121 protein-coding genes, 1 tRNA gene and 2 pseudogenes (2 of these 124 only partly in view) are annotated in these 113,350 nt (G+C 45.4%); 69 read left to right on the top strand and 55 right to left on the bottom strand.

All coding sequences use genetic code 11. From position 1 onward, the window contains the following. Positions 1-752: the 3' portion of a chloride channel protein gene (locus tag RS24_RS05470; protein ID WP_021777195.1), read on the top strand. 946 nt of this gene lie to the left of the window's left edge; the window shows 752 of its 1,698 coding nt (coding positions 947-1,698); its start codon lies beyond the left edge, outside the window; its stop codon occupies positions 750-752. A 3-nt stretch (positions 753-755) separates the two neighbouring features. Here RS24_RS05470 and RS24_RS05465 read toward each other — a convergent pair whose 3' ends face one another. Beyond that, positions 756-1,190, bottom strand: a complete 435-nt coding sequence (locus RS24_RS05465; protein WP_021777194.1) for a hypothetical protein — start codon at positions 1,188-1,190, stop codon at positions 756-758. 60 nt (positions 1,191-1,250) lie between these two features. Here RS24_RS05465 and RS24_RS05460 point away from each other — a divergent pair, with 60 nt between their 5' ends. Together RS24_RS05460 and RS24_RS05455 are read left to right on the top strand one after the other, a co-directional pair. Further along, positions 1,251-1,649 carry a flagellar export chaperone FliS gene (locus RS24_RS05460; RefSeq protein ID WP_021777193.1) on the top strand — a complete coding sequence of 133 codons (399 nt, stop codon included), beginning with the start codon at positions 1,251-1,253 and terminating at the stop codon, positions 1,647-1,649. Then, complete coding sequence (locus tag RS24_RS05455) at positions 1,639-1,926, top strand: hypothetical protein (RefSeq protein WP_021777192.1); 288 nt, start codon at positions 1,639-1,641, stop codon at positions 1,924-1,926. The genes RS24_RS05460 and RS24_RS05455 overlap by 11 nt, the downstream gene beginning before the upstream one ends. Here RS24_RS05455 and RS24_RS05450 read toward each other — a convergent pair whose 3' ends face one another. Continuing rightward, complete coding sequence (locus RS24_RS05450) at positions 1,927-3,015, bottom strand: sigma-54 interaction domain-containing protein (protein ID WP_021777191.1); 1,089 nt, start codon at positions 3,013-3,015, stop codon at positions 1,927-1,929. It lies immediately after the preceding gene. Between the two features lie 228 nt (positions 3,016-3,243). Here RS24_RS05450 and RS24_RS05445 point away from each other — a divergent pair, with 228 nt between their 5' ends. The 20 genes from RS24_RS05445 to RS24_RS05350 all read left to right on the top strand — a co-directional run bounded on the left by RS24_RS05445 (position 3,244) and on the right by RS24_RS05350 (position 19,616). Continuing rightward, positions 3,244-4,422, top strand: coding sequence for a sigma 54-interacting transcriptional regulator (locus RS24_RS05445; RefSeq protein ID WP_021777190.1), 1,179 nt, complete (start codon positions 3,244-3,246; stop codon positions 4,420-4,422). Positions 4,423-4,431: 9 nt separating this feature from the next. Continuing rightward, on the top strand, positions 4,432-4,743 hold the full coding sequence (gene fliE, locus RS24_RS05440; protein ID WP_021777189.1) for a flagellar hook-basal body complex protein FliE: 312 nt from the start codon (positions 4,432-4,434) through the stop codon (positions 4,741-4,743). A 25-nt stretch (positions 4,744-4,768) separates the two neighbouring features. Further along, entirely contained in the window at positions 4,769-6,490 is a 1,722-nt protein-coding gene (fliF, locus tag RS24_RS05435; RefSeq protein WP_021777188.1) for a flagellar basal-body MS-ring/collar protein FliF, read from the top strand. A gap of 31 nt (positions 6,491-6,521) precedes the next feature. Further along, positions 6,522-7,562 carry a flagellar motor switch protein FliG gene (gene fliG / locus RS24_RS05430; protein ID WP_021777187.1) on the top strand — a complete coding sequence of 347 codons (1,041 nt, stop codon included), beginning with the start codon at positions 6,522-6,524 and terminating at the stop codon, positions 7,560-7,562. Between the two features lie 38 nt (positions 7,563-7,600). Continuing rightward, positions 7,601-8,647: a FliH/SctL family protein gene (locus RS24_RS05425; protein WP_021777186.1), complete on the top strand. Its 1,047-nt coding sequence runs from the start codon at positions 7,601-7,603 to the stop codon at positions 8,645-8,647. Continuing rightward, a complete protein-coding gene (locus RS24_RS05420) occupies positions 8,640-9,968 on the top strand; it encodes a FliI/YscN family ATPase (protein WP_021777185.1) in 1,329 nt (442 codons plus the stop codon). The genes RS24_RS05425 and RS24_RS05420 overlap by 8 nt, the downstream gene beginning before the upstream one ends. After that, entirely contained in the window at positions 9,968-10,387 is a 420-nt protein-coding gene (locus RS24_RS05415; RefSeq protein WP_021777184.1) for a hypothetical protein, read from the top strand. Before RS24_RS05420 ends, RS24_RS05415 begins: the two co-directional genes overlap by 1 nt. A gap of 52 nt (positions 10,388-10,439) precedes the next feature. Then, positions 10,440-12,002: a flagellar hook-length control protein FliK gene (locus RS24_RS05410; protein WP_021777183.1), complete on the top strand. Its 1,563-nt coding sequence runs from the start codon at positions 10,440-10,442 to the stop codon at positions 12,000-12,002. A gap of 21 nt (positions 12,003-12,023) precedes the next feature. Then, positions 12,024-12,641, top strand: a complete 618-nt coding sequence (locus RS24_RS05405; RefSeq protein ID WP_021777182.1) for a flagellar basal body-associated FliL family protein — start codon at positions 12,024-12,026, stop codon at positions 12,639-12,641. A gap of 15 nt (positions 12,642-12,656) precedes the next feature. Beyond that, positions 12,657-13,646 (top strand): flagellar motor switch protein FliM, encoded by a 990-nt coding sequence (gene fliM, locus RS24_RS05400; protein ID WP_021777181.1) that lies wholly within the window; start codon positions 12,657-12,659, stop codon positions 13,644-13,646. A 99-nt stretch (positions 13,647-13,745) separates the two neighbouring features. After that, on the top strand, positions 13,746-14,045 hold the full coding sequence (fliN, locus tag RS24_RS05395; RefSeq protein WP_038300852.1) for a flagellar motor switch protein FliN: 300 nt from the start codon (positions 13,746-13,748) through the stop codon (positions 14,043-14,045). A gap of 166 nt (positions 14,046-14,211) precedes the next feature. Further along, positions 14,212-14,601 (top strand): flagellar biosynthetic protein FliO, encoded by a 390-nt coding sequence (locus RS24_RS05390; protein ID WP_021777179.1) that lies wholly within the window; start codon positions 14,212-14,214, stop codon positions 14,599-14,601. After that, entirely contained in the window at positions 14,601-15,380 is a 780-nt protein-coding gene (fliP, locus tag RS24_RS05385) for a flagellar type III secretion system pore protein FliP (protein ID WP_021777178.1), read from the top strand. Before RS24_RS05390 ends, fliP begins: the two co-directional genes overlap by 1 nt. Positions 15,381-15,388: 8 nt before the next feature. Beyond that, positions 15,389-15,655 carry a flagellar biosynthesis protein FliQ gene (gene fliQ, locus RS24_RS05380; protein ID WP_021777177.1) on the top strand — a complete coding sequence of 89 codons (267 nt, stop codon included), beginning with the start codon at positions 15,389-15,391 and terminating at the stop codon, positions 15,653-15,655. Between the two features lie 3 nt (positions 15,656-15,658). Next, a complete protein-coding gene (gene fliR / locus RS24_RS05375) occupies positions 15,659-16,477 on the top strand; it encodes a flagellar biosynthetic protein FliR (RefSeq protein ID WP_021777176.1) in 819 nt (272 codons plus the stop codon). Beyond that, positions 16,470-17,633 (top strand): flagellar biosynthesis protein FlhB, encoded by a 1,164-nt coding sequence (gene flhB / locus RS24_RS05370; RefSeq protein WP_021777175.1) that lies wholly within the window; start codon positions 16,470-16,472, stop codon positions 17,631-17,633. Before fliR ends, flhB begins: the two co-directional genes overlap by 8 nt. Next, a complete protein-coding gene (locus RS24_RS05365) occupies positions 17,630-17,851 on the top strand; it encodes a hypothetical protein (RefSeq protein ID WP_021777174.1) in 222 nt (73 codons plus the stop codon). The genes flhB and RS24_RS05365 overlap by 4 nt, the downstream gene beginning before the upstream one ends. After that, positions 17,848-18,069, top strand: coding sequence for a hypothetical protein (locus RS24_RS05360; RefSeq protein ID WP_038300768.1), 222 nt, complete (start codon positions 17,848-17,850; stop codon positions 18,067-18,069). Before RS24_RS05365 ends, RS24_RS05360 begins: the two co-directional genes overlap by 4 nt. Then, positions 18,066-18,797: a hypothetical protein gene (locus tag RS24_RS05355; protein ID WP_021777173.1), complete on the top strand. Its 732-nt coding sequence runs from the start codon at positions 18,066-18,068 to the stop codon at positions 18,795-18,797. Before RS24_RS05360 ends, RS24_RS05355 begins: the two co-directional genes overlap by 4 nt. A 15-nt stretch (positions 18,798-18,812) precedes the next feature. Beyond that, positions 18,813-19,616, top strand: a complete 804-nt coding sequence (locus tag RS24_RS05350; protein ID WP_021777172.1) for a hypothetical protein — start codon at positions 18,813-18,815, stop codon at positions 19,614-19,616. A gap of 10 nt (positions 19,617-19,626) precedes the next feature. Here the strand turns inward: RS24_RS05350 and RS24_RS05345 are convergent, their stop codons facing one another. Both RS24_RS05345 and RS24_RS05340 read right to left on the bottom strand, forming a co-directional pair. Further along, positions 19,627-20,814 (bottom strand): OmpA family protein, encoded by a 1,188-nt coding sequence (locus RS24_RS05345; RefSeq protein ID WP_021777171.1) that lies wholly within the window; start codon positions 20,812-20,814, stop codon positions 19,627-19,629. A gap of 36 nt (positions 20,815-20,850) precedes the next feature. Continuing rightward, positions 20,851-21,612 carry a motility protein A gene (locus tag RS24_RS05340; protein WP_021777170.1) on the bottom strand — a complete coding sequence of 254 codons (762 nt, stop codon included), beginning with the start codon at positions 21,610-21,612 and terminating at the stop codon, positions 20,851-20,853. 310 nt (positions 21,613-21,922) lie between these two features. Between RS24_RS05340 and RS24_RS05335 the strand changes: the two genes are divergently transcribed. Continuing rightward, entirely contained in the window at positions 21,923-22,324 is a 402-nt protein-coding gene (locus RS24_RS05335) for an Lcl C-terminal domain-containing protein (RefSeq protein WP_239642405.1), read from the top strand. Positions 22,325-22,333: 9 nt separating this feature from the next. On the opposite strand, the gene RS24_RS05330 is transcribed toward RS24_RS05335, so the two are convergent. After that, positions 22,334-22,564 (bottom strand): disulfide bond formation protein B, encoded by a 231-nt coding sequence (locus RS24_RS05330; RefSeq protein ID WP_021777168.1) that lies wholly within the window; start codon positions 22,562-22,564, stop codon positions 22,334-22,336. 276 nt (positions 22,565-22,840) lie between these two features. Here RS24_RS05330 and rpoN point away from each other — a divergent pair, with 276 nt between their 5' ends. Next, positions 22,841-24,370 (top strand): RNA polymerase factor sigma-54, encoded by a 1,530-nt coding sequence (gene rpoN / locus RS24_RS05325; protein ID WP_038300767.1) that lies wholly within the window; start codon positions 22,841-22,843, stop codon positions 24,368-24,370. 116 nt (positions 24,371-24,486) lie between these two features. Here the strand turns inward: rpoN and RS24_RS09970 are convergent, their stop codons facing one another. Continuing rightward, positions 24,487-24,663: a hypothetical protein gene (locus RS24_RS09970; protein WP_021777166.1), complete on the bottom strand. Its 177-nt coding sequence runs from the start codon at positions 24,661-24,663 to the stop codon at positions 24,487-24,489. Between the two features lie 59 nt (positions 24,664-24,722). Then, positions 24,723-25,553: a 3'(2'),5'-bisphosphate nucleotidase CysQ gene (cysQ, locus tag RS24_RS05320; protein WP_320409027.1), complete on the bottom strand. Its 831-nt coding sequence runs from the start codon at positions 25,551-25,553 to the stop codon at positions 24,723-24,725. A 227-nt stretch (positions 25,554-25,780) separates the two neighbouring features. Here cysQ and mnmA point away from each other — a divergent pair, with 227 nt between their 5' ends. After that, positions 25,781-26,971 carry a tRNA 2-thiouridine(34) synthase MnmA gene (mnmA, locus tag RS24_RS05315; RefSeq protein WP_021777164.1) on the top strand — a complete coding sequence of 397 codons (1,191 nt, stop codon included), beginning with the start codon at positions 25,781-25,783 and terminating at the stop codon, positions 26,969-26,971. 61 nt (positions 26,972-27,032) lie between these two features. Beyond that, positions 27,033-27,109: transfer RNA gene (locus tag RS24_RS05310), tRNA-Met, on the top strand. A gap of 8 nt (positions 27,110-27,117) precedes the next feature. Here RS24_RS05310 and RS24_RS09750 read toward each other — a convergent pair. After that, positions 27,118-27,309, bottom strand: a complete 192-nt coding sequence (locus tag RS24_RS09750; protein ID WP_051295601.1) for a hypothetical protein — start codon at positions 27,307-27,309, stop codon at positions 27,118-27,120. A 12-nt stretch (positions 27,310-27,321) separates the two neighbouring features. Here RS24_RS09750 and RS24_RS09965 point away from each other — a divergent pair, with 12 nt between their 5' ends. Then, positions 27,322-27,468, top strand: a complete 147-nt coding sequence (locus RS24_RS09965; RefSeq protein WP_157833785.1) for a hypothetical protein — start codon at positions 27,322-27,324, stop codon at positions 27,466-27,468. 22 nt (positions 27,469-27,490) lie between these two features. Here RS24_RS09965 and RS24_RS05300 read toward each other — a convergent pair whose 3' ends face one another. Together RS24_RS05300 and RS24_RS09870 are read right to left on the bottom strand one after the other, a co-directional pair. Then, positions 27,491-28,540 carry a glutathione S-transferase N-terminal domain-containing protein gene (locus RS24_RS05300; RefSeq protein ID WP_021777163.1) on the bottom strand — a complete coding sequence of 350 codons (1,050 nt, stop codon included), beginning with the start codon at positions 28,538-28,540 and terminating at the stop codon, positions 27,491-27,493. 27 nt (positions 28,541-28,567) lie between these two features. Continuing rightward, positions 28,568-28,846, bottom strand: a pseudogene (locus RS24_RS09870) (DUF1330 domain-containing protein). 186 nt (positions 28,847-29,032) lie between these two features. Between RS24_RS09870 and RS24_RS05295 the strand changes: the two are divergent. Then, positions 29,033-31,663: a TonB-dependent receptor gene (locus tag RS24_RS05295; RefSeq protein WP_021777162.1), complete on the top strand. Its 2,631-nt coding sequence runs from the start codon at positions 29,033-29,035 to the stop codon at positions 31,661-31,663. Positions 31,664-31,878: 215 nt separating this feature from the next. Here RS24_RS05295 and RS24_RS05290 read toward each other — a convergent pair whose 3' ends face one another. From RS24_RS05290 to RS24_RS05270, 5 genes are read right to left on the bottom strand one after another with little or no spacing between them, the layout of a single operon-like run. Then, positions 31,879-32,778: a haloalkane dehalogenase gene (locus RS24_RS05290; RefSeq protein ID WP_021777161.1), complete on the bottom strand. Its 900-nt coding sequence runs from the start codon at positions 32,776-32,778 to the stop codon at positions 31,879-31,881. Continuing rightward, positions 32,778-33,236, bottom strand: a complete 459-nt coding sequence (locus RS24_RS05285) for a hypothetical protein (protein ID WP_021777160.1) — start codon at positions 33,234-33,236, stop codon at positions 32,778-32,780. The genes RS24_RS05290 and RS24_RS05285 overlap by 1 nt, the downstream gene beginning before the upstream one ends. Next, positions 33,229-34,329 (bottom strand): DUF2855 family protein, encoded by a 1,101-nt coding sequence (locus tag RS24_RS05280; RefSeq protein ID WP_021777159.1) that lies wholly within the window; start codon positions 34,327-34,329, stop codon positions 33,229-33,231. Before RS24_RS05280 ends, RS24_RS05285 begins: the two co-directional genes overlap by 8 nt. A gap of 9 nt (positions 34,330-34,338) precedes the next feature. After that, a complete protein-coding gene (locus tag RS24_RS05275) occupies positions 34,339-34,956 on the bottom strand; it encodes a hypothetical protein (RefSeq protein WP_021777158.1) in 618 nt (205 codons plus the stop codon). Next, complete coding sequence (locus RS24_RS05270) at positions 34,953-35,867, bottom strand: NADP-dependent oxidoreductase (RefSeq protein ID WP_239642414.1); 915 nt, start codon at positions 35,865-35,867, stop codon at positions 34,953-34,955. Before RS24_RS05270 ends, RS24_RS05275 begins: the two co-directional genes overlap by 4 nt. A gap of 12 nt (positions 35,868-35,879) precedes the next feature. On the opposite strand from RS24_RS05270, the gene RS24_RS10010 reads away from it, so the two are divergent. Next, positions 35,880-36,089 (top strand): hypothetical protein, encoded by a 210-nt coding sequence (locus tag RS24_RS10010; RefSeq protein WP_021777156.1) that lies wholly within the window; start codon positions 35,880-35,882, stop codon positions 36,087-36,089. Between the two features lie 17 nt (positions 36,090-36,106). On the opposite strand, the gene RS24_RS05265 is transcribed toward RS24_RS10010, so the two are convergent. Further along, entirely contained in the window at positions 36,107-37,267 is a 1,161-nt protein-coding gene (locus tag RS24_RS05265; protein ID WP_021777154.1) for a glutathione S-transferase family protein, read from the bottom strand. A gap of 178 nt (positions 37,268-37,445) precedes the next feature. On the opposite strand from RS24_RS05265, the gene RS24_RS05260 reads away from it, so the two are divergent. Together RS24_RS05260 and RS24_RS05255 are read left to right on the top strand one after the other, a co-directional pair. Beyond that, positions 37,446-38,501 (top strand): MBL fold metallo-hydrolase, encoded by a 1,056-nt coding sequence (locus RS24_RS05260; protein ID WP_021777153.1) that lies wholly within the window; start codon positions 37,446-37,448, stop codon positions 38,499-38,501. 12 nt (positions 38,502-38,513) lie between these two features. Beyond that, entirely contained in the window at positions 38,514-39,551 is a 1,038-nt protein-coding gene (locus RS24_RS05255) for a glutathione S-transferase N-terminal domain-containing protein (protein ID WP_021777152.1), read from the top strand. A 149-nt stretch (positions 39,552-39,700) separates the two neighbouring features. On the opposite strand, the gene RS24_RS05250 is transcribed toward RS24_RS05255, so the two are convergent. The 6 genes from RS24_RS05250 to RS24_RS05225 are packed head-to-tail and all read right to left on the bottom strand — an operon-like array spanning position 39,701 to position 46,255. Then, positions 39,701-40,288: a TetR/AcrR family transcriptional regulator gene (locus tag RS24_RS05250; RefSeq protein ID WP_021777151.1), complete on the bottom strand. Its 588-nt coding sequence runs from the start codon at positions 40,286-40,288 to the stop codon at positions 39,701-39,703. Between the two features lie 26 nt (positions 40,289-40,314). Further along, complete coding sequence (locus RS24_RS05245; protein WP_021777150.1) at positions 40,315-41,577, bottom strand: DsbA family protein; 1,263 nt, start codon at positions 41,575-41,577, stop codon at positions 40,315-40,317. Next, positions 41,574-43,352, bottom strand: a complete 1,779-nt coding sequence (locus RS24_RS05240) for an arylsulfatase (RefSeq protein ID WP_021777149.1) — start codon at positions 43,350-43,352, stop codon at positions 41,574-41,576. The genes RS24_RS05245 and RS24_RS05240 overlap by 4 nt, the downstream gene beginning before the upstream one ends. Then, a complete protein-coding gene (locus RS24_RS05235) occupies positions 43,349-43,735 on the bottom strand; it encodes a hypothetical protein (protein WP_021777148.1) in 387 nt (128 codons plus the stop codon). The genes RS24_RS05240 and RS24_RS05235 overlap by 4 nt, the downstream gene beginning before the upstream one ends. Continuing rightward, positions 43,732-44,595 (bottom strand): type 1 glutamine amidotransferase domain-containing protein, encoded by an 864-nt coding sequence (locus tag RS24_RS05230; protein WP_021777147.1) that lies wholly within the window; start codon positions 44,593-44,595, stop codon positions 43,732-43,734. Before RS24_RS05230 ends, RS24_RS05235 begins: the two co-directional genes overlap by 4 nt. A 13-nt stretch (positions 44,596-44,608) precedes the next feature. Further along, positions 44,609-46,255, bottom strand: coding sequence for a sulfatase-like hydrolase/transferase (locus RS24_RS05225; RefSeq protein WP_021777146.1), 1,647 nt, complete (start codon positions 46,253-46,255; stop codon positions 44,609-44,611). Positions 46,256-46,354: 99 nt separating this feature from the next. Between RS24_RS05225 and RS24_RS05220 the strand changes: the two genes are divergently transcribed. Further along, positions 46,355-47,116, top strand: a complete 762-nt coding sequence (locus tag RS24_RS05220; protein WP_021777145.1) for an SDR family oxidoreductase — start codon at positions 46,355-46,357, stop codon at positions 47,114-47,116. 80 nt (positions 47,117-47,196) lie between these two features. On the opposite strand, the gene RS24_RS05215 is transcribed toward RS24_RS05220, so the two are convergent. Next, complete coding sequence (locus tag RS24_RS05215) at positions 47,197-48,093, bottom strand: fatty acid desaturase (RefSeq protein ID WP_021777144.1); 897 nt, start codon at positions 48,091-48,093, stop codon at positions 47,197-47,199. A 600-nt stretch (positions 48,094-48,693) separates the two neighbouring features. On the opposite strand from RS24_RS05215, the gene RS24_RS10155 reads away from it, so the two are divergent. From RS24_RS10155 to purT, 6 genes are all read left to right on the top strand, one after another. Beyond that, positions 48,694-48,831 carry a fatty acid desaturase family protein gene (locus RS24_RS10155; protein ID WP_420885950.1) on the top strand — a complete coding sequence of 46 codons (138 nt, stop codon included), beginning with the start codon at positions 48,694-48,696 and terminating at the stop codon, positions 48,829-48,831. Between the two features lies 1 nt (position 48,832). Next, entirely contained in the window at positions 48,833-49,549 is a 717-nt protein-coding gene (locus RS24_RS05210; protein WP_108912110.1) for a fatty acid desaturase, read from the top strand. Between the two features lie 342 nt (positions 49,550-49,891). Next, a complete protein-coding gene (locus RS24_RS05200) occupies positions 49,892-52,075 on the top strand; it encodes a TonB-dependent receptor (RefSeq protein ID WP_131443739.1) in 2,184 nt (727 codons plus the stop codon). Between the two features lie 170 nt (positions 52,076-52,245). Beyond that, positions 52,246-52,719, top strand: a complete 474-nt coding sequence (locus RS24_RS05195) for a sodiumpantothenate symporter protein (RefSeq protein ID WP_021777139.1) — start codon at positions 52,246-52,248, stop codon at positions 52,717-52,719. A gap of 32 nt (positions 52,720-52,751) precedes the next feature. Next, complete coding sequence (locus RS24_RS05190; RefSeq protein ID WP_021777138.1) at positions 52,752-53,750, top strand: alpha/beta hydrolase; 999 nt, start codon at positions 52,752-52,754, stop codon at positions 53,748-53,750. 14 nt (positions 53,751-53,764) lie between these two features. Further along, positions 53,765-54,886, top strand: coding sequence for a formate-dependent phosphoribosylglycinamide formyltransferase (gene purT, locus RS24_RS05185; RefSeq protein WP_021777137.1), 1,122 nt, complete (start codon positions 53,765-53,767; stop codon positions 54,884-54,886). 36 nt (positions 54,887-54,922) lie between these two features. On the opposite strand, the gene RS24_RS05180 is transcribed toward purT, so the two are convergent. The 4 genes from RS24_RS05180 to RS24_RS05165 form a co-directional block, all read right to left on the bottom strand. After that, a complete protein-coding gene (locus RS24_RS05180; RefSeq protein ID WP_021777136.1) occupies positions 54,923-57,709 on the bottom strand; it encodes a phosphoenolpyruvate carboxylase in 2,787 nt (928 codons plus the stop codon). A 189-nt stretch (positions 57,710-57,898) separates the two neighbouring features. Then, positions 57,899-59,530: a GMC family oxidoreductase gene (locus tag RS24_RS05175; RefSeq protein WP_021777135.1), complete on the bottom strand. Its 1,632-nt coding sequence runs from the start codon at positions 59,528-59,530 to the stop codon at positions 57,899-57,901. After that, positions 59,520-60,854 carry an MFS transporter gene (locus RS24_RS05170; protein WP_021777134.1) on the bottom strand — a complete coding sequence of 445 codons (1,335 nt, stop codon included), beginning with the start codon at positions 60,852-60,854 and terminating at the stop codon, positions 59,520-59,522. Before RS24_RS05170 ends, RS24_RS05175 begins: the two co-directional genes overlap by 11 nt. A 4-nt stretch (positions 60,855-60,858) precedes the next feature. Continuing rightward, positions 60,859-61,917: an NAD-dependent epimerase/dehydratase family protein gene (locus tag RS24_RS05165; protein ID WP_021777133.1), complete on the bottom strand. Its 1,059-nt coding sequence runs from the start codon at positions 61,915-61,917 to the stop codon at positions 60,859-60,861. Positions 61,918-62,109: 192 nt separating this feature from the next. Here RS24_RS05165 and RS24_RS05160 point away from each other — a divergent pair, with 192 nt between their 5' ends. The 4 genes from RS24_RS05160 (at position 62,110) to RS24_RS05145 (ending at position 66,428) form a co-directional block, all read left to right on the top strand. Next, the gene (locus tag RS24_RS05160) at positions 62,110-63,801 is read left to right on the top strand and encodes an FAD-binding protein (protein WP_021777132.1); all 1,692 of its coding nucleotides are present in this window, start codon (positions 62,110-62,112) and stop codon (positions 63,799-63,801) included. 68 nt (positions 63,802-63,869) lie between these two features. Next, complete coding sequence (locus tag RS24_RS05155) at positions 63,870-64,634, top strand: sugar phosphate isomerase/epimerase family protein (RefSeq protein WP_239642404.1); 765 nt, start codon at positions 63,870-63,872, stop codon at positions 64,632-64,634. 81 nt (positions 64,635-64,715) lie between these two features. Further along, positions 64,716-65,615: a CoA transferase subunit A gene (locus tag RS24_RS05150; protein WP_021777130.1), complete on the top strand. Its 900-nt coding sequence runs from the start codon at positions 64,716-64,718 to the stop codon at positions 65,613-65,615. A gap of 21 nt (positions 65,616-65,636) precedes the next feature. Further along, positions 65,637-66,428: a CoA-transferase subunit beta gene (locus tag RS24_RS05145; protein WP_021777129.1), complete on the top strand. Its 792-nt coding sequence runs from the start codon at positions 65,637-65,639 to the stop codon at positions 66,426-66,428. A gap of 86 nt (positions 66,429-66,514) precedes the next feature. On the opposite strand, the gene RS24_RS05140 is transcribed toward RS24_RS05145, so the two are convergent. Further along, the gene (locus RS24_RS05140) at positions 66,515-66,835 is read right to left on the bottom strand and encodes a hypothetical protein (protein WP_021777128.1); all 321 of its coding nucleotides are present in this window, start codon (positions 66,833-66,835) and stop codon (positions 66,515-66,517) included. A gap of 82 nt (positions 66,836-66,917) precedes the next feature. Here RS24_RS05140 and RS24_RS10005 point away from each other — a divergent pair, with 82 nt between their 5' ends. Next, on the top strand, positions 66,918-67,073 hold the full coding sequence (locus RS24_RS10005) for a hypothetical protein (RefSeq protein ID WP_021777127.1): 156 nt from the start codon (positions 66,918-66,920) through the stop codon (positions 67,071-67,073). 46 nt (positions 67,074-67,119) lie between these two features. Here RS24_RS10005 and RS24_RS05135 read toward each other — a convergent pair whose 3' ends face one another. After that, positions 67,120-67,476 carry a cyclic nucleotide-binding domain-containing protein gene (locus RS24_RS05135; RefSeq protein WP_021777126.1) on the bottom strand — a complete coding sequence of 119 codons (357 nt, stop codon included), beginning with the start codon at positions 67,474-67,476 and terminating at the stop codon, positions 67,120-67,122. Then, positions 67,463-67,831, bottom strand: a complete 369-nt coding sequence (locus RS24_RS05130) for a cyclic nucleotide-binding domain-containing protein (protein ID WP_021777125.1) — start codon at positions 67,829-67,831, stop codon at positions 67,463-67,465. Before RS24_RS05130 ends, RS24_RS05135 begins: the two co-directional genes overlap by 14 nt. Before the next feature lie 211 nt (positions 67,832-68,042). Between RS24_RS05130 and RS24_RS05125 the strand changes: the two genes are divergently transcribed. Then, complete coding sequence (locus RS24_RS05125; RefSeq protein ID WP_021777124.1) at positions 68,043-68,795, top strand: bacteriorhodopsin-like; 753 nt, start codon at positions 68,043-68,045, stop codon at positions 68,793-68,795. A 286-nt stretch (positions 68,796-69,081) separates the two neighbouring features. Here the strand turns inward: RS24_RS05125 and RS24_RS05120 are convergent, their stop codons facing one another. Next, the gene (locus RS24_RS05120; protein ID WP_021777123.1) at positions 69,082-70,188 is read right to left on the bottom strand and encodes an Mrp/NBP35 family ATP-binding protein; all 1,107 of its coding nucleotides are present in this window, start codon (positions 70,186-70,188) and stop codon (positions 69,082-69,084) included. Positions 70,189-70,375: 187 nt separating this feature from the next. Here RS24_RS05120 and hflK point away from each other — a divergent pair, with 187 nt between their 5' ends. Genes hflK through RS24_RS05100 form a run of 4 tightly spaced genes read left to right on the top strand, consistent with a single transcriptional unit; the run spans position 70,376 to position 74,129 of the window. Further along, complete coding sequence (gene hflK / locus RS24_RS05115) at positions 70,376-71,470, top strand: FtsH protease activity modulator HflK (protein WP_021777122.1); 1,095 nt, start codon at positions 70,376-70,378, stop codon at positions 71,468-71,470. Next, the gene (gene hflC / locus RS24_RS05110) at positions 71,470-72,498 is read left to right on the top strand and encodes a protease modulator HflC (protein WP_021777121.1); all 1,029 of its coding nucleotides are present in this window, start codon (positions 71,470-71,472) and stop codon (positions 72,496-72,498) included. Before hflK ends, hflC begins: the two co-directional genes overlap by 1 nt. After that, positions 72,495-72,683, top strand: a complete 189-nt coding sequence (locus RS24_RS05105) for a DUF2065 domain-containing protein (RefSeq protein ID WP_021777120.1) — start codon at positions 72,495-72,497, stop codon at positions 72,681-72,683. Before hflC ends, RS24_RS05105 begins: the two co-directional genes overlap by 4 nt. 3 nt (positions 72,684-72,686) lie before the next feature. Beyond that, positions 72,687-74,129 carry a DegQ family serine endoprotease gene (locus tag RS24_RS05100; protein WP_021777119.1) on the top strand — a complete coding sequence of 481 codons (1,443 nt, stop codon included), beginning with the start codon at positions 72,687-72,689 and terminating at the stop codon, positions 74,127-74,129. Here the strand turns inward: RS24_RS05100 and serB are convergent. Further along, complete coding sequence (gene serB, locus RS24_RS05095; protein WP_038300764.1) at positions 74,119-75,027, bottom strand: phosphoserine phosphatase SerB; 909 nt, start codon at positions 75,025-75,027, stop codon at positions 74,119-74,121. The genes RS24_RS05100 and serB overlap by 11 nt on opposite strands. On the opposite strand from serB, the gene miaA reads away from it, so the two are divergent. The 11 genes from miaA (at position 75,026) to rodA (ending at position 88,108) form a co-directional block, all read left to right on the top strand. Beyond that, complete coding sequence (gene miaA / locus RS24_RS05090) at positions 75,026-76,030, top strand: tRNA (adenosine(37)-N6)-dimethylallyltransferase MiaA (protein WP_021777117.1); 1,005 nt, start codon at positions 75,026-75,028, stop codon at positions 76,028-76,030. The genes serB and miaA overlap by 2 nt on opposite strands. A 59-nt stretch (positions 76,031-76,089) precedes the next feature. Beyond that, positions 76,090-77,856: an acetolactate synthase 3 large subunit gene (locus tag RS24_RS05085; RefSeq protein WP_038300762.1), complete on the top strand. Its 1,767-nt coding sequence runs from the start codon at positions 76,090-76,092 to the stop codon at positions 77,854-77,856. Then, a complete protein-coding gene (gene ilvN / locus RS24_RS05080; protein WP_021777115.1) occupies positions 77,853-78,365 on the top strand; it encodes an acetolactate synthase small subunit in 513 nt (170 codons plus the stop codon). The genes RS24_RS05085 and ilvN overlap by 4 nt, the downstream gene beginning before the upstream one ends. Before the next feature lie 82 nt (positions 78,366-78,447). Further along, positions 78,448-79,458 carry a ketol-acid reductoisomerase gene (gene ilvC, locus RS24_RS05075; RefSeq protein WP_021777114.1) on the top strand — a complete coding sequence of 337 codons (1,011 nt, stop codon included), beginning with the start codon at positions 78,448-78,450 and terminating at the stop codon, positions 79,456-79,458. Between the two features lie 143 nt (positions 79,459-79,601). After that, positions 79,602-80,537, top strand: a complete 936-nt coding sequence (locus RS24_RS05070; protein WP_021777113.1) for a LysR family transcriptional regulator — start codon at positions 79,602-79,604, stop codon at positions 80,535-80,537. A 319-nt stretch (positions 80,538-80,856) separates the two neighbouring features. After that, the gene (locus tag RS24_RS05065; RefSeq protein ID WP_021777112.1) at positions 80,857-82,449 is read left to right on the top strand and encodes a 2-isopropylmalate synthase; all 1,593 of its coding nucleotides are present in this window, start codon (positions 80,857-80,859) and stop codon (positions 82,447-82,449) included. A 70-nt stretch (positions 82,450-82,519) separates the two neighbouring features. Then, positions 82,520-83,560, top strand: coding sequence for a rod shape-determining protein (locus tag RS24_RS05060; RefSeq protein WP_021777111.1), 1,041 nt, complete (start codon positions 82,520-82,522; stop codon positions 83,558-83,560). A gap of 15 nt (positions 83,561-83,575) precedes the next feature. Next, on the top strand, positions 83,576-84,493 hold the full coding sequence (gene mreC, locus RS24_RS05055) for a rod shape-determining protein MreC (RefSeq protein WP_021777110.1): 918 nt from the start codon (positions 83,576-83,578) through the stop codon (positions 84,491-84,493). Positions 84,494-84,510: 17 nt separating this feature from the next. Continuing rightward, positions 84,511-85,062, top strand: a complete 552-nt coding sequence (gene mreD, locus RS24_RS05050) for a rod shape-determining protein MreD (protein ID WP_021777109.1) — start codon at positions 84,511-84,513, stop codon at positions 85,060-85,062. A gap of 5 nt (positions 85,063-85,067) precedes the next feature. Next, complete coding sequence (mrdA, locus tag RS24_RS05045; RefSeq protein ID WP_021777108.1) at positions 85,068-86,987, top strand: penicillin-binding protein 2; 1,920 nt, start codon at positions 85,068-85,070, stop codon at positions 86,985-86,987. After that, on the top strand, positions 86,984-88,108 hold the full coding sequence (gene rodA / locus RS24_RS05040; RefSeq protein WP_021777107.1) for a rod shape-determining protein RodA: 1,125 nt from the start codon (positions 86,984-86,986) through the stop codon (positions 88,106-88,108). The genes mrdA and rodA overlap by 4 nt, the downstream gene beginning before the upstream one ends. Before the next feature lie 10 nt (positions 88,109-88,118). Here rodA and grxC read toward each other — a convergent pair whose 3' ends face one another. The 9 genes and pseudogenes from grxC to RS24_RS04995 all read right to left on the bottom strand — a co-directional run bounded on the left by grxC (position 88,119) and on the right by RS24_RS04995 (position 95,986). After that, complete coding sequence (gene grxC, locus RS24_RS05035) at positions 88,119-88,376, bottom strand: glutaredoxin 3 (protein ID WP_021777106.1); 258 nt, start codon at positions 88,374-88,376, stop codon at positions 88,119-88,121. A 172-nt stretch (positions 88,377-88,548) separates the two neighbouring features. Beyond that, positions 88,549-88,698 (bottom strand): hypothetical protein, encoded by a 150-nt coding sequence (locus RS24_RS09960; RefSeq protein WP_157833784.1) that lies wholly within the window; start codon positions 88,696-88,698, stop codon positions 88,549-88,551. Positions 88,699-88,839: 141 nt separating this feature from the next. Next, positions 88,840-89,067: a cold-shock protein gene (locus RS24_RS05030; protein ID WP_021777105.1), complete on the bottom strand. Its 228-nt coding sequence runs from the start codon at positions 89,065-89,067 to the stop codon at positions 88,840-88,842. A gap of 503 nt (positions 89,068-89,570) precedes the next feature. Further along, positions 89,571-90,592, bottom strand: a pseudogene (gene hemH / locus RS24_RS05020) (ferrochelatase). A 4-nt stretch (positions 90,593-90,596) separates the two neighbouring features. Further along, positions 90,597-91,832, bottom strand: coding sequence for a 5-aminolevulinate synthase (hemA, locus tag RS24_RS05015; RefSeq protein ID WP_021777102.1), 1,236 nt, complete (start codon positions 91,830-91,832; stop codon positions 90,597-90,599). Positions 91,833-91,940: 108 nt separating this feature from the next. After that, on the bottom strand, positions 91,941-92,165 hold the full coding sequence (locus tag RS24_RS05010) for a hypothetical protein (protein ID WP_021777101.1): 225 nt from the start codon (positions 92,163-92,165) through the stop codon (positions 91,941-91,943). Between the two features lie 157 nt (positions 92,166-92,322). Then, positions 92,323-93,492 (bottom strand): acyl-CoA dehydrogenase family protein, encoded by a 1,170-nt coding sequence (locus RS24_RS05005; RefSeq protein ID WP_021777100.1) that lies wholly within the window; start codon positions 93,490-93,492, stop codon positions 92,323-92,325. Beyond that, positions 93,492-94,706, bottom strand: a complete 1,215-nt coding sequence (locus RS24_RS05000) for an acyl-CoA dehydrogenase family protein (RefSeq protein WP_021777099.1) — start codon at positions 94,704-94,706, stop codon at positions 93,492-93,494. The genes RS24_RS05005 and RS24_RS05000 overlap by 1 nt, the downstream gene beginning before the upstream one ends. Positions 94,707-94,849: 143 nt before the next feature. Then, positions 94,850-95,986, bottom strand: a complete 1,137-nt coding sequence (locus RS24_RS04995) for a ferritin-like domain-containing protein (RefSeq protein WP_021777098.1) — start codon at positions 95,984-95,986, stop codon at positions 94,850-94,852. A 185-nt stretch (positions 95,987-96,171) separates the two neighbouring features. Here RS24_RS04995 and RS24_RS04990 point away from each other — a divergent pair, with 185 nt between their 5' ends. From RS24_RS04990 to RS24_RS04965, 6 genes are read left to right on the top strand one after another with little or no spacing between them, the layout of a single operon-like run. Beyond that, on the top strand, positions 96,172-97,110 hold the full coding sequence (locus tag RS24_RS04990; protein WP_021777097.1) for a calcium/sodium antiporter: 939 nt from the start codon (positions 96,172-96,174) through the stop codon (positions 97,108-97,110). Between the two features lie 9 nt (positions 97,111-97,119). Beyond that, the gene (locus RS24_RS04985) at positions 97,120-97,608 is read left to right on the top strand and encodes a GNAT family N-acetyltransferase (RefSeq protein WP_021777096.1); all 489 of its coding nucleotides are present in this window, start codon (positions 97,120-97,122) and stop codon (positions 97,606-97,608) included. A gap of 54 nt (positions 97,609-97,662) precedes the next feature. Next, on the top strand, positions 97,663-98,256 hold the full coding sequence (locus RS24_RS04980) for a DUF1285 domain-containing protein (RefSeq protein WP_038300838.1): 594 nt from the start codon (positions 97,663-97,665) through the stop codon (positions 98,254-98,256). Beyond that, positions 98,249-98,887, top strand: a complete 639-nt coding sequence (locus RS24_RS04975) for a CoA pyrophosphatase (protein ID WP_021777094.1) — start codon at positions 98,249-98,251, stop codon at positions 98,885-98,887. Before RS24_RS04980 ends, RS24_RS04975 begins: the two co-directional genes overlap by 8 nt. After that, the gene (locus RS24_RS04970) at positions 98,880-99,191 is read left to right on the top strand and encodes a DUF6111 family protein (protein ID WP_021777093.1); all 312 of its coding nucleotides are present in this window, start codon (positions 98,880-98,882) and stop codon (positions 99,189-99,191) included. Before RS24_RS04975 ends, RS24_RS04970 begins: the two co-directional genes overlap by 8 nt. After that, positions 99,188-100,498, top strand: coding sequence for a CCA tRNA nucleotidyltransferase (locus tag RS24_RS04965; RefSeq protein WP_021777092.1), 1,311 nt, complete (start codon positions 99,188-99,190; stop codon positions 100,496-100,498). Before RS24_RS04970 ends, RS24_RS04965 begins: the two co-directional genes overlap by 4 nt. A gap of 27 nt (positions 100,499-100,525) precedes the next feature. Here the strand turns inward: RS24_RS04965 and hemF are convergent, their stop codons facing one another. From hemF to RS24_RS04950, 3 genes are read right to left on the bottom strand one after another with little or no spacing between them, the layout of a single operon-like run. After that, complete coding sequence (hemF, locus tag RS24_RS04960) at positions 100,526-101,389, bottom strand: oxygen-dependent coproporphyrinogen oxidase (RefSeq protein WP_021777091.1); 864 nt, start codon at positions 101,387-101,389, stop codon at positions 100,526-100,528. A gap of 31 nt (positions 101,390-101,420) precedes the next feature. Continuing rightward, complete coding sequence (locus tag RS24_RS04955) at positions 101,421-101,642, bottom strand: helix-turn-helix transcriptional regulator (protein ID WP_038300760.1); 222 nt, start codon at positions 101,640-101,642, stop codon at positions 101,421-101,423. A 2-nt stretch (positions 101,643-101,644) separates the two neighbouring features. Then, on the bottom strand, positions 101,645-102,043 hold the full coding sequence (locus RS24_RS04950) for a DUF6249 domain-containing protein (RefSeq protein ID WP_021777090.1): 399 nt from the start codon (positions 102,041-102,043) through the stop codon (positions 101,645-101,647). 159 nt (positions 102,044-102,202) lie between these two features. Here RS24_RS04950 and petA point away from each other — a divergent pair, with 159 nt between their 5' ends. The 3 genes from petA to RS24_RS04935 are packed head-to-tail and all read left to right on the top strand — an operon-like array spanning position 102,203 to position 104,834. Further along, positions 102,203-102,763, top strand: a complete 561-nt coding sequence (gene petA / locus RS24_RS04945) for a ubiquinol-cytochrome c reductase iron-sulfur subunit (RefSeq protein ID WP_021777089.1) — start codon at positions 102,203-102,205, stop codon at positions 102,761-102,763. Positions 102,764-102,788: 25 nt separating this feature from the next. Beyond that, entirely contained in the window at positions 102,789-104,030 is a 1,242-nt protein-coding gene (locus RS24_RS04940; RefSeq protein WP_021777088.1) for a cytochrome b, read from the top strand. Positions 104,031-104,057: 27 nt separating this feature from the next. Next, a complete protein-coding gene (locus RS24_RS04935; protein ID WP_021777087.1) occupies positions 104,058-104,834 on the top strand; it encodes a cytochrome c1 in 777 nt (258 codons plus the stop codon). A 13-nt stretch (positions 104,835-104,847) separates the two neighbouring features. On the opposite strand, the gene RS24_RS04930 is transcribed toward RS24_RS04935, so the two are convergent. The 11 genes from RS24_RS04930 to purB all read right to left on the bottom strand — a co-directional run. Then, positions 104,848-105,183, bottom strand: a complete 336-nt coding sequence (locus RS24_RS04930) for a hypothetical protein (protein WP_021777086.1) — start codon at positions 105,181-105,183, stop codon at positions 104,848-104,850. A gap of 385 nt (positions 105,184-105,568) precedes the next feature. Further along, on the bottom strand, positions 105,569-106,666 hold the full coding sequence (gene ychF, locus RS24_RS04925; protein ID WP_021777085.1) for a redox-regulated ATPase YchF: 1,098 nt from the start codon (positions 106,664-106,666) through the stop codon (positions 105,569-105,571). Continuing rightward, positions 106,666-107,304: an aminoacyl-tRNA hydrolase gene (gene pth, locus RS24_RS04920; protein ID WP_021777084.1), complete on the bottom strand. Its 639-nt coding sequence runs from the start codon at positions 107,302-107,304 to the stop codon at positions 106,666-106,668. Before pth ends, ychF begins: the two co-directional genes overlap by 1 nt. Before the next feature lie 20 nt (positions 107,305-107,324). Beyond that, positions 107,325-107,978, bottom strand: coding sequence for a 50S ribosomal protein L25/general stress protein Ctc (locus RS24_RS04915; RefSeq protein ID WP_021777083.1), 654 nt, complete (start codon positions 107,976-107,978; stop codon positions 107,325-107,327). 185 nt (positions 107,979-108,163) lie between these two features. Next, positions 108,164-108,496, bottom strand: a complete 333-nt coding sequence (gene grxD, locus RS24_RS04910) for a Grx4 family monothiol glutaredoxin (protein WP_021777082.1) — start codon at positions 108,494-108,496, stop codon at positions 108,164-108,166. A 20-nt stretch (positions 108,497-108,516) separates the two neighbouring features. Further along, on the bottom strand, positions 108,517-108,771 hold the full coding sequence (locus RS24_RS04905; RefSeq protein WP_021777081.1) for a BolA family protein: 255 nt from the start codon (positions 108,769-108,771) through the stop codon (positions 108,517-108,519). A gap of 39 nt (positions 108,772-108,810) precedes the next feature. Then, positions 108,811-111,030, bottom strand: a complete 2,220-nt coding sequence (purL, locus tag RS24_RS04900) for a phosphoribosylformylglycinamidine synthase subunit PurL (RefSeq protein ID WP_021777080.1) — start codon at positions 111,028-111,030, stop codon at positions 108,811-108,813. Continuing rightward, positions 111,027-111,695, bottom strand: a complete 669-nt coding sequence (gene purQ, locus RS24_RS04895) for a phosphoribosylformylglycinamidine synthase subunit PurQ (protein ID WP_021777079.1) — start codon at positions 111,693-111,695, stop codon at positions 111,027-111,029. Before purQ ends, purL begins: the two co-directional genes overlap by 4 nt. 2 nt (positions 111,696-111,697) lie before the next feature. Next, a complete protein-coding gene (purS, locus tag RS24_RS04890) occupies positions 111,698-111,946 on the bottom strand; it encodes a phosphoribosylformylglycinamidine synthase subunit PurS (protein WP_021777078.1) in 249 nt (82 codons plus the stop codon). A gap of 15 nt (positions 111,947-111,961) precedes the next feature. Then, complete coding sequence (gene purC, locus RS24_RS04885) at positions 111,962-112,729, bottom strand: phosphoribosylaminoimidazolesuccinocarboxamide synthase (RefSeq protein WP_021777077.1); 768 nt, start codon at positions 112,727-112,729, stop codon at positions 111,962-111,964. A gap of 83 nt (positions 112,730-112,812) precedes the next feature. Beyond that, positions 112,813-113,350: the final stretch of an adenylosuccinate lyase gene (gene purB, locus RS24_RS04880; RefSeq protein WP_021777076.1), read on the bottom strand. 749 nt of this gene lie beyond the right edge of the window; 538 of the gene's 1,287 nt are visible here — the last part of the coding sequence; its start codon lies beyond the right edge, outside the window — the gene reads right to left on this strand; its stop codon occupies positions 112,813-112,815.

The raw sequence follows: 113,350 nt of genomic DNA, 5'->3' as shown, positions 1-113,350 counted from the left end.
TTTGCATTGGGCTTGGAATGTTTGGGGGAGTTTTTTCCCCTGCTATTTTTATTGGTTCAGTTTCAGGAGCGATAATTGGATCAATTTTAACTTACCTTACTGGAAACAATCTAATATTGGTTTTCACTATTGCAGGAATGGCGGCAGTAACCTCCCCAGTCGTTGGTGCTCCAATTGCGATTGTTGCAGTCATTCTTGAGCTTACTGCATCATATGATATGGCACTTGTATCGCTAGGATCTGTTGTTACATCATCTCTAACAGTATCGATACTATTTGGTTATTCTTTTTTTGACAAACAGCTTCTTGATCGTGGAATAGATATAAGGCGTGGGCGCGGGCATATTGGGTTAACTGAAACATCTGTGGAAACAATTGTTAGCGATGAATTTTTAAGACTAGAGGCAGAGGAGAAAAATTCCATTGCAATTGATAAAATGGTGTCTGCAGGTGTTACAGAGGCATATTTGTTGGATAATAAGAAATCCTTCCTTGGTAAGATAATTATTACAGATATCGTTAAGCAAAATCCCGATCAGCTCGCAAAGAATTTTTGTATAGATAATCCATTGTCAATCAAGAGTGATGCTTCTTTGCAGCAATGTATTGAAGCTGCGAGTGAATTTGTGGGGGAAACAATCCCAGTAATTGATAGACAGACAAATGTGCTACAGGGTGTTGTTAGTGAGGCTGATATTTTTCAGGCTTATCTTAAACTTCAAAATAACGTGATAGATTTGGAAACAAAATAAGTCTCAGGCAATTAAATCTGTGGTTGATTTAAAGCGTGGCATCTCATTGATTTGAGAAGAAGTATATAAACGCTTAACAGCAGCGATATTGTGACTAAAATTTTCACTAAGAAGTGCCTTTGCTAACACTATATTTTCACTTACCACTGCTGAAGGCGCAAGCCGCGGTGAACGGATTACATATTCTCGGCTATTGTTGCCAGTGGGTTCAGTCTTTTCTCCTTGATAAACAGGAGATAACTTGCTGTTAGATGCAGGGTTATTGACTGGTAGTGTCGCTATTGATGTACTTGTTGGAGAAGAGACATCGCTTGGCATGGGTATTGCAAATGAAGAGTTAGAAAAATTCGTTTGAGTTTTTCCAGAAAACATTGAAGCCTTGCCGCTCAGCGATTGATTGGCAGTTAAGGTATTTGAAACAGGATTTGCATAAACCATTCAAAGACTTTAGCAATTTTTTTTCTGATTACAACATTTAGTAAGCATTTAGGAAGACTTATGAACCTCAAAAAAGCCTCTCAAACCTACCAAAAAGTTGAGGAACAGTCCTTTGTGGAGCCAGAGGATACGCACACTATTGTTCTTACAATGCTCAAAGAACTAATCAGATCGATTGAATTATTTGAAGCGAATATTGATTTAAAAGAGGGCGACCAGCAAATTAAGTCCAAGCATTTTTCCCGTTCATTGACGATTATTTATGCTTTGCAGTCCAGCTTAGACTTTGAAAAAGGTGGAGAAATCGCAAGAGGGTTGTTCCAACTTTACGAATATTGCCGCCAGCAATTACTCAAAGATATGAAAAATGGCAAAATTGAAAAAACAAATAATGCCAAACTTTCATTGATAGATATTACTGAGGCTTGGGAAGAAATAGGGCAGACGAATGCTAAATAAATTCAAAGAAAAACTTACAAATATGAATAGAGATATTCGTGAGGCTATTAGATCTGCTGATTTTGAAAAAGCTCAGGCCCTAGATAATGAAAGACAATATTTCATAATCACGGCAATGAAGGATGATGCTTTTACACCTGATGACGAATTTGTAGAATTTTTGGAAAATTGCGCGAAGGAAAATGCAGAACTGGTTTCAGAGTTAGAGAACAGAATTGTAAAACTATCTTCAGCGACGCATAAAACAGGTCAAATGATGAAGGGCTATAACATATAGCTAGTTTGCATTTGGCCTTTCTATCATCAGCTTTTTCATTTTTTCGATAAGCGTTGTTCGGCGTAGTTTTAATGCTTCTGCAGCACCGGTAATTTGCCCTTCTTTTTTTCTGAGTGCAGCTTCAATCAAAACAATCTCTACCTCCTGCAGATGCTTCCTTAAGTCAATTGTATCAAAATAGGAAAACCAGTCTTGGTAGCTGGAGGGGACAGGTAACGGTGGTTTGTCTGAGATTAATCCGTCAAGATCAATACTATTCAGATTGCCAGTTTCTTCCCATAGGGCTTCTAATTCTTCATTTTCGTCTGGAACTTTGAGGCGCAGCAAGTTTTCACGCACTTCTTTGCTCGTAATTTCTTTTTGTGGGAAAAGCACAATAGCACGTTCAAGAACATTTCTAAGTTCACGAACATTACCTGGCCAATTATATCGTGATAATTCCGATAATGCTGTCTCATCAAAAAGCGGAGGTTTACTATTTTGACTTTCACTAATAGATGCACAAATGGTGTCAATTAAATCGGGAATATCTACGCTTCTCTCTGCAAGTGAAGGTACTTGTACGGGAAAAACATTAATTCTGAAGAACAAATCAGCGCGAAACTTTCCTTCATCTACATGAGCTTGTAGGTTTTGATGGGTCGCGCAAATAAGCCTAAAATTAACTTCAATATCTTTACTTCCACCAACTCTTTGAATGGTTCGGTTTTCAATTGCGCGAAGAAGTTTTGTTTGAAGCGACAAGTTCATGTCGCCAATTTCATCCAAGAATAATGTACCTTCATCAGCCAATTCAAAGCGTCCCTTTCGGTCCGTTTCTGCACCTGTAAATGCCCCTTTTTCATGCCCAAACAGCTCCGATTCCAATAATTCAGTAGGAATAGCCGCACAATTTATGGAGATAAGTGGTCCTTTTCGACCAGAAAGGGCATGGATAGCCCTTGCAACCACATCCTTGCCTGATCCAGTTTGTCCCTGAATGAGCACTGTACTATCTGCTGGGGCAAGAATGTCTACGAGACGACGAAGTTCTTTAGTTGCAGCGGACTGACCAACAATAAATTCATCTACGCTCGTCGATTCCGCCATAATTTTAATCAAACCTGTAATCAAAGAGGTGTCAAACTGACGACACTCAGATCCTAAATATCATAGAATGTGTCAGAAAATTGAACTTTCGTCCAGAAAAAGCATGCTAAAAGTTTTGTCTAACTACCTAAGGCATTGAAGAATAACAATATTTAATTTTTTTTTACAGCAGTTACCAGTTTGGCGCGATTTTTGCCTTTACCCATGCCAGAGGGAAAGGAGATCCAAATGACTCTCTTAGCAATCAATTCTTTTGGCTTCAAATTGGCGCAACCGATTAGCGAAGTTTTAGCCACACGTAATATAACGTTTTTAGAATTTGAAGCCAAAAATACTGATTTACCTGAAGAGCTTTCTTCTTGTGAGCATCTAGTCTGCTCTAGTAAATATTTAGATGCCATTGGTGGTCTCGATAAATTTGTAGAAATATGCCGAGGTTTAAAAATCAAAAACATAACTGTCGTTGAAGAGAAAGCAGAAATTTTTTCGGTAAATACAGAACTTGGAGGAAAATTGGTCCAAGTTTCTTTGCCTAAAAGCAATCTCGATAACATTCCAGCTAGAAACTACGGTTTGCAAATTTTAGTCAGCATGATTGCTTCTGAAAACCATGTCGCCGTAGGAGATGATAGTTCCCTCACTATGCTGCGACTTGCTAAGAAGGTCGCTGAAACTGATGTGACCGTATTTATTAATGGTCCTACAGGAACCGGTAAGGAGGTTCTTGCCCGCTTTGTTCATAATCATTCAAGCCGCAGTGCAAACCCGTTTATCGCAATCAATTGCGCGGCTATTCCTGAAAATATGCTGGAAGCTATTCTATTTGGTCATGAAAAAGGAGCTTTTACTGGGGCGTCTACAGCGAATAAAGGTATTTTCCGTGCTGCTGATACAGGAACATTGTTATTAGATGAAATTTCTGAGATGCCTCTTTCTTTACAGGCAAAGCTTTTACGAGCTTTACAGGAAAAATCGGTCACCCCAATAGGATCAAATGAAGATGTTGCGGTAGATGTTCGTGTGTTGGCAACAACTAACCGCGATATTCCTGAGGAAGTTCGTGCGGGTAATTTCCGTGAGGATCTTTTCTATCGTTTAAATGTGTTTCCATTGAACACCATAGGTCTTTGTGAAAGAGCAGATGATATTATTCCAATCAGCACTGTTCTTTTGCAACGCCACTGTAAAACGGCTGAGGAATTACCTTGGCTAGACGAAAGTGCTGTAAAAGCTCTCACAGAATATGAATGGCCAGGAAATGTTCGCGAATTGGAAAACGTTCTCCAACGCGCGCTAGTCATAAATGAAAACGGTTGTATTACTAAATCTGATATCCTGACCGATATCCTGTCCAACACAATTCAATCACGGGTCAGTCAAGATACCAGACTTTCAGAAGTTGGTTAGGAGAGAATAATGATAGAGGTAAAGTCAGTTGGTTCATCTTCGTCGCTTCATCAAAAAGTTCTGGAGCGCACCAGTCAGTCACTAAATACAGATGATAATGCACCTTCATTTGTAAGCCGTGTCGGAGATGCAATTAAGGATGTTGCTGAGGCACAAAATATTAGTGGAGATATTACGAAAGCATATGAGCTTGGTGAGGAAACAGACCTGGCTAAAGTCATGGTTACGCAACAGGTATCCTCTTTGGGTTTTCAAATGACCCTCAATGTTCGTAATAAGGTTTTAAGTGCATATAAGGATATTATGAACATGCCAGTTTAAACTGGGGTTTCGTTAGGGGAAAGTTATGTCAGAGACAACAATCACATCCGTTCAAACAAACGTTGATTCGTCACAAGGGCAGGTCAAGCAATTGCTTGCTAAAGCTCAAAATTTTTTCAATGAACCGAGTGTGCAAAGATCCTTACCGACACTAATGGCGGTTATAGTTTGTTTTGTGGGCTTGATGGCTTATTTGATGCTCCAGAAGCCTGCACGTACGACACTATATAGCTCCTTGCCAGAAGCCGAAAAAATGCGAGTAGTTGAAGCTTTGAAAAATGCTGGAGTGGACGTGATTTTAGACCCGACAACTGGCGAAGTTTTGGTGCCGACTTCAGATTATCACAATTCCCGTATCATGCTTGCTGCACAAGGCCTCCCTGCCTCAGTGCCAGAAGGATATTCTGGTTTGAATGACATGCCAATGGGCACAAGCCGTTCCGTAGAAAGTATGCATATTAAACAAGCGCAGGAACTAGAATTAGCGCGTTCTATCAGTGAAATTGATACTGTTTTGGCTGCCCGTGTCCATTTAGCATTGCCTGAAAAATCTGTTTTTGTAAGAAGTAATCCAGACCCTACAGCATCAGTTTTTTTGCAACTTGCTAATGGGCGCTCACTTGGAAGAACTCAAGTTGAAGCTATTATTCATCTTGTTTCATCATCAGTACCTGGGCTTAACAAAGAAAATGTGACTGTTATTGATCAGAATGGGGCTCTTTTGTCACGTACGGCAGATGACCCGGATTCAATTCTGTCTGACTCTCAACTTGAGTATAAGATGCGCCTTGAAGGCATCTACCGTAACCGAGTTGTCTCAATTTTGACACCAATTGTGGGTGCCGGAAATGTTAACGCACAAATTAACATTGACTTTGATTTTACCAGAATAGATAGAACTGAAGAAATTGTTGACCCAAATGGTAATGCTTTGCGGAGTGAACAGAAAACTCTCGATCAGACTGCAGATTTGACTGCTAAAGGTATTCCGGGTGCAGTAACCAATACACCTCCAACCAAAGCCGAGCTTGAAATTGAAGAGGGCCAAGGTCCTGATGGAGCTGGTGGACAATTGCAAACACGTTCTTCCAGTGAAGTACGTAACTTTGAAGTTAGCCGTACGGTTTCAACAACCCAGAGTCCGCGTGTGCAGATTGACCGTCTTTTTGCCTCAGTTCTTGTTAGTGATAAGATGGTAGTTGACCAAGAAACCAATTTGGAAGTCAGGCAACCACTTTCTCAGGAAGAGATTGAGCGGATTGAAACACTGGTCAAGGACTCCATTGGTTTTGACGAAGAACGCGGTGACAGTGTGACTGTCAAAAGTGCTGAGTTTGTTGATACATTGATGGCTGCTGCTGTACCATGGTATGAAAAATCTTGGTTTGAGGAGGTTTCACGTCAAATTACAACAATATTAATACTATCTATTGTTGCTCTTGGTGTGATGCGCCCACTTCTGTCCAGAATTTTGGTGCCGGTTGGTGCTGTACCACCTGGAATGGCTGCGTCAGTTGGCGATGAGGATTTGGATATAGATACTGTAGAAGTTGGTGAGGGTGAAAGTTTAGAAGACATCAAAGCTAAGCTTAAGCCCAAAAAAGCGGCAGTCTCTGCTGAAATGCTGGATACAGCCAACACCTATGATGACAAGGTAGCTGTTATTCGAATGATTGTTTCTGATGAAGCTGGGCGCGTGTCCAATGTATTCAAGAACATGATGCGCGAAGATATGGATAATCTATAAGATTGGCCGCATGAAATAAGGAGTGAAAATTATGTCAGAAATTGCGCAAACAGAAATTGATGCTGATGACATTTATTCACAGCTCACAGGAACTCAGAAATCTGCAATTCTGATGATGCTTTTAGGAGAGGAAGAGGCATCCGAAATCCTGAAAAATCTTGGGCCAAAAGAAGTTCAGCATCTTGGAAGTGCCATGTATTCTGTTCAAGGGCTTGACCAAGATACTGTGAATAAAGTGCTCGACGAGTTTCTTGACATTATCAAAGAGCAGACCAGTCTTGGTTTGGGTGCAGGTAATTATATTCGAAATGTGTTGATGAAAGCGTTAGGTGAAGATAAGGCGCAATCTGTATTGAGCCGGATCACCCCATCTAGTAGCGATCGTCCGATAGAAATTTTAGATTGGATGGATGCACGTGCGATCTCTGAACTTATTGTTGATGAGCATCCTCAGATTATTGCGTTGATAATTTCTTATCTTGATTTCTCTATGGGTGCAGATGTGCTCAATCTTTTGCCGGATGATCTTCAGCCAGAAATTATCCGCCGTATTGCAACGCTTGAAACGGTTCAACCGGACGCGTTGAGTGAACTTGAAGATGTTATGCAGAGAAAGTTTAAGGCTAATACGACTTTACGGGCTTCGCAGGTGGGAGGAGTGAAAGCAGCAGCAAAAATTATGAACTTCACCAATCAGAATATGGAAGCCCGTATTATGAAACATATTGGTAAGGATGATAAGATTCTGATGCAGTCCATTCAGGAAAGCATGTTTGTATTTGAAACGCTAATCCTGTCCGATGATAAGTCACTTCAGACCTTACTGCGTAATGTTGAGACGGAACTTATTGTATTAGCACTTAAAGGCGCGGATGAAGCCTTGAGAGATAAGCTGTTTTCATGCATGTCCAGTCGGGCGGCCGCAAATATTATGGACGAGATGGAAGCGCTTGGCCCTGTGAGATTGGCGGAAGTGCAAGAAGCCCAAAAACAAATAATCGCTGTCGCGAGACGACTTTCTGATGAAGGAACCATTGTCCTTGCTGGCCGTGGCGGAGATGATTTTGTTTAATTCAAGCTGTTGGTAAATATATCTGACTGAGTTTTTTGATGAGTGAACTTTTTGAACAAGATCTAGCTCCCTTAGCACCTCAAGAGATTGAGCGGTTGCTAAAGCAGACGCGTGATGCGGGGTTTCATCCTAATGAAAACGCCCCACGAAAACAGCGAGGGGATTTTAAGAAAAGTAATCTGATTGAAATTGCCCGTGCAGTTTCTGATGAAATAATGGATACGGCTTCATCTGATGCAGAAGCCTCAACAGAGGCAACGGCTGAGAATAATGAGACCTCGGTCAATCCATCGACCTCTTCCAATGACGAAGGTCTGTCCAATGTAGCGGACAGCTCATCTGTTGAGGTTGAAGAAGTGGAGATGACGCATGAAGAGGCTTTGGATAAAGCTTTCGAGGATGGGAAATCTCGTGGTTATGAAGAAGGACTTTCGGCAGGGCGAGCAGAAGGAAAAGAGCTTGGCAAAGAAGAAGGCCGGACAGAAGGAATGGTTGAAGGGAAGATCGAAGGGGGCAATGAGGCCGAAGAACGTTTGTCCGCGCAGGTTTCCGCGCTGGAAAAACTTATAACGAATACGATAAACTCCGAGACACTAGATGCCGGATATTTGCGGAATCTGCTGGGTCAAAAGATTGCCGAACTTGCTTCTGAGCGTGCAGGGAATGAAATTGCCATTGCACCAGAAGGGTTTTCAGAAAAAATTGAAAAGCTTCTGGATACGGTGAGCCATGTAACGGAAACCCCGCTTATCTTTCTCAATGGCACAGATTATCAATCTGTTGCTCATTTGTTAATTACGCGGGATAGCCTCAAAAAAGCCTCTATCCAAATCGACACAACCTTACAGCCAGGAGATTTGCGGATTCAAATCGGGCATATCGGTTTGGAAGACAGATTAGCCGAGCGCCTTGGTTTACGAGCAAGTGAGGCCGAACCCAAAGCTGAAGAGAAGCTTGTTGAAATAGGCGAAACACTCCAAAAACTCCTGGATGATGATTCCAGCCAAGTTGAGGCGCAAATCGATATAGAGTCTGAACAAGACCAACAAGATAATGATGCAGGTGAGGCAAGCTCAGATGAGTAAGCTCATGTCGATACTGTCCGAAGATTTGCAAAGTCTTACGCTACGCAAACCTGTCATGTTATCAGGTCGTGTTAGCCGTTTTGATGGCTCTATGATTTATTGTGACGGATTTCCAGCCGGTATTGGCGCATTGTGCCATGTTGAAACAGATGGCGGGGAAAACGCTGTTGCAGAAATTATCGGTTTTGAAAACAGCAAAAATATTTTGTCTTTGCATGAGCTGGGAGCGCGTATCAAGGTCGGATCGCGGGTCACTCTGGTCGATGAAGGCGACAGCCTAATGGCAGGGAATGCTCTGATGGGGCGAGTATTTGATGCGCTCGGTAATCCGATTGATAATCTGCCTGATCCGGTATTAAGCGATAGTTGGCCACTACTGGGTAAGAAACTTAATCCATTATCCCGTGCGGCAATTGATAGGCCGATGGATGTTGGAGTGCGCGCGATTAACAGTCTTCTTTCTGTCGGGCGTGGTCAGCGTCTTGGTATTATCGCTGGTTCAGGTGTCGGTAAATCTGTTTTATTGGGCATGATGACACGCTTTACTTCTGCAGATGTTGTTGTTGTCGGTCTGATTGGCGAACGTGGGCGAGAGGTTGGCGAATTTGTCAGAACTGTCATGACCGATGAAACCCGTAAGCGCACGACTGTTGTAGCTGTTCCCGCAAACCATTCGCCTTTGCTTCGGATTCGGGGGGCATGCCGGGCGACGGCGATTGCCGAATATTTCCGTGATCAAGGCAAGGATGTATTGCTCATTATGGACTCCTTAACGCGTGTTGCGCATGCCCAAAGAGAGATTGGCCTGGCTTTAGGTGAGCAGCCTACCTCAAAAGGTTATCCGCCATCAGTTATTTCGCTTTTACCGCGACTGATTGAGCGAACCGGTACCGGTATGCCGGGGCAGGGGTCAATTACGTCTTTCTATACTGTTCTGGCTGATGGCGATGATGCCAATGATCCAGTAGTAGATACATCCCGCGCTATTCTTGACGGTCACATTCTATTATCCCGTGATAATGCCCAGCTAGGGATTTACCCCGCAGTGGATATTCCGTCTTCAATCAGTCGGGTCATGAATGATATGGTTAATGATGAACATCAGCAGGCCGCTCGGCAATTCAGACGATTGGTATCGCTTTATACTGAAAACAGAGATTTGTTCTTAATGGGCGGCTATGTGCAAGGACAAGACCCTGAGCTGGATGTTGCGATCAAATTATGGCCAGATATTGTGGGCCTCATCAGTCAAAACGCATCAGAGAAAGCTAATTTCGAGGAAAGCCGCCAGGCCTTAATTAATGTCGTCGGGAATATGTGATGCCAAGTAAGAAAAATCCTTTTGAAAGGTTGGCACTCAAAGAACAAATTGAGATGACAAAAAAAGCGCGCGATGTAAAACTTCTCCATGAAGAGCTGAAAAACAGCGAATTGATGAAACAGCAAATTGATGATGCTTTGGCGCAGACCCCAAAGAATACGGCAGCGACAACAGGAAACGAGCTGAAGTCTGGTAACTGGTTTGTCGAAAAAATCCTCGAGCAGCGCGTTACCATCCAAAATAAATGTGATTTTTTGCAAAATGAAGCGACCACGGCACAGGAAAAATTATCTGCGGCGCGTCGGCGTCATGCTAAAGCTTCGGATAAGGCGTCCGCACGTCGGAGAGAAATCATGCTTGAAAAAGAAAATAAAAGAGAAGCTGATTTACCGAAAAGAAATATTATTCGTAACGTTTAATGGCATTATTTTTGCAACCAAAGCTCCGTGAAGAACTAATGACGAGGCTTTCGTGGTTCAAATTGACACCAAAATCCCTGTAGGGGCTGAAAACAATCTTGTCGGTGATGCCCAGAAATCTGTGCATTCGTCGTCTGGTGGGCTGTTTGAAATGCTTTTTTCAGGACTTTCAATCCCGGAGAGTGAAGCCGGTGAGATTTTGCATTTATCCGAAGAGGATTTGCATAGTTTTTCCGTTTTAACGGGTATGGGATATTTAAACAGCGTCAAAGGTCTTGTTGAGAAGACAGTCTCAGAAGAGATTTTAGATGTCGAGACAGAATTTTTATCATCTGAAATTTCTGAGAAGATACCGCTTTTCGGTCTCGATCTGGATACGTTGGAACTTTCTTTGACAGGCAAAAATGAGGAACCACTCGCTGGTTTGGCTCATATAATTGCCCCGCTTACAACTGCAGGACAGGGCATACAATCTGACGGGGTTAAAGTAAGTGGTCTTCAACAGGTTTTGGTCTCCCCCAAAGGTCATTCTTCAGGTCTCCTATCCGGTACTTTTAATGTGCCGGTTTTAAGCCATGATGGACTGAATAATTTTTCAGGTAACCAATTAGGCTCTGCCCCATCTTCTTTTGCTGGATTGCTAGGCGGTAATGTGACGTTGAATGATAAGCCTATACATCCCGATAAACCTCAAACTCTTCTTAAGGAAAATGTTCTTAAACCATTTTCTGCTTCAGATATGGCGGCATTTTCGGATGATGAAAATCCAGATATTCTTATTCGCCGTGTCATGGATGGTATGAAGAATAATATCGAGTTTGAAGTTGAGGCTTATGGAAAAAAAGCTGGCGTAAAAAATGATGTCGGCGATTTGCAAAATATGCTGATGCGCGGCACTTCGCCGATAGCTAATCAGTCGGGCCAGATGATGTTGCAAAATCAGTTGCTTCAAGCCGCCTCACAAATGACTTCGATTGGTCAGATTGAAACCACTGATGAAGGGCGATCAGTTTTGAGGGACGGTTCCTCTGCCCAAGCAAGTGGCCTCTCAGGCCAAACAGGTGGGAATGCATCTGGAAGCTTTTCAGGGGGTAGCTCCGGACAGGGGAGTTTGGCTCAGCAAAATGCCTTTCTGGCCACGGGTGGGGCGGTTTCCGCCAAAGGCGAATTGGATTTGATGCAGGATAAATGGACCAAGAACCTCGCCGAAAGGATTGAAAAATCTCTCCGAGATGGTCAGCAAGAAATTGATTTAGTTCTAAAGCCTAAAAATCTTGGCAAACTAAATTTACGTCTTGCAATGAATAATCAATCATTGAATATACAAATTCATGCCGATAATCAGCATGTGGTGTCACTGCTTCAGGAGTCGGAGACCCGTTTGGTGCAAATGCTGGATGGGAACGGTTTTAAAGGTGCTCATCTTGCCTTTACGTCTGGTTTTGGTGATGCTCCCGGTTTTGGTAAACGACAAAATCAGTCACAACAACAGGATGAAAGAAATGCCATTACGTCCCAAAACGGGCTGGCCAAATCATCCGAGGAAAATATAATGGTCGGAGCAGAAAGCCGGTCATCGGATCATGTTAAAACAGGCGTTGATGTCGTCGCCTGATGTTGAGTTGAGGATAAAACTATGTCTGAAGAAAATTCTGAAGAACAAGGCGGTGGCCTGGTCAAGATTTTGCTTTTTGCTGGTGGCGGGGTGCTATTACTCCTAATCGGTTTGGGCATTGGCTTTCTTGTTTTTGGCGGTCAGCCAGCTGACCCTTCTGAGGAAATCGAACGCATTATTGAACGTTCCGACCCTGAAGCTGCTGCACGGGCGAAGGCCGAAGCGGAAGCTGCGGCGGCTGCAGATGCGGAAGTGGGTGAAGATGGAGAGTTGTTAGGTCCACCGCAAAAGGTTGTTAAAATTTCTCCAGATGTGGAAATCTTCCAGACAACTTATTACGAATTCACCGGAACATTGACAACGAACTTGAAGAACTCTCGTAAATTCCTGCAGGTCGGAATTGGTGTTTCAACACAATATGACGAAACAGTGATGGAAAATGTCGACTCGCATCAGCTTGCCCTCAGGTCTGAAATGCTGAGCGTTCTCTCCGATTACTCAGCCGAGCAACTGCAGGATAAAGAAGGTCGACAAGCTCTGCTAGACCAGCTTCGTGATGCCATGAATGCCAAGTTGGAAGAACTTGAAGGCTTTGGTGGCGTTGAGGGTGTTCATTTTACATCCTTTGTGGTGCAATAAGGATTAGGTATTGTAATGGTTGCGTCGCGTAAACTCTCAACGGATGAAGTAAACGCCCTGCTAGAAGGGCTGGAAGCTTCTACAAGCTCGCAAGGTGGAGCTGGTATTGACCTTGCTGAGAGCAGTGACGTGCGCCATTTTTCTTTTGGGTCAGACGATTTATCTGTCCTGGGCGATTATCATGCGCTTCGAATGATAAATGAACGTTTTGCACGTTTTTCGCGTGCTGTTTTCTTGCCAATGCTCCGCATCCAGCCGCGTGTTTCTTCTTTTCCACCAGAAGTGAAAACTTTTGATGAATACACATCAGAGATCGATAATTTTATGAGCCTTACAACAGTCCGCATTGAGGAATTACGCGGCTCAATGTTAATGGTGTTTGATCCGAGCTTCATCTCGAAACTGACCGACTCATATTATGGTGGCACGCTGACAAAAACCGTCAATGCAAAAGCTGAATTCACCGCTACTGAAGATCGTTTGATTGAAATATTGTCGCGCGGTTTGAATGAGGTGCTTGAAAACTCTTGGCGCGATTTGATGCCTGTCACTTTTAAGGAGCAAGCCCGCGAAGTTAACCCGCAATTTGCTTCTTTTGTTGACGGCACCGATACAGTCATTATTTGTAGTTTTGTCGTACAACTTCCTAATATTGACCCGGCAACATTCCAGATTATTTATCCGCTCCAGACGCTCAAGCCGATTGCATCGCAATTGCGGTCGCGTATCCAGTCAGAGATTATTGATGATGATGTTACATGGCGCGATAGGCTGGAACGTGCCGTTCTGGATATTCCGCTTCTTGTGGATGTTCTATTGGCTGAGCCTAAGATTGCTCTGAGCAATTTAATTCATATTAAGCCGGGTGATGTTTTACCCGTCCAACTTGCCGAGTCTGTTGATATTCGGCTTGAAGAAAACCCATTTTTCGAGGGAGAAATGGGAGATGTTGCAGGCCAGTTGGCCGTAAATCTGACGAAACGTCTAGATAGTCACAGCGTTTAGAAAGGCAGAAAAATGTCAGAAACAGATCAAGATACAATCGAAGAGCAGGACGCAGATGCCACTGAAAATGTGGAGGCAGCCGCCGATGAAAGTCAGGCTGTGAACGAACAGGCGGCAGCACCAAAAAATGAAAAGGTGAGTGTCGAGAATTTGCGGGTTCTGGAAAATATTGAGGTCAATCTGACAGTTGTTGTCGGTGGTACGGAGCTTAAAATCCGCGATTTGTTGCGCCTGAATGAAGGCTCTGTTATTGAGCTTGACCGCCTTGCAGGTGACCCGCTTGATATTCTTGCCAATGGTATTGTTATTGCCAAAGGTGAAGTGGTAATGATTGGTGAGCGTTTTGGTATCCGCTTTACGGAGATTGTTGACCCTGAAAAACGTGTCGAAAACCTCTAATCGTCGGTAATTTGACACACTGAAAGGCTTTATTAAGCCCGGTGTCAAATAACAGCTTTAAAACTTTTTAAAAAATCCAGTAAATACAAAGGGTTGGGAAGCCTCTTTGCGAGACAGTTTGGCACGTCTTTTGCCTATTAGTTGTTAACTCAGGCAGGAGGCGTTTATGGCAGTTCAAGGTGTTCAACCGTTTCAAATGTTTATCATGGTGGTGTTTTTAGCCACGCTGGTCACCATTTGGTTTATTGTTAAGCAATATAGTGGGCGTATTCGCAACAAACTTCATGCTGATCGTCGTATTGAGGTCATGCAGGAAATGTCGCTCGGTACGAATGAAAGTCTGCGTATTATTCGTGTTGATAATCAAGAGTTTGTTCTTCACGTTTCAAAAAATGGTCCAGCCAGCCTTCACCCGTTAAATAGTGATGCTGTAGCTCACCCCCAGCCCCAACAAACCAGTATTGAAAGTATCCTGTCATCCGCTAATGGGCCGAGACCTGCCCAGGAGGAAGACATTCCTGCCTTTCTGCTTAAAAAGAAAATGAGAGGCAGGTAATGCGCCAAATAACTCATCTATCATTTAATATTTTTGTATTCCTTTGTGTCTTGTTAATCCCGTCGCCGGTTCTGGCGCAGGGTGCAGCCGCGCTTGTAGAGGGCTTGCCAGCTCTGAGTGTTAGTTCCGATCAGGACGGACAGACAACTTATTCTCTGTCGTTGCAAATTCTTGCACTGATGACTGCATTGACGGTTCTGCCGTCCCTCGTGCTAGGCATGACGTCTTTCACGCGTATTATTATTGTGCTTTCCATATTGCGTCAGGCGATGGGTACACAACAAACACCGCCCAATCAGGTTCTCATTGCCATTGCCATGTTTTTGAGTTTCTTCATTATGACGCCGACATTCAATATGATGAATGAGCAGGTGCTTACGCCTTATCTGGATGGTCAGATGCCTGCTGAGACCGCGCTTGAAGACGGTTCGGCCATTATGAAAAAATTCATGGTGCGGAATACGCGTAAAGACGATTTGACTATGTTTGCTGAAATGGCGGGTGAGTCAGGGTATGAGACGCAAGCGGATGTGCCTTTTTCAATCGTTTTACCTGCCTTTATCACCTCGGAATTAAAGACGGCTTTCCAAATTGGCTTTCTACTTTTCCTTCCATTTCTGGTCATTGATATGGTCATTGCTTCCATTCTTATGTCGCTGGGTATGATGATGTTGAGTCCTATGCTTGTGGCTTTACCATTTAAATTATTGCTTTTTGTTCTGGTGGATGGGTGGTCCATGACAGTCGAAGCGTTAGTTGCCGCCTATTCAGGGGTTTAGGAGTTATTATGGGATTTGATGCAAATGTAGAGATTCTGCGTATGGCCTTCTGGCAAATAATTTTGGCAGCGGGTCCTGTTCTGGCAATTGCTCTGGCTGTGGGTCTGGTTATCGGTATTATCCAAGCCGCGACCTCGATAAATGAAATGACCCTTAGTTTTGTACCTAAACTAATTATCGTGATTGTAAGTTTTGCTCTGCTCGCGAATTTTATGTTTATGCACCTCAGCAATTATTTTGCCTTTATTTTTGATCGGATCAGTTCGCTTGGTTAAGTCATGGATACGCTGGTAGCTTCAAATCTGCCGGGCATGCCCGGTGTTGATCTGCAAAATTTGATGGGATGGCTTGCCCGCTATTTCATCGTCAGTATTCGCATGGCTTCCTTTTTTCTTGCCGCCCCGTTTTTTGGCGCACGTTATATCTCGCCGACTATTCGAATCGTGTTGGCAATGGTGGTGGCGATGTTTGTATTCCCAAGAGTAGATGTACCATCCGCTGAGGTGATTATTTCCGGCTATGGCCTGATAATGATTTTGGCTGAGCTGGTGTTTGGCGTTGGCTGTGGGTTAATTCTTTATATATGGTTCACGGCGGCTGCCTTGGCAGGTGAAAAAATTGCCACAAGTGCAGGGCTTGGTTTTGCAACACAAATGGATCCTAATTCCAGTGGTCAGACGCCGGTTGTGTCCCAGATTTTAACTCTATTTTTGACGGTCATCTTTTTATCTCTGAACGGTCATTTAGTGGTGATTGGGATGATGCTTGAGTCCTATCAACATTTACCTGTTGGGGCCATGGGAGACATTTCCGTACTAATAGAGGGGGGGATAGCCGCCGCTGGTTATATGTTTTTGACAGCGACCATGATTATGCTTCCGGTCGTCACGCTCTTGCTGATGATTAATATAACTATTGGTATTATCACGCGCTCGGCACCTCAATTGAATTTGTTTTCTTTTGGTTTCCCAATTTCGCTTCTGGGTGTGTTTGTTATCTTATTTTTATCTACGAGTAATCTTGGCTACGCGCTTTCCGACCTGGTGCAAGAAATATTGAACCATTTTGAAATTATAATGGAGGGCGTGAATGGCTGAAAATAATTCAGATGATGCCCAGGAGAAAACTGAGGAACCGACCCAGCGGCGGATAGATAAGGCTAAGGAGGACGGTCAGATTTTGACCTCTAAAGAGGTTTTTGTGTTTGCTAATATCTCAATAGGATTGCTGGTAATGTTGGTAACTTTAAGCTACGGCGGGGCCGGGCTTTCAAATTGGTCAACACTGTTCAGATTGGGTTCAATTGATAATCTGGACGATTTGATTAACAACAAATTGATGGATAGTCTCTGGCTGTTATTTCAATCTGCTCTGCTTGTCGGTGTGCCGATTGTAATTGTTAATTTATTGACCCAAGCAGCCGTGGGTGGATTAAACTTCGCGCCCAAAGCAATGAAATTCAAGGGTAACAGAATTAATCCTATTTCCGGCCTCAAGCGAATGTTCTCCATGAAAGCTTTAGTAGAATTGGGTAAATCAATTCTGAAAGTTGTTTTGTTATTTGGTATTGCAACGGCCATTATTCTTCAAATTATGCCTGGAGTGATCAATTTCCCGTCTTTAACGCTAACCCGAATGCTTGAGGTCATGCGCTATGTTATTCCATTGCTTATTGGGGCTCTACTTGTGGTGTTGGCTATTATTGCTGTCATAGATTATTTCTGGCAACGCCATACGCACATCAAACAACTGCGAATGTCACGTCAGGATTTGAAGGATGAATTTAAGCAAACGGAAGGCTCACCAGAGGTAAAGGCTAAAATTAGACGCCTGCAGTCCGAAACTGCAAGCCGTAGTGCCCGTCAAAGAGAAGCGCTGGATGATGTTGCCGATGCGACTGCGGTGATTACCAACCCGACACATTTTGCTGTAGCCCTTAAATATGAGGTGGGTGATCAAGCAGCCCCAATTATTCTGGCTATGGGCCGCGGTATTATAGCGCAACAAATTATTGAGCGTGCCGAAACAGCCCAAGTCAGTGTTTTCCGCAGTCCTATTCTAGCAAGAGCGCTTTATTTTACCGGTGATATTGGTGCAGAGATTTCACAAAGTTTGTATAATGCTGTCGCGGTTGTTCTGGCCTACCTTTACCGGCTTGAGAAGGGGGAAACCCTGCAATTACCTGATGTCGATGTGCCAGAAGATATGCAGTTCAATGAATTTGGTAAGTTGTTGAGTGAGGATAGATTATGACCAAACGCCGCCAACATTCGAGCCTGGGTGATATGGTTAGCACAGCCGCCTTTTTGGGTATGTCACTATATCTCTTTCTTGCCGGCTTTGAATTGAAGGATGATGGGCGTCTCATTTCTGCCATTGGTGTTTGGATGGCTGGCGGACTTTGTTTTGCCGGTAGCATTCGATATCCGATTGCGAAAGTTTACGACAGGCTAGAGCGGTTAAGAAAATGACAGAAATTGAAGCCGATAAGAGCTGCTTTCAGTGTCGTCATTTGTTCGTCACCCATGATAAAAATAGACGATGGGGATGCCGGAAATTTGGTTTTAAATCAGGCATTTTACCTGCTCGTGTGGTTTTATCGACAAGTGGCATGAAATGTGCAAGTTTTCAGAGTAGATTTTCAGTCAACAAAACCGCCAATGTACGAAGTAAAGGTAGATTTGCATGAGTAACAAGCTTAAATTAGTTCAAGAAGGGGTTAAACTGGCTCTCGATGCTGCCGATGCAGCTGCCGATGTTACCGCTGAATTTAATAAGGTTAAAACTCAAAATCTCGAACTCGTAAATCGAGTTTCCAGATTTTATAAGAACTCCTGGATTATTGCTATTTTTGCTATTTTCAGTGCAATTAGCGCCTTCGGCATGTCATTGTTTTTGTATTTCGGTTCAGTATCTGAACTAGAAACCTTGTCAAAAACAAACCGTCAAGCGCTTGTTGTTTTTGCTGAAAATGTTGAGAGTATTAATAAGACTATTACCGAGGCTAAGGGTGTATTTGACCGTCAGGTAGAAATTATCAATGCCAATAAGGAGATGATGGTTGCCATTCAAAATCTTTCAGATGAAGACAAGAAATCCCGTGAAGCCCTCGACGCGCTCATTACAACAAATGCCCAAAGCATTCTTCAAACCCAGATCAAAGTTCAAAAAGAACTGGAGTCTGCTCTTAAGACGCTACGTATTGCTCAAGAAAGGTCTTCTAAGTCCATTGAGAAAGTTGTTTTGAATAGCAGTAAATCCAAAAAAGGCGCTAATAACGACCCTGTGATTAAATCTTTACAAGAAGTCTTGTTATTACAGCAGAATATTAATAAAAAATTAATCGAATTGGCTGACAGTAACTCTAAACTACTAAAAGAGGTTCGCCTGTCTTCCAGACAGATTCAGTATCCTTAATAAGTGGTGGTGTTTATGTCAGATCATTTATCTGATGACATTTCAGAAAATACTCAAGCCCCATTAAATAATCAAGGGGATGCAGCTGGACCTGTGGCCAAAACCTTTTTGCGTATTGCCAGTCTTGGCATGCGATCAGTAGCTACCAGCTACCGTCTAAAGCCAGGCGATGTGATTGTTTGCCTTGAAGGAGAGTTTTTTTTCGGTAATGCCGAAGACTTTGAAACTGCTCTCGATAAGGAAGATAATCAGTATAGCTTGCTTACTGTCTTTCGTGAGGGATTTTTCTTTGAAGTTCTTGTGGAGGGCGCTTTAAGATGCTCGCTTGAGTTTATGGAAGTCGAGAAGTTTGAAGAAATTCGTTCAGCGTTTGATGGACATACTATTCACAAAAAATCTGATTATAGAAATTTTGAAGTTCTAAGAGATATTCGCCGAAATTGCACAATATATGATACTACTCCGACACCTCTTGCTGGAACTTTCCCACCTCTATGGTTGATCCAAAACAGGTTATGGGAGCCGTTAATGGCAATATCGTTGGCTTATTTTATCAGCTATGGTGTCAGCTTGGCTATGTTTGCGCTCACATATTTGTTGTCAGCTTTTTATTTTAATCGCGGGCAAATACATGTCATGAGGAGCTATGCACAGTTCCAAGAGAAACAAATGTGGATTGTGGTTGCGGCTCGGACAATTCAGGAAGCGCAAATGCTTTGCCGAAAGCTGGATCCATATTGCAAGTTTGCTTTCAGTCATGTTCCGCCTCCTGAGCCCATGCCAGACCCCGAAGACATGTTAACAAACGAAAATACCTGATAAATTAATCTTAGTAATTAATCTCAATCTCTATGCGTCTGTTCTTTCGACGCCCTTGAGCCGTGTCATTTGAGTCTACAGGGCGCTCCTCACCAAAGCTCATAGCTTGTAATCGATCGCCTTCAATTTTGCCTGTGCTTTGTAACTCTTGAACGACACTCGAGGCACGCGCAGCTGCAAGATCCCAATTGTCTCTGTATTGCGAACCGAATACTAGCGGCATATTGTCTGTATGCCCTGAGACGTTAATGCGGCTTGTACCTTCTTTATTAACTTCAGCAATTTGATTCATAATCTCTCGAGCTTTTACGGTCAGTCTTGCAGAACCTGAAGCAAACGCACCACCCGAACCAACTGTAACGATAACGCGGTCATCCTCGCGGTCTACAGTAACCAACCCTTGACCTATTTCCTGCTTAAGAGCTACTTTGAGTGTATCTTCAGCAATTTCGGCGCGTTCATTTTGTTGTTCAGGTGAACCTTGACCAGCATCTTGTTTGTTTTGTTGCTTTTGCATGGCTTCCATGGTGTCAACAAGCTTGGCAAGTTGCTCCTCAAGACCACCAAAAACAACATCCGACTCAGACTTACCAGCAGCAGACTGAACTTTTTCAATTGCATCAAGTGTCTGACTCAATAATTGAGGTAGGTCTTGTTCTTGTGACTCTTTAGGGGTGAAATTGACGACAACTTTTTCACCAAGTGTTTCAACTTGTATCTCGCCTCTAGCAATTGCATCCTCAAGTGCTTTCACAATATCTTCAGCGCTTTGATTTTTTGAAGAGTCTTCGGCGTCATCACTTTTTGATTGTTCTGAAAAATCGTCATCCTTGGTTTTATTTTGTTGCTCAAGTTTGGGTTGATTAACCTGCGTCGTCTGCTGGGTCATATTATTAGTGACTGATGGAGACGGGGAGGGGCTAAAATTCAAAGATAGAATAGTTGTGCCCATGGGCGGCTCAACAACAGGTGTGATGCGCTGAACACCGAATGCATTTTTCAGTGAACCGGAGATTTGTTTAAATTTAGGGACGTTAAATTCTGCGAAAGAAAGAATAAGAACAAAAAACGCCATGAGCAGTGTTGCCATGTCAGCAAATGTAGCCATCCATGCAGGCGCACCGACGGGAGGACATTTGGGGCATTCCTCCTCTTCGGTTTCTTCAACCTTTTCTTCTTCCTGTTCCTTAGCGACCATAACTTAATCTGCCTTTTTCAAATCTGCGGGTGGAAACTAAGCAGCTTCAAGTTGCTCTTGAAGTTTCGGTGGCAGATTTGCCAGCATTTGATCTTGAATATTACGCGGGGACTCGCCACGGGAGATATATTTCAAGCCAAGGAGAACCATTTCACGATAAACAGTTTCATAGGTCGTATAGCCTTCAAGCTTGGTCAGCATGGGCAAAAAGATAATGTTGGCAATAATCGCGCCATACATGGTTGTCAAAAGAGCAACCGCCATCGCCGGACCAATCGCCTTTGGATCGGCCATATTACCGAGCATAAGCACCAGGCCGATAAGCGTCCCGATCATGCCCATCGCAGGGCCGATATCAATCCATGCTTTCACTACGTCTTGATTGGTCTGGTGACGCATTTTCATGGACTTGATTTCCTGATTGAGCTGCTGGGTCAGTTTGGTTTCATCAGCACCATCCACGAGCATTTGTAGGCCTTTTTCAAAAAACTTGTCCGGCACTTCCTGACCTTCTAACGCCATCATGCCATCCTTACGAGCAATCGAAGCCAACTCAATCATGCGCGTTATCACATCTTCCTGCTTTTTTACAGGTGGCATAAAAGCTTTTGCCATTGCACCGAAACTGCCAAGGAAAGTCGGTAGCGGTGTTGTGTACATAACGGAAAAGAATGTCCCACCAAAAACGATAAGAATTGAGGGGATGTCAATAAATGGCCCGACCCCGCCGCCGGAGATCATTGCACCAATAATCATGCCTACGGCACCTAAGAAACCAATTAACGAGGCGATATCCATGGAACTGTCCTGTACAAAAAAAACTCAACTAATAAATGCAAATTCAATACCAATCTAAACAGATTTACGAAATATTTGTTACTTGAAGTTTAATATTTATCTCATTTTTTTGCGATTTAACATATAATGATAACCAAGTTGATTGCCTAAAGGCGTGACAGGTAAGTAAGTGATGTTGCAAATAGTCCGGTTAAATAAGCTTTTTCACGTGTTTAAACAAAAGCGTGCTTATCCGTACATCTGCTTTTTATCTGTTCTTGTTTTTTCTCCTTTTTCAGATATGTATGCTGAGGATGACACTTCAAGGTTTATGACACGTGGTCAGATGGTCATTGATCTTGAGATTGGCATTGAATGGTTGCGTTGCAGTATCGGCCAACGCTGGAATGGTGAAAATTGCATTGGTGAGATTCTGCAGATCTCGGTTGAGACAGCGGATCAGGCCATTGCACAGGCGAATGACCAACTTGGGGCGGGATGGCGTTTGCCGACCAAAGAAGAACTTTCTTCCCTTGTTTGTGAAACTTGTCCGGGTTTGAAAATTAATGAAGAAATTTTCCCGGATACGTTTGGTGGCCCTTACTGGACATCTGATCCCAACCGCCTTGCGCCCCGCCATCAATGGACTGTGAATTTTTTCACAGGTCACAGTTATGGTCGATTTTTCCCAACACAAGAAATGGCTGTCAGATTGGTTCGCGACCGCCTATGAGAAATGGCTTTAGAGATTTTCCTCATCTTCGGGGAAAAACCGCCAGAGAATGAGCTTGCCGATAAAACCCAGCATACCGCCAATCATAATAATGGTGGCAACAAGTTCTGGTGTGATATGGCGCAGATAGACAAGTTTATCGCCCCCAAGTAAGCCAATCAGGGCGAGCATCACAACACCCAAGATAAAAAACCTGATAACGAAACACCTACGACAGGGCTGTTTTTCCGGTTCACTCATAAATAACTCTCAAATTTTTCAAACGCTAATCACCCTTCCAATATGCAAACAAAGTGCCAGATGGAAAAGCGTTAAATGACCAAAATGCCTGTCCGGATTTTGACATGACAAATTTTAAGAATGTCAGGAAAAAGTTAAGATATTGTAAATATTATATTTTTTTGTCGTTTTGCTGACGCCTGACCCCGTCAAATTGTTTTTTTGCATTCACATGTGAAGCTGTGAGATTTAGCCGCATACACCGCGTTAAGTAGCGTTAAGTTGATTGGGGAAGTTATGCAGTTATCACAGTCTTTACGGCTCAAGCAAAAGCAGTCAATGGTAATGACACCGCGTTTGCAACAGGCCATCCGTATGTTGCAAATGAACAATCTTGATTTGCAAACCTATCTTGAAACCGAAGCTCTTGAAAATCCGTTTATGGAAGTTCAACAGGCTGACACCAATAATGACACATTACCTTCTATTCAAGAGGAGTCGGAAGCTGAAGCCTTCAACGGCGCAGCATCGGATACAGGGCTAGACAGAGCCATACAGGATGGCACGGCTATGGTGGAAGACAAAACACCGGCGACTGCTGAGAATGTTCAGGAGACAAATCAGTATGAAAGTGCAGAGTTTGATTTTGAGTCGCGTCTTAATTCGCAAATGAGCACAATGTCTCAGGCAGCTGAAAATGACTGGGACATGATTTCGACACGGATCTCTGAACGTGCTATTTCGCTTGTGGCTCATGTTGAGAAGCAAATTGAGCTTTCCCAGATGTCCGAAACTCAAAAAATTCTTGCTTATGTGCTGGCCAGCTATATTGAGCCTAGCGGATGGCTTGGAAAGCCCCTTGAAGATATTGCTGAGGAAAAAGGTCTTGATATTGATGATTTAATGCCAATTTTGCAGAATCTTCAGTCTCTTGAGCCAACCGGTATTTTTGCTCGCGACCTCAAGGAATGTTTGCGTTTGCAGGCTCTTGAGCAGCAAAAAATAACTCCTCAATTTGAAGTTTTTTTAAATCATCTGGAATTGCTGGCGCATGGCAAACTGGATATATTGCAACGTAAATGTAAATGCACAGAAACCGACTTGCGTGACATGCTTGACACGGTTCGCAGTTTTGATCCGAAACCAGGTATGAAGTTTGATGATAGCAATGAAATTATTCACGCTCCGGATCTGGTGGTGTTTAAAAAGGATGGCAACTGGGTTGTAGACCTTAATCGTTCAACCTTGCCAGGCATCGTTATAGACGAAAAATATGCTGAAGAACTTAATCGTAAAATCAAAGAGAAAGAAGCGCTAGAGTTTAGTGCAAATGCGCTTTCTTCTGCGCGGTGGCTTAAACGGGCAATGGAACAGCGTAATAATACCACGCTGATTATCAGTGCCGAGATTATCAAACAACAAACCGCTTTTCTGGATAAAGGCCCGACATATTTAAAACCTCTCCTTCTAAGGGATGTGGCAAAGGCAGTCAGTATGCATGAAAGTACGGTGAGCCGTGTCACATCAGGCATTATGATTGAAACACCAATAGGGTGCTTTCCGCTGAAATCATTTTTCAGTGTATCTCTAAACAGTCAGTCGGACTCTACCGAAAATGCGTCTGCGGCTGCCGTAAGAAATAAAATTCAGGAATTGGTTAATCAGGAAACACCATCCGATCCACTCAGTGATGATGCTATTGCTGAGATTATCAGTAAGCAGGGGGTTAGTCTGGCGCGTCGCACCGTTGCAAAATATCGTCAACTTTTGAAAATTCCGTCATCTACTGAACGCAGACGACGTGCGAAGATTTCTAATCTCGGCTGATTTACGCACTTATTTAAAGTTTTAGCACGGGCACGATCAACCCATTATTGGGGGCATAATTTGTTTGCTTGATGAGGAGCTTTAGCAGGAATATTCCTTCGCTAGGATATACGCGCTTATTCACCTGGATTAGAAAGCTCTTCCGCCATTGGGAAATCAGCAACAATGCCATCATCACTATTTTTAAACGGAACGAGCATGCTACCTTCTGCTTCATCAGTTTCATTGTAGTAAGTGACTTGTAGAACAAACTTTTCTGTAAAAGCTGTTTCTGTTTTTAGTTTCGTATCCATGGTTTCGCCTCCAAGCAATAACTGCCTAGGAAGTGCATTTTTTATGCCAAATAAACCTATTAAGTGCTTGCAATAAAGTAGGGATTATCAAGTCCTCTTGCGATTTTGCCATAGCTCAAAATCGTACCGTCAATGTCGTGCACTATGCCGCCTGCCGCGCATAAAAGTGCATGGGCTGCAGCTGTATCCCACTCCATTGTGCGCCCATGTCGGGGGTAAATATCTGCTTCGCCAGTAGCCAGTAGGCAAAACTTTAAAGATGAACCCGCGGATACGATTTCCTTGACTGTAAAACTCTTCAAAAAAGCTTCGGTGTCAGGGGAGAGATGTGACCGGCTGGCGACAACCACAAGCCCATCATCTGGCTTCGGACGAACACGTATCTCTTTAGCTTTTGACAAGGTGGAAAATAACGCGTCTATGTCATCGATAATTTTATCATCCGGCGCGATATTTGTTTCATATGCTTTATTATCCAATGTGAAAAATAAGCGGTTCAATGCCGGCGCATACACAATGCCACTAACAGGTGCGCTTTTATCAATAAAACCGATATTTACTGTGAAATCTGTACGCTTATTGATGAATTCTTTAGTGCCATCAAGTGGGTCAAGAAGGAAGAATTTATCCTCAATTCTATCGGGTAAGCCGTTTTCAGAACTTTCTTCCCCAATTATTTGAATTTTGGAAAACTGCGATTTAATTCCCCGAATAATAATTTCTTCGCCCTCGCGATCTGCAATGGTGACGGGGGAGTTGTTACTTTTAGTTTCTACATCAATATCATTATGGAAATGCACCATTGCATTTTTGCCAGCTTTTAAAGCTAGAGAGCACAGGAAGTAGATATGATTGGGATTCGAAGAGTCAAAATCGGGCATAAAAAGCATTTAACATATTTTCTGAGCCAAAGTATTTTAAATTTAATAGAAGAATTATAATCAAATATATAGAATATAATTATCATTTGAATTGTTACGCGGATGATTTTATGCATCTGAAAATCTAGGTAATGTGCGATGGTGAAATTACCATAAGATGCTCTTTTAAATGGATTACTACAGCCTTTTAGAGGTCTAGCAAGCGAACTAGAAAGTAACTTAAAAAGATTTATCTAATGGAAATATCTACTGACTCAGAATTAGAAATATTGGTTATGAATGATTTACCGGATATAGACTTGGAGCTTTCCGAGGGGGGCTCAAACAAAGAAATGCGGTCTACTCAGAGAGTAGTTGTTGCAATGTCCGGAGGCGTTGACAGTTCGGTCGCCGCTGCGCTTGTTAAACGTGCTGGTTATGACACTATAGGTATAACTCTTCAGCTGTATGATCACGGAGATGCAACGAAACGTAAAGGTGCCTGTTGTGCAGGTCAAGATATCCATGATGCGAGAAGTGTCGCCGCTTCGTTGGATATTCCGCATTATGTACTTGATTATGAGAGCCTATTCCGTGAAAGCGTGATAGATAATTTTGCTGATACTTATTTGTCAGGGCACACGCCTATTCCCTGTGTTAAATGCAACGAGACAGTGAAGTTTAAAGATTTGCTTACCACGGCGAAAGATTTGGGGGCAGAGGCGTTGGTGACTGGGCATTATATTGAGACAAGTTTTAACGACGGTCAGTGGCAAATGCGTCGGCCTGTTGATGAAAAGCGCGATCAATCTTACTTTCTTTTTTCTACCACACACGAGCAATTATCGTTTCTGCGTTTTCCCCTGGCGCATCTCACCAAAAATGAAATTAGAGAATTTGCTGCAAAACTTGCCCTGCCAGTAGCCGATAAGCCTGACAGTCAGGATATCTGTTTTGTTCCTAATGGTGACTACGCATCAGTTATTGAACGCTTGAGACCTGATTGTAGTTTACCGGGGGAGATTGTGGACATGTATGGCAATATTTTGGGGCAACATCAGGGCGTATTGCATTACACGGTAGGCCAACGTCGTGGTCTCGGTGTGGCGATAGGTGAGCCACTTTACGTAGTTCGCATCGATGCTGACACCAGACAGGTCATTGTTGGCCCAAAAGAGGCTTTGGCAAGGCGAACTATTATTTTGGATGAAGTCAATTGGTTGGGGGGTGAGAGGCTTTCTGACCCTATAGATGTAAAAGTTAAAATCAGGTCAACCGGATCGCCGGTACGGGCTAATCTGACACTACTTCAAGGCCAGCGAGCTGAGGTATCTTTGGATATACCTGAAGAGGGGGTTTCCCCCGGTCAGGCTTGTGTATTTTATGGCGCTGAGGAAGGACCAGCGGCACGTGTTCTCGGTGGTGGTTGGATCATATCAGCTCAATAGTCACGCAAAACGGCGATTGCAAGAAACAAAGATTTGTTTTATATGTCCAACGTTTTGAAGGGGCGGAGTAGCTCAGCTGGTTAGAGCAGCGGAATCATAATCCGCGTGTCGGGGGTTCAAGTCCCTCCTCCGCTACCAAATTTCTCCTATAAATCTTTGGCAACCGAATCAAGCCCGGTGGTATCAATAAGCTCAATTTTATCGGTGGCTAACAGATAATTGATAAGCCTCTGCACCAGCATTTTATTGCCGCCGCGCTTCAGGCCGGTTGAGAAAATAGTAATTTTTTGAATCGCGTCAGGCAGCGGCCCGGCATAATCAATACCGTCAATCGGCAAGATTTCATTGATTTGCTGAAAGCCTACTTTAACATCTCCACGCGCGACGACAGCGCCGACTCGCTCGCTGATGATACGGATGGATTTGCCACAAATTTCATCTCATATACCCAGCTTGGGAACATGCCTGCAGAATGTCATATTTTCCCCGAAGGGTAACTTATACTGCAGGCCGATCTCTCTAGGCGGCATCATCGGCCAGGTACTTCAAGCAGTTTGTTTCTTCGAGAACGGTTTTAAGTGCGTACTTTGACTCCCCCGAAAGTTGAGCGTAGCGTTTTCGCAGCATGGGCAAACAAGTTTCATGGCGTTTGTGGGATCTGCGGGTGAACTCGGTGCCATCGATATCAAAAGAAAATACATCCTCGCCATTTGCGAGAGCTGTTTCATTAGCAAGCAATAACGGCAAATGATATTTACCGCTAAGCTTTAGTATTTCTGCTAGCGGTGACGTCAAGAGCTTTTCTGTATCGGTACTTAGAGGCTCCCAGTCTCCCTCCACACCACTCATGTCGTCAATAATACTTACCCAGCGCGTGGTGAACCTGTACTTCTCATACATAAATGAAGAAGCTGAAAGGTCCTGTATTTCTTGAGAGAGGATCCCGTAAATCGCGATTTCGGCACGTGATGGGCGTGAACCAAAGAAGAATAGTCTTCTTGATACCGCCTTTTCCATAATGCTCAAAAACGCTTGCAGACTGTTGTCTAGTAACTCGTCATAATCGGGACTGCCACAAAGCAATTTTATGCCTTGTATTTGACGATTGGCCCAAAACTCACTTTGAGTGGCAAAATCATCATCGTGGACATTGCCCTGCAGCGCCTCATAAAGAATCCATTGGCTGTTGTGTTTTTGGTCGGCCTCCAAACGCCAACGATGCATAAAGAAGGGCCAGAGCAACCATTCGTCTGCGAAGTCTTCGATCAAGTAAGCGAGAAAGGCGTCTGCTTCATTCTCAGGATCCGTACGACGTGCAGTAATATTCTCTTCAAACTTATCGATGATTGGCGTTGAGTCATTTTCGAATGTACCGTCGGGGTATTCAATCACTGGCACCATATAGGTACTGACTTTCGTCATGGCGATTTCATGTGCACGCGCATTATTGCACCACTGAAAGGGGATGCGGCGGTACCGTAAGTAAGCTCGCAACTTCATAGAAAACGGCGACATTAGCATGCCGTGCAATTTATGTGTCGTGTCGGGTATAGATTGCGTGATCGTCATAAAAAAACCTCAAATAATAAAGAGCCTTTAGGTTTCCAGCTTTTTCACCATAATCGCATTGCCGAAGCTGGCTTCCAGTCGGTGCTTGGCAATCTCTTGATATTCGGGTGAGGTCATCCATGCCATTGCCTTTTCGGCGGAAGGAAATTCAATCAGTACGGAGCGGGTGAAGTCGAAATCGCCCTACAATATTGTCGGCTCTTCATCGACGCTCAGCATGGTGCCGCTAAACGGCTCAAACACTTGCATGAAGTTTTCCTCATAGCGGTCATAACCGGCGCGGTCATGAATTTTGAAACGGGCAATAATGTAAACGGTTATAGCGGCCTCCTATTTGCTTCACCATATGGCAGTCGCGCAAAAAGTTCGTCGCGATAAAATTAATGTTGTTATATTGGCATAATATATGCTAATTGTAAATATATTGGCATAGTATATGCCAAAACAGGCGGGGGAAGTCTGTCATATAAGAGTCAGTAGGAGGGGATCCACATGATTGATATCCGTAATTATGGAAAACTATTTACCAACGCAAGTTTGGTTTCACTCGCCTTGGTTTGGTCTATGCCGCTTGCAGCGCAAGATCAAAACAGCAATCAAATGCTGGTGGAGGAGATTATCGTAAGTGCAACCAAACGTGAAACTACCTTGCAAGACATTGCTGTCGCGGTATCGGTAACTACCGAGCAGACTATAGAGCAGTCACGTATTATGGACATGAAAGATCTACAGTCAGTCGTTCCAAGCCTACGCGTTTCTCAATTGCAAACATCATCCAATACCAATTTTATCATTCGTGGTTTTGGTAACGGTGCCAACAACCCTGGAATTGAATCTTCGGTTGGAATGTTTGTTGATGGAGTATACAGGTCACGTTCTGCGGCACGTATAGGTGATTTTCCCCAAATCGAGCGTGTTGAGGTCCTGCGGGGCCCACAAAGCACCTTATTCGGAAAGAACGCCTCAGCTGGTGTAATCAGCATCGTAACTCCGGAACCTTCATTTGAGAGTGAAGGTTACATGGAAGTTGGCTATGGAAACTATGACAACAATACGGTCAAAGCCTTTTACAGTGGCCCCTTAACAGATACTGCCGCATTTAGCTTAGGTGCCAATTTGAACAAGCGAGATGGCTATACAGAGTCGCAGATTGATGGCGTAGCAGATATCAATGATCGTGACCGGTTCGGTCTTCGCGGCCAACTTTTACTTAACCCATCAGACAACACGAAAATCCGTTTAATTGCTGACTATTCTGAACTAGATGAGATTTGCTGTTCAATCTTGAACATACAAAATGATGGTGCTGCAAATGTAATTCGTTTGTTGGGTGGGCAGTTTTCCGACGACCAGAATGTCTATGCTGATGAGAGTTTTGTAAACTTTTCACCAGTCAACAAGGTGGAGGATTATGGGTTTTCGGCTAATATTAGCCATGATTTCGAGCACTCTAATTTGACCTGGATCACATCGTATCGATCTAATGACTCTTCCAACGATTATGATGCAGACTTTACTAGCCTCGACATGATCCAACGGCAGGAAAATATAAATATAGATACATGGACTCAAGAAATCAGGCTTACCTCAACAGGTACAAATAGAATTGACTGGATGATCGGTGGATATCTGTTCAAAGACAAAGTTGACTCGGTTGACGGACTAGATTGGGGGGCGAACACAAGAACATATATTAACGCATTGGCTGGTGGCCCTACACTTTTTGGAGTTGTGGAAGCAGCGAATGGCTTCGCACCAGGGACATTTTATAGACAGGGTGTTGCAGCGAATGAGACTTATGAGCAGGACAACACCTCGACTTCTTTATTTGGTACGATGGATTTCCACGTTTCCGACAGGCTGACAATCACTGGTGGGCTGAACTATACGAGAGACAAGAAGAAGATTGTTGCGACCGTCAATCAAGTTGACCCTTGGTTTGCGCTCGATCTTAATACCGCAAATGGAACAGACACCTTGGCAAATGGGCAAATAGCTGCAGCGTGGGATGATCCAACTAACCCACTCTATCAGTCATTCCTTAGTACATTTGGGATTCCGCTTAATCAGACCAACCAGACTCTTATTGCCAGCGGCGGCGCTGGGCCAGCAGCTCAGGCAGGCTATTTGCAGGGATTTTTCCCTGTGGTTCAGAATGGCATCATTACCAAGCTGAAATCACTTCAGTTCGTAGCTCCCATGATTGATCTACCCAACAGCATTGAGGACGGCAAATCGGATGATGATAAGCTGACCTGGAATATTCGTGCAACATATGAGGCGGGTGAAAACGTATCTGTTTATGCAGGAGTATCGACTGGCTTTAAATCTACTTCTTGGAACCTCTCAAGGGCCAGTGCTCCCGTTTTCGCGGACGGTGCAGCCCTTCAGGCGGCTGGTTTATTGCCGGCGGTTTATGAGTTGGGAAGCAGCGCAGCTACTTCAAGATTCTTTGGAACTCGTTTTGCGGGACCTGAGGAGGCAACAGTATATGAACTCGGTCTTAAGACACGATTTGAGCGAGGTGCGTTCAATCTTGCTATATTTGAGCAGAGTATTGAAGGTTTCCAGTCTAATCTATTTCAGGGGTCAGGTTTTGTTCTTGCCAACGCAGGAGAACAATCTACCGAAGGCTTTGAGGTTGATGCAGTCTGGCTTCCGGTAGATCAGTTACGATTAACATTTGCGGCAACTTATCTGGATGCAATTTATGACCAGTTCGAAAACGCTCCGGGGCCAAATAATAGCGTTATTGATCTTTCTGGTGAGGAGCCTGCAGGTATTCCCGAGTGGTCTATATCTTCATCAGTTACTTATAACTTCGAACTAGGAAGTGCAGCGGCGTTTGTTAGAGCCGATTGGCAATATGAAAGTAACGTTTTGATGGTTGATAATATTCTGTCGTCTACAGGGGCTGAGCAACCCTTCCGGGAGATCAGCACAGTAAATGCGAGTTCCGGCCTTTCATGGGAAAATGGGCTTTCAGTTCAACTCTGGGCCAGAAACCTATTTAACGATGAACATCTGCTTTCGGCCTTTCCGGGTGTATTGCAACAGGGCGTCATCAACGGATATCGCAACGTGCCGAGAACGTATGGCCTCAGTCTTCGAAAGAGTTTCTAGGAAAGGCGGTTTCACTCAGCAGGGGCGCATTTCCTTTTCTTAAATCCCTCTGGCGGGCTCCTTTGGGGCCCGCCTTTCATTTTTCAGACGAGCCTGTCCAGTATGTTAGTTAGGACGATAGTTTCATCTGAATGAACTTTAAGAATTCGTCCAGTGAGTATTGACAAATTCGTTCGACATTATTGTCTTCCGCGGTTAGAGATTTTTTGGCTCTTTCAGGTATCAAGGAATGGTATCAGGTGTTCAAGAAGCGCGTCTGGTGCTTCTTCGGGCGAGAAATGACCGATACCGTCCAAAATGGTGTGAGACTGTTTCCGGCATCCTGGTATGTGATCAATCAAGCGTTTTTCTATTTTTCGCGTCACAGGATCCTTGTTACCGAAGACCGTTAGGAAGGGTTTGTCAAAGCTTGCGAGCTTAGCCCAGGCTTCTCGATTGGCAGGAACTCCGGGGTTATCCGGAAAAATAGCTATTAGCTGAGGGAATTTCACAATACCAGCCTGGTACTTTCGAGAAGGAAATGGCGCCTTGAAAGCCTTCATTTCATCATGTGTGGGCTTTGTTTTTACGAAATTTGCCTCAAAAGCATTCCAAGGAAAAGCAATGGCGAATTTCATCAGGCGTAGCCACCATTTTAGTAATTTGCTGCCCCCTTGTCCGGTGGGCAACCCAGTATTGGTTGCAAAGACTCGGGCAAAGCGTTCCGGGTATTTTGCGACCAGTTTCAGCCCCAATGTGCCACCCCAGTCATGACAGACGAGTGTGATATTATCAAGATTGTTGGTCTCCAACCATTTGCAGTACCAGTCGTGATGTCGGGCCAGGGTGTAATATTTGCGTTTGGCAGGTTTATCTGAACGTCCACATCCCACAAGATCGAGAGCTATGACGCGGCGCCCAGTTTTTTCAAGCGCCTTGATCATGTGGCGATAGAGATAGCTCCAAGTCGGATTTCCATGCATCAAGAGGATGGGGTCGGCGTCTTTTGGTCCTACATCCACGCTATGGATACGGATGTGGGTGCCATCAACGTCCTGGATAGTGGTATATGTGGGGGGAAAGTCATAATCCAGAAGGTTTTCGAACTGACTGTCCGGTGTACGCAGAACTTTCATCACGAGGCAGTTTTCTTTCGCTGCCAGATGGACAAGCTAAACATTACCAGTACCACTATCATCAACGGGACAGCGGCCGCACCAGCCGGGGCAGTGCCAGCCGTTATTACCGGCTTATAATTAAAGACAAAAAGGCGACCTGCCTGCTCAACAATAAGCACCAGATACATAAAGGGTACCAATGACTTGTAGCGAAGGGCGACGATTAACTGCAGCAGGGCAATAATCAGCTGCGACAGACCCCACAGGGCGAAGATGCCGACAACAGTTTGGCTGGCTCCAGCTGACCATTGGTCCAGAGGGATTGTCGCAATTGATTGCGCACCGCCGTCGGCAGCAAACATATGATGCTGGCTGCGCCACAGCCAGACTGTCGTGATCAGATAAAAGAACCATAGGGCGACTTTCTGACCACGGTAGGTGTTATCAATCGTCTTTGGAAAAAGAAGTTCAAGCATTTTCTTCGTCCTTTTCTTGCAGTGAAACCATGATCCCTTGTTGTCCAGAGATTTTATTGTCCAGCATGTCCGCCCATATGGAAGCGCAGGCCTCTCCCCCCTGGTGGAATTCCAGCTTCAGTTGATCTTTGAGCTTCATCACCAGCCCTGCGCTGGCAGCATAGCCCTTATGCTCTAGCACCCCTGGCCCCCAATCCTTGCTACGCTTTTCGATCTGGGTGGGCGTAAAGAAGAATGTTGGTTTGCTACCCGGCAGCTTTTCGTTGATTTGCTCGCTTTCCCAGTGGGTGATGCCAACAATCTGGCTGGTCTTCATGTTGTCTCCAAGATGGTGATGCAGACGCGCCCGGATTCGGCCATCCCCGGCCATATCGATAAAGGCAGTAGGGACTTGGTTCAGACCTTCAATCTCATCATAAGTTGTAATCTGGTCACAGAGCTCTAAGCTTTCCACGAACTCCTTATTACGTCCGGACGTCATGCCAATCAGATTACCTTGGAACCCATTCGCTTTGATAAAAGCTGCGAGGCCATAGCCTGTTTTGCTCGATACAGAACCCACAACAATCTGTTCTGCGCCAAACCATTCATTATCCATCAAGAAGTCCGCAATAACATATCCAGTAATGAATAGCGGGAAGAAAATACAGCGGGCGTCCTCAATGGCCTGCAGTTCGATAGGCTCTGATTTTGTGCGGCTGTAATGGTTATAAAGCGCAGGCAGTTCTAGGCGGTGCGCGGCGCCGTCAATGAAGTTATCGTCGCGGACTCGGCTGGGTGTCATCTTGAGGTGAGTGCTCATTGGGAAGAAGCCATAGAGCCGCTCACCAGCTTGAATCCCTTCACATCGGCTTTCTAACACGTCTGCCATGCCCCAGACAGTGACCTTGCCCCAGGGCTGGTCATCTGTCGGGAAATACTTCCAGTAACCAATAATGTTGCCGGAAACGGCATAGCCCACATTGTTGGCAGTGATGGCAAACTTTTCGACAGCCACAAGGATATCTCCTTCGGAAAGTTCAGGAGCCTCGGTCTGCACAACTTTGGTGTTACGGAGGTTGGTCATGTCGACCCAAAGTTCGGTAGTTATCATGTTTTGTCCTTAAACAATTAGAGTAATGTTCTGTGCTAGTGAGGCAAGTAGCAGCAAGATCAGGGCAACGGCTTTGTGTGGGCGCATGAAGAGGCTCATTTGCATGCTAGTGGGATAGGCCTCTGTCATCGAGAGAGCGGATTGTTTGAAGACATGTAGGTGGGCAAATTCAGGTTTTGCTAATGACACCATCATGTCACGGCGGGACCGGTATCTGACCATCGCCCAAACTCTGTAACCTGGGTCCTCAGGGCAGTCCCAGGCGTCTATACGCCCGCCCAGCCGCAGCGCCTGGTGCACGGGGTGTCCTGCCCGTTTAAAGATAGATTTCATGAATGGCTGGAAATAGAGCTGGATCAGCTTGCGTGGGTGTGTCATTTCACCAGTTACAGGATGAGGCACTTCGCCGGTCTTGAGGGTGAGCATATTCTGCATGACAAATTCCTTGCCGTCATCTTCTTCCAGAAATTTCCGTAGATCGTTCAGGTCTGCACCCAGCGTTTGCGCTTCTGCATCCTTGATATATTTATCGATTTCGTCAGTTGAGAGTGGGCCTTTGGTATTGAAATACCATAGACAGAAGATACCGTAGAGGACCAGTGCAGTTATCCAGATTTCCCAGCTCATTTATTCACCTTCAGAAGCAACTTGCCGTGGTTATCGCCGCGGAAGATCATGGCCAAGGCTTCTTCAAAGTTCTCGATTCCCTCCACGACATGTTCCCGGAATTTCATGTCGCCATTTATTTTGGCCTGCAGCAAATATGTGAAGGCCTCGGGGATACGGTTGTAATAGTCTTTCATCGTAAAACCCTGGATGCGGACGCTCTGGGTAATTACTGACATGAATCCGCGCGGACCTCTAGCATTCTCGATATCGCCATATTGGCTGATAGCACCGCAAACCACAATTCGGCCCTGGTAATTTATCTGACTCAATACAGCTTCCAGTGTCTCACCACCTACATTATCAAAATAAAGGTCGATGCCGTCAGGACATTCGCGCTTCAGGCCTTTATTAACGCTTTCATTTTTGTAATCAATGACTCCGTCGAGGCCCAGGCTATCCTTAAGGTAAGCGCACTTTTCTGGCCCACCGGCAATACCGATCACCCGCGCGCGCGAAAGCTTTGCAATCTGCACAGCCACTGAGCCTACAGCCCCGCTGGCAGCAGACACAACGACCGTTTCACCTTCTTGAGGTTTGCCGATATCTGTCATGCCGAAATAGGCTGTATAGCCAGTCATACCAAGGCCAGCCAGATAGTCTTTTGGCTCGGCAAAACTCAGGTCAATCTTACGCAAGCCCCGCTGGTTCAGCACACCTTCCGTCTGGACGCCCATAAAACCGGTAACACAGTCACCAGCTTCAAAGTGCTTTGACCTGCTCTCCAGCACCTCAGCCACACCAAAGCAGCGCATCACCTCACCGGGCTGGACCGGCGGCATATAGCTGGGTTTGTTGGTGGTCCAGCCGCGCATGGCAGGGTCTAGAGATATCCAGTCGGTTCGCACCCTGATTTCCCCCTCCTGTAACATTGGCAAGGGGTCGTGGGTGGTGGTAAAGATGGCATCGGTGCTGCCATCGTGAAACTGGGTGGTTCTGATCTGAGTAATGTCCATAAAGCCTTCTTCCTGATTAAATTGCTGTCACAAATAAACTCGGCGCGCTGCCCGCATGTCAGCATGCTTCTTCAACATGATGTCCAGACTTACGGAGATGAAATAATCGCCGTCGTCGGTGATAGTTTTTATCTGTAATAAGGCTGAATTCATGATTATTCTTCCTCCCAGATTTCCTGATTGTTCTTGCGCCCAACACGCTTGGTGATGCGTAGATCCAGGATTTTTTCAAGGCCTGTGCTGGCGAAAAGGGATCGAATGTCCGCCTGATTTTCTGGCGATTGCTCAGACAAGTGATCAGTCAGTCGCTGCATCAGCCAGAAGCGGTAATGCATGACACCCGTGCTCAGGGTCTGCCCACGCCAGGGGAATTCAGCGAAACCGATCATCCGCTGGTTCAGACCGCCCTTGCCAGCATCATTCAGTTCACTGGTGCTTTTGCCCTCAAGCCACGTATTGGTGAAGTCCACATGCGCGGTGATCTCGGCTAGGTATTCTTCCGCCACATAGCGCATCAGGGCGAGAAGCGTTTGCGGCAGGGCATCTTCAGCAAACAGTTTGCCTTCACCTGCCACCATCAGGTGATTTTTGATGCCTGCGGGGGCGTTCATCCGTTCCAGCCACTGAAAAAGGGCAGGGGCCCGCTTCTGCATCAAAGCCAGCGGCTTTGGGTCGCGACCCAGATGGGCGAATAGCGGTCCGAAAAGTGCATAGTCACCAATCGTTGGCCTGCTTCCCAGAAGGAAAGGATGCTCGCTGAAATGGGCTTCTGCAAGGTCCATGAATTCATCATAAGCCGCTTCAATCAATGGGATCGAATCCGGATTTACACCGAAAAACCGGGTGGCCTTTCGCATGCGGCCAGATGCATGCTCGAACAGCTCTTCGTACATTTCCTCGGAAGGTACAATTGGCAGGACGTCCCGAAAGGATAGCTTAAGGAAGCTGAGGTTTTCCTCGTCAAAATTCCAGCGGTAATGCATGGCCGGGCGCAGGAGGCCTTCACCGCCAAACAGCTCAAACAGGTGTGCCACCGCCTGAAGGACAGGCTGGTTCGTGTGGATCGACCCTTTATTTTCTTCCTTCTTGTCGAGCCAATCCAGAATGGCTGTGCCATCTTGTAGTATAGTCCCGTCAGGCGTCATGATGACAGGTATAATCCAACGGCCTGTAACAGGTACAATGGTTTCGGTGAATTCCTGAGAGCCTGCGCAAACCTCGATAAATGGCACACTGTGAAAGCGAAACCAGGCCCTTACCTTCGCCGTATAGAGCGAGGCCATCATGCCATAGAGAACATAGGTTTTTTCAGCCATCTTATATGTCCTAAAGAAAAGCTATCCGGCGAGCCGGAATATATTGACATAATTTATGTCATAATATTTAATAGAGCGCAAGATTATGGGGAAAAATTAGCCATGACCATCCAAATATTTAGTGTTACGAATAAAACTCGGTCAACTTGAAGCTTTCAATATTTAAAGGAGCGTCTTTGTGAAAAAAATCTCCATACTGGTAATTCTGCTCCTTGGGCTTGTGCTAATTATGCGCGAGCAGGCCAGCCTTTTTTTGTTCGGAAAAGCGATTGAGAGTAGGATGGCAACATCCTTACAAGCTCCAGATCTGGTCGACGGATTGCATGTTGGCTTTTGTGGTGCGGGTTCACCCTTGCCAGATCCTGACAGAAGTGCCCCGTGTACAATAGTCATAGCAGGCGAGGATATGTTTCTTTTTGATGTGGGGAGCAGCCACAACATCGGGGCTATGGGATTTATCACTGGCATGCTGGATAGTGTTTTTCTAACCCACTTCCATTCAGATCATATCGGTGATCTTGGGGAGGTGATGTTGCAGCGCTGGGTCGCTGGTAACCACAGAAGCCCGCTACCGGTTTACGGCCCGGCAGGCGTAACAAGGGTGGTTGATGGCTTCAATATGGCTTATGGCCTAGACAGTGATTATCGCACCGCCCACCATGGTGATGCTATCGTGCCAACTTCTGGTAAGGGTGGTACGGCCCGGCGGATCGACGTTTCTGGCGATGAACTTGTAACTGTCACTGAAAAAGAAGACCTGCGTATTAGTGCTTTTTTGGTTGATCACGCGCCAGTATTGCCTGCCATTGGCTACCGCATTGAATACAAGGATCGGTCAATCGTAATCAGCGGCGATACAATTCGGTCCGATAATCTGATCCGTTATGCAAGTGGCGTCGACCTGCTTGTGCATGAAGGCCTGTCAATGGAACTGGTTGAGCTGGCAGAAGAAAAAGCCAAACTTGTTGGCCAGAAAACTATGGAAAAAATCTTCTTTGATATCCGCGACTATCATACGTCCCCGGAAGATGTTGCAAAGCTTGCTGACGAGGCTGGCGTCAGATATCTGGCATTCAATCATATTGTTCCAATGCTGCCCTTGCCTGGGATGAAAAAGATATTTCTGGGCAACGCGAGGCAATATTTTGACGGCCCCATCCATGTCGGCAGCGACGGAGATTTCTTCTCTTTACCAGCAGGTTCGGACGACATCAGAAAAGACAATCGATTGTAAAAGGAATTCAGAATGCCTCAAAGACTGCGCGTCCTTGGCGGAACCATGTCTCCTTATACTCGCAAGATGGTTGCTCTGCTGCGCTATCGGCATATTCCATATCAGATCATTTGGGGTGACTTAAACCAGAAACTGGCCGAGCTCGGAATTGAAAAGCCTAAGCCTGTTCTGTATCCAGTCTTCCTGATACCGGATGAAAACGGGCAGGAAGTGGCTTCAGTCGACTCCACACCCATTATTCGTGTGCTGGAAGGCATGTATGAGGGACGCTCTGTTCTGCCGGACGACCCGGTGATCAAGTTCATCAATTATCTGCTTGAGGACTTTGGCGACGAATGGGTAGTCAAATATATGTTCCATTATCGCTGGACTAATGAGATGGATATATCTGAGGCTAGGTCAAAATTAATCTACAGCAGCATGGTCAGCGTTCCTGAGGACATGGTTAGCCAGTTGGCGAAAATGTTTAGCCAGCGCCAGATCAATCGATTGTTCAGGGTCGGGTCAAATGATACGACTGCGCCCCTGATCGAGGCGTCCTACAAGCGATTTCTGGCATTGATGGGCAAGCATATCGAGACCCAACCTTTTCTGCTCGGGACGCGCCCTTCTTCGGCTGATTTTGCAATACATGGCCAGCTAACCCAGTTGATTGCCGAGGATTCAACGCCTCGTCAGATTGCCCACGACATATCACGGCGGACCGTGTCCTGGGTCGATATCATGGAAGATCAAAGCGGCGTCGATTTGGACAAGACTGACTGGAATGATCCTGAAAACTTGCCCGGGACACTGATTGAAGTCTTACGTGAGGTTGGTCGCACCTATGTGCCGACCATGATTGCAAATGGCATGGCTGCCTTGGCAGGCGAGCAAAACTGGTCATGTAAGGTTGACGGCGCCGTCTGGGAGCAGCCAGTCAATATTTACCAAGCCAAGACGCTGAGATGGGTTCGGGACGAATATGGGAAATTAAATGCGTCAGATCGAGGTCGGGTGATGGACATTCTCAGGGCAACTGATTGCGAAATGCTTGTTGAGGATAACTAGCGGGAAAAAGTTCCATTCGTGTTCAAAAAACTGTGTTACAAACTGAAGCTTTCATGGCGATTAATGGAGTCCTTAATATTTTGAACTAGCAGGTCTCGCGTCCTGCTCTAACTGCGAAGGTCATGGGTGCATGTTCAGAAAAAGCGAAATCAGGGTTTGAGAAGCGGGAGAACTTGACTACGAATAATGGCTTTAGCATCGTCAGGGCTTAAACCTTGGTGACGGATCAACCGGTTCCACGTTTCAAATGAAAGCAACATCTCTGCAAGATTCTTGTCGGCTTCGGGTGCTGTCTTGAGTTCATACAGGCTCAGGAGCATCCGCTTCTTTAACCGGTGGTTCAAATCAGCATAGTTTTGTTTCAGGGCGTCATACTTCCACATCAGACCATATGTTGAAAGAAGGGTTTCGCGATTAATGGTATATAGTTTGTGGCGCGCCTCAATTGCGCTGTCGAGACGTTCCTCCTTAGTGCCTTCGGTAAGGCTTGTTTGCAGGATTGGACTATCACGATTGATTAGATCCTGGTGCAGTGAATGGAACAAGCTGCCCATATCATCAAATTGGCGGAAAACGGTTCGGATACCCACGCCCGCTCTTTCAGATACCATTTGTGCTGTAGGCTCACGGATACCCTCTGCCATCAGTTCGATCATGGCTTTCTTGATGGCCTCACGGCTACGCTCGCTTCTTTCTCGTCGCCCATCGGCATGCGCGTTTTCCGTGGTCTTTACCATATAGATTCGCTTCCCTTCTCTTACGGCTAGAACTGTCGCTCCGCCTTGTTAGTGATCAGGTCTGCAATCGTTCTTGCAACCAACCATAGGCGGTCTTGACCCCATACGGCAAGGACAGAATCTCCATTAGCATCCAGCAAGTGATAGCTTGGCACACCCCAGCTGCCAAATCCGTACATGCTCAGGCGGTTTTGTTCCAGTTCTGAATGCCATTCTGTGTCGTTTAGGTGGTTACGGGCTTCTTGCCAATCCAGTCCGGCCTTTTCTACGATGTGGCGAAGCCCATGATAATTGTTTGTGTTTATCCCTTCTACAAAGGCGGCATTCAGGAAGCCCCCAAGTAGGTCATTTCCTTTACCTGTAGTTTTTGCCCAAGCATACAAAGCATAGCCTTTAAGTACTGGCTCACCAATGGGGTCATAAAACTTACCGTATAGGACACCCTGGGCCCGGGCTTCGCGGGCTGCATCCTTGAAGATGTACATGCCTTTCTGACGAGTGGCAGGCACGCCTCGCATCACCATGGGCAAAACTGGTTTGATCACCAGATTGATGCCACTTTCACGCGCCAGCTTCATGGTGGGTTCCCAGGAAACAGCAGTGTAGGGGCTGCGCAGGGACGGATAATATTCCAGTGTCAATGCGCTTGCGTCACCACTAACTGCATTGCTGGGCCTAGGGTAAAGTGGTGGCCGGTCAGGAGATTTGTCTGCACCAAGCGATTTAAGGCGGGCCTCCAGATGATACAGGCGGTCGATGCCCCAATACCACTCACCTTCGTAGTAAAACATGGCGCCGCTATAATGGCCAAGCTTGCTGCGGAGAGTATTTCCGGCGGCCTGACGCTCATGAAGGGAGCCATGAGCACCGCCCATCTTGTCCTGCAATGCCATGGCCTGTTCAGGGGAGAGAACCGTTGGTTGATCAAGGCCATAATGGGGTGAAATCAGTGCGGCATCCCGGTGGGACATTAACTTGAGCATTTCCAGTTCCGGCGTGTTGGCACCGGTTTCGGCAGTGACCAGATGGACACCGAGCGTGATGTCATAGCGGGCGACCAACTTGTCCAGCGTTTGGGCAGCCAGGTCCGAATAGCCATCGCTCTCCTGATGAAAGTAAAGCACCTCATGGTGGCGACCGTCTGCCTGCCGCTTTTTTTCTCGCGACTGCCAAAGCTTTTGCTGACTTTCAGCACTGCCAACACGTGTCATTATTTTCGATTGCAACCAACGTACTAGAGCAGGAGGTGTACTGCTGGCCACGCCAGATTGTTTGGTTATCTCGTTCATGCGCGGTTATTCTTTCCACGCATTTTCCAGGCGACCGCGAAAGGCGTCAAGATCAGCAGTGTCAACAAAAAGATCAGAATCGGGTTCAGATACATCTTGCGGAGGGCATTGATGGTAACCTGTCGTCTGGATTCGTAACCCGGCGGCAGCGTTTGCACGCCCGCCCGCTGCTCAAACATCTCCCACTCCCCCAACATGCGCTGGAACAGAGCAGGGTGCTTTGTGGCGAGGTCTGCCGTTTCGCCGGGATCGCGGACAATATCGTAGAGTCGCCATTGGCCGTCTCCTTGGGGCCGGGCGTGCAAGACAATTTTATAGTCACCGTGAAATACGACCTTGTTACCTGCCAGTTCATAGGCGACAAAATCGTTGGGACCATAGACTTGGTCAGCATGTCCGGTGAGAAGGCCAGTTAAGTCCTTACCTTCCATGCCATGCACGGGTTTGCCACCATAGCGTTCGCCAGGCATATCAGTGCCAGTCATTTGCAAAATAGTTGGTGCCAAATCGGCGATCCATGTGAAGGCATTGTTAAATCCCTTTTGGGCCTCAAGTCCCGGCCCGCTGATGATCAGGGGTACACGCATACCACCCTCGCCAACTTGGAACTTGTACCATGAAAGTGGTGAAGCAGCGGCGCTGGCAAATGAGGGCCCAATAGTATTGAGTGATCGTTTCAGGCCAAGGGTGGCATATTCTATATTGTGGCCGGTGATCCGCATACCAAGTGCTGCGCCAGGAATGGTCATGTCCGAAGCCTCGGCGCCATTATCTGATGTGAAGATAATAATGGTGTTTTCAAATTCACCATTATCTTTCAGCCACTGTAGCAGGCGACCGATATTATGATCCATCGCCTCCACCATGCCGCCATATACAGCCATTCGCTTGGCCTCATAGCGCTTAGCGTCATTTGTCAAGGTGTCCCAGTCTTCTGTGGTATGCATCCGCGCCATTGGTACATCGGCTGGCACCAGACCAGCCTCTATAGCGGCTTGGCGACGGTTTTCACGCAATACGTTCCAGCCATCGGTGTATGCGTCCATATAGCGGTCGATATACTCTTGCGGTGCCTGAACTGGCATGTGCACAGCCTGCAGGGGCAGATAGGCGAAGAATGGCTGACCATCACCGCGGTTACTATTAATAAAGCTGATAAGTGTGTCGACGAGATTGCGGCTGGAATAGAAATCTTCCGGCAAGGATGTCGGTAGCCCGTCCATATACCAGTTGGCGGTTTTATACAGTGGCAGATAAGGACGTTGCTCCCAGTTGTCGGCACCGCTGTCTGCCAGCATGAAGGTCCGCTCGAACCCACGATTGAAGGGAATTAGCTCTGGCGTACTGCCTAGATGCCATTTGCCCGATAGATAGGTGTGGTAACCCGCGTCCTGCAATAGTGTCGCGATGGTCACAGTATTCTGGCTGAGAACACCTTGATAGGCTGGGTAGTCACCCAGTTCCGGTGGAACCATCTCAGGTATGGTGGCGACTCCAGCAAGGTGATTATTGACGCCAGTCATTAGCATGGCACGGGCTGGGGCGCAGTTGGCGGCGGTGTGGAAATTGGAAAAACTGATGCCTTCCCTGGCCAAAGCATCCAGGTTTGGCGTGTTAATTTCGCTACCGTAGTGACCTAGATCGGTATAGCCCAGGTCGTCAGCGAGGATCAGAAGCACATTGGGACGTTTGGAGTCGACAGAAGTATCGTCTGCAGAAGCAGCTTGGCCCAACAGGCCAGCAAGCAGCGCAGTAGCGGCCAGCAGTCTCCTCATGCCTTTTCGCCCTCGCAGATGTGTTTCGAGGCAAAGAGCCAAAAGGCAGCAATCAGGATTTCCGGACCGATCATGCTGGTCGCCAGTGTCGCGTCGTGAAAGGCCCAGGCCAACACACGGCCTAGCGCAGCAAGTGCCATAAAGATTGCAGGCACAATGATCCATGTCCGCCGCTCGGTGACAAGGCCAGTCAGGACAGAAATGCCCAAGGTCAGGAAAGCCGCAGCCATGTCGCCAATCAGGGTGCTGCGACCAAGGCCTTCCATCAGATCCATTCCAAAAAAGGGCGCAATGCCAGCTGGTGCCACCAGCCACCGCACGCCAAAGCTGACAAAGACGATGGCAGGTAGAGCTACCAGAATGCGAAGGATCTTGATCTTCACAGCGAGCTTCCCTTGTTGGCCAGCAAGCCCACAATTCTGTGTGCTGCTTCCAGCCCGGAATTCTGGTTTTGGCCAGTTACAAAGCGCTCTTCATCATCAACCACCACATGGGTCTGAAAGATGTCCCGGAAGCCTGTGCTGGCTTCAAAAAGCGCACCTGCTTTTCTCAGCTCTGTCTCGGGGTGCATTGGCGTCACCTCTATACCCAACTCCCTGAGCTGCTTGTCAGTGACACCTGTCATGCGGCGGTCTGCCACCAGTAGATTTCCCTGCTGATCTGTAGCGCGTACAAGGCCGAGCAAGCCGTGGCATACGGCGCCAATAATCGGCGATTTGTCGGCATACCAAGCGGCGCTGACCTTTTCAGCGAGTACGTCGGACTGGGCCATGTCATAGGCTGCGCCCCAGCCGCCGGCGAGAAAGATCGTGTCATACTGGCCGATGTCTACCTGCTCGATTGGGATCGAGTTTTTCACTTTCGCCTGGAAGGTCGGATCTTCCAAAAAGTGCTCGTCTTCTGCAGAAATGATTGGGCGGTAGAAGCTTTGCGGGTCAATGGGGATTTCCCCGCCTTTAATGCTGGCCACGTCCACACTCATGCCTGCTTCTAGAAAAACATAATAGGGGTGGGTCATCTCCGATGCCCAAACACCTGTGGCCGGGCCGTCAGTTTCGCCTAATGGCGCCAGCACACCGTGGCTGGTCGTGATGATGAGTGCACGCTTGCCAGGTGCTTCATGCACAGGACCGATATATATAGGATGCAGCCCTGCACCATGCAGGATGGATGGTAGCGCCAGGGCAATTAGGGCAACCACAGTAGCCATGCCACCAGCAATGTAGATTAAATTCTTTTTCATCGGAGTTTCCTTGTCAATTTGCCCAGTAGACTACTTCATCGTCTGGCGTAGCGGTTTCCGCACGGGTCTTATCAATGGCAATCGGTGCCAGCATGGAGTAGGGGTATAGCGCTCCCGGACCGCTGGCCGTGTGTGCTTTAATCAAGTTATGCAATTCAGCAACTTTTTCCGGGTAGGCAGGCGCTAAATTTTTCTGCTCGGTAGGATCTTTGGACAGGTTGTAGAGCCAGGGACCGCCTTCAAGGTCATTGACTTGCAGCTTCCAGTCGCCCATCCGTACGGCGTGGTTGATGCCGCTGTGGAAGAATATTGGGCGCTCGGGCAGGCCAGCCTGGCCTCGGGCAACAGGCAGCAGGCTGAGACCGTCAATCTGTCGATCAGCGGGGAGTGCCGCACCAGCGGCTTCAACCAAGGTTGGCATAATGTCGATATGGCTCATTGGTACATCTATTTGCACGCCTTCCGGCAGTCCCGCTGGCCACCTGATAAACCCAGGGACCTTCAGGCCGCCTTCAAAAAAGGTCAGTTTCCAGCCTCTGTAGGGGGCGTTCAAATCATTAAGCCCGATATAGCCCACGCCGCCATTGTCGCTGGTCAGAACGACAATGGTGTTTTCTGTCTGACCAGTATCTTCCAGCGCCTGCAAAACCCGACCAACGCTGCGGTCAATAGCCCGCATCATGGCTGCATAGACCTGCAATGTGTGCGAGCCCAGATCACCAACGGCCTCGTAATCCGTGCGCGTGGCCTGAAGCGGGGTATGGGTGCCCCAGTGCGCCAGGTAAAGAAAGAAAGGGCGATTCCTGTTGGCTTCAATTACCTTCACGCTTTCATTTGTCCAGTAGTCGGTTAGATATCCGCCTGGCTCAAACGTATCATCGTTGCTGGCATCATTGAAACTGGCTGAGTATCTCATCCTGGCCCAAAGGAATTTGTCTATCGGATCAAACTCGATCTTGGCATTGACCACATCCGGATGATCCTCGGGGAGATACATGCCACTGTGCATCAGCAGGCTTTCGTCAAAACCCTGGTCGTTAGGCGCCATGCCGTTTGTTCGCCCCATATGCCACTTGCCAATGTGGACGGTATGATAACCTTCATCTTTTAAAATTTCTGCCAACGTAACCTCTTCACCCGGGAGGCCTTGATCATTAAAGTCCATATTATTCTCAAGACCGGGCAGGGTTTTAGGTAAGCCATTATTCATGGAGTTGCCGATTGTGATAAGTGCCCCCATACCGCCAGGAAATGGAGTGAACTCATAACCGGTTGTTGTCTGGTAGCGGCCAGTCATGATCATGCCGCGAGACGGCGAGCAAGTAGCATTTCCGGCATAACTGTTGGTGAAAACGACGCCCTCGGATATAAATCGGTCGATATTCGGGGTTTGGATACGTCCGCCTGCGATGCCGCCGCCGAATGCCGAGATATCATTGTAGCCAACGTCGTCCAAAACGATCATCACAATGTTTGGTCTATTACTGTCAGAAGGGGTGGCTGGGCCCTGTTTCCAGGCAATCTTCCGGTTAGGCGCAACGGTGTATTCGGCTTGAGACTTTTTCTTGACCATATAGAGCATCAGCTCGACTCGGTTGGCCCAAGCCAGACCTCCGCTGATTATTAAAGCTATCAGAATGCCATAAAAAACCTTCCTCATTTATGCACCTACCATCCCATCCTTGATATATTGACATAATTTGTGCCATAATATTAAAACTCTGTCCATAGATATTGACGGGCTAGTAGGAAGTGTACAATGAAAAATTTGTTTGATTTGAGTGAAAAAATTGCCTTGGTAACCGGGGCTAGCCGGGGTATTGGTGAAAGCATCGCGAAAACCCTGGCCGGTGCGGGTGCCCATGTCATTGTTTCCAGCCGCAAGGTTGAAGACTGCGATACAGTCGTAGAGTCTATTGTGGCTGACGGTGGTTCGGCCAGAGCTTTTGGATGCAATGTCGGCGATATGGCTCTCATCAAAGAGATATTTGACCATGTCAGGGAAACGCATGGTCGTATTGATATTCTCGTCAACAATGCTGCCGCCAATCCCTACTTTGGCCATATCCTCGATACGCCGGACTGGGCCTTTGACAAGACGGTTGAAGTTAACTTGCGCGGATATTTCTATATGTCAGTTGAAGCTGGCAAGATGATGCGGGATCAGGGTGGGGGATCCATTATCAACACGGCATCGGTTAATGCGCTACAGCCTGGTATGTTCCAAGGAATTTATTCAATATCCAAGGCTGCGGTGGTTTCCATGACCAAATCCTTCGCCAAGGAGTGCGGGCATTTTGGTGTACGGGTCAATGCCCTGCTGCCAGGCCTCACCAAAACAAAATTTGCCGGTGCGCTTTTTGAAGATGAAGAGATATATAAGAAGGCTATCAGCCAGGTAGCGCTTGGCACTCACGCCGAACCCGACCAGATGGCAGGCACTGTGCTGTATCTCGCGTCTGATGCCGCCAGCTATACGACGGGAGAGTGTATCGTCGTTGATGGTGGTCTGACCATTTAGGTGCTGGAAGACTGAAATGTCTGATGAAATTGATCCAAAAGTGCTCGAATTTCGATTGGACTCAGCTTGTTAGAAAATGGTCAATTTGGCTTTGCGCCATTGGGCTTTAGAGCCAATGTGTTTACAGTTGCAGGATCTTTGGAAGTGTGAAAGGCCCTTCTTGCATTCCATATTTTAAGTAAGCGATAGAAAGGGACAGCTGGATACAGATGATGCACCAGATGATAGTTTTGCGAGATGAACAAGGGCGTCATCAACCATTCCAGTCCAACCCGATTTGAAGTAGCCCGATAGCGGTTGTCTTTGGCCGTTACATCATGGGGGAAGTGGGGCAGAAAATCGAACGCCAAGACAATCACCAGTTTAGCAACGCGTGTTGGAATGAAGAACAGTAATAGGTAATATTCCAGCCACCCCACCGCGATAACTGTCGTCACAACGGCCACAGCGAATAGCACTGAGAAGATAAATTCTGCTTTCTCCTTCTCTGGTCTCTTGCGGAAGGTTTCCCCTTTCAGATAATATCTGAAGTAAACGAAATCGACGGTCAGCCAGCGGATAGGCAGAAGCCAGCCAGGCCCTGTTCCACACCATGCATCAGGGTCCTTTTCGGGGTCATTGGTAAACCGGTGATGTTGCATGTGGATGAAGCGGAACAGCACAAAAAAAGGTCCCGGTTCGAGGAGTAACATCGCTGCACGACCTGCCCAGTCGTTCACGCTCTGGTTTATACACACAGAGCTGTGCGAGGCTTCATGGGCCATGGTGAATGCCATATAGGAAGCGAGTGCATTGAACAAGATACTCCAGGACAAAGGCAACACCCCTTCAATATAGGCAATAGATGAAAGACCAAAAACCGCATAAGCGGAAAAAAGCAGCATGAAGGTTGGCCAGGCAATCCGTGGCCGTTTCATGAGTGTTTTAAAATCCTCAGGGACATCTGCCTGAGCTGCTTTAGAGGTGTTTTGGTTCATAGCAAAGGGTAAATTTTTCAAATAAGCTTTACTTGCACTCTTCCGATAGCCAATGTTCGAAGTATCAAGTTATTGTATTGACATAATATATGCCATAACATGTTTGATCTTCGCTGACAAGAGGAGGGGGGAGAAATTTGTTAAGCGTTTAGCAAGCCAGATTGTTTGGTTATCTCGTTCATGCGATATCATTAAATTTCAGTTCAGTAGCCGCAATGGCAGCCTCTGAATAATGGACTGTTGTAATAATCTGAAAATGCTAATGTAATAAAGAGGTATTGGATAAAATATATGTACTTGGATATTTAATTTGTAATATTTAATCCCCAATACTTTAGATTTTTATAATGCTCACTAGAGATATTTTTAAAAAAAATAAAGATTTATATTATGAATATTAAATAGGAATTAGTATGGCGCAAACATCAATAATAAAATTAAAAACGTCTGATTTACTGGATCGTAAAATTTTATGTTATCTTCGTGAACGCTCTGAATTTGTTTCCTCATTATTAGTCATACATGCATGGTCTATAATTGTATTGGCTATGATGTCTTTTTTTCTTTTTTCCTAATCCTCTGACTTATGTGCTTGCCGTGATGCTAATTGGCGCTCGTCAGTTAGGTCTTGCAGTAATAATGCACGATGCAGCTCATAATGCTCTATCCCGTAATCATGATTTTAATGATATTTTAAGTAACTTTTTTTGTTGCTTATCCTTTATTTGCTCGAACTGAAATATATCGTCGGTATCATTTAAAACATCACAGAAACACTCAACAAGAAGAAGATCCTGATCTTGTTCTCTCGAAGCCATTTCCTATAACGCGTAAAAGTTTTATGAGAAAAATGTTTCGTGACCTTACCGGTCAAACGGCCTTTCACCAGCGAAAAGCTCAATTTTTAGATGCAATTGGAGGCAAAGATTTATCACCAATTAATAGAATATACCATTTCTGGCAAAAACTAGGATATGAGATTATAGCGAATATTATAATTTTTATTTTTTGCTACTTAATATTTCATTGGAGCTTTTATCTTACACTTTGGCTTATACCTTTTTTTACTTACAACATGGCGATTATAAGAATCCGCAGTATTGCTGAACATGCGCTAGTGCCTGATGACAATGACCCGTTTCGTAATGCACGTTCGACTAGAGCTAATTGGTTAGTGCGAATTTTTTTAGCTCCCTACTGGGTAAATTATCATGTTGAACATCACTTATTTATGTATGTTCCTTGCTGGAAGTTGAAGCAAACTCATAACGCTCTTAGAGAGAATGATTATGTTAATAGAATGGAGACAGCTACTGGATACATTGATGTTTTAATTAAAGCTTGCTCAAAAGGAGATGATGAAGAAAATCGTGGCAACTTTATTTCTAATCCTAAACAACGCCTAAAGGGTTATTTTTCTGAGGGTTTCAGCTCAAGCCAATCCACTCATAGTTAGGATAATTTTTTTGGCAGTTAAGTATAAAGAACCATATTGACAGAATTCATCTTATCTGTTCAATGTTCGTAAGATGTCTATAATTTATAACTCATTAAAAATACTATCAATAATATCCCTTTTGATTGGGGGATTGCATATTCATGAGCATGAATTTCATGGTCATTTTGAAGCTGATGAATATGAAGTTACTTGTATTCATTGTGATTTAATTAAAAATATAAATACTAGCAATGAAACGACTTCATCTGATTTTTTTGATGAATTTTATCAACTTACTCAACAATTTTTTCTAACTTATAGCTTTCCAACTTATCTCCCAAGAGGTCCCCCAATTCTCCTTTGAATAAAAAAAAATATTTTTTAAGGAGAAATTTTATGAAAGCTTTTAAATGGGCAGTAGCGCTGCTCGTAACTTTTGTGTTTGGAACAAGTTTGTCAGCACAGGAAATTGATGAGGTTGTTGTATATAGCAACCCTTATAAAAAATCGATTGATAAAGTAATTTCAACAGTAGATATTTTGGACCAAGATGAAATTAGTTCGTCTTCAGATTTATCCTTAGGTTCATTATTAGCAAAATTGCCTGGCTTAGATAGTTCAGGTTATGGTCCCTCAGTTGGGCAGCCAATCATTCGTGGCCTTGGTGGTTTCAGAATTGGTGTTCTAAATAATGGAATGTCCACAGGTGATATAGCTTACACTGGTGATGATCACTCTAACGGCGTTCCAATACATAATCTTGAAAGAATTGAAGTGTTGAAAGGACCTGCTTCTCTTCGTTATGGTCCTTACTCATCGTCAGGTGTGGTTAATAGTTTTAACAAACTTATGGCATCTGGTGAAAATGAAACCTCACTGACATTAGGATACGGTGACTCGGCTGATGAAAATTCAGCCTCGTTGTTTACTAGAATGGGTAATTTTGCATTTTCAGCATATTATGAAGATGCTGATAACATGAGAATTCCTACTCATGCTGAAAGTGTGGCTCAGCTTCAATCAGAAGGTGAGGAAATACCAGCTGATAGATCTCAAGATGCTGAAAATACTTTTGGGGAAAATCAAGGTATTTCATTTGGAGGTAATTTTGGAAATGATAGAACCACTCTTTCATTTTTGATTGCTGCTGATGATAAAACCTATGGAGTGCCTGGTCATTCCCACGGTCATGGTGAAGACCACGATGGAGATGATCATGATGGAGATGATCATGATGGAGATGATCATGATGGAGATGATCATGATGGTGAGGAGCATGGTGAAGAAGAGTCAGTTCAAATTGACTCAGAACATCGGACTTTCCAGGCTCGATTAAGTCATGATTTGTCTGGAAATTTATTCAATTCTATACGTGCTGATTTATCTCATTCTTCATTCGAGCAAGAAGAAATGGAAGGTGCTGAGACTGGCATTCAATATGAACAAGACGAAAGTAACTTTCGTTTAGAGGCCTCAGCAAATCTTGGTAACTGGCAGACAACCTTTGGTTCTAATTATAGAGATATGGACCTAAAAGTTATATCTGAGTCCCACGATGAGGGCGATGGAGATGGAGATGGAGATGGTCATGGTCATGGGCAGTATTTGCCTGAAAGTGACAGATCTGAAATTGGCCTATTTTTCCTCTCTCAGCTTGAAAATGAAAGCTGGTTAATTGAACTCGCTGGCAGATATGACTCTATTGAACAAGAAGCATTTAGAGAGGAGCATGACGATGATGACGATGATGAAGGTGATCACGGAGACGAAGACCATGAGAGCCATGGAACCATTGATCATAATTTAACCAACTTATCTGTTGGTTTGGCCAAAAAATTCAATGGTGGACTTTTGTTTGGTGGTTCTTTATCTCATTCAGAAAGAGCACCTTCTCAGGTTGAATTGTTCGCAGGTGGAAAACATGTTGCAGCTCAACGAGATGAGTTTGGTGATGAAGACTTAAATAAAGAGAAAAGTTTTAGTACCGAAATATATCTACGAAAAAAATGGGGAGACTCAAGTTTAAGACTCGCCATTTTTGAAAATGATTATGAAGATTTTATTTATCTTCAAAGAAGAGCTGGATCAGAAGATGAATTCGATTTTCTTCAGCAAGATGCAGAAATCTCTGGTTTGGAATTTTCTTATGATACTTCGGTTAATTTCTCTGAGTATAAATTATCTACTTCTCTAAGATATAGTTTGATTGAAGGAGAGCTAGATAATGGCAGCAATCTTCCACGAATACCTCCCGAAAAACTGATGCTTGGTTTGTCTAGCAAAGTTGGTGAGGTACTCTATAAAGTTGATTTTACTCATAATTCAAAACAAGACGATATTGGTCTAAATGAATTGCCAACTGATAGCTTCACTCAAGTTGATTTTGGTGCTGAGTGGACTCCTTCATCAATTAATGGGTTAAAAGTGTCAGCTTTAATTCGTAACGCGACGGATGAAGAAATAAGACGGCACACCAGTGCAATTAAAGATCTAGTGCCAGAGTCAGGTAGAGATATCAGACTTTCTTTAGGTTTTAGTTTCTAAATCTCATTCAATAATATGGGCGAGGTAGTTCACCTATCTCGCCCAAATTTAGTATTTAAATTGATATATTAAGTTGTTTATTTTTTCAGTCTGAATATCTGATAAAATTAAAAAAAATAGAATTTCATATATACTTATAAAATAATTAATTCAAAAATAGAGTGCTTAAAATGACAATTAATGAAGACACCCTTGATCAGGCACGCCATGATTGGGGATTAGGAATATTAAAAATCTCCGAGGCTTATGAAAACTCAGGTATTGATAAAGCCAGAGTAGTAGCTAACGAATTTCTCGATAATTTATATGGGTTTGAGTTTGGACCCATTCTTTTTAAACCCACATTGAGTGGGGGAAGTAAAACATTTCGACCAAGTAAAGAAGGTGCACTTTCATACTTTATTGGTGAAAATCCAAATTTTCCGAATGATACAGGTTTTGGAATTAAGTATTGGAGAAAAGTTGACTCGGATACATCAGCAATTTTCATTGAAGAAAATGTAGCAATGTGGATAGGTTGGGTGACACTAGTAAATAATAATGGTGATGAAGTTAAAGTAGACAAAAGTTGGGGTTACCGAAAAGATGACAATGGTAGGTTAAAGATTGTTCTTCATCATTCATCTTTGCCTTATGAAGCATGATAAGTACTAAAACATTCGGTTGAGATGTTTAAATGATTTTCAATCACAGCTACGTAGATATTAATGGAGTGCATATGCACTTTGTTGAGGACGATTTACCGAGGAAAGGTTTCTTACCAGTAATTTTATGTCACGGATTTCCTCATACTTGGTTTAGTTGGCACAGGCAAATACCTGCACTGTCTAATGCAGGATGCAAGGTTATCGCTCCAGACATGCGTGGAATGGGTGAAACGAGCGCTCCTAATGCAATAGATGCTTACGATGTAAATACTATTTGCAAAGATTTAATTGGACTTCTAGATCACTTAGAAATTGAAAAAGCAGTTTTTGTGGGTCTAGATTTCGGTGCTTTTGCGATATATGATTTGGCATTACGTTTCCCTGAAAGAGTTGTTGCAGTTATTGGCCTTGAAAATCCAGCCGCACCGCACAACCCCTCTAAACCTCCTCTTGAAGAATATCAAGAAATGGGAGCTGATCATTTTCTTCATATTAATTACTTTTGTGAGACAATTGGGCGTGCAGACAAAGATTTACTTGAACGAGTAGATGAATTTTTCCCAAAAGTTTTTTGGGCGCTTAGTGGTGAAGGAAATTACTTTGATACTTTCCAATTTCCGAAAGAGACTCATTATATTGACGCTTTGAATGATGCTCCTTCATTGCCATGGTCTTGGTTAGATGAAACAGAATTACAAGTTTTTATAGACTCTTATCGCAGGTCAGGTTTTACAGGTGGGCTAAACTGGTATCGTTCTATGGACTTAAAGTGGAAGCAGAGAAAGCCTTTTGAAAACACTAAAAGTAATGTTCCAGCATATTTCTTAGGCAGTGAAAATGATGTTGATTTAAAAGGTTTTCATGGTGAGGATCCAATAAGTTTGTTACGCAAACAATTTCCTAATCTTCGAGCTGTTGAAATGGTTTCAAAAGCTGGTCACTTAGTGCAGTTAGAAAAATCTGCTGAAGTAAATGCTTCCTTAGTAAATTTTGTCAGGGATATTAAAGAAAATTTAGGGAAGATTTAGGTATGAGAAAGATCATGTTGCTCGGTTCGGGCGAGCTGGGGAGAGAGCTCACGATTAGTTTGAAGCGGCTTGGTTGTAAAGTAGTTGCCTGTGATAAATATGAAAATGCGCCAGCTATGCAGTTAGCTGATGAGGCTTTAATCTTCGATATGTTAGATGAGGAATTGTTGCGTTCTCATATTAACTCCGTTGATCCAGATTTAATAGTTCCTGAAATTGAAGCCATTAACACCCAAGTGCTTCTTGATATTGAAGCTGATCGAATTGTAGTGCCATCTGGTCGTGCAGTTGATTTAACAATGAACCGCGATCGTATTCGTGATCGCGCCACCGAAATAGGTCTAAATACTGCGAAGTACGGTTATGCCGATAACCTAAATGATATGTTGAATATATATGATGCTATGGAGTGTAAGGTTGTTGTCAAGCCAGTGATGAGCTCCTCAGGCAAAGGACAATCCACAATTCCTGCAAGTGATCCTTCGGCGGCCAAGGCGGCCTGGCAATATGCAGTAGATAATATGCGAGGTAATCGTCCCAAAGTAATTATCGAGGAATTTATTGATTTTGATTATGAAATTACGCTTCTAACCATCCGCCAAAAAGACCACGAAACTGTTTATTGTCCAGTAATTAAACATCAACAAGTAGATGGAGATTTCAAAATTAGTGAACAAGGTACATTTGAAATGGGTTCGCTTGAGAAAGAGGCGCAAGTTATTGCAAAACATATCACTGATGACTTAGGTGGATATGGTCTTTTTGGTGTCGAGTTTTTTATTCGCGGTGACGAGGTAATATTCTCAGAACTTAGTCCGCGTCCTCATGATACAGGCTTATTAACGCTTTACACACAGGACTTATCTGAATTTGATTTGCATGCTCGAGCAATTCTGCATTTACCGATAGTTTCAGTTAAAATTTTACGAAATGGCGCGTGCCACACCATTAACGCTAGTCAAGTAAGTGACAATTATTCAGTTCATGGAGTAGCTGAGATTGAAAAAATTATTGGTGTTGAAGCAATGTTATTTGGGAAGCCAGACTCTTATCCTAATCGAAGGTTGGGCATTATATTTGCTCCTGATGTGGAAACAGCTAAACTCGCACGCAAAAAAATATCACTGAAATATTAATTAACACGAGCTTCTAAAAAATAACGATTAATTAAATTAACCATAAGCGTTAAATGACTGGGAAAGGCCTTGGCTCGTTATATGAATGAGGCGATGACATGCTGTCAATGTCTGTACGATTTCTCTTGTTGTATCCTGAGTGTTTTTGCAGTCAGTTTCATCACGTGCCGGATAAGTTGCGTTCAACGTAGCTATTACATTGGACAAATCAAAATTACAAATACGCTCCATGATTTCTGCACGCGTTGCGCCTGGAGGGGCGTTAATTGGCAATGCGGTGCAAACGAGCTGAGCATGCATTAAAACTGCTAGCCTAATGCCATGAAATAAAATTTGATTTTGAGTGGCGCGATCGGCGTCATGCGATAGATTGATGCTAATATCTTTATCGTCAGTTTCCATGATACCAGATAGTAAATCCCCGTCGGCACGCAGGCGATATAGTAATTGCCGTAATCTCGGATTAGCGTTGCGCTGGTAAAGCTGATGCGCGACGAGACGATATCGCCAACGTGTCGATTTCTTTCCTTGCGCAATGGCGCGTGAAATCCAGAAATTGGGATCCTGAAAATCACCATAGGCGGCAAGCACCTGCAATTGTGTGTTTTGCCAACTCCCTAATACCATATCCATAATGGTGCGTCCTCGTGGCGCGTTACGGAAAATCATATTAAAACGGTTAGGATCAATACGACCGGCGCGTCCAATGCCGAAAATCACATTGGTCGGTATCCCCAATTGCTGCAAAATCGCATTATGCGGTATGGCGCGAATACGCCTTGGGGTGAAAGTTGATTGTGCAAGTGGTCCACTGGCCTGACGAATTTCAGGGCGCGACCCTGACGGGATAAGAAAGTTACGCGCAAAGCCCGACAAGATATAACGATAATCATCATCATGATAGAGGCTGTCCTGCTGGTTGATAACCTCATTGTAAAAGTCCCACACGAAATCAGTATCGTTATAAAACTCATCCTTCGTCGCGTCTTCAGTTGGCTTGAAACGGGCGCAAAGTAATTGCATCAACGAGGCTTCGCCAAGAAGATTATCCCCGAACCACAAAAACCCGTCTCCGCCCTGAAAGCTGAACTCATGGGTCAGCGCGATTTTATGACTGCGGAAACGCTCAAACACCCACGGGCTCATTATGTAATCCATACGCTGTGTAAGTGTGCCGGGGTGACTTCCGCGTCCGTTAGACTCGCCATGTGTGTTAAATATGAGTGCGCGCATATCTGTCAGGCCGCTTTTGGAAATAGCCGTGGCGAGATGAGATTGTAACCGTTCGACAGCCAGCACGGCAGCAATTTGTCCCATAAAACGCCCGGCATCGGAGAAGCCGGTTTGTACGGCAATTACGCCACGTTTTTTCACATGGTTGCGATAGGCAGGTTGTTCGAGCATCTGCTCGACCACGCGTCCACCATTACGTAAGGCATGTGGCGTTTCAAAAAGGGGTGAAATATCGAGTTGGTCGTCAACACCATAATATCGCGCCAACGCCAAAGCACTCAGCACAATGCTTGCTTGATCACATTCGGCAATCAAAAAGCGTATTGGCATATCGCGATCAATAGATTTGAGAATTTGCGCGGCGAGGAGAAGCTGGCGGTTCACGGTGCTGTCTTGAGCATCCAGCATGGCAAAGTCGGATTTGATCGGCTTCACCTTATCTGTAAATTTGCTGACACGCCGCAAAAAGGTGCGAGAGTTGAGGCGGTCATCTCCGGTAATCGGCACATGCGCGCCAATGGCGGTTAACACTTGTTGTGCGTTGACACGTAAATGCAGTCGAGCTGTTCCCATACCACATCGTTTCATATGCGCACGAAGAACCAAACAAGCTTGCTTTGTTTTGCGGTCTTTTGTCTGACGGATGGCAGCATTGAGATAAGCCAGTCCGGGCGAGATATCTACCCAACGACCAGCACGTGATGTGGTGAGCAATTCTGCTGCCGCCATCAGATTTTCGGGAATATTTAAATCTTGCGCAAATGCAAATTGTTCCTCACGGGCAATTTCAATGGCGTTTCCAGCCGCGACGATAAAATCGACGAGACCTTTCGGGGGGCTGGTTGTGCCTTCTGTAATGGCTTTCGCCATGTCACAATAATCTTGGAGCTTGGTGGCTTTCTCTCCGAGTTTAAGGCGAATGGTGTCGCTCCATTGAATATCGCGACGTCCATCCAAATCATAGCCGACCCAGCTGGCAACTGTGACAAGCTGGGGTGTTAACTGTGTCCATTGTTTAGGAAAACTTTTTGAGGCTTGAGCAAATATCATCTCATTGGCAATATCGACAACCTGATGCATGGTCTTGATGCATTTTTGTGCCTCAGCATGCTCATCGCTTAGGCTTGGCGGTTCGTTACGAATAATGGCATTTGCAGAGAGTTTTTTCCTCGAAGGTTTGCCTGTTGCCGCGCCAAGCACATGGGCGGTCATAACATCAGTCATGGCAAAGGTCGGATGCGCGGTTGCTACCAGACCGATGGCGTCGCTCTCAACCCATTTTCGGAAATTTGTAAAGCCGGATTTGGCTTTTTCTGCCAAGATTTTTTTGAACTGTCGTCGCCAATTGTCAATATCATCCAGCCCGGCGCGCTGAGCTAATCTTGTGCCGCGCTCACGGGCTGCAGATTTGCATAAATCGGCTAATATGCGTTCCAGATGAGGAAGGGTTAAATCTCCCGCCGCTAATTCATCAGATAGTCGATAGGCGAGTAATTTCGCGGCATTGGCGTGCGGGTCATGTTCGCGCATCGGCCAATACTGCATAAGTTGCTTGCGTAATGAAGCAGCATTATTGAGAGGCAAGCTCATATCATTTCCTTAAAAACGACTTCTTTTTTCGGTTTATCTCAAACCATGTCGTCTGTTGCATCATTGATTAATGTTTTTAGAGACAGAATTTTACAGTCAGGACTCACCGAATGGGGTTCAACCTAATAAACCTTAAGACCCGTCGTAAGTCAAAGGTTGCGCCTAAAATATGTCTAAAAAAACTGATTTTTACCGTCTATTTTGCAAAATCATATCGGCTGCCTTTTCGGCAATCATCAAAGTCGGAGAATTTGTATTTCCAGAGGTGATCTTTGGCATGATGGACGCATCTACCACGCGAAGATTCTGAATTCCGTAAACATTCAACTCGCGATCGACAACACCGTCTTGACCGGTTCCCATTTTCGCCGTCCCAACGGGGTGAAAAATGCTGGTGCTGATGTTACCGGCTTGTTCTGAAAGAGCCTTAGGCGATTGATGTTCAGCGCCCGGTAAAAATTCTGTGGGCTCATATTTGCGCATAGCTTCGGTTGCAAAAATATTGCGTGTCAGAGTAATTGACTTGGCGGCAATATCTTTATCAGTCGGGCTGGACAAATAATTCGGTTTAATAACGGGGTTATCATCCGCATGAGGTGACCTGATGGTCACCGTGCCACGGCTGTCTGGTTGCAGATTACAAACTGAGGCCGTAATTGCGCTGAATGTGTGAAGTGGTTCTCCAAACGCATCTAATGACAAAGGCTGAATGTGATATTGTAAATTCGGATCATCGAGACTTGGGTCTGATTTAGCAAACACACCAAGCTGGCTGGGCGCCATGGATATCGGCCCAGAGCGATTGAAAAGATATTCTAACCCCATGCCGATTTTACCGAACAAGCTTTTATAAGTGTCGTTGAGCGTTTTGGCATTTTTGAGTTTAAATACGGTACGGATTTGCAAATGATCTTGAAGGTTTTGTCCGACGCCCTGAAGGGGATGCACAATATCTATCCCAAAACTCTTAAGTAGGTCTGGAGGGCCGATGCCTGAGATCTGTAGAAGCTTCGGTGTATTGATGGAACCGGCGGATAAAATTACCTCTCGGTGTGCTTTTGCGTGAAGCGGGGAATGACCAGATTTTTTATTTTCACGAAAAATGACCCCTGTCGCTTTTTTACCGTCAAAAGTGATTTTTTCGACATTGGCATTGGTGATAATGGTGAGGTTTTTGCGATGCCGTATAGGCCTCAAAAAAGCCGAGTCGGCGCTGACACGAACACCTTTGCGTTGGTTCACCTCAAAATATCCGACACCAAAATTTGTGCCGCGATTAAAATCCTCGGTTGGCGGAATACCTGACTGTGCACACGCCTTTGCAAAAGAGTCCAGGACTTCCCAAGAAAGTCTTTGCTTTTCAACCCGCCAAGCGCCGCCCTCTCCATGAAAGTCATCAGCTCCTTTAAAGTAGTATTCAGATTTTTTGAAGTAAGGGAGGACATCATCCCACCCCCAGCCAATATTGCCTTCGCTTTTCCAATGGTCGTAATTTTTGGCCTGACCACGCATATAGATCATACCGTTAATGGCAGAACTGCCACCAAGAACGCGACCCCGCGGATAGTTGAGACTTCTGCCATTCAGACCTTCTTCTTTTTCGGTCGTGTAACACCAGTCAGTTTTGGGATTACCCATGGAGAAGAGATAGCCGACAGGGATTTTTGTGCGCAAATATTTATCTTTACTACCCGCCTCAAGAACCAAAACTTTGTTATCGGGGTTTTGTGATAAGCGATTAGCCAATAGACAACCTGCCGTACCGGCTCCGATAATGACGTAGTCAAAATCTAATATGGATGCCACGTCTCTAAGCTCCATCCCTGCCTTCAGCATTTTTCATGGAAAGGGCGTAATGTTTGCGCCCCAAATGCAAAAATAAAACCCCAAGTAATCCGAAGAAACAGGTCATAGTGATCATTGAATAGCGCACTCCGTCCGCGCCTGGGAAAATAAATTCATTAAATGCCCCTGCTAGCGGTGGACCAAACATCATCCCAATAGCACCTGTAAGCATATATACCGCAGTTACACGGGCTCTCAGATGTGGTGGTGTAATTACCGGTAAAGCTCCTGCAGCAATGCCAAAGGGTGAATTCACGGCAGCAAGGGCAGGGGCGTAAAATATAAATGCCCAAAGGGGTGATGGGGCAATTTGAATAAGCAGAATAGTTGGGATAGTGATGATGCCACCCAGCATGCCCGCCGTCATATTGGCGTCATAATGACCTTTTTTGCTTTGATGTTTTGCAAAATAGGCAATGAGTAATGGGCCAAGTGGGCCGAAGAAAATGTAAATCCACCCAAATATTTGTGAGGCATGGGAAGCATCCATGTCGTGCACACGAACGAAAAAAGTTATGCTCCAGAATACAAAAGCAAAGCCCGTCATTAAAAGTGAAAGATTGCCGATATGATGGAAAATAATAGTTTTTGAATTGTCTCTATAAAATGCAATCAGTTCCTCGGTATTTGTCGCTCCTTCGATTTTACTTTCTGAGGGGCGGCGTACGGGTTCGCGAATAAGCAGCATCACAAAAGCCAGCAAAATCCCCGGCACGCCGAGATAGAGGAATGTCTGTTGCCAGGGCGCAAGTTCGCCAATTATTGGCAAAACCAGAGGGGAGGCACCCTCAACTAATTGAAGCACAAAGCCGCCAACGATAAAGGCAATCCCAGTACCGATGATCGGCCCAGCCTGAAAAATGCTCATTGCAAGCGGTACATCTTCACGAGGGAAATAATCGCCAATAAGTGATGTTGTTGACGGTGTCAGAGTTGCCTCACCAACCCCTACACCAATGCGTGCAAGAAATATTTGCGTATAATTTTTGGTCAATCCGCAAATGACCGTCATGAGCGACCAGAAAAATACCCCAATTGCAATAATATGTTTACGGCTTCTCGTATCTGCGAGGCTGGCAATTGGAATGGCGGCAAAAGCATAAAACAAAGCATGGATACCGTATAGCCAACCAATTTGAGTGTCTCCGACGCCAAGGTCGCGTTGCATGGGGCCAACAACGATGGCGACAATCTGGCGATCCATGAAGGCCACAAGAGATGCGATGATGAGAAGAAAAACAACAAACCAGGCATATCGTCTGGATGGGTAGGGCGGGTTATGAGGACTTGGGCTGTTCATGAGTTTAAAATTGTTTTTGATCTATCATTTGCTGGAACATTTCTTCCATGGAGCTTTGGAGCGATGTGTAGCTCATACCAAGTGCAGTGATGGATTTTGAATTGTCAGCGCGCCATTGATGACCAAAATTTCTGGAAATCATTCTGCGTGAGAATGTTTTGTCCACCAATGGGCCAATGAGCCATACAAGCCATTTTGGTAATTCTTTTTTGGGCAGGCTGTAACTCGAGTCAAATTTGTCCGACAGCATTAAAGCGAGGTCGAGAAATGAAACAATGTCTTTGAAAATAATATGTCTGCCATTGGCATGGTCGAGGAAAGCGCCGCGAATATGTGCGTCTGCAACGTCGCGTACATCAACTGTACCGATCTGAATGGCAGGCACACCGGATTTCATCCGACCATCTCCCATGCCGCCAATCAGGTCATGGGTCGCCGAAGTTGATTTGCCAGAAAGTGAAGGGCCGATAATGAAGCCGGGATTAATAACAACTAAACGCCATTTGTCTTGCGCTTCAGCGATCTCCCAAGCTGCCTTTTCGGCGCTAACCTTGGAGAAAGAATAGGCCTGGTGTGAAGCGGATGAAGTTGTGTTCCAAATATCTTCAGTCAATATCCCACCGGGTGCATCCTGACAGTCAATCGTATCGCCACAGATAGCAGCGCAGGAACTTGTGAGCACAACCCGTTCAACACTCGATGTAGAACAGGCCGTATTGAGCACATTTTTTGTGCCGCGAACCGCCGGTTCTATGAGATCTTTTTGTGCATCATTATAGTTGGTGATAAATGGCGAGGCGGTATGAATAACAACGCGACAGTTTTTCATAGCCTCTGCATAGCTGCCATCGTCCAGCAAATCAGCTTTGAATAATTCGATTTTGCCTTTGCTGGTATTAGATAAAGTTTTGAGATGACCACATTTTGAGTCATCCTCTGGGTTTCGAACTGTCGCATGAACCGTTGCCCCTGCATCGACAAGTTGTTTCACTACCCAGCCAGCTAAAAATCCTGTTGCCCCAGTTACAAGCACAGGTGCGCTTGTATCAATTTCTAAACGCATATTTACTACCTCAATCAAAGCCCCTAAAAATACACATGTTTGTTAATTTTTAGGTTTCTAAGATAAGCTAAACTAAATAGGCTCAACTTGTCACGTTGCTATTTTCTAGCGTTCAGGCTTTAATCTTAATCGTTTTTGATGATGGTAAAATATCGTTCCGATTTGGAATGGTAATGGAGGGAATGCTGACCAATGGCTGAGGGATGGGACAAAGAAGTAGATGTATTGGTTGTCGGTTCGGGCGCGGGGGGTATGTTGAATGCTCTTGTTGCCGCCAGTAACCGAAATGATGTGTTAATTATAGAAAAAGCACCACTCTGGGGGGGGAGTTCTGCTACATCAGGCGCTGGTATTTGGATTCCCGGAAGTCATATTGCTAAGCAGGCGGGTTTTGATGATAATCTTGATGATGCTTTTAAATATATCCGTGGCTTGTCTGCAGATAATGTGCCGGATGAAAACATCCGCGCCTATATCGATCAAGCGGCGCCGATGCTGAAATGGCTTGTAGAAAATACCCCAGTAGAATATTTAGCATTTCCATATCCAGACTATCATGCTGAAAATCCGGGCGGGTCACCGGAGGGTTTTAGAACCCACATGCCCCTACCTTTAAATGGGCGCGATTTAGGCAAAGATGTGAGAACGCTTCGTTTTGCCAGCCCGGCTGCCAGCTTGTTCGGTTACCTTAACTGGCATTTTGATGAGACCAACGCCATTCTCTATCGCCAGCCTGGTTGGTTTATCGGTTTGGCTAAAAGTCTTGCGCGTTACTGGCTGGACTTGCCTTTCCGTTTGACATCACGCAAAGACCGCCGTTTGACATTGGGTAATGCTCTGGCGGGTGGTTTGCGCATGGCACTGAAAGAAAAAAACGTACCGCTTTGGCTCGAGTCGCCACTGGTTGAACTCATTGAGGCGGATGGCAAGGTAGAAGGTGCAGTTGTGAACCACAAAGGTCAGGATATTCGGGTTAAAGCGCGTAAAGGTGTTGTTCTGGCGGCTGGGGGTTTTGAGAAAAACGCTCAGATGCGGGAAGAGAACCTTCCACTTTATCCAAATGCTGCTCATTCGGGTGGTGTTACCTCTAATACGGGAGATAGCATTCGGGCTGGCATGGCGATTGACGCCGATACGATGAATATGCAGTCAACATGGGCTGCGCCTGTGTTTTATGTGCCTGGTGAAGACAGAGGCAGATTATCAACGATAGAACGTGCTTTACCCGGCTGCATCATGGTCAACCAAAAGGGTGAACGTTATCTCAATGAAGCCGCTTCTTATCATGTTACTGGGCAGGTTATGGCGCGCCGGCATAAAGAGCATGGTGATGGTTCGCCAAGCTGGATGATTTTTGACCGTAAATATCGTCAGACATTTCCGATGGGACCGCTTTATCCGATTGTACCGGACTGGTTTCATAAAAAGGGCATCAGAACGATTTTAAAAAAAGCCAGAACGATTGAAGCTTTGGCGCAAAAAATCGATATAGACCCGTCTGCTTTGGCTGGCACGCTGGCGCGTTTTAATGAAAATGCAGAAAAAGGTGTGGATCCTGATTTCAATAGAGGTGAAGCTGCTTATGACCGTATGTATGGTGACCCGCGAAACCAACCTAATCCGAATTTGCGTCCGCTCTCGAAAGGGCCCTATTACGCCATGCCGATCTATCCGGGTGATATCGGTACTAATGGCGGTCTTTTGACCAATGACAAGGCGCAAGTCATTAAGAAAAATGGCAAGCCGATTGAAGGCTTGTATGCCATTGGGAACAATGCGGCATCTTCAATGGGAGAGAGCTATCCAGGCGCAGGGGTGACAATTGGTCCTGCTTTGACATTCGGGTACATAGCTGCCCGGCATATGTCTGGTGCAAATGACTAAGTTAAGCAGAAAAACATATATCGCTCGCCTTTGTTCTCATGAAATTGGCGCTTGACCATCTTACCGTAATGGATACGACCCCCATTAATTTGGTGCGGGCGGCGGAGGCTTCACATTGTGAAGGATTTTGTCTTTTTATGCAGTCGCTTGAGGTGCTGCCGCGCATGCCTTTGTTTAATTTAATTGAGAGTCCTACCGAACAACGTGATCTTAAAGCTATGATGCAGACAGCATCTATTAGTCTCGATGTGGCCTATCCCTTCACATTAGCTGGACGTACAGAAATTAAAAGTTTTCAGGCAGGACTAGAATGTGCCGCCTTTCTCGAAGCTGAGTTTGTCAATGCGCTGATTTATGATCGGGATGATGCGCGTCGTGAGGATAATTTTCTCATTTTTACTGAAATGGCTCAGCAACACGGGCTGAAAGTCGTTGTCGAGTTTTTCCCTGGCTCACAAATCATGTCATTGGCTGACGCTCTGACGCTGGTCAGCCTTGCAGATAGACCCTATGAGGTCGGCGTGAATGTTGATTTGCTTCATCTCATGCGCTCAGGATCGACGCTGGAGGATTTAAGAGCTGCGCCTGATGCCGCTATTCTCTATGCCCAGATTTGTGACGCGCCTCTTGAACCTCATCTATCGCGTGAGGTTGAAGCATCGGCGCAACGTTGCCTTATAGGTGAAGGAGATTTTGATGTTGCCGGATTTATGGCTGCATTGCCGTCGCATTGTCAGATGAGTGTTGAAATTCCGCGGGAGGACGCCATTCTTGGCGGTCAGTCCGTGACACAAAGGGCGCAACAAGCAGTGAAGAGTGTGAAACAAATTTGACGAAAGCTTAGGACGAGAATAAAACGGCAATCTGATTGATTGTAATGTGACTGTTAAACAATAAACTAAGGGGAGCATCCGGTGACCACAAAATCAAGCGATGATTTCAGTAAAGTAGAAACACCATCCGATATAATCAGCCGATTGGAAGATGGAATGACGATTGGAATTGGTGGCTGGGCGACCCGCAGGAAGCCAATGGCGCTGGTTCGCGAAATCCTTAAATCCGACCTGAAAGATCTGACACTGGTTTCATATGGTGGGCCAGATGTCGGGTTATTATGCGCTGCAGGTAAAGTTAAAAAACTGATTTTTGCTTTTGTCAGTCTCGACCAGTACCCGCTAGACCCGCATTTTCGGGCTGCCCGTCAGTCGGGTCAGATTGAAGTCTGGGAACTGGATGAGGGTATGCTGCATTGGGGGTTGCGTGCCGCGGCGATGGATTTACCTTTTTTGCCGACCCGTATCGGTATCGGTACTGATATTATTAATCAGCCGGGTTTTGAATTTATCGATAGCCCTTATGAGGATGGTGAAACGTTTGTCGCCATGCCGGCGATAAATCTTGATGCGGCATTGATACATGCACATCGGTCAGACGTTAAAGGGAATATTCTGACAATGTCCCCTGACCCTTTTTTCGATGAGCTGTTTTCGCGTGCCGCGCCTCATACTTACGCAAGTGTTGAAAAAATTGTTGCGACGCCAGAGTTGGATATGGAGGCGAATGCTCGTTTTGCACTTTTAGAGCGCGCCAGAATTACTGCTGTTGCCGAAACACCTTGTGGGGCGCATCCCACAAGTGCTGCGCCGGATTATCATCTCGACTTGAAACATATCAAAAGTTATGTCGAAAGTGCGGCAACGCCTGAAGCTTGGGAGGCGTATCAAGCAACTTATTTATCAGGCACTCAGGCAGACTATGTTAACGCTGTTGGCGGGGCTGATGCAATCGGTGCTATCGCCAAGCCGGTTTATTAGGTCGCCAAAAAGGAGAACATAATGACTGATTATAATTGTTCACTGGCAGAGTTGATTATCAATGCATGTGCTGAGGCATGGCGTGATGATGGGGAATTAATGGCTACAGGCATTGGCCCTTTGCCTCGACTTGGTGCGAGCCTTGCGAAAGTTAGTTTTAATCCGCTTTTGCAACTCACCGATGGGGAAACCTATTATGCAGATGCACCCGTGCCACCGGGTAAACGCCATGCCGAACCCGTATATGAAGGCTATGCCAATTATGACAGAGTATTTTCAACTCTTTGGGGCGGGCGCAGACATTCTATGGTCAGCCCGGTTCAGCTTGATAGATTTGGACAAGCAAATATCTCCACAATAGGTGATCGCGCCGCGCCGAAAGTCGCCATGCTGGGCGCAAGGGGCTTTCCTGGTAATTCTATTTGTCATCCCAATAGCTTTTTCATTCCCAATCATAGTACCCGAAGTTTAGTGGCAAATGAGGTCGATTTTGTCTGTATGGCCGGATACAACCCAGACCGTTATATGAACGGTAAGCCACCCAAGGGGCTGGATTTGCGTATCATTGTTTCGGACCTATGTGTGATGGATTTTAACGGCCCTGAAAAGGGCATTCGTGTTGTGTCGCTTCATCCTGGCGTGAGTTTTGAGCAGGTTCAAGAAAACACTGGCTTTGAATTGAGCAAGGCTTCTGACACCTTGCCGCTGACACCAGCCCCATCCGAAGCGCATATGGCTTTACTTGAGACACTTGACCCGAATAATGTGCGTGCGTCAGTTTTGAAAGATAACCCACCCGCTATTAGGGATTAGCAACAGTCAAAATATAACGGCACCATATGAAGATGGTGCCGTTATAAACTCCTTTAGGATAAGGTTTCCTCCCTTAAACCCATAAATTAATATGAAATTTCCTTGATAGAACAATGAAGTTTCTCATTGCCATTTGAGCCTTTACTAACAATCGTGAAGGGGGTATTTTTTTCGATGACTGTTGCGTTTATTTTCAGGTCAACCTTTTCATGTTCTGTAACAGTTCTATAAAAGTCTTGTATTGAACATTTTTCGGGAGTTATTAGGACTTGTTTACCACTGTTCATGATTAAAACGAGTGAGTCTTGAGTATGTCCCCATTTATCAATCTTGCCTGTTGTGAGTGTTCCGCTGGCAATAACTGGAGTTGCTGTAAGTAAGAGTATTAACAAAAATATATTTCTCATATTTACCTCCTATATATGATGTATATACATTATATGTACATATATTCGTATTTATGTCAATTTTTTTGAGGATTTTTTTTTAATGTCTGATAAGCCAAAGGACTCAACCTTATTGGTAAAAATTAATAAGGAAGACAAAAAATTATTTATTAAACTCTGTGAGGGTAATGACACCACAGCCTCAAGAGAAATTCGTCAGTTCATCAAGAAGTACATAAAAAAACAGAAAAAAAATTAAGCCTCAGATTTAGATGCTTTTATAATAACCCTGACAGTTAATAAGCCTACCGTGTTTTATCAGCCGCTTTTGAAGACAATGAAGCGATTAAATTTTTATGATCAACCGGTAGCGTGTCTATTTTTTCCAGTAAAACCTTACCGGGGAATAAGCGAACACTTCCGAACCCACGAAAAATAGCCATTGCGGGCCAGTTTTTGCCGCTCAAAACTTCCGGAATACCAAACAGGCTACCAGCGTCATAAGTACGTAAGCGAGTATTGCCGTCACGCGTGATGATATCCACACGGCCTTTTTCAACAAAACAGATGTTGAGCGCTGGATCACCCGCCTGAAAGATAATCTCACCCTCTATCATCCTTATGGGCTTATTACTGAGGCTGGTAAACTCAACAATATTCATGCGTATGACTCCGGCGAAGAACAATATCTGAGGCAATTTGCCGGGATAACGGCCAAGTCAGATTGTTCTCGGCGTCAAGTAGGCTTCTGAACATGGGCTTGGAACACGAGATAATCCGGCATTCGGTTATAGCAACAACTCGGCTGCGATAGGTTTCATAGGCAAGAAACTCCAGTGGAGAGAGCAGATCATGGGTTTCATATATATCCCGGCTACGTCGACATTTTGCCGAACCAGAAATTAAAAAATGAGCGATATCGCAATCATCACCATTAGCAACAACTATGTCACCGCGTTGGATAACCTTTCTTGGGATGTCTTCAAGCATCTTCAATGTTTGGGGACCGAGTCGCATTTAATTTTCCAAATCTATGTATCCTTAATAAACGGCTAATTTTAAAAAAGATTTAATTTTAAAAAAAACACTATGTAACTATATGTTTTTTTATGTTTTTTAAATATCAATAATTATCTTTAAAAAATTTATATATTTATTTTTCTAATTTAATTGACAAATTGTCGCATTTATTTAGGTTTTATATCGACGAATTACCTAGGAGGGAATAATGTCTAAATTCTTTAACAAGATAAGCCTCATGGCTTTTCTGTCTTTTATTATGTTGCCAAGCATGTCTCAAGCGGCAACACTAAACCCAGGTGACCTTGTTGGTATTTCTTTCTGGGTTATCTCAATTGCAATGGTTGCTGCTACTGTCTTCTTTCTTTGGGAAGCAATGCGCATCGGGGGTAAGTGGTCTACTTCCTTGACAGTTGCTGCATTAGTTACACTGATTGCTGCCGTTCACTATTTCTACATGAGAGATATTTGGGTTGCTTCTGGCGATAGCCCAACAGTTTACCGTTATGTTGACTGGATTCTTACAGTGCCACTACAAATGGTTGAGTTTTACTTGATCTTGGCTGCTGTTGGTGTCGTTGCAGGAAGAGTATTCTGGCATCTTCTTATTGGTACCCTAATAATGCTTCTTGGTGGTTACTTCGGCGAAACAGGAGTACTTTCTCCTGTAGTTGGTTTTGTTATTGGTATGGCAGGTTGGGTATACATCCTGTATTACATCTTCTCTGGTGAAGCTGCAAAATCTGCCGAAAATGCTCCTGCAGCTGTTCAATCCGCCTTTAATACTATGAGACTTATTGTACTTGTAGGTTGGGCAATTTATCCTTTGGGTTACGTACTTGGATACATGATGGGCTCTGTGGATGCAGCTTCCTTGAACGGTATCTACAACGTAGCAGATTTTGTTAATAAAATTGCATTCGGATTGATGATTTGGTCAGCAGCTAACTCACAATCATAGAATTTATTATATTACACATTTAAGGGGGTGTCCTTGTGCGCCCCCTTTTTTGTTATTTTTAAAAATTTAAAGGACATTATTGGAGATTATAAATGTAACTAAAATAAGCCAATAAATTTAAGTGTTGAAGATTTACTTTATTTAAAATTATTTACCTGAATTTGAATAAAAAATTTATCTCTCAGGAATTCCGATAAGTAATTTGTCAAGAAAAATATATTTTAAGCTAAGCAATTGACTGAAAAATTCCAGACTAAATATTTTAGCTAAATATGAATTATAATGCTCATTTGGATAAATTATTTAATTCGTCTCTAACAGTTTGTGCAAAATTTGTAAAAATCTTTGTTGCAATACTATCAGGAGCCAAAATGTTTACAGGATAACCGGCATCGGCGGCTTCTTGCAAAGCCGGGTCCAGTACCAGGCCACCTAAATACGGAATGAGTGTTTCTGCAGCAATGCGTTCACCACCCCCGGTACCAAATGGATGCAGACGTTCGCCATTCGGCCCTGACATCCACGCCATATTTTCCAGAATCCCTAGGATAGGCGTTTTGGTTTTTTCGAACATATTTATAGACCTGCGTACATCTGCCAAGGCGAGATTTTGTGGTGTCGTCACCACGATAGCTGCGGTTACTGGAATTTTTTGGGCTATTGTGAGTTGTATATCTCCGGTGCCGGGCGGTAAATCCAGCACTAGAATATCAAGTTCCGGCCAGGCGACATCATTAAGCATCTGCAGTAGGGCACCTTGCACCATAGGGCCGCGCCAAACCATTGCTTGGGCTTCCTGCACCATATAGCCGATAGACATAGTTTGCATGCCAAAACGCTCGACAGGGCATATTTTTTTGGTCTCATCAACCTCAGGTTTATCGATAACATTTAGTAATTTTGGTAGGGAAGGGCCATAAATATCGGCGTCAAGAAGTCCAATTTTGGGCAGTTTCCCATCTTCCATTGGCAGCTGAGCGAGTGCTGCTGCTAGATTTACCGCGACGGTGGATTTGCCAACTCCACCTTTACCGCTTGCCACGGCTATCACAGATTTAATCCTGTTGAAAACATCTGGAATTGTCTCGTCTGGCGGCGGCTTGCCTTTTGATGAACTGCTAGATGATGACATTGACGGTGCTGATTGATGCGCCGTTAAAACCACGGTTGCTGATAATACGCCCGGTAGGGCACGAACTCGTTCCTCACAGGCTAAACGCACACTTTCAAAAGCCTCGGCAATATCCGGGTGAACGGCGAGCAAGAAACCCACATTTCCGTCGCGAATCGTGATGCCCTGCACGATATCGCCGGATACAATATCTTGACCTGTTTGTGGGTGCTTTAGGCTTGAAAGAGCTTCAATTATAGTTTTTTCATCTATGATGGACATAATTCATCCAAATAATTGGTTATTGGGCAAAACAATTAGGAACATTTCCTTGAATAATTTACTTTAAGTGCCACATTGTATTTTACCGATATAGAGTGGTACGGACCAGCCAGCAATAACTTTTGCAACTTAGGACGCCCCCCTATATCAGACCTTTATGCAAGGTTTTAATTTGAAGGAGTAAAATATGCCTTGGGACAATCAAAGCGGTGGACCGAATGGCGGCAATAATAACCCTTGGGGCAATAATCCCCGACAACAAGGGCCAGATATTGACGCTTGGTTAAATCAGCTTCAGGAAAACATCAAAAAATACATTCCCGGTGGTGGCAGTGGCAGTGGCATTGTTCTGCTGCTTGTTGGCCTTTTGGTGTTGTGGGGGCTCAGTGGGTTTTACCGTGTTCAAGCCGACGAACAAGGTGTTGTTCTCCGATTTGGGAAGTTTCAGGCGCAGACCAGCCCGGGTTTGAATTATCATATTCCATGGCCCGTTGAGACAGTGATTACCCCAAAAGTGACCATTGTAAACCGTGTGGATATTGGTATGCGTGGCCCTTCTGACAGTTTTGTTGGTGGACGAGTAGCTTCTCGCGATGTGCCGGAGGAAAGCTTAATGCTGACCGGTGACGAAAACATTGTCGATGTCGATTTTTCAGTTTTTTGGTTGATTAATTCTGCATCTGACTTCCTTTTTAACATTCAAAATCCGGAAGGCACTGTTAAATCCGTTGCTGAAAGTACGATGCGTGAGATTGTTGGGCAGAATAACATTCAGCCCATTCTTACCGAGCAACGTCAAAACACTGAGGATATGGTTCGTGATTTAATGCAATCTATTTTGGATGAGTATGGGGCTGGAATCACCATTACACAGGTTAAGATGCAAAAAGTTGACCCGCCCGCCGCGGTGATTGATGCCTTCCGCGATGTTCAGGCCGCCCGCGCCGACCAGGAGCGCGCCAGAAACGAGGCGCAAGCCTATGCTAATCGTGTCGTACCAGAGGCGCAGGGTGAAGCTTTCCGTATCCGACGTGAAGCTGAGGCCTATAGAGAGCAAGCTGTGGCCGAGGCTGAAGGCCAAGCGAGTAGATTTGCCGCTGTCTATAACGAATATAAGCAGGCGAGTGATGTAACCCGTCAGCGTATTTTCCTCGAGACAGTTGAAAAAGTGATGCAGAGATCAAACAAGATCATAATTGACCAGTCCGAGGCCGGTGGAGGGGTCATCCCCTATCTCCCGCTTGATCGCCTAAACAGTAAAACCAATAAGGGAGATCAGTAATGTCTCAGCCAAAACTTGTTATTGCTCTTATCATTATCGCCGTGCTCGGATTTCTGGCGTCGGCAACCCTTTTCACTGTTCACCAGACCCAACAGGCACTTGTTCTGCAATTTGGTGATCCAAGACGGGTGATTGATAAGCCCGGGCTTAATTTTAAAATGCCGTTTGTGCAAAACATTATTTATATTGATAAGCGCATTTTGGACCTCGATAGCCCGACTGAAGAGCTTATTGCCGCAGACCAAAAACGTCTCGTTGTGGATGCTTTTACGCGTTACAGAATTAAAGATCCGCTCCAGTTTTTCACTTCTTTACGTGACAGCCGTCGGGCGAATTCGCGGTTGGCGGCGATTGTGTCCTCCTCCATGCGTTCTGTTGTTGGTGAGGCTCCGTTTGAGGATATTGTCCGCACAAGACGGGATGAATTGATGTCGAAGATCCGTGAACTGGTTAATGAGCAGGCAAATGATTTTGGCATTGAAATTGTTGATGTTCGTATTCGTCGTGCTGACTTGCCTGAAGCCAATAGTCAGGCGATTTACCGACGGATGCAGACGGAAAGGGAGCAAGAAGCTGCCGAATTCCGCGCCAAAGGTCAGGAAGTATCAAGAGGCATTCGCGCGCAGGCAGATAAAGATGTCACAGTTCTAACGGCAAAAGCGCAACGTGATTCCGAGATTATTCGTGGTCAAGGTGATAGCTGCCGAAATAGAATTTTTGCTGCGGCCTATGGTCAAGACCCTGATTTTTTCGCTTTTTACAGGTCTATGCAATCATATGAAACCGCACTAGAAGATGAAGGCACGACACTTGTTCTTTCCCCCGACAGTGCATTCTTCAAATATTTAAATGCACCGGATACGGTTTTTAATAAACGGGTAGCTAACAGCACTGTTAAAAAGAGCCGTGTTGATGTTGCCTCTATCGTGAAGTCTAAAAAGTCACTACAAGAGGCTCTTTGCTATGATCTTGTGACAAATATTGGACTGGAGAATACCGATAGTGAAGCTGTAAAAGATGAGAAATGAAAATAATTATATTCATTCTGGGTATCATTCTGGCTTTTGAGGGAGCCATATATGCCCTGTTTCCTTCGGCTTTTAAAAATCTCCTTATGCAATTAAAAGACATTGAAACAGAAAAACTTAGATATTTTGGACTTGGGGCGATGACATTGGGCGTTGTTTTAGTTTGGCTCTCTGGTATGAGGTAACTTATGAGACGAAATATATCTTCCCGCTTTAAAAATATGGTTCGTTTGTTCGGTTTTGGTCTGTTGGCGATTGTCGCCTTCGCCCATGTCGCTGCCGCGCAAAATATGCCGCAAAGTTTCGCCGATATTGTCGAAGATTTAATGCCTGCAGTGGTGAATATCTCCATTAGCACGACGGTTCAAAACCCTCCTGGGATACAAATGTCCCCTTTCGAGGATTTTTTTGAAGAATTTATGGAACGTGATGAAAAAGAGCCGTCGAAAAAACGTCGTGTCTCTTCTCTTGGGTCTGGCTTTGTTATTGATCCGTCAGGCATTGTTATCACTAATAATCATGTGGTTGAAAATGCCGAGGAGATTATTGTTAATTTTTCAAATGGTGAGAAATTCAAAGCTGAGTTGCTCGGGCGCGATCCGAAGACTGATCTGGCGGTGTTAAAAGTCATTACAGACAAAAAGCTGCCCTTTGTAAAATTTGGTGATAACACCAAAGCTCGTGTGGGAGACTGGGTTATTGCCATTGGCAATCCTTTCGGCCTCGGTGGGTCGCTTTCTGTTGGTGTTATTTCAGCGATTAATAGAGACATCAATTCCGGCCCCTATGACAGCTATATTCAGACTGACGCTGCAATCAATAAAGGTAATTCAGGTGGCCCGCTTTTTAATCTGGATGGTGAGGTTATTGGCGTCAACACGGCGATTATTTCACCCACGGGCGGGTCAGTTGGTATTGGCTTTTCCATTCCTGCAGATATGGCGCAAATCGTAATTACGCAATTACGTGAATATGGTGAAACACGGCGTGGCTGGCTTGGTGTGCGTATTCAGCGCATTACAGAAGACCTTGCGGAAAGCCTTGGCCTTTCAAAGCCAAAAGGCGCGCTTGTTTCAGAAATTATTCCCGGCGGCCCAGCTGATGAGGCAGGTATGAAGCAGGGCGATGTTATTCTGTCATTTGACGGTAAAGAAGTCGCCGAAATGAGGGACTTACCGCGTATTGTGGCAGAAACACCGATTGATAAGGCTGTGCAGGTTAAAGTTCAAAGACGTGGAAAGGTTGTGACACTTAAGGTAAAGGTAGGGCGACTTGAAGAAAGTAATCAACTTGCCGAGACTCAACCAGCCAATCCGAAAAAGCAAACCAATCAACCGGGATTAAAACTTCTTGGGCTAACGCTAGAAACGCTTGATGCTAAGACACGCGCGCGTGCTGGTCTGGATGATGACAAGGAAGGTGTGTTGATTGCTCAAGTTGATGCGGATAGCTCAGCATCAGAAAGCGGTGTAAAGTCTGGCGATATTATTGTTGAGGTGGATCAAACGAGTGTCGCCAAGCCCCAGGATGTTGAGGATTTGGTCAATAAAGCCAAAAAAGCAGGTAAAAAGTCGATTCTGGTGTTGATGCACACTCCGCAAGGTTTGCGGTTTGTCGCCATTAAGATTTAAACTGGATTTCTTCAGCCTGATAGCCCTGGAGATAAAGCAGGGCTGTCAGGTCGCCATGAACAATGCTGAAATCGGCGGCATCTGCCACCAGTGGCTTTGCTCGGAAAGCGACACCCATACCCGAAAGTTTGAGCATATCAAGGTCATTTGACCCGTCCCCGACGGCAAGGGTTTCAGCGGCGGGCAGATTTTTTTCATCACACCAGCTTTGCAAACGTGCTGCCTTGGCTTCTCTGCCGAGAATAGGATCGATAACCTTGCCGGTTAAGTGATCCGCTTCTATCTCAAGCTGATTGCAATGGCAGGCATCAAAATTTAACTGAGCTGCGATCTTATCTGCAAAAAACGAAAACCCGCCCGAGACCAGTCCACAAAAAACATTATTCTGCTTCAGCGTTGCCAGAAGTGTTGCCGCCCCGGGCATGAGAGTCAAATCATCATGGACGTCCTGTAAACTCGTTGCCGGAAGACCAGCGAGCAGGGAGACACGTTCTCTCAAGGCAGGCTCGAAGTCTATCTCACCCCGCATAGCACGACTTGTAATGTCAGAGATTTTATTACGGAGATTAAGCCTGTCTGCCAACTCGTCGAGGCACTCCTGTTCGATAATCGTGCTTTCCATATCGGCGATAAGGAGTTTTTTTCTGCGCCCCTCAGATGATACCAAGTTGAAATCGACAGGCAGGTCAGAAAAGTTTTCTCTTAAAGCGGTAATTTTATTTTCGAACTCTGAGGTGGAGATGTTGAGAGGTATCTCATAAGCAACCCCCTCATTTAGACAGGTCACTGTTTCCTCTTGCTCTCCCAGATGAAGTGAGATGCGCGCCACCAATTCATTTGTTAAAACGGGGGATGCTGGGTTACATGTTAAAACCAGATAATAGGGTTTCTTGTTCATGAATCTGTCCGTCACTTCGTCACCAGATGTATTATCGGCTCATGCGGATCAAAACCGCGCCGAGATTATTCTTATTGCAGGTGCAACCGCCAGCGGCAAGTCTTCTCTTGCACTTGCTATTTGTTCTGAGATTGCGCGTACGGGCAGGCAAGCCTGTATCATTAATGCCGACTCAATGCAGGTCTACCAAGAGATGCAAGTGCTGACTGCCCGACCAACAAGGGAAGAAGTAGAACAATGTCCTCATGAATTATATGGGCATGTCTCAGCCAGAGATGAATATAATGTTGGGCGTTGGTTATCTGAGGCGCAGGCGGCTATTGCCAATGTGAAAGAAGTTGGGCAGATACCAATTTTAGTTGGCGGTACGGGGCTATATTTCAAATGTCTGACTGAGGGAATTGCTGATATTCCTGATATTCCTGATGATATTCGAAAGGCTATACGTGCGCGGCATGAGGCAGAGGGGACGCAAGCTTGTCATGCTGCCCTGAAGGAAATTGACCCGCAGGCTTATCAGCGCCTTGAGGCTACTGACCCCCAGCGTGTTTTAAGAGCTTTAGAAGTCTATGAAGCGACCGGCAGAAGCCTATCGGATTGGCAAAGTGACCCCGTTACCCCGCCGATTAAAGCTTCAATGTTGAAGATTTTACTCATGCCGTCTCGCGAATGGCTTTATGCCAGATGTGACAGACGATTTGAGGCCATGATAGCTGGGGGGGCGTTGGAAGAGGCTTCTAAAATGGCAGATTTGGGGCTTTCGGACACACAGCCCGCAATGAAAGCTCTAGGACTAAAAGAGTTGCTCGCGCTTGGGAATAATGAGATAAGCCATGAGGAAGCTCAATCTGCGGCGCAACAAGCAACCCGGCGGTATGCCAAAAGGCAAATGACGTGGTTTAGGAATCAGATGATTTCGTGGAATAGTGTTTATGAGCAAGAATATTACAATAATACATCAATTTTCTTATCGAATATTATAAAAATGCTTGACCTAGACTAAAATCTTGCATAGTTTCCCCCAGAAATTACCAGACTTAAAGCTGAAAGATGGGTAAGAGAATGAGTGATCAAAAGACTGATCAGATGACTGGTGCAGAAATTGTTATCAAAGCCCTAAAAGATCAGGGTGTAGAGCATATTTTTGGGTATCCTGGTGGTGCTGTTCTGCCGATATATGATGAAATTTTCAAGCAGGACTGGTTGCATCACATTCTTGTTCGTCATGAGCAAGGAGCGGCTCATGCTGCCGAAGGCTATGCACGCTCTGCGGGAAAATGTGGTGTTTTATTGGTAACATCTGGCCCGGGCGCGACAAATGCGGTTACTGGTTTAACCGATGCACTCATGGACTCAATTCCACTGGTTTGTATTACCGGACAAGTGCCAACACACCTTATCGGTTCAGATGCGTTTCAGGAGTGTGATACTGTGGGTATCACACGTCCATGCACAAAACATAATTACCTCGTTAAATCAGTTGATGAACTTGCGGAAATCATGCATGAGGCATTTTATATCGCAACTTCCGGTCGGCCTGGCCCTGTTGTGATTGATATTCCGAAAGACATCCAATTTGCGCCCGGGGCTTATATGTCACCCGAGAAAGTCTCCAAGGTCAGCTATCAACCGCCCAAAAAAGGCGATTTGAATGGTATTCGTGAAGCCGCAGAACTAATTGCTTCTGCTAAAAAGCCAGTTTTTTACACCGGTGGCGGTGTGATCAATGCCGGCCCAGTGGCTAGTAAATTATTGCGAGAGTTTGTTGGTCTCACGGGCTATCCAATTACTTCAACGCTTATGGGGCTGGGAGCGTTTCCTGCCAGTGACGACCAATGGCTCGGCATGCTCGGCATGCATGGCACTTATGAAGCGAATATGGCGATGCATGATTGTGATGTCATGATTAATATTGGTGCACGCTTTGATGACCGGATTACGGGTCGGCTTGATGCATTTTCACCAAATTCGAAAAAAATTCATGTCGATATCGACCCGTCATCCATCAATAAAACCGTTCACGTTGATGTACCGATTGTCGGTGATGTCGCCCATGTTTTGGAAGATATGATCCGTATCTGGAAGGAAACGGCCTGTTCCCCAGATAAAAAAGCGATTGCAGATTGGTGGCAAGAAATTGACGGCTGGCGAAAGGTTAACTCTCTCGGCTTTGAAAAAAGTGACACCATCATCAAGCCGCAATATGCCGTTCAGAGGCTCTATGAGCTTTCCAAAGGCAAAGATGTTTATATTTCTACGGAAGTGGGGCAGCATCAAATGTGGGCGGCCCAGCATTTCCATTTTGAAGAGCCTAACCGCTGGATGACTTCGGGGGGGCTGGGAACAATGGGCTATGGCTTGCCAGCAGCCATTGGGACTCAAATTGCACATCCAGAAGCGTTGGTTATCGATATTGCTGGCGAGGCCTCCGTCCTTATGAATATGCAGGAAATGTCGACTGCGGTTCAATATAATTTGCCGGTTAAAATATTTATTTTGAATAATGAATATATGGGCATGGTGCGTCAGTGGCAGGAGTTGTTGCATGGCGGACGTTATTCGCACAGCTATTCCGCGGCGTTGCCCGATTTTGTAAAGCTTGCTGAAGCGTATGGTGCGACTGGGATACGGGCGACCAACCCCGGTGAGCTGGATGAGGCGATTACGCAAATGATTAATACGCCGGGTCCAGTTATTTTTGATTGTGTTGTTTCTAAAGATGAAAATTGCTTCCCGATGATCCCGTCAGGTAAAGCGCATAATGAAATGATACTCGCCGGAGAGCCAGCAGATGTTGAGGTTTCCGAAGAGGGCAAGGCACTCGTATGATGAATGATCAATCTATTGAAGCGCACACGCTTTCAGTTTTGGTGGAAAATGCTGCCGGGGTGTTGGCGCGAGTCATCGGCTTGTTCTCAGGACGCGGCTATAATATTGAAAGCCTGACCGTTGCCGAAGTTGACGGCGAAGCGCACATGTCGCGCATCACAATTGTGACCAGTGGTTCGCCTATGGTGATTGAACAAATTAAAGCTCAGCTAAGTCGCATTGTGCCGGTCAGCCGCGTCACGGATTTAACCGTTGAGGCTGAAGCAATAGAGCGAGAAATGGCGCTTGTTAAAGTTGCGGGTATCGGAGAAAAAAGGGTTGAGGCCCTGCGCGTGTCTGAAAGCTTCAGGGCGCGCGTTGTAGATACCACGCATGAATCATTTGTGTTTGAACTGACTGGCGCAAAATCTAAAATTGATGCATTTGTTCATCTCATGCGTCCTTTGGGTCTAAAAGAAGTTTCAAGAACTGGCATTGCGGCGATTGCTCGTGGGCCGGAAGCAATGTAAAAGCTTTACATCATTAGCTTTCAAATTCAGATAATTACCTATAAATCTACTGAAAATATAAAGACCAGACGAGGAGACAAAAATGGATATGCTATATGACCGCGATGCGGACACAGACCTTATTAAATCCAAAAAGATTGCCGTTATCGGTTATGGCTCTCAGGGCCATGCACATACACTAAACTTGCGGGATAGTGGTGTTGCTGAGATTTGTGTTGGATTACGGCCTGATTCGTCTTCCGTTGCTAAAGCACAGGCCGAGGGTATTGAGGTGAAATCAATCGCTGACGCAGCAGCCTGGGCTGATATCGTCATGATTCTGACTCCAGATGAACTGCAAAAAGATATTTATAATACGCATATCGCCAACAATATCCGTGAGGGTGCGGCTTTAATGTTTGCTCATGGACTGTCCATTCACTTTAACCTGATTGAGCCGCGTGCTGATCTTGATGTTCTCATGGTTGCGCCAAAAGGTCCGGGTCACACGGTGCGTGGCGAGTATCTGCGGGGTGGCGGCGTACCATGTCTGGTCGCTGTGCAACAGGATGCTTCTGGTACAGCGCGTGATATTGCTATGTCTTATGCCTGTGGGCTGGGTGGTGGTCGCTCAGGAATTATTGAAACCAATTTCAGAGATGAGTGCGAAACGGATCTCTTTGGTGAGCAAGCGGTTCTCTGCGGTGGTGTCGTCGAACTGATTAAAGCCGGTTATGAAACGCTTGTTGAGGCAGGTTATCCGCCTGAAATGGCTTATTTTGAATGTCTCCACGAGGTCAAGCTCATTGTTGACCTGATTTATGAAGGTGGCATCGCTAATATGAATTACTCTATTTCAAACACGGCTGAGTTTGGTGAATATGTTTCCGGCCCGCGTGTTGTGACGTCTGACACCAAAGCTGAAATGAAGCTTATTTTGGAGGATATTCAGTCAGGCAAGTTCACCAATCGTTGGATGCAGGGTGGTCAGGAAGAAATCAAGAAGTTCCGTGAGGATATGGCAGCACACCCAATTGAAGAAGTTGGCGCTAATTTGCGTGAAAAAATGCCATGGATTTCGTCTAATAAATTGGTTGATCAAACCAAAAACTAAGTTATTTCGCCAAAATCAGGCTATTTTAGGCCTGATTTACACTATTTTCGGAAAAGGCAGCAATTTTGCGGCCTTTTTTGTTTGCGCAAATATTGCATTGCATAATTGTAGTTTTGCATAAATAAACTTGTTATCTTGCAATTATGCGAAGACTTGATTGGGATGATTTAAGGTTTTTTCTTTCTGTGGCCTCCAATGGTACGCTATCGGCTGCCGCGCGCGACTTAACCGTCAATACAACGACGGTATTGCGCCGCATTGCAAGCCTTGAAGATGCACTGTCAGCGCGCCTTTTTGACCGTACGCGCTCTGGTTATCACCTGACAAAAGAAGGTCTGGTTTTGCAGGAGTTGTTACTGCCCGTAGATCAGCGACTATCTAGCCTTCAGCGTGATTTTCAGGCGGCCCATGCCGGTGCTAAGGGACGAGTAAAGGTCAGTGCGCCTGAGACTATCACAGGCACCGTATTGGCGGGCGGGATGTGTGAATTTGCCGATAAATATCCAGATATTGAGTTAAACTTATTAGGTGAAATATCCCAGCTTCAAGGTATTTCTGTTCAGAATCCAGTGTTGAGGGATGTTGACTTGGCTATCCGTATGGCGCGACCAACGCAAGGAGATATGTTGGTTCGCAAACTCGGGGATTTAGCTTTTGGCCTTTATGCACACCAAGATCGCGCTGCATCGTTTAATGATGGTGTTGAAATTACGAGTCCAGAGAAGTTAGCAGATGAACCACTCATCGGTTTTGATGAAGATGCCATGCCAACTGGCCCTGTTTGGTTTTTATCCCGTGTTGAGAAATCTATGAAACTCGTGACGCGCGCCGCAGGGGACAGAGCCAGACTGCAAATGGTCAAAGAAAATATGGGGTTTTCAGCCTTGCCCTGCATCATGGCGGATGCTGAACCAGAATTGCAGAAAGTTGCGGGCCCCGAGATGGTTGGATCTTTGGAACTCTGGTTGTTGGCGCGGCGTGATTTGGCTCAGTTTCCTCATGTCCGAACGGTCATGGATTTTATCATTTCACGGGTTAGGTCTTTGCGACCGGTACTTTCTGGGAATACGGGTTCATAAAAAACTTGGGAGTAAATAAAGTTGCTTGCAATCCTTATTTTCCATGTATAAACAATATTTTGGTCAGTTTATCTGAATTGGTTTTTTATGATGTTCATAAATACAAATATATCTGCGCATTTCAACGGTATTGCCCATGTGCCTACCAAAGGCTTTGCGCTATCCTTTATTTGTTTGAGAACGTCATTACTATCAATTTCAGCAGGTCATCTCCTAATCAGCCCCTGAGGTCAAGGCAGGCAATGCCGGACGCTCAGGGGTCATTTTGGAAATTATGATTACCTGGCCCGGCTTAGGGCTAAATTGAAGGATTAAAACGATGACACGAAATATTAGTGAAGAAAATACTCAAGAGATACGCGACAGTTCCGACCGCGTGTTGATATTTGATACAACCCTGAGAGATGGCGAGCAGTCCCCAGGCGCATCCATGTCGCTGGAAGAAAAACTTCAGATTGCTGAAACATTAGACGCAATGAGTGTCGATGTTATTGAGGCTGGTTTTCCGATTGCTTCAAATGGTGATTTTGAAGCAGTTCAAGAAGTTTCAAAATTAGTTAAAAAAGCGACGGTTTGCGGTCTTTCCCGCGCTGGTGCGAAAGATATTGACCGCGCGGCAGAAGCATTGAAACCCGCTGAAAATATGCGGATCCATACCTTTATTTCGACATCCCCAGTTCACATGAAGCATAAATTGCAAATGGAACCTGAGGCCGTTCTTGAGGCCGTGGCCTTCAGTGTTGACCATGCGCGTGGTTACACAGATGACGTTGAATGGTCAGCTGAGGATGCGACCCGTACAGATAGAGATTTTCTTTGTCAATGTGTAGAGGTGGCGATTAAAGCTGGAGCGACCACTATCAATATTCCCGATACTGTTGGCTACACCCTGCCGCAGGAATATATCGAGATTATTACCATGCTGAAAGACCGCGTGCCGAATATCGATCAGGTGGTCTTGTCCACGCATTGCCATAATGATTTGGGTCTTGCGGTCGCTAATTCGCTCGCTGGTATTCAGGCTGGTGTCCGACAGGTTGAATGCACGATTAACGGGCTGGGTGAACGTGCTGGTAATGCAGCACTGGAAGAAATTGTCATGGCCTTGAATGTACGTTCGGATTTAATGCCACAATGGACTCAGATTGAGACAACGCATCTCGCAAGAGCTTCAAAGCTGGTTTCCAATGTCACAGCTTTCCCCGTGCAATATAATAAAGCTATTGTCGGTAAAAATGCCTTTGCACATGAAAGCGGTATCCATCAGGATGGCATGCTGAAAAACAATCAAACCTATGAGATAATGTTGCCAGAGACGGTGGGTATCAACAAATCTTCGTTGGTTATGGGTAAACATTCGGGTCGCCATGCCTTCCGCGAAAAAATCACGGCTTTGGGGTATAGTCTTTCGGATAATCAGATTCAGGATGCCTTCCAGCGGTTTAAGGATTTGGCAGACCGTAAGAAGCATGTTTTTGATGATGATATTGTTGCGCTTATTGACGATGAGGTCGCGCATAGTAATGACCGCATCAAAGTGATGTCCTTGCAGGTTGTTGCCGGCACTAAAGGGCCGCAAAAAGCGGAGCTCGAACTTGAAATTGATGGTGAGATACAGCGTGCTGAAAGCACTGGCGATGGTCCGGTTGATGCGACCTTTAATGCGATTAAAGAGTTGATTCCGGCAAAGGCTCGCTTGCATCTTTATCAGGTGCATGCGGTTACGCAGGGGACGGATGCGCAGGCAGAGGTGAGCGTGCGTCTTGAAGAGGACGGTAAAACGGTTACAGGTCGCGGTATTGATACCGATACGCTTGTCGCTTCTGCAAAAGCCTATGTAAGTGCGTTGAACAAGCTGAGTGTCAAAAGGTTGCGTCAGGCGCCGGATGATATCGCTGCGTTACAAATTTGAGGCAATGCTGGACACTATGTTAAGCTGACGCTAAGGGTTTAATTCAAATAAGTAAAACTGGATATAAGATATGCTTGATAATTTTCTGGGAATGTTTTCCGCCGATATGGCAATTGATTTAGGAACAGCTAATACGCTGGTTTATGTTAAAGGGCGTGGCATTGTTCTTAATGAACCATCAGTGGTAGCAATTTTTAACAATGCAGGCAGAAGTCAGCTTTTAGCTGTTGGTGACGAGGCTAAACTTATGCTCGGGCGGACGCCAGGAAATATTCAAGCTATTCGACCGATGCGTGATGGGGTAATTGCAGATTTCGATGTAGCTGAGGAAATGATTAAGCACTTTATCCGCAAAGTACATAACCGTAGAACATTTGCAAATCCTCAAGTGGTTATTTGTGTACCTTCCGGAGCTACTGGAGTTGAGCGTCGTGCTATTCAGGAAAGTGCTCTTTCTGCAGGGGCCAGACGTGTATATTTAATTGAAGAACCAATGGCTGCTGCCATTGGAGCAGGTCTGCCAGTAACGGAACCTACCGGATCTATGATTGTTGATATTGGTGGAGGTACTACCGAGATTGCTGTTCTGTCTCTAGGCGGCATCGTGTATTCACGTTCAGTACGTGTAGGTGGCGATAAAATGGATGAGGCAATCATCGCATATATCCGACGTCATCATAATCTTTTGCTAGGTGAGTCCAGTTCCGAGCGTATTAAAAAAGAAGTTGGTTCAGCTGCTATATCGGACAATGGTAAAGGTGTGAGTATAAATATAAAGGGCCGAGACTTGATGAATGGTGTGCCGCGTGAGGTTGCTATTTCACAAAGTGAAATTGTTGAAAGCCTCTCCGAGCCTGTTGGTCAAATTATTGAGTCCGTAAAAGTTGCTTTAGAAGCCACTCCACCAGAACTCGCAGCCGACATAGTCGATAAGGGTATTATTCTTACTGGCGGAGGGGCTTTGCTAAAAAATTTAGACAAGGTTTTACGTGATGAAACCGGACTGCCTGTGAGCATTGCCGATGAAGCGCTTTCCTGTGTGGCATTAGGGACAGGGAGAGCGCTTGAGCATATCAAAACTATGAAACACGTCTTATCAAGCGTTTACTAAGTTTCGAGAAGGCTTATGTCATTAGATAATAAAGGCATAGGACGTAAGGGGGGAATATCCGGTCGCGGGTCCGTCTTGTTTCTTGTTATATTGGCCCTTTTGCTGATTTACATTACTGAAAGCGGTCCAAGGCTTTTAACGTCGATACGCCAAGTTACCTATGATCTGATTGCACCTATCACAGAGTTTATGGGGCGTCCTGTCGTAGCCTTACGCCGTACCAGTAGCGCTCTGACGGATTACACAGATCTTATAAATGAAAACGCCAAACTTAAAGCTCAGTTAAATGAACTTCTTGCCTGGGAGGATCGCGCGTTACGCCTTGAGGCAAAAATAGTGCGATATGAGAAACTATTAAATGTCAAAATTGATGGTCAATATAATTTCAAAACTTCCAGAGTTGTTGCAGATTTAGGTGGTCCATTTGTTAGAACAGTTTTGATTAATTCAGGGGAAGATGATGGAATTCGGGTTGGTCAGGCAGTCTTTGGGGCTTCAGGGTTTATTGGGCAAGTTGTTTCGGTTGGCAATTCATCCAGTCGTGTGCTTTTGCTTACCGATCTAAACAGCCGTATTCCTGTTCAAATTGAGCCTTCAGGCTTGCAGGCAATTTTGACTGGGGATAATACTAATGAACCCATTCTCAATTTTTATGATGACAAAGAAGTTCCTGAAAAAGGAGCGCGTGTCGTAACCTCTGGTTACGGGGGGCGCATATCTCCGGGGCTGATAATTGGGACCGTAGACGTCAATCGTCAGGGACAAGCCCGTGTGAAGCTGAGAGAGAAAATCTCGAATATGAATTATGTGCGTGTTCTGGACTATAAATTTGTTGAAGCTCCTGAAGAGGAAACGCAACTCCCTGAAGCTCTTAAAATAGCGCCTCAAAACAGCGAGGGGCAACAGACCAATAATAAAATCGAAAGTCCATAACTGGTTAAGTGGTAGAAATGAGTTTTAGAGAAAAAAATTATCGTCAGATAATTGCACGCTCCTCGGAGGGTAATCGTTTTGCTTTGACTTTATTCACCTTAGCCATCGCAGTTTTTGTTATTCTGTTTTCAAAAGTGCCATTAATTCAAATTTTTAGTGTCATTCCCCATCCATCAATCATTTCCATAGCTATATTTTACTGGAGTTTGAGTGACCCAGAGCGACTTTCAATATATTCGCTTTTTTTTATTGGGCTATTTGCTGACTTATTATTGATCTCACCTATTGGTGTAGGCTTTCTTATCTATTTGGGTTTGCATTATTTTGTCATTGCTCAGCGAACCACTTTGTTAAATAGCGGGCTGACAGCTAAATTGGCATTTTTTTCCTTGGTTATGATTTTCTTATATTTCATCGTTTTCTTTTTGGCATGGTATTCTCACGGTTCTTTCCCAGCGGTAAAAACGATTATCGTGCCCTGTTTAGCAACAATAATTTGCTTTATTCCTTTTTATCGACTGTTTGAAATAATCGATAATCTCGTATTTCCGTCAGGTTTGAGGGGATAGGCGGCATGTATTCTTACGAACCAGATACTCAGATATTTTCCCGCCGCGCCATGATTTTGGGAGTAGGTCAACTTGGCCTATTTGGTCTGTTGGCAGCTCGTTTGCAATATTTGCAGGTAACTCAGGCGGACCAATATGGCATTCTGGCAGAAAATAACCGTGTCAATATTGGTCTTATCGCGCCCTTGCGCGGCAGAATTCTTGATCGCTACGGTCAAGAAATTGCAACCAACCGTCCCAATTTTCAAGTGGTCATGATTCCCGAGCAAACCAAAGACCCGATTGAAACTTTGCGGGTCCTTGAGAAGTTGGTGCCTATTTCACCGTCGCGCCGCAAGCGTTTATTAAGGGATATTCCTAGAAGCCGAGGGTTCGTTCCATTTACAGTAGCTGAGAATCTCGAATGGGAGCAATTCGCTGCTATTAACCTAAATCTGCCTCACCTGCCCGGCGTGGAGCCACAAGTTGGTAAACTTCGGTATTATCCTCAAGACGATATTTTTTCACATATGGTCGGCTATGTTGGGCGACCTGATGGGCGTGATCTGCGGAGAGATGATCCACTGCTTAAAGTGCCCGGCTTCCGGATCGGTAAAAGTGGTGTTGAAAAACAATTTGATGACAAGCTTCGTGGTTCGGCAGGCAGTCGTCGTGTTGAGGTTAATAATGTTGGTCGTGTCATCCGGGAACTGGCGCGCAACCCAGGAATCCAAGGCGCAGATTTGACGATGTCTATGGATAGCGCTCTGCAAAACGAAGCTATTAGCTTACTGGGTGAGCAAAGCGGTTCTGTTGTTATGATGGATGTGAATAGCGGTGAAGTTTTGACTATTGCTTCTGCGCCGACATTCAACCCTAATCAATTTACAGTAGGTCTCAGCCAAAAAGAATGGGATGGCTTGCTGGATGATCAGCGAAAACCTCTTATCAATAAGGCGATTGCGGGCCAGTATGCGCCCGGTTCGACGGTCAAGATGCTTATCGCTATAGCTGGGTTGGAAGAGAAAGTTATTACCCCAGAAGAAAAGATTGTCTGTGAAGGTCAATATGAGCTTGGCGGCGATACGTTCCATTGTTGGGAGCATGAAGGGCATGGTCCTATGAACATGCATGATGCCATCACAAATTCCTGTGATGTTTATTTCTATGAATTAGCGCGACGCCTCGGCATTGATCCGATTGAAAGGGTTGCCAAGAAGTTTGGGCTGGGTAGGCCGTCTATTCCTGGGGCATTTGGGGAGAAAAAAGGTCTTATTCCTGGCCGAGACTGGAAGCGCGCCAATCTGGATGCTGCATGGCAAACAGGTGAAACTCTTATTGCTGGTATCGGGCAGGGTTATATGCTGGTTACGCCAATTCAGCTTGCGGTTATGACTGCGCGCCTCGCCAATGGTGGTAAGGCCGTCACGCCTCAGCTTTTGATGAATCCTCAAAATGCTTCTAATACCAATGATGACCTTGTTTCAGTTGATGCCAATGGGGCCGAAAATAATGACATTCAAGTTGATCCGGCGCATCTCAAATTAATGCATAAAGCCATGACGAGTGTTGTGAATGATCCGGATGGTACGGCTTTCGGATCTCGTTTTAATCTCAGTGGTGTTGCATCTGCAGGTAAAACGGGTACGGTTCAAGTACGCCGAATTAGTAAGGATGAGCGCGAGTCGGGCATTATTCCAAATGAGGAGCTTGATTGGCATTTGCGTGACCATGCTCTCTTTATAGGTTTTGCGCCTGTTAAAAATCCAAAATATTCTGTCGCCGTAGTTGTTGAGCATGGTGGGAGTGGGTCAAAAGTTGCGGCTCCAATCGCACAGAAACTCTTAAAAATGGCTCTGGAACGTGATCGCCAGCCGCTCAAAATCAAAACCGCGAGCGGCGCTAAGTTCAATAAGACGAAAAAAAATACGGCGGGTACAGCATGAGTCAGTTTCTTTCTCCGCGGCTTAATTCGTTTCAAGGGCGTTTGGCATCGTTAAATTGGCTCCTTGTGGCTCTTATTACCTCTATCAGCTTGATTGGGGTGATGATGTTATATTCGGTTGCAGATGGCTTTGAGCCTTGGTCAATCCGTCATTTGATCCGTCTGATTGTTGGGCTGGCCTTTATGATTACCGTAGCGATTCTTGATATTAAGTTTTGGTTTCGCATAGCCTATTTTGTTTATGTGATTGGTTTACTCGCTCTGTTATCGGTTGAATTTTTGGGTGACCAGATGATGGGTGCAAAAAGATGGCTGGATTTGGGATTGGTGACGATTCAACCATCCGAGCCTATGCGTGTGGGCCTGATGCTGGCACTGGCGCGTTATTATCATAATCTACCATTTGAACATATATCCCGCCCACAATGGCTGGCATTGCCGCTTTTGATGATTATTGTTCCTGCATTTCTTATTTTCAAACAACCTGATCTTGGCACATCTGTTCTCTTTTCTTTGACCGGGGTGAGTGTTCTTTTCCTTGCTGGTTTAAGTTGGCGTTATTTTTTCGCCGGTGGATTAGCCCTCATACCAGCAGGCTGGATAACATGGAATATGTTGCTGGATTATCAGAAGAAACGGGTTTTGACGTTTCTTGACCCCAATACAGATCCGCTCGGTTCCGGGTATCACATTCTTCAGTCCAAAATTGCCATCGGCTCAGGTGGACTAACCGGCAAAGGTTTCATGCAGGGCACGCAAAGTAATCTAAATTTTCTGCCGGAAAAGCATACGGATTTTATCTTCACGATGTATGCAGAAGAAATGGGGCTTTACGGAGCCTTAATTTTGTTGGTGATGTATTTGATAATCTTGCTGATGGGTTATCTTATCGCCACTCAAGCTCGTAGTGCTTTTGCCCGTATCTTGGCAATGAGTATTAGTGTTTCGTTTTTTATCTATTTGTTTGTGAATGTTGCGATGGTTATAGGGTTGCTTCCGGTTGTGGGCGTGCCGTTGCCGCTAATGTCTTATGGCGGGACATCCATGATGACTGTGATGTTTGGTATGGGACTGCTATTAAATGTTCAGGTCAACAGATATACGGAATTATCTGTCAAATAATGTAGCAAATTCACTCAGAGAGGAGTGTGTCCAATTCGCCTGTATTTTCAAGCGCATAAAGGTCATCACAACCACCAATATGTGCCTCGCCGATGAAAATTTGAGGCACTGAGGTTAGCCCATTTAGCCGGTCTTTAAGTGCTGCACGGCCAGGGGCATCGCCGGATAAATCCACTTCAGTAAAGGCTAAGTTTTTCTTGGTCAAAAGGTCTTTTGCTGCAAAACAGAAGGGGCATGTATTCGTCGTGTAAATCTCAATTTTTTTCATAATGTCTATAAGTTTATATCTATGAAGCGTGGTGTGATTAGAAAGGGGAGAGGGATAAGAGCCATTGGCTTTCGAGACCTTCTTCCCGAAAATGGTGAAAGCTTAAATATGCGTCTGAACTTGTCATTATAAGAAATTTGGTATGATTGGCATATTCAACAAGTAGGACTGCCTAGAATTTTGGAACATTTTCACCGATGAATACGCTTCGTACAGCGCCTCTAAACAAAATTTGCCCATCATAATCAGGCAAGATGGCCTCTACACGCTTTCCGTATTCTGCATAGGATGCTTGGTTTTTAAATAAAAGCAGATTTAGCATTACAACTTTATCGTTGCTGTTACCTGCCTTTAAGGCGTTGACCTGTTCTTCTGTAGGATAAAGGGAAATGACACAACCTCATATTTAATGAGATTGTATCATATTTATTATAGAGACAAAATAAACAGGTTTAGCTCTAAACTAAACAGCCTCTTGTTCTTCCCCGACAAGTTCGAGATTTCCTGCGGCAAGTTTGCCGTTTTTACTCTCGATCATTTGGTATTTTAATCTTTGGCCCTCAACAATCAGACGTAATCCAGATTCTTGTACTGCAGTAATATGCACAAAAGCATCAGGTGTCCCATCATCGGGTGTGATAAAGCCATAACCCTTGACGGTGTTGAACCATTTAACGATACCAGTATTCATTGTATTCTCCGTGCCCCCAATATTTGGGAGTGCTTAAAGAGCGGAAGGATGCCATCAAGCCGCTTTTAGTTAGGCGCACCCACAATAGAGTTAGATCACCTATAGTAAAAGTCCAATTAATTTCTTGAAAAAAATTTGCGAGGGAGGAATTGCTTAACGAGCCTACGAAAAATAATAACGCCGAGTAACAACACAAGATAGCGTGAAAGTATTTCTCCAAGTGAGACGGAAAGCAAAAAAGACAGCATATCAAGGGTTTGAAGATCCCCGTCAGGTCTCAAATTAAATAAAATCGATTTGGCTATCAAGGTGAAGGAAACTGCTATTAAAGCCGCTAATAACGGATTACTTGGTCTTCGAAATAGGCCCATGAGTAATACAGCCAGTATAAGAAGCAAAATTTCTTTCTGGGTAACGGGTAATGTAAGCAGCGGGTACCAATAATCTTTCATATTTATTCCATTACCGTGAACAATGAGGAAATACAAGTCGGGTAAATTTAATTAGGCAATCCATCCCGCAAGTTCAGCATGTGCTAATTGAGCTAAAAGTTTAACACTTTCTGGTGAACTATTGAGACATGGGACGGTTGTAAAGTTTTCACCACCCGCCTCAATAAAAGTTTCGCGTGCCTCAATAGCAATTTCTTCGAGTGTTTCAACACAGTCAGAGATAAATCCTGGCGTAATAACGGCAATATTTTTATAACCTGCTTCACCAAGTTCACGAAGGGTCGTTTCGGTATAAGGTTCAAGCCATTTTGAAGGGCCAAATCGCGATTGGAATGTCAGCTTGAAATTATCCTCACTCATGCCGAGTTTTTCACGCAATAGACGGGCGGTTTTGGCGCAATGGCAATGATAGGGATCACCTTTCTCAAAATAGGCAACGGGAAGGCCGTGAAAGGAAGCGATAAGATAATCAGGTTTCCAATCTAACTTCGAGATGTGCTTTTTGACCGATTTCGTCAAAGCATCAATATAGGACGGGTGGTCATGCCAAGGGCCGGCAGTTCGTAAAGCGGGTTGCCAGCGCATCTTAAGCAGACAACGGAAAACCTCGTCATTCACGCTGGCAGTCGTGCTGGCGCTATATTGCGGATAAAGCGATATCACAGAAATTTGAGTGCAACCGTCAGCGCGGAGGCTCTCAAGGCCTTCGGCAATTGATGGATTTCCATAACGCATTGCCCAGGTAACCTGCACATCGATTTTTCTTTTTTATACAGCTTGCTGATGCCTTCGGCTTGTTCGCGTGTATATCGTCTTAAGGGGCTTTCATGTGTTTCGGAGTCCCAGATTTTTGCATATGCGCGTGCAGATTTACGCGGGCGCGTGTTTAAAATTATGCCACGTAAAATTGGCTGCCAGATGATAGACGGGGCTTCAATAACACGCTTATCGCTGAGAAATTGCTTGAGATAAGGGCGCAGTCCTTTTGTGTCGGGGCTGTCGGGTGTACCGAGATTGACCAGCAATAGTCCGGTTTTTCCATAGGCGACATCAGGATGCGTATCAGGTAACATTTACTCAAATAGCTTCAGCCAGACGCCCCTTGGTCAAAGACGCAATATCCAACGCTTCCCAGACTTCGGTTACTGCATTTACCAACTCGTCAATCATAGCGTCATCATGCAGAGGCGACGGAGTAATCCTTAGGCGTTCAGTGCCTCTAGTAACCGTCGGGTAATTGATTGGCTGAATGTAAATACCATGCTTTTCCATAAGACGATCAGAAGCGGCTTTACATAGTACGGGGTCGCAAACCATAAGTGGCACAATATGGGTTTCCGTTGGTAAAATCGGCAATTTCGCTTCTGTAAGTTTGGCTTTAAGCTTAGCGACTTGTTCCTGATGTTTTTCTCTCAAATCATTGGCTGTTTTGAGGTGACGAATACTCGCGGTTGCCCCGGCGGCAATGGCTGGAGGCAATGAGGTGGTGAAGATAAAGCCTGGGGCATAGGAGCGTATTGTGTCAATTATAGTGGAACTCGCGGTTACATATCCACCCATAATACCAAAAGCTTTCGCAAGCGTACCTTCGATAATATCGACCCGCTCCATTAGCTCTAACTGGTCGGCAATGCCGCCGCCCCGTTTGCCATACATACCAACAGCATGAACCTCATCTAGATAAGTGAGGGCGTTATAACGCTCTGCAAGGTCACAGATTTCCTTGATTGGGGCAATATCGCCATCCATGGAATAGACGCTTTCAAAGGCAATAAGTTTTGGACGTAACTCACCAGCCTCTTTCAGCAACTGCTCAAGATGTTCCAAATCATTGTGGCGCCAGATGCGCTTGGTCGCGCCGGAGTTCTTCACACCGGCAATCATGGATGCGTGGTTTAGTTCATCAGAAAGTATCAGGCAGTCCGGAAGGACACGGCCAAGCGTTGAAATAGTAGCTTCATTGGATACATAGCCAGATGTGAAAACAAGTGCGCCTTCTTTATTGTGGAGGTCGGCAAGTTCTGTCTCAAGTTCGATGATGAGGTGATGTGTGCCAGAGATATTGCGTGTGCCGCCTGCACCTGCACCCAAGGTTTCAATGGCATGTTTCATGGCTGTGGTAACATGCTGATTTTGGCCCATGCCAAGATAGTCATTTGAACACCAGACGGTTATTTCACGAGGCGGATTATGAGAATAATCCAGAGCCTTAGGAAAACGTCCAACTTGACGGGCGAGGTCTGTAAAAATCCTATATCGCCCTTCTTCGTGAAGTGCTTCTAAGGCTCTATTAAAATATCTGTCGTAGTTCATTATACCAAAACTTTTACGTTAAATTTTTTTGTTAAAGTAAATGCTGTAACTGTGACGGGCAAGTAAGATATCGATAACAGTCTTTATGCCGCAGTTTGGGTTTCTGGGTTAGTCTCTATCGCGCACAAATGTCACGGCGTAAAAGGGCTCTCCCTCGAAAAGATCATGAGGCTCTTGCAGGCCCTCAAGCATCTGAAAACGCCTTTGAACAATACTGCCTTCCATACGATAGCCTTTTTCAGCCATGTGGCTTCTGTGGAATTCCATAGCAGCAGGGGTGAAATCCTTGGCTAAAACAGTTATGCGTTCACGTTCTTCATTCTCATCAGACATAAATTTACCCCGATATTTGTATTTGAAATTGCTTTATACCACTGACATCAACGACACAAAAGGGGCAAATTGCCCTATCTGTACAGGATATATGGATTTATAGGTTTGGTGGGCTTTTGGAAAGTCTACCTCAATAACTGGATATACAAGTCAAAGTCTAGTAACCATTGAGGCGGGCATACCGCTCACGGTGAAAGCGCGGGTCTCCTAAAAGCTGTAACTGAACGCGCGCTCTTTTCATAAATAGGCCGATATCAACATCATCCGTCATGCCAATCCCACCATGCATTTGCAGACCTTCATTCGTTACTAAAGTTGACGCTTCTCCGAGGCGCGCTTTTGTTAAGCTTGCCAGACGGGCAATCTGATTGCTTTTTTTATCACTTTGGGAAAGTGCAAAAGTTACAACCGCTTTGCAAATTTCGATTTCACTAAACATGGCTGATGCGCGATGGCGTAGAGCCTGAAAACTCCCAATCGGCACACCAAATTGTTTGCGTTCTTTGAGATATTCAAGCGTGCGTTCAAAAACTTCATTGACGCCACCCAAGATTTCAGCAGACAACAGTATGCGGGCTTGATCCAGCGCGCGCTCAAGAGGTGCGGCACCATCATCAATCGTGCCAATAACCATATCGTCAGAGACAGTAAGGTTTTCACAGGTGACTTCAGAACTATTTCTGGAGTCGACCATTTTGGAGCGTGAAACTTTCAAGCCCTCTGCGTCGGCATCGACCAGACAAAGGGAGAGGCCATTTATATCGCCTTTTTGACCACTACTGCGTGCCACGATAATCAATTTATTAGCAATATGACCATCGAGCACAAAGGTTTTGCGCCCGTTGAGAACAAAACCACCGTCTTTTTTCTCGGCACTCATCGAAACAGCTGCAGGGTTATGATGGCCTGACTCTTCAAGGGCTACCGCGACAATCATTTCACCTGCAGCAATAGCTGGAAGAATGGCTTGTTTCTGATTTTCTGAAGCTGCTTCAAGCAGAATAAGTGTTGATAAAATCGAACTGGAAAAAAGTGGGGTAGATGCAAGAGTTCGCCCAGCTTCCTCCATTACCAGACCCATACCAGTGACGCCAAAATCCGTTCCACCATAGGCTTCGGGAATAAGAATACCCGCCAAACCTAACTCTGCTGCTTGTTTCCAGACCTCGCGGTCAATGCCGTCTACGCTCTCCTCATCGCGAAGTTTACGCAGATTACTAATTGGCACTTGCTCGGAGAAAAACTGTTTTGCTGTGTCGCGCAACATTGTTTGTTCTTCACTAAGGATGAAGTCTGTTTTGGGTTGTTCGGTGTTCGCGGTTGTCATTAGGCCTGACCCCCTTCAGGAAGATCAAGCACCCGCTTGGCGATAATGTTAAGCTGTACTTCTGTCGTGCCGCCCTCAATAGAGTTCCCTTTTGAACGCAGCCATTGTGGCGAAATGCTCATCACGTCTTGATTATGACCTTCGCCTTCAGTGGTAAGTGCATCGGTTCCGAGAAGCTCAAGTAGTATTTCAAAACGACGCTTATTCATCTCTGAGCCGTAATACTTAAAAATAGAGGCTTCAGCCCCAATACCATGACCAGCTTTAGCCAATTCACCTGTACGGCGGAGGGTTAGGCCGAATGCCTCTTCATCCATTTTGTGTCTAGTAACCGTGTCGCGGAGGGTCGGGTGGGCAATCATGCCGTCTAACTCGCCAAAGACTTCTTTTGCCAGTTCCTCCATGCCGCCAAGTGAGGCCTCGCCAGCGCCCATATTCATTTCTGAAATCATAGCTCTTTCGTGCTCCAGCAGACGCTTGGCGATAGTCCATCCCTTATTCAACTCCCCGACTAAGTTTTCTTTTGGTACTTTAACATCTGTCAAGAAGGTCTCACAGAATGGTGAACTGCCGGAGATGAGTTTAATTGGTCTGGCTTCAACACCTTCAGTTTCCATATCAATCAATAAAAATGAAATGCCATCATGTTTGACGCTAGTATCAGTTCGCACGAGGCAAAAAATCCAATCGGCTTTATTAGCGTAACTCGTCCATACTTTTTGACCATTAACGAGATAATGATCGCCCATATCTTCTGCCTTTGTTTGAAGGCCAGCAAGATCTGAACCCGAACCCGGCTCAGAATACCCCTGACACCAACGGATTTCGCCGCGCACGATGGGCGGAAGGTATTTTTGTTTCTGTTCCTCTGAAGCAAATTCTAATAAAGCAGGACCAAGCATCCAGATACCAAAACTCAGCAAACATGGACGAGCATCAATGCGCCTTAGCTCTTGTTGGAGGATTTTATTTTCCTCTTTGGTTAGGCCACCACCGCCATATTCAACAGGCCATGTTGGTGCTGTCCATCCTTTTTCGGCCATTCTATCCATCCAAACCTTAGTGTCTGGATTGGGATAAGAAGCGTTACGACCGCCCCAAGGTTGTTCATCCCCTCCACTAGCAAAATCAGGCATAGGTGTGCGCATAGAGGCAGGACAATTTTCTTCAAGCCAAGCTCTAGTTTCATCTCTGAATTTTTCAAGGTTACTCATAAATTTACCTCCCGTACTTAGCTTTACACGCCATCGTATAATGTCCAAAATAATGGCAGACAACGTGCATATATGACAAGCATGTAGCCTATCATTTAAAATTATAAAAAACCTGCGTCAAAAAGGCTCGGAGGATATCCGTCTTACTCTGCAGCTGTTTGGCTAAAGTTGAAGACGGGTCCGTCATCTCCGTTAATAGCCATAAGATATTTGATGCCTTCTTCGGCTATTTCATCTCCGACCATGGACGTGCCTTCGGCTTCCAGTTCAGATAAATCCACAAAAGGTGCATATTTAGAGGCTGTGCGATCCGTGATGATACCGGCATTGAAAAGCGTTTTGACAAGCACACGGAAAATATTGTCATTATCTGACATGCGCCGTCTGATTTCATCATTGGTCAAAGCGTCAATAAACCTTTCCTGAACCATTTTCCAGTCGAGACCTAGCGCTTCATATGTGGGCTTTTTCTGCTCTGGGCTGGAAAGATTATAGAGAAGGACATGGAAAACCTCCCACGACCAGTCTTCTATTTTGTCTCTTTCTTCCGGTGAAATATTAGGGATGGTTCTATCAGCCCAAATTTTACCAAATTTATGGTGGAATGCCTCATCCGTCATGACAAGTTGCATGAGCTTTGTTAAAAGCGGGTCATTACCCTGACGATAGAAGGTGGCGAAAGCCCCCATGGCAAGTCCTTCAACAAGCATTTGCATGCCAACGAGTTTTTTCCAGACAACTTTGGAATTTACAAGTTCATTCAATAAGTTACCGAGTGCGGGGCCGACAACCATAGGCTGTCCCCAGCGGGCGTGAATATATCTTGAGAAACCGGCGACATGCCTAGCTTCTTCGCGTGTTTGATTCGCGGCATATTCCTGCGCGCCTGGGTCTTTCAGGATATGACAGAGGCTTGAAGACAGATTCAAAGCGCCTTGTTCGCCGTGGAGAATTGAGGAAAGCGACCAGTGAACATTCATATTCACCAATCTGATTTTATCTTTTTCGTTCAGTAAATCGCCAATGACCCTAAGATCAACATCCTGATCCGGGTTTATCATATATTCATTCTCAACATCGAAAGGCACTGAAAAATCAATATATTTGGTGTCCATAGGATCCCAAAAATGATTATGCGTTGCTGAAATGATTTTATCGAAAGCTGTCGTCCGGTCATTATAACGATCCACTTCAAGCATAGCGTTGAAGTCAGACGGGTCTACAGATTGATAAACAAGGTCGGCGGTAATTTCCGTTTCTTCGAGATTATGATTTTCCATATCATGCTCCTGAATTTTCTTTTGAGGATAACGCCTAATTCGTGATAAGCGCAAGTTAAAAAATGACGCCTGCGTCATTTTTTGCAATTCAAGGTTGTTTTTCAATAGTGATTGGTCTTTAAAACGATAGCATGTAGGGTGCATACGCATTGGAAAGATAATTTTAGAAGCAGGCGCAATCGGCAATGTTTGAAGCGATATTATTGGTGCTTGGTGGATTTGTTCTTCTCGGCGGGGGTGGCGAGGGACTCGTTTCTGGTGCTGTATCGCTGGCAGACAGGCTCAAAGTCCCACCACTCATTATAGGTCTTACGGTTATTGCTTTTGGGACGTCGGCGCCTGAATTAACCGTGTCTATTCAAGCAGCATTTCAAGGTCAGCCAGATATTGCCGTAGGTAATATTATTGGCAGTAATATTTCTAACATGTTGCTGGTTCTTGGCATCTCGGCTTTGATTCAGCCAATTATTGTAGAGGGTAAAGAGTTGAATCGTGATGGCATATTTATGTTGCTGGTCACATTGGGCTTCTGTTTTGTTGCTTTCTACGGCGATATTACCCGCTTGGTTGCAGTGGGCATGGTTGGGGTAATTGGGCTTTACACGGTTTATCTTTATCGGCTGGGTAGTGATGAGGATGCCACTCAAGAGGTTTCTGAAAACCCGCTGGCGGGTGCAAGTGTCTTTGTTTGTCTCGTTATACTTGCGCTGGGGACGATTGCAGTTGTCTGGGGTGCGGATTTATTGGTCAAAGGTGCTGTGATTCTTGCCACGGAATTCGGTGTTTCAGAGGGCGTTATCGGGTTGACGGTCGTCGCGATTGGAACGTCACTGCCAGAACTTGCAATTTCAATACTTGCCGCATTGCGCGGTCATGCAGCGCTGGCGGTAGGTAATATTGTGGGGAGCAATATTTATAATATTCTTTTGATTTTAGGTGTTACCGGATTGGTGCATCCTATCGCGATTGCACCTGACTTCTTATTAATAGATATTTGGATGCTTCTTGGGGTTTCCGGTTTGACAGTTTTCCTTCTCAGTTGTCAGCAAGGCATAAGTCGGGTTTTTGGGGGATTATTTCTCGCAACATATATAATCTATATTGGATTTCTTTTTGGTGCTTAAGGCGCGTTCATGGCTTTCGAAATTAAACAAACTCCATCTGAATTGGAAAATGAAAAATTATCCCTAACATCTAGAATTTTAGGGCCGGGTCGGGTGGTGCGTATGGCTGAGAGATTGCGTGAGACCAATCAGCAAATTCCTGAATTGAATTTTTGCGCTATTTCGGGTGAGGAAATGATTGGTGGGATTGCCTATTGGCCAATTCAAATTGGTGCGACACCTGCGCTACTTCTTGGGCCGCTGGTTGTTAATTCTGAATGGCAGGGCAAGGGGGTCGGGCGTGGCCTAATAGCGACCACGCTTGGCGTTGCTGAAAAGCTTGGACATGGGTTGGTTTTGCTTGTCGGTGATTTGTCTTATTACGGTCAGTCAGGTTTCGTGATAGCCCCGTCAGGTTTGAAATGCCCAGGTCCCGTGGATGAAAACCGCTTGCTGATTTATGAGATAAAGTCGGGAATTGCAGCAGATCTATCAGGCAGTGTTTCAGTCGCCAGCTAAGCGCCCAGGGGCTTAGCGCTAACAAGTTTTTAAATTGCTGATATAATGGTGACCATGACTGAGAACACGCTTCAGAATGTGATTAAAAGTGCTGAAAAAGCCGGACATGCCTCCGGGCATACCAGCCTTCCGCCGGTTGAGGATTGGGATCCCCCCTATTGCGGGGATATTGGCATGCGTATTAAACGCGACGGAACTTGGTTTTATGGCGACTCACCTATTGGTCGCGACAAACTTGTCCGGTTGTTCTCAACTATTTTGCGACGTGACGAAGACGAGCAATATTACCTTGTCACACCGGTTGAAAAAATTCTTGTTACTGTGGAAGACGCGCCATTCATTGCCACGCAAATGGATGTGACAGGCGAGGGAACAACTCAAAAAATTACTTTCACAACCAATGTCGGCGATGTCTGCCTTGCCGGATCAAAATTACCGATTTACTTTGAGTTTGAGGGTGATCAACCCAGCCCCTATGTTCATGTGCGTGGAAAATTACGCGCTAAAATTGCCCGCCCCGTATTCTATCGTCTTGTTGATCTTGCGGTGACGAACCAAGAGAATGGCGTAGATTATTTTGGTGTGTGGAGCGAGGGGGCATTTTTTAGTATGTCGCGCGTTGATAAATTGGGACCCGATTATGGTTGAGTTTGATTACAGGCAAAAAATAGCCAAAGCTGTTTCGCCTGAGTTGCCTTCTGATAAAGTGTTGTACAGTTGTCGAGGTCAAGGTGGCGATTTTCAGCTTAATCCAGTTTTGAAGGAGCTTCACAAAAACCGCGATTTGCCTTTGGCGACGGTGCTAATCGGCGTGGTTGAATATGAAGAAGCTCCGAGAGTTATTTTGACCAGACGTTCTGAAAACCTGAAAAAACATTCCGGGCAAGTCGCATTTCCGGGCGGAAAGGTCGATGACACTGACCCGTCGCCTTTGGATGCCGTGTTACGCGAAACGGAAGAGGAAATTGGTCTCACGTCAGGATATATCGATATTGCAGGTTATCTCCAGACATTTGAAACTGGATCAGGATTTATGGTGCTTCCTGTGGTAGGATATGTACGTCCCGGCTTTGAATTAAAAATAAACACAGAAGAGGTTGCCGATGTTTTTGAAGTGCCCTTGAGCTTTTTGATGAACCGAGAGAACCACAATATCAAACAGGATGTTTGGAATGGTCAACTTCGGTCCTATTATTCCATGTCTCACGGGCAACATCATATTTGGGGCGTTACGGCGGGTATTCTGAGAAATTTGAGCGAAAGAGCGTTTGATGATTAGAATTATATTACTCAATCTATTTCTGTTCAGCCTTCCCTTTATCATGTTGGCATTATGGCTGTGGTGGTTTCGTGGCACCCGTCCCGACCAAGCGGAAATGAAAATTTGGGCTTATGCCTCACTTGCCGGTTTTATTTGCATGCTTGCCGGACTGTTATTTTTCAGATTTGCATCTGATGCGCCGGCGGAAAGCGTGTATGTACCGCCAAGTGTAGAAAATGGTGAACTCGTGCCTGGCCATTTTGAGTCTCTTGATTCATCAAAAGAGCAGGAGCCAGAAACATCAGAGGTCACTCCTGAATGATGACGCGTTCCGTCTCAGAATTCTTAAAAGATCTAGCTAAGGCGCCGTGGTTGCGAGCGCCTGATACGCAGAAAATTATGCAAACTCTCGGAAATGATGCCGTCAGAGTCGTTGGCGGTTGTGTGCGCGATACTTTACGCGGGTTGCCTGCCCTTAATGATGGGGATATAGATATTGATATGGCGACAACCCATCCCCCCGAAGACGTTCAAGATAAGCTATCGGCTGCCGGGTTTAAGGTGATCCCGACAGGCATTGAGCATGGCACAGTGACGGTTGTTGCTAACGAGCGCAATTATGAAATCACAACACTGCGAGAGGATATCGAAACTGACGGACGACACGCGAAAGTTCGCTTTGGTTTAGATTGGCAGGCGGATGCGGCGCGGCGGGACTTTACGATTAATGCTCTATATGCCGATTGTGACGGCAAAATTTATGATCCGTTAGAAGCAACCGGCACAAGTGGCCTTGCTGACCTTGAGGCTGGGGTTGTCAGATTTATCGGAGACCCCGACACACGCATTGCGGAGGATTATTTGCGTGTTTTACGTTTTTTCAGATTTTCCGCCCAACTCCAGCCTCATGCGACAGATGAAAAGTCTTTGGCAGCTTGTGTCCGTGCGGCAAATCAGAAAGATGGGCTAGCGGCGCTTTCGGGGGAGCGATTGGCGCAGGAACTTTTCAAACTTCTGTCGCATGTTACCGCATCCCATGCGCTTGAGCTTATGGATGGTGCGGGGTTGTTGCCCTTTATTTTTCCTTTTACGCCTGCCATGGATATTCAGAGTATGCGCCTTGCCAATCTGATAAATATTCAAGAAACATATTTTTTTGAGGCGGATACTTTACTCCGGCTGGCGGCGCTGTGTCCTGATAGCAAGGCAGTGAGTGGTCAATTATCGGAAAAATTACGACTTTCGAAAAAACATACAAAGCGTTTGGGAGCCGCACTCGATACATCCTGCAATCCGGTTTGTTATATGTCCGCACGTGAAATGCGCCGCGCGCTTTATGTTTCAGGGCGCGAGGCCTTTATTGACCGGTGTTTTCTGATGTGGGCGTTAGATGAAAAAATCAATAATGCCGTGCAATGGCGTGCATTGATTGCGATGGCGACAAGTTGGGAAAAGCCAGATTTTCCCCTCACTGGCGACATGATGAAAACAGCCGGTGTACCGGAAGGGCCGGAAATGGGGCGTGTTTCTCAAGAAGTCGAACGCTGGTGGATTGATAGCGATTTTACGGAAGATACATTTTCTATCATTGAACGTCTGAAAGCGGTGGTTCAGGCAACTATTTTATAAATATGATGAATTTTTAGTTATGAAGTTTTAAGGCCAGCGAACTGCAGGCGGCATGGATGACAGAATACTGTCAACATTCCCGCCGGTTTTGAGCCCGAAAGTCGTGCCGCGGTCATAGAGCAGGTTAAATTCCACATAACGTCCACGTTGCACAAGTTGTGCCTCGCGTTCTTCATCGTTATAGGGTGTGTCTTTGCGGCGCGCGATAATATCGGGGTAGACATCCAAAAATGCGCGCCCGACATCTTGGGTGAAGGCAAAATCCGTATCCCAGTCTCCGGTATTTAAATGATCGTAAAAGATGCCGCCCGTTCCTCTGCTTTCGTTGCGGTGCGGAAGAAAAAAATATTCGTCACATTTTTCTTTAAAATCAGGGTAGTAAGCGGCATCATGCGCATCACAGGCGGATTTATAGGCTTTATGAAAATCTTGGGTGTCAGGGTGATCGGCATGGCGTTGAGTTTTTAACATGGGAGTCAAATCTCCGCCGCCGCCAAACCAGCCTTTGGTCGTGACAACCATGCGTGTGTTCATATGAGCTGTGGGTGCATGCGGATTGCGGGGATGAGCGATAACGGAAATGCCGGAAGCCCAGAATCGCGGGTCGTCTGCAGCCCCTTCTATTTGGGAACGGAATTGTTCAGAAAATTCACCATAAACCGTGGAAATATGTACGCCGGCCTTTTCAAAAACTGTGCCGTGCAACATAGACATTTCTCCCCCGCCAAGGTCCTCGGCCCCATCGCCGCGTTTCCAGATAGTGCGGTCAAAACGCGCTCCGTCGGGTTCAAGAGTTTCCATAGCGGCGCATAATCTGTCGCGCAGTTCCCGAAACCACGCCGCGGCGCGTTGTTTTTGGTCTGTCCAATCGGTTTGTGTCGTTCCGGTCACTTTATAGTTTCCAATAAGTCATTCACTACAATTACTTAGTGTTAGGAAGTTTAAACAAATCTTCTACGTTACATCCCAGAGTTCTGGAAATTTTTAATGCGAGTACAGTTGATGGTACATATATTCCATTCTCGATTGCATTAATACTTTTTCTTGAAACTTCGGCTCTTTCAGACAATTCTTGCTGAGTTATGCCCGCTTTTTTTCGAAGTTTCTCAAGATTATTTAATAGATTTTTATGGTTTTTACCCAAGGCTAATTCTTTTCGAAATCTTCAACAGCATTTGTAATTTCTTCACTTGTATTAGGATATAAATAACCGGCAATTATTTGACCAAGACCAATAGCCGTTATAAGTGCACCAACCCCTTTTAGAATTGGTCCAATAAAAATCGTGCCAAAAAGAAAAAGACCAATTCCCACAAATAGTGTCACCACACCGCTTCTTCTATAATCTATAGGGTCTTTTTTTCGTTCATCGAAAATGTTTATCAATTTTTCAAGTTGATCGGGGTTCTCTATGTTTCTTGAAATCTCAATAACAGTTTCTCTTTTATTTTTGGCATCTTTATATAACCAAAAAAATACTGAAACTGGAATTATGATCCCAGTAGAAATTGCTAGTGCCCCCAAAATAAATTCAAAAGTTTCCATATTTTTTTCCTTTTTTAAAATGTAACGTAAAATTAACATATTATGATGAGAAGTAAAGGTTACAAATTGATGCGTCACGGTGACACATTTTGTCGGTGACGTGATAAGCGTAATTTCGCATTGTGCAGGGATGGCCTGTAGAATCGCTTGGAGGCGTGCGTGTCTGATACCAATACGACCGGAGACGGTTTAACTGAAACAAAAACAGCATCTCATGAAGGTGAGCCCAACCGCCGTGCATTTTTGCACCTTACAACTGGTGCTTTCGCAGCGATTGGGGCGGCGAATGTTGCCTGGCCACTAATCGACCAAATGAACCCGGATGCGTCCATGCGTGCGCTGGCTTCTATAGAAATTGATTTGGATGCGGTTGAAGTCGGTCAAAGCTTAACCGTTACATGGCGCGGCAAGCCCGTATTTATTCGCCGCCGTACACAAGAAGAAATTCGTGATGCTGAGAATGTCAGCCTTGACGCTTTGCCGGATCCTGAAGCTGACAAGACCCGTGCAGAAAACCCCGAATGGCTGGTTATGGTCGGTGTCTGTACCCATTTGGGTTGTGTTCCGCTTGGTCAGGCGGGTGAGTTCAATGGCTGGTTCTGCCCGTGCCACGGCTCGCATTACGACACATCAGGACGTATTCGCAAAGGCCCAGCGCCTAAAAACCTAGAAATCCCGCCTTATCAATTTGTCAGCGACAGCCGGATTAAAATCGGTTAACGCACCAACAATCGAGGATTATTAAATGAGTGGTGAAAGCACTTATCAGCCAAATAACGGATTTACAAAATGGATGGATACACGTCTGCCGTTGTTAAGGCTGGCGCATGACAGTTTTGTTGACTATCCAACGCCGAAAAACCTGAATTACTGGTGGACATTTGGCGGTATTCTGACGTTCTGCCTGGTGACACAAATTATCACAGGCATTATTTTGGCTATGCATTACACGCCTCATGTTGACCATGCGTTTAATTCTGTTGAGCACATCATGCGGAATGTGAACCATGGCTGGTTAATCCGATATATTCACGCCAATGGTGCATCCATGTTCTTCCTTGCCGTTTATATTCATATATTCCGCGGCATGTATTACGGCTCGTATAAAGCTCCGCGTGAGGTATTATGGATTCTTGGTGTTATCATCTATCTCTTGATGATGGCTGCAGCCTTTATGGGCTATGTCCTGCCATGGGGGCAAATGAGTTTGTGGGGTGCGACGGTTATTACAAACCTATTTGGTGCGATACCGCTTGTAGGAGATAGCATTGCAACATGGTTGTGGGGCGGTTTCTCAGTTGATAATCCGACATTAAATCGCTTTTTCTCTTTGCATTACCTGATTCCATTCCTGATTTTCGGGGTTGTAATTTTACATATTTGGGCCTTGCATGTACCCGGAAATAACAATCCTGTTGGCATTTCTGTGAAATCCGAACAAGACACGGTTCCCTTTCACCCTTATTACACTGTGAAAGACGGTTTTGCGCTGGTCGTTTTCATGATTTTGTTCAGCTATTTTGTGTTTTTCGCGCCTAATGTTCTTGGTCATGCTGATAATTATATTCCAGCTAACCCGTTGGTCACGCCGGCGCATATTGTGCCTGAATGGTATCTGTTGCCGTTTTATGCGATTTTGCGGGCTGTACCAGATAAACTCGGTGGCGTCATTGCAATGGTTGGTGCGATATTTATCTTGTTCGTTCTGCCCTGGTTAGATACATCAAAAATCCGTTCAGCGCGTTATCGTCCACTGTTCAAGCAATTCTTCCTGATTTTTGTTGTGAATTGCCTGGTGCTCGGTTATCTCGGCGCCATGCCGGCGGAAGGTGTTTACATCACGCTGGCGCGTATATGTACGATTTACTATTTCGCACATTTCCTGATTATTTTGCCACTGCTTGGTTTGGTGGAAAAACCCAGGGAAATTCCAGAGAGCATTTCTGCCTCAATCCTGCCGGAGACGGCTGCAAGTCCGGCTGAATAACCGGCTGACTGAATAAGTGAGATGAACATGAACAGAATATCTGCCCTCATTTTCTCTGCCTTGCTAACTGCCGGTTTATCATTAAGCGGTGCGGAAGCCGCCGGAGATGCCAAACATCCTGAAGCGGTTGACTGGAGCTTTAACGGCCTGTTCGGTACTTATGACAGAGACTCACTGCGCCGTGGTTACAAGGTTTACACAGAAGTGTGTGCCGCCTGTCACAGCATGGAACAGTTACGTTTTCGCAATCTTTCCCAGCCTGGTGGCCCTGAATTTTCCGAGTTGGAAGTCAAAGCAATAGCCGCAGGTTTCACGGTTGAAGATGGGCCAGATGATTATGGTGACATGTTTGAGCGTCCGGCACTGCCAAAGGACGCCTTTGTAAACCCTTTCCCAAATGTTCAGGCCGCACGTGCTGCGAATGGGGGTGCTTATCCACCCGACCTATCACTTATCACTAAAGCACGCTCTGGCGGGCCGGACTATATTTATGCTCTTCTGACAGGTTATGAAGATCCGCCAGCAGGTATGAAAATGCGTGACGGTCTCTATTACAACCCGTATATGGCTGGCGGTAAAATCGCCATGGCTGCGCCTCTGCTTGAAGATTTGATTGAATATACAGATGGGACGGCGGCGTCCGTTGAGCAGATGTCGTATGATGTTGTGACATTCCTGAACTGGGCGGCTGAGCCTGAATTAGAAGAGCGTAAGCAAACTGGTTTTATGGTGTTAATTTATCTCACCGTATTTGCCGGATTGCTGTTCTTCTCAATGCGCCGCATTTGGGCTGATAAACACTAATTACCGTTATTTCCTAATAGGCGCGAGGAAGAAAATCCCGCAGAAAGTGCATGAGATGCTTGAGCTGGGTGCTGCTCATGGCGACGCGCTGATATTCAATGAGTTTACGGGTTGGATGGTCGAGCAGGCTGGCGAATTCGGGCGCGGCGGTTAGATGTTTGCGCTTAAGGTCATATTTCTCGATAAATTTCTTCAGCAAATCGGCGCTGATAGCTTCATGCCCATATTCAATTTCACGATAGGCCTGAACACTCATAATATCGCGCGCAAAAACATGGCGCGGAATTTTTCGGCGCAGGCGGAAAATCCATAAATTATGTCGAATATTATTGGCTTGTGTCTCGTTCATTTGCGCCCCTCTTTGTTTTTATTGTTTGAGCAAAGCGGCACCGGATACGCAGGTGCCGGGGGTTAGCAAACCGCACAAAAGTTCGGCTACGACGTATTGAGTTCCCCTAAGAGAACCATATTCCGCCGTCACCCCGGCGCAGAGCGAGAGGTGAACGATTTTCCCAGCAATTCTTAAAAAAAGGCTTAACGCATGTCCTCGACAAATTAGGATAGCGATAAGCCACATACGCAATACAAATTGCAGCTTTTGTGATGGTTTGCTAAACCCGCCTTTCGCGTTCAACAATAGGCAAAAAAAAGGTTAGTCAATTTGCGCCGTTATATCAAGTCGCGCATAAATGGGCTGATAGATGGCTGTGTTTGGTTGTGCGTGGCGGAAGTCTTTACACGTTAAATTTGAACAGCATCACATCTCCGTCTTGGACGATGTATTCTTTGCCTTCTTGTCGGAGCTTGCCTGTTTCGCGTGCCCCGCTTTCCCCTTTGCAGGCCACATAATCTTCATAGGCTGTGGTCTCGGCTCTGATAAAGCCCCGTTCGAAATCCGTATGGATAATCCCTGCCGCTTGAGGGGCAGTTGATCCGCTTCTCACAGTCCAAGCGCGGGTTTCCTTCGGGCCACATGTGAAATAGGTAATCAAGTCGAGCAGATGATAACCTTGTTCAATCAGGCGATTGAGGCCGGGCTCTTCCAGCCCCAGACTTTGCAGATATTCCAACCGTTCCGACTCATCAAGCTGAGCCAGTTCTTCTTCAATTCGTGCAGAAATCACAACCGTTTCCGCCCCCTCTGCGGCAGCTCTTTCTGCAACTTTAGCCGATAAGTAATTGCCGGTTGCTGCACTGTCTTCTTCAACATTGCAAACATATAAAACGGGCTTTGAGGTGAGAAGCTGGAGGTTTTTAAAATCTCTTTCGCGCCCCTTAGGAACATCCACTAGACGTGCCGGACGACCTTCCCGAAGTTCTGCCAGAGCTAAATCAACGAGTTCCAGTTCCTCTATGGCTTTTTTGTCCTTAGTGGTCGCTTTTTTTCTCAAATTGCCTTCACGTTTTTCAAGGCTTTCCAAATCCGCCAGCATTAATTCAGTTTCAACAGTTTCGGCATCCGCCAGCGGGTCAATTTCTCCCTCAACATGAGTGATGTTTGAGTCTTCAAAACAACGCAGAACATGGGCAATCGCGTCAACTTCGCGGATATTACCAAGAAACTGATTGCCGAGGCCTTCCCCCTTAGATGCCCCGCGCACCAGTCCGGCAATATCTACAAAACTTAGACGGGCAGGAATAATCTCCTTGCTTACGGCAATAGCTGCTAGGGCGTCCAGACGCGCGTCTGGTACCGAAACTTCACCAACATTGGGTTCAATGGTGCAGAATGGGAAGTTAGCCGCTTGTGCTGCTGCTGTGCGGGTGAGGGCGTTAAAAAGGGTTGATTTGCCTACATTCGGTAAGCCGACAATGCCGCATTGAAATCCCATTAATTCGTTCCCTTTTCAGTTTGTTCAGGCTGTTTATTCTCTTCTGAGATACTTTCATCATTGTGAAAAGTTAAATGCACACGGTTTTGATAAGTCGCGTCTTCGCCCAGCCCGTCATTTGCCGCCAATAAAGGCGCATGTTTGGCAATCGCATCCAGAAAATTAGGTAACCAATCCCTCTCTGCTTTTGAAAAATCTTTCAAAACATGTGCAAGGACAAGGTCTTTATGACCCGGATGTCCGATACCTAGTCTGGCGCGCCTGAAATCTGCCCCTATATGCCCCTTCAGGGATCTCAGACCGTTATGACCTGCAAGGCCGCCGCCCGTTTTCATTCGCAACTTGCCGGGGACGAGGTCGAGTTCATCGTAAAACACCACGATATTTGACAACGGTAACTTGATCATCCTGACAGCCTCAGCCACGGATTTACCACTCTCATTCATATAGGTTTCAGGTTTTAGCAAAAGTGTTTTTGTCTCACCGAGAAGGCCTTCGGATAACTGTCCCTGGTATTTGCTACGAAAAGCGGGAAAGTTATGTGTCTCGGCAATCCGGTCAATAGCCATAAAACCGATGTTATGTCGGTTACCTGAATATTTAGAACCCGGATTACCTAGGCCAACGAGCAAAAGCATTTGCGCTCAAAGCAAAGAGACTACTCTTCGCCTTCCTCGTTGCTATCACCTTCATCACCTTCTTCACCTTCAATACCTTCTTCGACCTCATCGTCGGTATCATCCAGTCCGGCAGGTGCAGCGATTGTCGCGATGGTAAAGTCACGGTCGGCAATCGTTGGTACAACACCTTCAGGTAGTTTCACATCGGAAATATGAAGCGAGTCACCGATATTGGCTTCGGCAAGATCAAGCTCTATAGATTCTGGAATTTCAGAAGCTGGACAGTTCAGTTCAACCTGATAACGCACCACATTCAAAACGCCACCTTGCTTAAGACCCGGACAAGTATCTTCATTGAGGAAGTTCACGGGAATCTCCACAGCAATTTTCGCGCCTTTACCAAGCCGTAAAAAATCGGCATGGAGGATGAAGTCTTTAACCGGATGCAACTGTACATCACGCGCAATGGCGCGTGTCTTTTCTCCATCCACGTCAATTTGTATCAATGTGGACATAAGACGACCGGAATTATAAAGCTTCGTGATATCACGTTGCTCAAGGGTTATGCTTTCAGGGTCTTTTTTATCGCCATAAATGACGGCGGGAATTTTCCCGATGTTACGCAATCCACGTGCGGGCCCCTTGCCGTCACGTTCACGCTTTTCAGCGTTAATTTCAAAAACTTCTGCCATTTTAAACTCCTTTAAATACAGGGCCGAATACCCTGTCCCGGGTTCCCTCCAGGGGTGCGAACCACAAACCTCACCACGCGAGGCCGTTTTTACGGGGTGTGCCGGACTTATAGACAAACCGGGGGGACGGGGCAAGAAAAAAGGCACCTAAGTGCCTTTTGAAATCACTAAATCTGGCTGGAAAATCAGGTATTAATCATCTCTATGCCGTTTTCTGTGAAGAATTCGCGTAACTCGTCTTCTTCAAACATTTCACGGATAATATCACAGCCGCCCAGAAACTCCCCTTTGACATAAAGTTGAGGGATGGTTGGCCAGTTAGAGAAGGTTTTAATACCCTCACGCAATTCATCATTATCCAGTACATTCACACCTTTAAACGAAACACCGAGATAAGATAATATCTGCACAACTTGGCTGGAAAACCCGCATTGTGGAAATATAGGTGTACCCTTCATGAAAAGGACAACATCGTTATCTGCTATTTCCGAAGTTATGATATCGTTAATATCTGACATGATTGTCTCGTCTTCCTGAGTTATGAATTATCTTCTGATGGTGCAGAGGGTAAAGCCGTTTGAAGCGCCAATGCATGCAGGCCACTTCCCATATCACCTTGTAGGGCATCATAAACCATACGATGCTGTTGGACGCGGGTCTTGCCCTTAAAACTTTGTGATGTCACCACTGCAGAATAATGATCACCATCGCCACGCAAATCAGTAATATCCACCTGAGCATCAGGGATAGCTTCTTTAATCATGTCAACAATGTCAGAGGCCGTCATCGGCATCATAGTCTCCTGCAAATGTTAAGTTCTAGTTTATCAGGACTACACAGTTTTCATATAGTCTGGCAACCAGTTTTCATGGATGGCACGCAACTCTTTAACAGATATGTGTATGCGTTCAGCGATTGTCAATTCTGAGCCGCCAGTTTTTCCAAGATAATTAAGAGCCAGACCGCTTGCGTTTGCTTCCGCGAGTATTTTATCCGCATCCGCGCCAACTATTACATATCGCCCTTGATCTTCGCCAAACCAAAAGCCTGCCGTATTGTCATCTTCAATATGACACCCCAAATTATGCGGCAGGCACATTTCCGCGAGCGCCACCAAAAGGCCACCATCTGAAACATCATGGACTGCATCAACAATGCCGGCATCAATTAAATCGCGGACAAATTGACCGTGTTTGCGCTCAAGCTCGAGGTTAACTGATGGCGGTGCATAGACGGCTTCATCTTGCAAAACAAAACGCTGATAAAGAGAACAGCCAAGGTGCCCTTCGGTTTTTCCGAGTACAAAAATATACCTGTCAGCTTGTGAGAAGGCGTTGCCGACGGCTTTTTCTAAATCTTCAATTAAACCTACGCCGCCAATCGCGGGGGTCGGGTTTATGCCCTGACCATTGGTTTCGTTATAGAGCGAGACGTTGCCTGAAACGACGGGAAAGTCCAACGCTTCACATGCGGCACCCATACCTTCAAGACATTCTACAAATTGACCCATTATTTCAGGACGCTCAGGATTGCCAAAGTTCAAGCAGTTCGTGATAGCTAGCGGTGTTGCGCCTGTTGCGCTGATATTACGATAAGCTTCGGCAACAGCCTGCTTGCCGCCCTCAACAGGCTGTGCGAGGCAATAGCGCGGTGTTACATCGGTGGAGATAGCTAGGGCTTTTTGTGTTCCATGCACACGCACCAGCGCGGCATCACCGCCCGGGCCAGCCAATGTGTCGCCCATAACCATGCTGTCATATTGCTCATAAATCCATCGGCGCGAAGCAATTTCGCTACATCCCATCAAGGTTTTTAAGGCATCTGTAATATTTGTATCATCCGCATGCGATGCGTCTATCTGAGGCGCAAGAGGGGTCGGCGTAAAGGGGCGGTCATATTCAGGTGCACCATCTGCGAGAGGTTCAAGCGGCATATCTGCAATCATCCTGCCTTCATGATGCACCACCATGCGACCGGTGTCTGTGAGTGAACCCACAACTGCAAAATCCAACCCCCAACGCAAGAAGATAGCCTCAGCTTCTGGCTCTCTGCCTGGCTTAAGAACCATTAACATGCGTTCCTGACTCTCGGACAGAAGCATTTCATAGCCCGTCATATGTGTTTCACGGCACGGCACTTTATCAAGGTCGAGAACAATACCGACACCGCCTTTATCAGCCATTTCAACAGAGGAGGAGGTCAGCCCCGCGGCACCCATATCCTGAATGGCGATAATGGCGTCGGATGCCATAAGTTCCTGACAAGCTTCCAGTAACAACTTTTCAGTAAACGGATCGCCTACCTGAACAGTCGGGCGTTTTTCTTCTGACGCATCATCAAATTCTGCAGAGGCCATGGTCGCGCCGTGAATGCCGTCGCGTCCGGTTTTGGAGCCGACATATACTACCGGCGCGCCAATACCTGTGGCGGCGGCATAGAAAATTTTATCCGTGCGGGCGAGGCCAACGCACATGGCATTAACGAGAATATTACCATTATAACAGCTGTCAAAATTGACCTCACCGCCAACTGTCGGGACGCCGATGCAGTTGCCGTAACCGCCAATACCGTGAACAACGCCAGCGACCAAATGTCGGGTCTTGGGATGGCTTGGGTCGCCAAAGCGCAGGGCATTCATATTAGCGACTGGACGCGCGCCCATAGTGAAAACATCGCGCATAATGCCGCCAACACCCGTTGCTGCACCCTGATAGGGTTCGATGAATGAGGGGTGATTATGGCTTTCCATTTTAAAGACCGCCGCGTCGCCATCACCAATATCAATAACACCGGCATTTTCACCCGGCCCTTGAATAACCTGTGGCCCTGAAACAGGGAGTTTTTTCAACCATTTGCGTGAAGATTTATATGAGCAATGCTCCGACCACATCACCGAGAAAACGCCAAGTTCTGTCATATTGGGCGTACGACCCATATGGGCAACGATTTTTTCATATTCATTGGGTTTTAGCCCATGCTCTGCAACAATTTCAGGCGTGATTTCCGTGTCGTTAATATGCGCGGTTTCAAGCGGGGTCATATCGTCGTTCATGAGAGTGCCTCTACCAGACCTGTGAACATTCGTTTACCGTCTTCACCGCCCAGTGCTGCTTCGGCGCGGCGCTCGGGGTGGGGCATCATGCCCAGTACAAGACCTGATGAATCGCATATACCAGCGATGTTTCTGCACGCACCATTTGGATTGTCATCTGGTGCGTATGAGAGAACAATCCGCCCCTCACCGGAGAGTTCGTTAAGCGTCTCATCATCGGCAAAGTAATTGCCCTCATTATGTGCCACGGGAATGATTACTTCTTCGCCTTGTTGATAGAGTCCAGTGAAAGGCGTTGTGTTATTATCAACAATTAATCGCGTGTTACGGCAAACAAAATTTAGGGCGGCATTTCGCATTAAAACACCTGGCAATAAGCCACATTCGGTTAACACCTGAAACCCGTTGCAAATACCTAGTACTGCAGCGCCTTTTTGAGCTTTTAAAACGACTTCCTTCATAATCGGGCTGTTCGCTGCCATGGAGCCGCAACGAAGATAATCGCCGTAAGAAAATCCGCCGGGGAGGACAATCACATCGCTGTCAGGCAAATCGCTATCACCGTGCCAGACCATATTCGGTTTTTTACCTGTTGCTGCTTCAAGGCAGATGGCAACATCGCGGTCGCAATTTGAGCCGGGAAATACGATGACTGACGCTTGCATAACTAATCCGCCAGATTTAATTGAATGTCGTAATTTTCAATGACCGTATTGGCGAGGAGCTTCTCACACATTTCGGTGATCTGTTTTTCGGCAGCTTCAGGCGTATCGGCGTCTATATCCAGTTCAATAAGCTTGCCTTGTCTAACCTCGTTAACGCCCGAGAAACCAAGTTGTCCAAGAGATTTTTCTATGGCTTTGCCTTGCGGATCCAATACGCCATGTTTCAAAGTGATTTTAACTGTCGCCTTCATGATTAACTTTCGAAACTAATTTTTGATAAGCACAGGCCCTGATGTCCCGCCTTGACTTTCGCGTGTAATCAAGCCGAGTCGCGCTGCGACTTCCTGATAGGCATTTAAAAGACCACCTAAATCCTGACGGAAACGGTCTTTATCAAGCTTGTCGCCTGTTTTGACATCCCATAGGCGGCAATTATCCGGGCTAATTTCATCCGCCAATACAATACGCATGGCTTCTTCTTCCCACACCCGCCCGAATTCGAGTTTAAAATCTACTAGGCGGATCCCGACAGCGCTGAACATACCGCACATAAAATCATTAATGCGTAGGGCAAGACCTGAAATTTCTTCAATTTCCTGCGGTGTAGCCCAACCGAAAGTGGTGATGTGATCCTCAGAAATCATGGGATCACCAAGTTCATCATCCTTGTAATAATATTCAACCAATGTCCGGGGGAGGTGCGTACCTTCCTCAAGGCCGAGTCGCTTTACCAATGAACCAGCCGCAAAATTACGCACCACAACCTCAATCGGAATGACATCGACTTCTTGCACGAGCTGTTCGCGCATGTTGAGGGCTTTAATAAAATGGGTCGGGATACCCAGATTATCGAGCTGGATGAAAATATGTTCTGAAATACGATTGTTAAGGACGCCTTTACCTTCAATCACCTCATGTTTTTGGGCATTGAAAGCAGTGGCATCATCCTTGAAATGCTGAATAATCGTCCCCGGCTCCGGGCCTTGATAGAGTATCTTGGCTTTGCCTTCATAAAGTTTTTTTCTTTGGGACATTAAATTTCCAATTCACCATATGACAAAAAAATAAACCCGCTAAGTGATTCTAACAATCCAAACAGCCATCACCGGGAGCTGAATTAGTCAAAAACCCGTGCAAAAATATCGTCTACATGCTTGAAGTGATAATCTAGGTTGAAAAGAGCTTCCAATTCTTCATCGCTTAGCGTGACCTCTTTATCTGCCTTCAAAAATTCTAGAAATTGACCCTCGCCCCGCCAGACTGGCATGGCGTTTTGTTGTACAATGCGATAAGCATCCTCACGGCTTGTCCCAGCTTGCGTTAGCGCCAGTAAAACGCGCTGGGAATGGACGAGACCACCCAACAAATCAAGATTTTTCTGCATACGGTCAGGATAGACAACCAGTTTTTCAACCACACCTGTTAGCCGCGCTAATGCAAAATCCAATGTAATGGTGGCATCCGGTCCAATCATGCGCTCCACGGAGGAATGTGAAATATCTCTTTCATGCCAAAGGGCAACATTTTCCATTGCAGGAAGTGCCATGCCGCGCACCAGACGCGCTAGGCCTGTCAGATTTTCGGTCAGGACAGGGTTACGCTTATGCGGCATAGCGGAAGACCCTTTTTGCCCGGGGGAAAAGTATTCTTCTGCT

It is taken from the genome of Candidatus Micropelagos thuwalensis, assembly GCF_000469155.1.
Lineage (GTDB): Bacteria > Pseudomonadota > Alphaproteobacteria > RS24 > RS24 > Micropelagius > Micropelagius thuwalensis.
Note: the sequence above shows the minus strand (reverse complement) of the source record. Positions and strands in the feature narration are given on the sequence as shown.

Bases quoted from the DNA above. Each gene is read 5' to 3' on its own strand.
- RS24_RS05465 (WP_021777194.1), bottom strand. From the start codon at position 1,190: ATGGTTTATGCAAATCCTGTTTCAAATACCTTAACTGCCAATCAATCG.
- RS24_RS05460 (WP_021777193.1), top strand. From the start codon at position 1,251: ATGAACCTCAAAAAAGCCTCTCAAACCTACCAAAAAGTTGAGGAACAG.
- RS24_RS05455 (WP_021777192.1), top strand. From the start codon at position 1,639: ATGCTAAATAAATTCAAAGAAAAACTTACAAATATGAATAGAGATATT.
- RS24_RS05450 (WP_021777191.1), bottom strand. From the start codon at position 3,015: ATGGCGGAATCGACGAGCGTAGATGAATTTATTGTTGGTCAGTCCGCT.
- RS24_RS05445 (WP_021777190.1), top strand. From the start codon at position 3,244: ATGACTCTCTTAGCAATCAATTCTTTTGGCTTCAAATTGGCGCAACCG.
- fliE (WP_021777189.1), top strand. From the start codon at position 4,432: ATGATAGAGGTAAAGTCAGTTGGTTCATCTTCGTCGCTTCATCAAAAA.
- fliF (WP_021777188.1), top strand. From the start codon at position 4,769: ATGTCAGAGACAACAATCACATCCGTTCAAACAAACGTTGATTCGTCA.
- fliG (WP_021777187.1), top strand. From the start codon at position 6,522: ATGTCAGAAATTGCGCAAACAGAAATTGATGCTGATGACATTTATTCA.
- RS24_RS05425 (WP_021777186.1), top strand. From the start codon at position 7,601: ATGAGTGAACTTTTTGAACAAGATCTAGCTCCCTTAGCACCTCAAGAG.
- RS24_RS05420 (WP_021777185.1), top strand. From the start codon at position 8,640: ATGAGTAAGCTCATGTCGATACTGTCCGAAGATTTGCAAAGTCTTACG.
- RS24_RS05415 (WP_021777184.1), top strand. From the start codon at position 9,968: ATGCCAAGTAAGAAAAATCCTTTTGAAAGGTTGGCACTCAAAGAACAA.
- RS24_RS05405 (WP_021777182.1), top strand. From the start codon at position 12,024: ATGTCTGAAGAAAATTCTGAAGAACAAGGCGGTGGCCTGGTCAAGATT.
- fliM (WP_021777181.1), top strand. From the start codon at position 12,657: ATGGTTGCGTCGCGTAAACTCTCAACGGATGAAGTAAACGCCCTGCTA.
- RS24_RS05390 (WP_021777179.1), top strand. From the start codon at position 14,212: ATGGCAGTTCAAGGTGTTCAACCGTTTCAAATGTTTATCATGGTGGTG.
- fliP (WP_021777178.1), top strand. From the start codon at position 14,601: ATGCGCCAAATAACTCATCTATCATTTAATATTTTTGTATTCCTTTGT.
- fliQ (WP_021777177.1), top strand. From the start codon at position 15,389: ATGGGATTTGATGCAAATGTAGAGATTCTGCGTATGGCCTTCTGGCAA.
- fliR (WP_021777176.1), top strand. From the start codon at position 15,659: ATGGATACGCTGGTAGCTTCAAATCTGCCGGGCATGCCCGGTGTTGAT.
- flhB (WP_021777175.1), top strand. From the start codon at position 16,470: ATGGCTGAAAATAATTCAGATGATGCCCAGGAGAAAACTGAGGAACCG.
- RS24_RS05365 (WP_021777174.1), top strand. From the start codon at position 17,630: ATGACCAAACGCCGCCAACATTCGAGCCTGGGTGATATGGTTAGCACA.
- RS24_RS05360 (WP_038300768.1), top strand. From the start codon at position 17,848: ATGACAGAAATTGAAGCCGATAAGAGCTGCTTTCAGTGTCGTCATTTG.
- RS24_RS05355 (WP_021777173.1), top strand. From the start codon at position 18,066: ATGAGTAACAAGCTTAAATTAGTTCAAGAAGGGGTTAAACTGGCTCTC.
- RS24_RS05350 (WP_021777172.1), top strand. From the start codon at position 18,813: ATGTCAGATCATTTATCTGATGACATTTCAGAAAATACTCAAGCCCCA.
- RS24_RS05345 (WP_021777171.1), bottom strand. From the start codon at position 20,814: ATGGTCGCTAAGGAACAGGAAGAAGAAAAGGTTGAAGAAACCGAAGAG.
- RS24_RS05340 (WP_021777170.1), bottom strand. From the start codon at position 21,612: ATGGATATCGCCTCGTTAATTGGTTTCTTAGGTGCCGTAGGCATGATT.
- RS24_RS05335 (WP_239642405.1), top strand. From the start codon at position 21,923: ATGACACGTGGTCAGATGGTCATTGATCTTGAGATTGGCATTGAATGG.
- RS24_RS05330 (WP_021777168.1), bottom strand. From the start codon at position 22,564: ATGAGTGAACCGGAAAAACAGCCCTGTCGTAGGTGTTTCGTTATCAGG.
- rpoN (WP_038300767.1), top strand. From the start codon at position 22,841: ATGCAGTTATCACAGTCTTTACGGCTCAAGCAAAAGCAGTCAATGGTA.
- RS24_RS09970 (WP_021777166.1), bottom strand. From the start codon at position 24,663: ATGGATACGAAACTAAAAACAGAAACAGCTTTTACAGAAAAGTTTGTT.
- cysQ (WP_320409027.1), bottom strand. From the start codon at position 25,553: ATGCTTTTTATGCCCGATTTTGACTCTTCGAATCCCAATCATATCTAC.
- mnmA (WP_021777164.1), top strand. From the start codon at position 25,781: ATGGAAATATCTACTGACTCAGAATTAGAAATATTGGTTATGAATGAT.
- RS24_RS05300 (WP_021777163.1), bottom strand. From the start codon at position 28,540: ATGACGATCACGCAATCTATACCCGACACGACACATAAATTGCACGGC.
- RS24_RS05295 (WP_021777162.1), top strand. From the start codon at position 29,033: ATGATTGATATCCGTAATTATGGAAAACTATTTACCAACGCAAGTTTG.
- RS24_RS05290 (WP_021777161.1), bottom strand. From the start codon at position 32,778: ATGAAAGTTCTGCGTACACCGGACAGTCAGTTCGAAAACCTTCTGGAT.
- RS24_RS05285 (WP_021777160.1), bottom strand. From the start codon at position 33,236: ATGCTTGAACTTCTTTTTCCAAAGACGATTGATAACACCTACCGTGGT.
- RS24_RS05280 (WP_021777159.1), bottom strand. From the start codon at position 34,329: ATGATAACTACCGAACTTTGGGTCGACATGACCAACCTCCGTAACACC.
- RS24_RS05275 (WP_021777158.1), bottom strand. From the start codon at position 34,956: ATGAGCTGGGAAATCTGGATAACTGCACTGGTCCTCTACGGTATCTTC.
- RS24_RS05270 (WP_239642414.1), bottom strand. From the start codon at position 35,867: ATGTTACAGGAGGGGGAAATCAGGGTGCGAACCGACTGGATATCTCTA.
- RS24_RS05265 (WP_021777154.1), bottom strand. From the start codon at position 37,267: ATGGCTGAAAAAACCTATGTTCTCTATGGCATGATGGCCTCGCTCTAT.
- RS24_RS05255 (WP_021777152.1), top strand. From the start codon at position 38,514: ATGCCTCAAAGACTGCGCGTCCTTGGCGGAACCATGTCTCCTTATACT.
- RS24_RS05250 (WP_021777151.1), bottom strand. From the start codon at position 40,288: ATGGTAAAGACCACGGAAAACGCGCATGCCGATGGGCGACGAGAAAGA.
- RS24_RS05245 (WP_021777150.1), bottom strand. From the start codon at position 41,577: ATGAACGAGATAACCAAACAATCTGGCGTGGCCAGCAGTACACCTCCT.
- RS24_RS05240 (WP_021777149.1), bottom strand. From the start codon at position 43,352: ATGAGGAGACTGCTGGCCGCTACTGCGCTGCTTGCTGGCCTGTTGGGC.
- RS24_RS05230 (WP_021777147.1), bottom strand. From the start codon at position 44,595: ATGAAAAAGAATTTAATCTACATTGCTGGTGGCATGGCTACTGTGGTT.
- RS24_RS05225 (WP_021777146.1), bottom strand. From the start codon at position 46,255: ATGAGGAAGGTTTTTTATGGCATTCTGATAGCTTTAATAATCAGCGGA.
- RS24_RS05220 (WP_021777145.1), top strand. From the start codon at position 46,355: ATGAAAAATTTGTTTGATTTGAGTGAAAAAATTGCCTTGGTAACCGGG.
- RS24_RS05215 (WP_021777144.1), bottom strand. From the start codon at position 48,093: ATGAACCAAAACACCTCTAAAGCAGCTCAGGCAGATGTCCCTGAGGAT.
- RS24_RS10155 (WP_420885950.1), top strand. From the start codon at position 48,694: ATGCTAATTGGCGCTCGTCAGTTAGGTCTTGCAGTAATAATGCACGAT.
- RS24_RS05195 (WP_021777139.1), top strand. From the start codon at position 52,246: ATGACAATTAATGAAGACACCCTTGATCAGGCACGCCATGATTGGGGA.
- RS24_RS05190 (WP_021777138.1), top strand. From the start codon at position 52,752: ATGATTTTCAATCACAGCTACGTAGATATTAATGGAGTGCATATGCAC.
- purT (WP_021777137.1), top strand. From the start codon at position 53,765: ATGTTGCTCGGTTCGGGCGAGCTGGGGAGAGAGCTCACGATTAGTTTG.
- RS24_RS05180 (WP_021777136.1), bottom strand. From the start codon at position 57,709: ATGAGCTTGCCTCTCAATAATGCTGCTTCATTACGCAAGCAACTTATG.
- RS24_RS05175 (WP_021777135.1), bottom strand. From the start codon at position 59,530: ATGGAGCTTAGAGACGTGGCATCCATATTAGATTTTGACTACGTCATT.
- RS24_RS05170 (WP_021777134.1), bottom strand. From the start codon at position 60,854: ATGAACAGCCCAAGTCCTCATAACCCGCCCTACCCATCCAGACGATAT.
- RS24_RS05165 (WP_021777133.1), bottom strand. From the start codon at position 61,917: ATGCGTTTAGAAATTGATACAAGCGCACCTGTGCTTGTAACTGGGGCA.
- RS24_RS05160 (WP_021777132.1), top strand. From the start codon at position 62,110: ATGGCTGAGGGATGGGACAAAGAAGTAGATGTATTGGTTGTCGGTTCG.
- RS24_RS05155 (WP_239642404.1), top strand. From the start codon at position 63,870: ATGGATACGACCCCCATTAATTTGGTGCGGGCGGCGGAGGCTTCACAT.
- RS24_RS05145 (WP_021777129.1), top strand. From the start codon at position 65,637: ATGACTGATTATAATTGTTCACTGGCAGAGTTGATTATCAATGCATGT.
- RS24_RS05140 (WP_021777128.1), bottom strand. From the start codon at position 66,835: ATGAGAAATATATTTTTGTTAATACTCTTACTTACAGCAACTCCAGTT.
- RS24_RS10005 (WP_021777127.1), top strand. From the start codon at position 66,918: ATGTCTGATAAGCCAAAGGACTCAACCTTATTGGTAAAAATTAATAAG.
- RS24_RS05135 (WP_021777126.1), bottom strand. From the start codon at position 67,476: ATGAATATTGTTGAGTTTACCAGCCTCAGTAATAAGCCCATAAGGATG.
- RS24_RS05130 (WP_021777125.1), bottom strand. From the start codon at position 67,831: ATGCGACTCGGTCCCCAAACATTGAAGATGCTTGAAGACATCCCAAGA.
- RS24_RS05125 (WP_021777124.1), top strand. From the start codon at position 68,043: ATGTCTAAATTCTTTAACAAGATAAGCCTCATGGCTTTTCTGTCTTTT.
- RS24_RS05120 (WP_021777123.1), bottom strand. From the start codon at position 70,188: ATGTCCATCATAGATGAAAAAACTATAATTGAAGCTCTTTCAAGCCTA.
- hflK (WP_021777122.1), top strand. From the start codon at position 70,376: ATGCCTTGGGACAATCAAAGCGGTGGACCGAATGGCGGCAATAATAAC.
- hflC (WP_021777121.1), top strand. From the start codon at position 71,470: ATGTCTCAGCCAAAACTTGTTATTGCTCTTATCATTATCGCCGTGCTC.
- RS24_RS05105 (WP_021777120.1), top strand. From the start codon at position 72,495: ATGAAAATAATTATATTCATTCTGGGTATCATTCTGGCTTTTGAGGGA.
- RS24_RS05100 (WP_021777119.1), top strand. From the start codon at position 72,687: ATGAGACGAAATATATCTTCCCGCTTTAAAAATATGGTTCGTTTGTTC.
- miaA (WP_021777117.1), top strand. From the start codon at position 75,026: ATGAATCTGTCCGTCACTTCGTCACCAGATGTATTATCGGCTCATGCG.
- serB (WP_038300764.1), bottom strand. From the start codon at position 75,027: ATGAACAAGAAACCCTATTATCTGGTTTTAACATGTAACCCAGCATCC.
- RS24_RS05085 (WP_038300762.1), top strand. From the start codon at position 76,090: ATGAGTGATCAAAAGACTGATCAGATGACTGGTGCAGAAATTGTTATC.
- ilvN (WP_021777115.1), top strand. From the start codon at position 77,853: ATGATGAATGATCAATCTATTGAAGCGCACACGCTTTCAGTTTTGGTG.
- ilvC (WP_021777114.1), top strand. From the start codon at position 78,448: ATGGATATGCTATATGACCGCGATGCGGACACAGACCTTATTAAATCC.
- RS24_RS05070 (WP_021777113.1), top strand. From the start codon at position 79,602: ATGCGAAGACTTGATTGGGATGATTTAAGGTTTTTTCTTTCTGTGGCC.
- RS24_RS05065 (WP_021777112.1), top strand. From the start codon at position 80,857: ATGACACGAAATATTAGTGAAGAAAATACTCAAGAGATACGCGACAGT.
- RS24_RS05060 (WP_021777111.1), top strand. From the start codon at position 82,520: ATGCTTGATAATTTTCTGGGAATGTTTTCCGCCGATATGGCAATTGAT.
- mreC (WP_021777110.1), top strand. From the start codon at position 83,576: ATGTCATTAGATAATAAAGGCATAGGACGTAAGGGGGGAATATCCGGT.
- mreD (WP_021777109.1), top strand. From the start codon at position 84,511: ATGAGTTTTAGAGAAAAAAATTATCGTCAGATAATTGCACGCTCCTCG.
- mrdA (WP_021777108.1), top strand. From the start codon at position 85,068: ATGTATTCTTACGAACCAGATACTCAGATATTTTCCCGCCGCGCCATG.
- rodA (WP_021777107.1), top strand. From the start codon at position 86,984: ATGAGTCAGTTTCTTTCTCCGCGGCTTAATTCGTTTCAAGGGCGTTTG.
- grxC (WP_021777106.1), bottom strand. From the start codon at position 88,376: ATGAAAAAAATTGAGATTTACACGACGAATACATGCCCCTTCTGTTTT.
- RS24_RS09960 (WP_157833784.1), bottom strand. From the start codon at position 88,698: ATGCTAAATCTGCTTTTATTTAAAAACCAAGCATCCTATGCAGAATAC.
- RS24_RS05030 (WP_021777105.1), bottom strand. From the start codon at position 89,067: ATGAATACTGGTATCGTTAAATGGTTCAACACCGTCAAGGGTTATGGC.
- hemA (WP_021777102.1), bottom strand. From the start codon at position 91,832: ATGAACTACGACAGATATTTTAATAGAGCCTTAGAAGCACTTCACGAA.
- RS24_RS05010 (WP_021777101.1), bottom strand. From the start codon at position 92,165: ATGTCTGATGAGAATGAAGAACGTGAACGCATAACTGTTTTAGCCAAG.
- RS24_RS05005 (WP_021777100.1), bottom strand. From the start codon at position 93,492: ATGACAACCGCGAACACCGAACAACCCAAAACAGACTTCATCCTTAGT.
- RS24_RS05000 (WP_021777099.1), bottom strand. From the start codon at position 94,706: ATGAGTAACCTTGAAAAATTCAGAGATGAAACTAGAGCTTGGCTTGAA.
- RS24_RS04995 (WP_021777098.1), bottom strand. From the start codon at position 95,986: ATGGAAAATCATAATCTCGAAGAAACGGAAATTACCGCCGACCTTGTT.
- RS24_RS04990 (WP_021777097.1), top strand. From the start codon at position 96,172: ATGTTTGAAGCGATATTATTGGTGCTTGGTGGATTTGTTCTTCTCGGC.
- RS24_RS04985 (WP_021777096.1), top strand. From the start codon at position 97,120: ATGGCTTTCGAAATTAAACAAACTCCATCTGAATTGGAAAATGAAAAA.
- RS24_RS04980 (WP_038300838.1), top strand. From the start codon at position 97,663: ATGACTGAGAACACGCTTCAGAATGTGATTAAAAGTGCTGAAAAAGCC.
- RS24_RS04975 (WP_021777094.1), top strand. From the start codon at position 98,249: ATGGTTGAGTTTGATTACAGGCAAAAAATAGCCAAAGCTGTTTCGCCT.
- RS24_RS04970 (WP_021777093.1), top strand. From the start codon at position 98,880: ATGATTAGAATTATATTACTCAATCTATTTCTGTTCAGCCTTCCCTTT.
- RS24_RS04965 (WP_021777092.1), top strand. From the start codon at position 99,188: ATGATGACGCGTTCCGTCTCAGAATTCTTAAAAGATCTAGCTAAGGCG.
- RS24_RS04950 (WP_021777090.1), bottom strand. From the start codon at position 102,043: ATGGAAACTTTTGAATTTATTTTGGGGGCACTAGCAATTTCTACTGGG.
- RS24_RS04940 (WP_021777088.1), top strand. From the start codon at position 102,789: ATGAGTGGTGAAAGCACTTATCAGCCAAATAACGGATTTACAAAATGG.
- RS24_RS04935 (WP_021777087.1), top strand. From the start codon at position 104,058: ATGAACAGAATATCTGCCCTCATTTTCTCTGCCTTGCTAACTGCCGGT.
- RS24_RS04930 (WP_021777086.1), bottom strand. From the start codon at position 105,183: ATGAACGAGACACAAGCCAATAATATTCGACATAATTTATGGATTTTC.
- ychF (WP_021777085.1), bottom strand. From the start codon at position 106,666: ATGGGATTTCAATGCGGCATTGTCGGCTTACCGAATGTAGGCAAATCA.
- pth (WP_021777084.1), bottom strand. From the start codon at position 107,304: ATGCTTTTGCTCGTTGGCCTAGGTAATCCGGGTTCTAAATATTCAGGT.
- RS24_RS04915 (WP_021777083.1), bottom strand. From the start codon at position 107,978: ATGGCAGAAGTTTTTGAAATTAACGCTGAAAAGCGTGAACGTGACGGC.
- grxD (WP_021777082.1), bottom strand. From the start codon at position 108,496: ATGTCAGATATTAACGATATCATAACTTCGGAAATAGCAGATAACGAT.
- RS24_RS04905 (WP_021777081.1), bottom strand. From the start codon at position 108,771: ATGCCGATGACGGCCTCTGACATTGTTGACATGATTAAAGAAGCTATC.
- purL (WP_021777080.1), bottom strand. From the start codon at position 111,030: ATGAACGACGATATGACCCCGCTTGAAACCGCGCATATTAACGACACG.
- purQ (WP_021777079.1), bottom strand. From the start codon at position 111,695: ATGCAAGCGTCAGTCATCGTATTTCCCGGCTCAAATTGCGACCGCGAT.
- purS (WP_021777078.1), bottom strand. From the start codon at position 111,946: ATGAAGGCGACAGTTAAAATCACTTTGAAACATGGCGTATTGGATCCG.
- purC (WP_021777077.1), bottom strand. From the start codon at position 112,729: ATGTCCCAAAGAAAAAAACTTTATGAAGGCAAAGCCAAGATACTCTAT.